This window comes from Phaeodactylibacter luteus (assembly GCF_007993045.1).
GTDB lineage: Bacteria > Bacteroidota > Bacteroidia > Chitinophagales > Saprospiraceae > Phaeodactylibacter > Phaeodactylibacter luteus.
Genome location: NZ_VOOR01000015.1, coordinates 1 through 115,343, shown reverse-complemented (window position 1 = coordinate 115,343; position 115,343 = coordinate 1). Strand labels below are relative to the sequence as shown.

Here is a 115,343-nt window from a genome sequence, read left to right as displayed (position 1 = left end):
TTTAAGAGCCAAACTGACTTCAAATTCACCCCATGAACCATAATTAGCAAAAAAGACAGCCTTCAATTTCAGAAAAAGTGCATCATTGACGCCCCCGGTATATAGCTTCCACAACTGATGAAAAAACTGCAACACTTCAGGGGCTTCATCACCGGCTGCGAAAGAAAGCGCTTCCTCCAATCCAAGAAAGGTGGTGTCATCGGGTAGTGTCATCCTTCTTACGGATCGATCAATACCATAAATCAGCAATTGGTGGGCGAGCATTTCATTCAAGGCTTGCGCTAACTGATGTAAGTCCTCCGTTCGCTGTTCGTTCTTTTGGATGTTATCAAAAAAATACCGTTCGTGCAATAAAGCCAGGCGCGCCTGTAGTTTCAGTAGCCCATCCGGAGCGCTCTCCAGTTTTTTCAGCCCGTCATTCAGGGCTCTTTCGAACGCCCCCGTACGCCTCCTTCTATGCAGGGCCTGTACAAGCAGGAATTGTTGGGACTGCGGTTGTGCCTGCAGCTCTGCATCAATCAGGTACTGTTCGATATACTGCTGCAAGGTGGTCATCAGGTTACGGAGCTTTTGCGGCTCGTACTCTTCTCCCCAGTAAGCCTTTCGGAACAAGTACTTCAGGTCCAGTTGCTCATCATCAAATCCGGGGTGGAAAGGCACAAGCGCATCCCAAAGCTTTACCACAGGAGAATCCCGGCGCCTTGCTTTTTGCAAAACAGCCTTTCGGACAGCCTTCAGCTCATCAGTTGCGAAGGCCCCTATTGTGCGGGCAAGCTTTGTATTGTGCATGGCAGTGGGCAGTGGATTTCAGGGTAGAAGATAGGAAAATTTCGTATTCCACCCTTTTCCCCTCGCCTCTGTTTAGAAGGGGGCTATATCCCCCACCCCAATAAACGCCGCCCAATAAAAGGGATAGGCACCCGTATCGCTATGTCCGTCCAGGTAATCCAGCTTGGCCTGCCGTAAGGCGGCATCCTTGGTCATCCCCGATTTAAGGTGCTGATAAAAGCGGGCCATCAACTCCTGCGTGCTTTCATCATTGACCTGCCAGAGCGTGGTGGCAATACTCTTGGCGCCGGCATAAGCAAAGGCCCGTGCCAGGCTGATGATGCCTTCGCCGCGCTGCAGCTCTCCCGTGCCGGTCTCGCAGGCAGAGAGCACCACCAGGTCGGCGTTCAGCTGAAGATTGTACAGGTCACGGACGTAGAGCAGTTCATTCTCCGTACTGTCCGGTTGTGGGTAGAAGGCCAGATAGGAGTAGTCACCAATCCGAGGGTCAGCTTTTCCGTGGGTCGATAAATGGAGGATGCGATAGTCTCCCGCTCTTTCTACGAACAATGCTTCGGTGGCTTCTGCTCCGTAGAAGGCGTCTGTTTGGAAGACCCTTTGAATGCTGTCCAGCTCTGCCTGCGTGTACGGTAAGCCCCAAAGCGTATCGCTACGTGTGCTCGCCAGCCAATCACTCTGGTCGAGGTGGCTGGACAATACTGTATCCACCGCTGCAAAAGGAGCTACCGCCAATAGTTCGCGCGTGGGTGCTTTCCGGTGTTTTTTCTCTTTCATTTCCTTCAGCAGCGTAGCCGAATAACAATAGCTGACCTGATGCTCCCGGAGCAGGTAGAGCAATCGCTCGGCGGCATATAAATTATTCGCATCGGGCTTTTCCATCAGCAAAGCCTCAAACGGGATGTACCCCAAGATGCCATCCGGTACAATGACAAGCTGTTCGGGCAAGCCTTCGGCTACCGGCGCGATGAGCTTCTCATAGAGTTTCGGCGCCACTTCCAGGTAAGCTTCGTAGGCAAAAGGCATCGGCTGACTGATATTGCCGCGCAATTGTTGTACCCATTCCTCAAGCGGGAAGTCCCGTTTTACTTCTTTTACCTCATACCTATCCTTTTCGATTCTGAAGATGAAGATGGAGCTGTCGCCTACGAAGTATTCGAGTAGGGCTTGGCCTTCCTCCAATATCTCCATTTGTACTTCTTCCACGCTTACGGTGCTGAGGTCGTACTTGAGCTGGTAATATTCTGGATAATCGCTTTCCAATCGTGCATGGAGGCTGTCATAGGCTTGATTGAGGTCAAAGAGCTGGGAGCTGATGGCGAGTACTGTGGTGTCGGTTTCTTCCAGGCCTTCCTGGAGTTTTTCCTGCCGCTTTTTATCGTAGTAGGTGAGATCTACACGCAGGCCGTATTCTTTCTCGAGGAGGGTGTCGGGGATACCGGCGTAGTGGAGGGCGTTGGACTCCTGTAACTGACTGTAGAGAATAGCAGCCTTGCTTTCTTCAGTGTACTGAAACAAAACGGGGTCTGTATTTGCGGCTTCCCTTCCCTTTCTGAGCCGGTTATTTATCCCTAATTCAAACAACCGCTGATAGCGCTGACGCCATGGCAAACGGGAAGCCGAATTGCTCAGCCCTTGCTGTTGGTAGCGGAGCGCATCCACCGCTCGATCGGACCAGATGACGGCCTGTTCGTAATCGGGGCTTGGGCGGCCAGATGCATACATTTTCGAGTACGCCTCCAGAGTATTGAGCAAAAACTCTAATGACATGACGCTGGAGAAGCCTTCCATTGACCATCCATTTGCATCCAGGCTCTTTTGATAGTGCCATTTTGCTTGTTCCATATCCCCTCCCACAGCATAATGATCTCCTAAATGTTTATGGGCGGAAGCCACCCGGTAGTGCCTCGGGCCATATGCTTTCTCCCAAATTTCCAATGCCTGTCCAAAGTGGCTGTAAGCCTCTGAATGCCGCCCTTGCCCCTGAAGCGCGGCGCCGTAATTGACGTGAGATAATGCTAAGTCCTGATGCTGCTCTGTCAGCACCTTTCCCTGAACCTCCAAGGCACGCTCATGCGCAGCAATGGCCGCTTCTATTTCCCCCAGTTCTACCAAAACAGTCCCCTCATTGTTAAGGTAGATCCCCAGTGCTTTTTCTCCCCCCTGCGTTACCTTTTCCTGTAATGCAACAGCCTGCTTGTAAATCGGAGCAGCGCGCTCCGGGTCAAACATTGATTGATGGCAGCTTCCGATGTTGTTGTAAGACAAAGCCAAATCGGCATAACCCTCAGGAAAAGCCTGTTTCTTGATCGCAAGTGCTTTTTCATGAAATTGGAGCGCCCTGGCATAGTCGTTCATTTCAGCATAGCAGGCGCCAAGATTATTATAGCTCAGCGCGAGGCTGTACTCATTGCCCTGGGGATGTGCAAGTAGAATATCTATGGCTTTCAGCTGTAGTTCAACAGCAGCCCTGTAGTCGCCTTTTGTCTGATGGGCCGATGCGAGATTGCTCAGGGGTAAGACCAAGTTCAGGTCTTCCGCTCCAAAAAGATCAGTGGCTAGGTCAAGCGCTGCTGAATAATGCTCAATGGCTTTATCATTATCTCCCATTTGGTAGTACGCATACCCCACCGCATTATGGGCGCGTGCCACCTTTCGAAGGTCCTTCGGCGCTGCGTAAAGCCGTTCCTGAAGTGCCCTCTCCTGATAAGTAACCGCAAGATCATAATCTGCCAGGGCAGTATAAGCGTTCCCGATGATGGCCAAGGCATCCGCCTTATCATGGGTAGGCGCCTTGCTCTGACCTGCATAAACCTTCAACAGGGCTTCGCCAACTTCTATCGCTTTTTTGTAGTCCTGAGCCCGGTTGTAGCAAATGGCCAAGCTCCGGTAGGCCAGCAACGTCTCAGCAGCCTCCGGGCCAAAGTGCTCTTGCCTGATGGACAGCACCTGATTAAAAGCCCGGCCAGCCTGATCCATGTCTCTGGTAAAATAATACACCTCGCCCTCAAAATTGACTAAATCTGCCAGCAGCGGGTTTCGGTCTCCAAAAGCATCAATAAAATCTGGCTTAACTGCTTTGACCAATTCCAGCGCAGCGGCGTATTCCCGTTGTTTGATTAGGGTATCGACTTGGTGGAGCACGATTTCTGCATCAGCAGAGTCTTTTATCGAAGTACCGGGCACCTGAGCCGAAACCATACAAACAAAACCTAAAACGGCGAGCGAAAGCAAAGTAGTCTTCATAAATAACCGGGGTTTTTAAAGCCACTGAGGCGCAAATCAGATTGTCTTTTTTGCCCAACGGGAGGGGCCTGCCCCTGCCCCAGTGGGCAGGTGCCGCTATGCTACGGGGCTCGCTATCCGCTCGGCCCTACCGGGCTTAGAGCTAGTTAGGATTTTACTTTTGGAGCGAACGCAGCCAAATTTTGCCCTGATCGAGGCGTGATATATTCAAGAATGGGACAAAGGGCCCCATTCTTGAATCCAATAGCCTTAGCTACGTGACCGAAGAACAACGAAGAGCAGGACAAAATTCGGCAAGAGCAGCCCGAAGTGTAAAACCCTAACTAGCTCTTACACCCCTTCGCAGCGCTAGGCCAATGCCAGGTATAGCCCGGAGAGCCTCAAGGCCTGCGACATTTTGGTTTACGCTCCAGCTGCTGCTTTAGCAACAAACGTGAGCACGCCTTGAATTTACAACAAGGGCCACCGGTTAAGGCAGCCTCTGTTGATTGAATCTAATGTATGACTATTTTTTTCACAGCCCGGGACGACGCCCAGTTCACTTCCAGCCAAAACAGCCCCGGGGGCAATCCACTAACCCCCAAACTTACGGCCTGGCTTTCGCTCACCAAAAGCCCTGGCCATTGCCTCACTACTTGCCCCTGTGCGTTCAATAAAGAAAAGCTGGCAGATCCATAGATTGCCCCCACCAACTGAACGTGGAGCTTCTCACGTGCCGGGTTAGGAAATACCTGTACCAAAGCAGCAGCACCCTCTTCCAATGAACTAGAAGTCGGGCTCCCCTCATTAATGACTACTGTGTAGTCTTCTACCTCCCGGGCGCTGCCTGTACTACAGGGCCCGGCAAAACCATTGGGGTCCATGCTTACCCGCATGCGGGTTGCCCCTACAGGAGCATCCCCTGGAATATTGATAGCCCCGGAAACTGGAATGGTATTCATTGCAGACTCTTGAAAAACCAATTCATTTGCATCCTGGAAATCACCATCCTGATTAAAGTCTATCCACACCCGCCAGTACACCGTTTGCTGGTTGTCATCTGTATCCGGTGTCAGTGTAAGCGGATACTGAGCGCCCTGCTCTAAGCCCGCAGACAGGCTCATATAATCGCCAAAACCATAAGATTTGCCCGTTTCATGGTCAATCTCCTTGAGCTGCACCCTTGCAATCCAGTCATCCCAAGTGGTACCGTAGGAGTAGCAGTACGCATCTGCACACCCCCGCGTAGAGAGAAGGACTGAACTTGAAAATTCGCCTTCGGCACCATCGCAGCGCGACTGCACCTGAAATTCATAATCGCGGCAGGGCTGCATATTCCCCCAAATGGTGGAGGTCGAAGTAAACCAGCTGCCTGTTATCCAGCCTGTCTGCCCCTCTGTTTTAAACCGGGTCCGGTAAGCATCCGCTCCTCCGCTGACCGGAGACCAGTCCAGGTATGCATGAGAATACCCCACCTCCAGGGCATGCAGATCACCAGGGGGTGGGCAACCGCTGCCGCCGCCATCACCGCTTACGCAAAAAGGGGTAACTTCTTCCTCCTCAAAACTGCCCCCCGATGCCAACACTTCTCCATTTGGCAGTGACAGCGTATAACCGCCTTCCCCAAAGTCACAGCACATCCCATCGCCGAAATCATCGAAAAAGAACAGGTCATAGCAGCCTTCTTGTAGGCAAACTTCTTCCTGTATTACCTCTCCCTCTGCATCCCCTTCATAAGGCCCACCATAGGCAACCAAATTGCCGGCTTGGAATATGCCCCAAGTCGTTTCATCTCCGTAATCGTCCAGGGTAATGGTCAATCCTAGCGCAATCCCATTGCAACCCCCACCGCCGCCGCCATCCAGGCATTCCAAAGCAGCCCGTGCATTGATGCGGCCGCTGCCCAGCGCACCCACAAAACCAGGGTTGACAACATCGATATTATCAGCACTGCTCAGCAAACAGCCGATTATTTCCTCATTTGCCGCATTGGGCTTGTAAGACTTCATGTGCGCCAGCAGCCCTGCCACCATCGGGCAGGACATCGAAGTGCCGTTAAAGGCATCGTAACTGCTCTGATTGAAAGCGATCGGGCTTAAGATATCTGTACCTGGGGCTGCTATATCCACCCAGGATCCATAATTGGAGCTAGGGTTGCGCACATCTCCAGAACGTGTATTGGCAACAGCCAACACTCCGGTGTAAGCTGCAGGGTAAGAAGGGATTGAAGTATTATCATTGCCCGCAGCTGCGACCACTATCGCGCCATTATCAATGGCCAGGCTCACAAGGTTGGAGTTCACCACAGAAAAACTCCCGCCCCACGAACAACTGATGATTTCCGCTCCCGCTGCCACCGCGTATGCAAACGCGCCCCACGCTTCGTCAATTCCGGTCCCCGTTGTACCATCTAGTTTCCCTTTACACGACATGATCCGGGCATTGTTAAAAGAAATAGAGGCCCCTCCAACCCAGTTGTCAGTTACCGCACCGGCAATGCCTGCGCAGTGGGTGCCATGAGAAAAAACAGCTGAAGATGCATAAGCCGGAGGCCGGGGGTCATTGTCCCAATTGGCCGCATCCCAGCCGATGTAGTCATCTATATACCCATTCCCATCATCATCTATCCCTTCTATCCCAACGTACTCTGCCTCATTTATCCAAAGGTTGCCCTCTAAGTCCTCATGGTCCCATTTCACCGCATCATCCGTTATTGCAACAACTACCTCTTCTCCTTCCTGGTGCAGGTCCCAGGCATCGTAAGCATCAATCTGAGCAAGGAACCACTGATCGGAGTTGTTTGCATAGGCATCATTGGGCGTATAAAAGGAGCGCATGACCGGCACCTGCTCTGCAAATTCTACTGCAGGCTCCCGCATCAGCAGTTGTATGAACGCCTGTTCTTTGCCAGTTTCAGAGAAATGCAGTTGATAAGTATGGTCAAAAAAAGAGCTTGAAAGCCTGCCGAATGGCTTGTGAATGCGGTATACACCAAATGCCCTGAACAGCTCTGCAAATGGCCCGTAGGCTGACAGGTCTTGCAGGCTGTCCATATTGGCCCATTGAACGCCCGCTGCCTCCTGAATTTTCACATAAACCCTCCCCTCATAGTATTCACCGGGAATGCCCTGCTGCTGAGACTGAGCGGCGGCTGGCAAAAGCAGCAATAATATAATGGACAGCAATGACGAAACGGAAATGATAGCTTGGTTTTCCATAAGTGCATAAGGAATTTAAAGGTTATTGAACTGCTCTGTTAGTGGGGGCAACGGCCCAAATGTCTCACTGATACGCCCTTTTTTCCAGCAGCATATTTTCCCAAGCTATTGAACACGCTTCCTTTTGTAAAAACCAATATTCCCCATCTATAAGGGTACAACTTAAGCCAACTATGCGCAACAACTCTTGCCAATACAGCAGTGGCAATCACCTATTGTATAAGGTTGAAAAGGTGAAAGCCATCCTTTTTCTTTCTTTTCGCAAGCCCACAGTTCACTGATTTCCTTTATTTTAGATACATTTATTGCTGTACTTGCCCCATTAAACATACCGTATGCCTAGAACTAAACCTCAGTACTCCGATGAGCAGCTCCTGAACATGATCAGGGGCAGCGAACAGGAAAGGGCCAACGCCCTGGAAGCCTTCTTTACTGACCAGCAGCTGAGAGCTTCGGTCGTACGCAAAATCCAGCAAAAGGGAGGAAGTGCAAATGATGCACAGGATGCCTTCCAGGAAGGGTTCAAAGCGTTTTACCGGCATCTTTTGAATGGCAAATTCGAAGGCAGGAGCAGCTTGCATACCTTCTTTGTAGGCATTTGTATCCGCTGCTGGCTCGACGGCTTGAAAAAAAGCTTCTACCAGCGGACTACCCTTACGGACAAAGAGGAAACACTCGATGAAGAATACCAGCACACGCCAGAAACCCGGATGATGAGCCAAGAAAGGAAAAGCCAGCTGCAAAAAGTGCTGGCGCTGCTCGGCGACCGGTGCAAAAAGGTCATCCTACTAGGGTATGAAGGCTATAATAGTGAAGAGATAAAGCAAAAGCTGGAAATTGAGGCGGAAGAAGCCGTCCGTAAAATCAGATACCGCTGCATGACCAAGCTCAAAGAAAAACTGGCCAGCCAACCTACCTTAAACGCACTTCTAAAAAGCTTGAGCTATGGATAAAGCTACCCTACATGAAAAGCTTGATGCCTATCTAAAAGGCAGTTTGGATGCAGCAGAACAGGCTGAAGTCCGGCAGCTCATTGACTCCGATAAGGACGTAGCTGACCAACTGGAATTGGTGCGCCTAGAGCGGGAGCTCGCAGAAGTCATGATCGATGAAAAGCTGGACGAAATGATGAAAGCGTGGAATGAAGAAGCCTCTCCCCCCACTGCAGTAGCTGATGGCTCTCCTCAACCCAACGCCAGCAAATTCCCGGGCAAATGGGCGGCCTGGGGCTTCGTGATCGTCGTTTTTACCGGATTCTTAATTTGGTCATGGCCCTCAGGCGAGGAAAGTGAAGCCTTAAATGCGGTAACCGAAACGCCATCTTCTGTGCCTCAACTCAACGAGACTGAGCCCTCGGGTGATACTCCGAAAAAAACAGAATCTCTTCAGCCTTCCTCACAGGAAACGGCACCTGCTACGGGCACGGGCGAACAAGAGCCGGAAGCAACGCCACCAATCGCTAACGATCAAGAAGCAGCTCCGCCAGCTGCTGAAATGCAACAGTTGGCACTAGCAGTAGCGAATACGACCTCTCCTATCGCTGGGCTAAAAATAGTCAGAAGAGGGGCGCAAGCTAGTGAGCCCCCCCTAGCCAAAGGTTATCGCCTGATGGGAGAAGGGAAACTGGACGAAGCCAAATCCGCCTTGCTTACCGTACCCGAATCACAAGAACGGCAATACCTTAATGCGCAGCAGTACCTTGCCTTCATCCACTTTGAAAAGGGCGAATATGAAAAGTCCATCCCCATCCTGGAAAGCCTGACCCAACAGCCCTACTCTCAGCAAGCTGAAATGGAATGGTACCTTGCACTAGCCTATTTAGCTACTGAAAACCCCAAAGGCTTGGATGCCTTAAAACAGGTGGCCGCTCAGAGCGCTTCCCCCAAAATACTTCAGCAAGCTAAACAGTTATTAGGGCAGATCAATAGGCCCGGGCAGAACTGACCGGGCGCAAACCCGATTACCGTTTTTTTGCCTGCCCCCTCCATAAGGATAGGGGCCTGCCCCTGCCCTTAATGCAGGTGCCGCTATGCTACGGGGCTCGCTATCCGCTCGGCCCTGTCGGGCTTATACCCCTTCGCAGCGCTAGGCCGATGCCAGGTATAGCCCGAAGAGCCCCAAGGCCTGCGACATTTTGGTTTACGTCCCAGCTAGCCCGCCAATTTCCTATCCCAGAAAAAAAGGAAAACCCCCTGCCGGCAAAACGCTAGTAGGGGGCTTCTTTTATTCCTAAGCGCTAGGACTTTAGTCCTCCGCTACTTCTGCCATTTGCTTACGGCGAGCTTCATGCTCTTCGTGAGCCTCTTTTGTGGTAACGAACAGGTCGTTGTACTTGCGCATGCCCGTACCAGCAGGGATACGCTTGCCAACGATGACGTTCTCCTTCAATCCATTGAGGAAGTCCATCTTAGCACCTATAGCAGCTGTGCTCAGCACTTTGGTCGTCTCTTGGAAAGAAGCCGCTGAAATCCAGCTTTCTGTGCCCAGGGATGACCTAGTGATACCTTGCAAGAGCGAGCTTGAAGTGGCCGGCACCGCATCGCGGTACTGCACGAGCTCTTTGTCGTTGCGGCGCAGCAGGGAGTTCTCTTCCCGCAGCTGACGCAAAGTTACGAGCTGCCCGGGGCGGAGGTTCGTAGAATCGCCGCTCTCCGTTACAATCTTCTTGTCGAAGATCCAGTCGTTCTGCTCCAAGAATTCATACTTCTCGACCGCTTCGCCTTCCAGGAAAGTTGTATCGCCCGGATCCTCGATCTGTACCCGGCGCATCATTTGCCGCACGATAACCTCAATGTGCTTATTGTTGATGGTGATACCCTGTGCACGGTATACTTCCTGTACCCCATTGACCAGATAGCTCTGTACAGCAAATGGCCCTTTGATGTTCAGGATATCGCGTGGGGCAGTGGCGCCATCAGACAGCGGAGTGCCTGCCCTTACAAAGTCGCCCTCCTGTACCAGGATGTGCTTAGAAAGGCCGATCAGGTACTTGCGCTTCTGCCCGTCCTTAGCCTCTACCATCACTTCGCGGTTACCACGCTTGATTTTGCCAAAGGATACCACACCGTCAATCTCGGAAACCACAGCGGGGTTAGATGGGTTACGGGCTTCAAAAAGCTCGGTTACCCTTGGAAGGCCACCGGTGATATCCGCAATTTTGCCCAGCTTACGCGGGATCTTGGCAATTTTCTGACCCGCACGGATGGTATCGCCCTCATCAATAGAGAGGTAAGAGCCCACCGGCAGGTTATAGCTGCGCAGCTCCTCTCCATCAGCACTTACGATTTTGACAGTTGGGATTTTACGCTTGTTCTTGCTTTCCACGATCACCTTCTCTGCGTAGCCGGTCTGATCATCCCGCTCTACGCGGAAAGTTGCGCCTTCTTCGATGGATTCAAACTTGGCTACCCCTGAGAATTCAGAGATGATCACCGCGTTGAAAGGGTCCCAATCGGCGATCAGATCGCTCTTCTTAACGGTCTGTCCTTCTTTCACATGCAGGTTAGCACCGTAAGGGACGTAGTGGCTTGCAAACTGCTTGCCAGTTTTTGCATCTACAATGCGGACCTCACCGGTCCGGGACAGTACGATGTCTTTTGCATCACCACCGACCTCGTCCGCCATTTCGGTCGTACGGAGGCTGTCAAATTCAATCTTACCTTCAAACTTAGATACAATTTCAGACTCAGACTTGGAGACCGATGCGATACCACCTACGTGGAAAGTCCGCAGGGTCAGCTGAGTGCCCGGCTCACCGATCGACTGTGCCGCGATAATACCGACAGCATCGCCGCTTTCGGCAATCCGGCCTGTAGCGAGGTTCTTACCGTAGCACTTGGCACAAACACCACGCTTGGTGTCGCACGTCAGTACCGAACGGATAGTCACTTGCTCTACGCCTTCCGCTTCGATGCGCTCGGCCATGCTCTGCGTGATGTATTCGCCAGCCTTCAACATCACTTCATCTGTCTCAGGATGAACAATATCGTGCAAGGTGTACCGGCCTTCGATCCGAGACTTCAGGTCTTCGATAACTTTATCGTTGTCCTTCAGTGCCGTTGTTTCAATTCCGCGCAAAGTATCGCAATCATCCTCTAGGATAACCACGTCCTGTGCCACGTCTACCAGACGACGAGTCAGGTAACCTGCATCGGCTGTCTTCAAAGCGGTATCGGCCAGACCCTTACGGGCACCGTGGGTAGAGATAAAGTACTCGAGTACAGAAAGCCCATCGACGAAGTTGGAGAGGATGGGGTTTTCAATGACCGCTCCTCCTGTATCTCCAGATTTCCTAGGCTTCGCCATCAGGCCACGCAGTCCGCACAGCTGCTTAATCTGCTGTTTAGAACCCCGCGCACCGGAGTCCAGCATCATATAAACCGAGTTGAAACCCTGTTTGTGAGACGCCAGCTCTTTCATGAGGACATCAGTGATGCGGTTATCCGCATAAGTCCACTTATCGATAATCTGATTGTAGCGCTCATTATTGGTAATGAGGCCCATATTGTAGTTGTCCCAAACTTCGTCCACCTCTTCCTGTGCTTCTTCCAAGGTTTTCACCTTAATAGAAGGCTCGATAAGGTCGCCCAAGTTAAAGGACAGCCCGCCCTTGAATGCCCAGCGGAAGCCCATATCCTTGATGGCATCAAGGAAGTGTGCTGTCACGGCAAAGTCGGTACGCTCGAGTACCCCGCCGATAACCCGCTTCAGGTTTTTCTTCGTCAGCAGTACATTGACATAAGGGACGGAATCCGGTACATTCTGATTAAACAGTACCCGGCCCGTGGTGGTATCCATGAGCTTGGTCGTCATTTGCCCATCCTCGCCTTCTGTACGCACGCGCACTTTGATAGAGGCGTGCAGGTCCAATTGCCCTTCATTGTAAGCGATAATGACCTCCTCCGCAGAGTAGAAACGGCGGCCTTCGCCCTTTACTTTCACCTCATCGGTAGACTTGCGCTCCTTGGTGATGTAGTAAAGGCCCAATACCATATCCTGAGAAGGCAGGGTGATTGGTGTACCGTTTTGCGGGTTGAGCATGTTGTGGGCAGAGAGCATCAGCACTTGTGCTTCCAAGATGGCCGCGTGGCTCAAGGGCACGTGCACCGCCATTTGGTCACCGTCGAAGTCGGCGTTGAAAGCGCCACACACAAGTGGGTGGAGCTGTATCGCCTTGCCTTCGATCAATTTAGGCTGGAAAGCCTGAATGGAAAGCCGGTGAAGCGTCGGGGCACGGTTGAGCATAACCGGGTGCCCTTTCAGTATGTTTTCCAAGATTTCCCAGATGACCGGGTCCTTGCGGTCAACCAGTTTCTTGGCTGACTTCACTGTTTTTACGATACCGCGCTCAATAAGCTTGCGGATAACAAAAGGCTTGAACAATTCCGCTGCCATCGCCTTTGGGATACCACACTCGTGCAGCTTCAGCGTAGGCCCTACCACGATGACCGAACGGCCAGAGTAGTCCACACGCTTGCCCAAAAGGTTTTGCCGGAAACGGCCCTGCTTGCCTTTGAGGATATCGCTGAGCGACTTCAGTGCCCGCCCGCCCTCTGCTTTTACAGCATTGGACTTACGGGAGTTGTCGAAGAGAGAGTCTACGGCTTCCTGCAGCATCCGCTTCTCATTGCGAAGGATAACCTCCGGAGCTTTGATCTCCAACAGCCTTTTCAGGCGGTTGTTGCGGATGATCACGCGCCGGTACAAGTCGTTGAGGTCAGAGCTGGCAAAACGGCCACCGTCTAGCGGTACTAGAGGGCGCAGCTCAGGCGGCACAACAGGAAGGTATTGAATGACCGTCCATTCCGGGCGGTTCTCGATACGGGAGAGCCCATCGCGGAACGCTTCTACTACCCGAAGGCGCTTGAGCGCTTCCGACTTACGCTGCTGAGAAGTCTCATTGGCAGCTTGGTGCCGGAGGGCGAAAGAGAGCTGATCCAGATCCAGGCTCATGAGCAGGTCGCGGACCGCGTCTGCCCCCATTTTTGCTACAAACTTGTTGGGGTCCTCATCATCGAGCATTTGGTTGTCCTGTGGGAGGGTATCCAAGACTTCCAAGTACTCTTCTTCCGTCAGCAGGTCCATTTTAGCAACGCCCTCTTCTTCTTTAACGCCGGGGCGGATCACCACATAGCGCTCATAGTAGATGATGGACTCGAGCTTTTTGGAGGACAGCCCCAGAAGATAGCCAATCTTGTTGGGCAATGACTTGAAGAACCAAATATGAACCACAGGCACGACCAGCTTGATGTGCCCCATGCGCTCACGGCGTACCTTCTTTTCCGTCACTTCGACGCCACAGCGGTCACAAACAATCCCTTTATAGCGGATGCGCTTGTATTTGCCACAGTAGCACTCATAGTCTTTGACCGGACCAAAAATCCGCTCACAGAAAAGCCCATCACGCTCCGGCTTGTAGGACCGGTAGTTGATGGTCTCCGGCTTCAACACCTCGCCGTAGGAACGCTCCAGGATTTCATCCGGAGAAGAAAGGCTGATGGTGATGCTGTCGAAGTTCTGCGTCTGAACGCTGTTTTGTTTCTTAAAGGACATAAAGTGGATATTGTTGGTATGGGGCACCTTTCGGAAAAGGCGCCCCAGTTGAAACAATCAGTTTAGAACAGCCGGCTAAGGGCTCCCTTAGTCGAACTTAACGTCAAGGGCAAGCCCCCGGAGCTCGTGCACCAGAACGTTAAAAGATTCTGGGATGCTTGGCTCTGGCAGTGGGTCACCTTTTACGATAGACTCGTAAGCCTTAGCCCGTCCATTGATATCATCAGACTTGATGGTCAACAGCTCCTGCAGGATGTTGGATGCACCGAATGCCTCGAGTGCCCATACCTCCATCTCTCCGAAACGCTGCCCGCCAAACTGTGCTTTACCGCCGAGCGGCTGCTGTGTGATCAGCGAGTATGGGCCGATAGAACGCGCGTGCATCTTGTCGTCAACCATATGAGACAGCTTCAGCATATAAATAACGCCTACGGTTGCCTGCTGATGGAAGCGGTCGCCCGTTTCTCCATCGTAGAGGTAAGTCTGCCCAAGGCTTGGCAAGCCTGCCTGCTGAATGTACTCGTCGATTTCTTCTTTGCTGGCGCCGTCAAAGATCGGCGTGCCAAACTTCATGCCGAGCTTCTCTCCTGCCCAGCCCAAGACCGTCTCGAAAATCTGCCCCAAGTTCATACGGGAAGGTACGCCCAGCGGGTTAAGGACGATGTCCACCGCCGTACCATCTTCCAGGAATGGCATATCTTCTATACGGACAATCCGGGATACAATACCCTTGTTGCCGTGGCGGCCAGCGAGCTTATCGCCCACACGGAGCTTGCGCTTTTTCGCCATATAGACTTTGGCCAGCTTGAGGACACCGGCAGGGAGCTCATCACCAATGCTGATATTGAATTTTTCCCGCTTGTAACGGCCAACCTCTTCGTTCACCTTAATGCTGTAGTTGTGCAGCAGTTTGGCGATCAGCGCGTTGGTGTGGGCGTCGTCGGTCCAATTGGAATAGTCGACACTGGTGTAATCTACTTCGCGCAGCTGGGTTTGTGTAAACTTAGTCCCCTTGCCGATTACAGGCTCGCTGTAGATGCTCCGTACCCCTTGGGAAACTTTGCCTTTGACCAGCGACAGCAGCTTGTCGATCAGGATGGTCTTCAGCTCGTTGAGCGCGATCTTGTGCTGATCTTCCAGCTTGGACAGCAGCTCTTTCTCCTGCTCTTTCTGCACCTTGTCCTTTTTGGCACGTGCAAAGAGCTGTTTGTCTATGATGACACCTTTGGTAGAAGGAGGCGCTTTCATAGAAGCATCCTTCACATCGCCGGCTTTATCGCCGAAGATGGCCCGAAGCAGCTTCTCTTCCGGAGTGGGGTCCGACTCGCCCTTAGGCGTAATCTTGCCAATGAGGATATCGCTTTCGCGCACCCAAGCGCCCACGCGGATGATACCGTTCTCGTCAAGGTCTTTGGTCGCCTCTTCGCTTACGTTAGGGATATCGTTGGTCAGTTCTTCTTCGCCCAGTTTTGTATCCCGGACGTCCATCTCGAAGTGCTCGATATGGATAGAAGTGAAGACATCTTCCCGCACAACACGCTCAGAGAGCACGATCGCATCCTCGAAGTTGTACCCTTTCCAAGGCATGAACGCGACCTTAAGGTTTTGCCCAAGCGCCAGCTCCCCTTGTTCTGTTGCGTAGCCGTCACACAGGATCTGCCCTTTGATTACCCGCTGCCCACGTTTCACGATTGGCTTCAGGTTAATGCTTGTGCCTTGGTTTGTACGGCGGAATTTGATGAGCTTGTACACTTTGCGGTTATCCTCAAAAGATACGAGCTGCTCTTCCTCTGTACGGTCGTAACGGATGATGATTTCGTTGGCATCAACGTACTCCACCACACCGTCTCCTTCTGCATTAATAAGCATGCGGGAGTCACGGGCTACTTTACCTTCCAGGCCAGTGCCCACAACCGGGGAACGAGGGCGCAGAAGCGGCACGGCCTGACGCTGCATGTTCGAGCCCATCAAGGCACGGTTGGCGTCATCGTTCTCCAAGAATGGGATCATCGATGCAGAAACCCCTACAATCTGGTTCGGGGCAACATCCATATATTCTATCTCCTCCGGAGTCAATACCGGGAATTCACCGTGCTCACGGCTCTTAATCCGATCTGATTCGAAGGCACCTTTTTCTGTAATAGGAGCATTGGCTTGAGCAATACGCTTAAAGTCTTCACCCTCAGCTGAGAGATAGACAGGCTGCTCAGTAACCACTACATTTCCTTCATCTACACGACGGTAAGGTGTTTCCAGGAAGCCCATCTTGTTCACTTTAGCGTGAACGCAAAGGGTGGAAATCAAGCCGATGTTCGGCCCTTCCGGTGTCTCGATTGTGCAAAGGCGGCCATAGTGGGAGTAGTGTACGTCCCGGACCTCAAAGCCTGCGCGCTCCCGTGAAAGGCCGCCAGGCCCCAGTGCAGAGATACGCCGCTTGTGCGTGATCTCAGAGAGCGGGTTGGTTTGGTCTAAGAACTGAGACAGCTGGCTCGTGCCAAAGAAAGAGTTGATCACCGAAGACAGCGTACGCGCGTTGATGAGGTCGATGGGCGTAAACACCTCGTTGTCGCGCACGTTCATGCGCTCACGGATGGTACGTGCCATACGGGCAAGGCCAACGCCGAATTGTGCGTAAAGCTGCTCGCCCACTGTGCGGACGCGGCGGTTGCTCAGGTGGTCGATGTCGTCGATCTCTGCCTTTTGGTTGATCAGGCTGACCAAGTAACGCACGATGGAAATAATATCCTCGCGCGTGAGCACCAAGACCTCCTTTTCAATGTCCAGCCCAAGCTTGCGGTTGATTTTGTAGCGGCCCACTTCACCGAGGTTGTAGCGCTTATCGGAAAAGAAGAGCTTATCGATGATACCGCGTGCAGTCTCCTCATCGGGTGGGTCGGTACCGCGCAATTGGCGGTAGATATACTGAACCGCTTCCATTTCAGAGCTGGAAGGGTCTTTTTGCAGTGTATTATATATGATGGAGTAGTCCTGGTCGATTTCGTCCTTTTGCAGGATAACGTTTTCGGTTTCTGCATTAAGGATGAGCTCGATATTGTCTTCATCGAGCACGATATCACGCTCCAGGATGATTTCATTGCGTTCGATGGTGACCACCTCTCCGGTATCCTCATCGACGAAGTCTTCAGTCCAGCTGCGCAAGACCCGGGCGGCGAGCTTACGGCCGATGGACTTTTCGAGCGTTTCCCGGGTAGCAGGGATTTCGTCAGCGAGGTCAAAAATATCGAGGATAGCCTTATCGGTATCATAACCAATGGCACGCATCAGGGTCGTAACCGGGAACTTCTTCTTCCGGTCGATGTAAGCGTACATGACCGTGTTGATGTCCGTGGCAAATTCCATCCAAGCCCCTTTGAAAGGGATCACCCTAGCAGAGTAGATCTTCGTACCATTGGGGTGGAAGCTCTGGCCAAAGAAAACACCGGGCGAGCGGTGAAGCTGAGATACAATAATACGCTCCGCACCATTGATAACGAAAGTACCTTTGGGCGTCATGTAAGGGATATTCCCCAGGAAAACGTCCTGAACAATCGTCTGGAAGTCAACGTGCTCCTCGTCATTGCAAGAGAGGCGCAGTTTAGCTTTTAGAGGGACACTATAAGTGAGCCCCCGCTGCATACACTCGTCGATAGTGTAGCGGGGCGGGTCCACGAAGTAATCCAAGAACTCCAGTACGAATATGTTTCTGGCATCAGTTATCGGAAAGTTCTCCTGAAATACCTTGTAAAGCCCTTCGTTCATCCGGTTTTCCGGCGTGGTTTCCAGCTGGAAGAATTCCTGGAAAGACTTCAACTGTATTTCAAGGAGATCAGGGTATGGTGAGGGAAGCTTGATTTTGCCGAAGCTCACTCGTTTCTCTTCGGCGGTCAGTACCTTACCGTTTGACGTCATTGGCTATAATAATTTGTGTTCCTGGCAGTCAAGAGCTTTCTCTCAAAAGCAGCCGCTGTAATAATACCCAAAAATATGGAAAAAGTTCAACATCCGTGAACTTATGTATATGACGATAGGCTTAGCCAGTTGGGAGCCAACTCGCTAAGCCTTTGCCGTATCGGATTGGAGCGGGAGCAACCTCCCTCTCCTACCCTTGTCTCAGTATCCCTACTTGAGTTCAATCTCTGCACCAGCTTCTTCCAGTGCAGCCTTGATTTTCTCAGCTTCTTCCTTAGATACACCTTCTTTGAGGGTACCAGGAGCGCCGTCAACCAGTTCTTTTGCTTCCTTCAGGCCAACGCCCAGCAAGCTCTTCACTTCTTTAACGACTTTCAGCTTACCTGCGCCAGCAGACTTGAGCACTACGTCGAACTCAGTCTTTTCTTCAGCTGCTCCGCCGCCGTCGCTAGCAGGGCCAGCCGCTACAGCTACAGCTGCTGCTGCAGGCTCAATGCCGTATTCTTCTTTCAGGATATTAGCCAGTTCGTTTACTTCCTTTACGGAGAGGTTAACCAGCTGTTCTGCAAATTCTTTCAGATCTGCCATCGTTGTTGATTTTAAAAGTTGTACGTTCGAAAAAAATATATTTGTGCGTACAGCTTGGAAGCCGTGCTAATGTGCAGCTATGTTTCAAGCTGCGGTTGAAGACAAAGGCTGCAATCTTAAGCAGCGCGGTCTTCGAGCGCTTTGAGCAGGCCTGCGATCTTCTGACCACCGGAGCCTTGGAGGGCGCTGATAACGTTCTTTGCAGGAGACTGCAGGAGCATGATGATCTCTGCCAACAGGTCTTCTTTCGACTTGAGGCTTGCGAGCGACTCCAGCTTGTCGTCACCGATGTAAACATCCGATTCGATATAAGCCGCCTTGAGCAGGGGCCTTTCGTTCTCCTTGCGGAATTCCTTGATCACTTTGGCAGGCGCATTCGCTGTTTCTGTGAACAAGATAGCCGTGTGGCCTTTGAGGGCCTCGTAAATGGCGCTGTAATTCTTCTCCTCGGGTGCGCTCTCCATAGCCTTCTTGATAAGGGTGTTTTTGACCACCTTCATCTCGATGCCTTTTTCGTAGCACAGCCCGCGGAATTTATTGACTTGCTCTACCGTCAGCGTAGAAGAGTCTGCCAGGTAGAAGTGCTCTACATTGGAAAGCTTCTCCTTCAGCGCTTCAATGGTAGCCGTCTTTTCTGCTTTAGTCATTGCTTAAGGTTTTGAAAAGTTAACTTAACCCATGTTCTTAGCATCAACACGGATGCCAGGGCTCATGGTGCTTGCTACGGTCACACTGCGCATATAAGTGCCTTTGGCCGAAGCCGGGCGCATGCGGGAAAGTGTGCCCAGCAGCTCTTTCGCGTTCTCTGTGAGCTTATTGGGCTCGAAAGAAACGCGACCCACTGAAGCATGGATAATCCCATATTTATCTACACGGAAGGAAATTTTACCTCCTTTGACATCGCTCACCGCAGCTCCTACGTTAGGGGTTACAGTGCCCGTCTTGGGGTTAGGCATCAAGCCACGAGGGCCGAGTACCCGGCCCAGACGGCCAACTTGAGCCATCACCTGAGGCATGGCAATAACGACGTCAAAATCTGTCCATCCGCCCTGTACTTTCTGTACGAGGTCGTCGAGGCCGGCAAAATCTGCACCGGCTTCCAAGGCTTCTGCCTCCTTGTCTGGAGTACAGAAAACAACAACACGCTTGGTCTTGCCCGTACCGTGTGGCAGCACAACTGTGCCACGGATGGCCTGATCTGCTTTACGGGGGTCAACACCAAGGCGGATGTGAAGGTCCACTGAAGCATCAAACTTAGCAGTGTTCACTTCTTTGATGAGGGCCATCGCGTCTTCCAGGGGATAGTTTTTCTCCCGGTCTACTTTCGCATTAACGGCGGCTCTCTTCTTACCTACTTTAGCCATTGAATTTCTGTTTTGAGGTATTAACGTCCTTTTCAGGACTCCCTGCGAAGAAATGAATTTGATTATTAGCCTTCAGCTGCTTCTGTTTCCCAAGGCGGTGTACCGCTAACGGTAAGCCCCATGCTGCGAGCGGTGCCTGCTACCATCTTCATACCAGACTCCACGGTGAAACAGTTCAGGTCAGACATCTTGTTTTCTGCGATAGCCTTTACGTCGTCCCAAGTTACAGACCCGACCTTGTTACGGTTAGGCTCTGCAGATCCCCCCTTGAGCTTAGCAGCAGCAAGCAGCTGTACAGCAGCGGGCGGTGTCTTGATGACGAAAGAGAAAGACTTATCCTTGAAAACAGTAATTACTACAGGAAGCGTTTGCCCTGCACGGTCCTGCGTCTCCGCATTGAAGCGCTTGCAGAACTCCATAATGTTTACCCCCTTAGCACCAAGTGCCGGACCTACCGGCGGAGCAGGGTTTGCAGCGCCACCCTTGACCTGTAGCTTAATAAAAGTACTGATTTCCTTAGCCATTGTGTCTCGCTTTAAAAAAACTATGTGGAGCTACGTTGCTTAGGGGAAGCGTTCCCATTCCAAAGAACGGAACAAAAGCTTTGTAGCTTAAATACATTTCGCTTTGCGGGGCTTAAGAGGTCTTTTCTACCTGCATGAAGTTGAGCTCTACCTCTGTGCCTCGCCCGAAGATTTTTACAATTACTTTCAGCTTTTTCTTCTCTTCGTTGACTTCCTGAATATCCCCGACAAACTCGCTGAACGGCCCATCAATAATCTTGACGGTCTCCCCAACAATGAACGGCTCGATCATCGCTTCGCCAGCTTCCTGAGACTCATCCACCTTGCCAAGCATCCGGTTGGCTTCTGATTCCCGCATTGGGATCGGGTTGTTCTTCCCCAAGAAGTGTATGACATTCGGAATGTTCGCTATAGTCTGTATGATTTCCCCGGAAAGTTGTGCAGGAATGGCTTCTATGAGGATATAGCCTGGCAGAATGTTGCGCTCAGAAATCACCTTCTTGCCACTCCGGATTTTATACACTTTCTCGGTTGGCACCAATACCTGTGTTATAAAGCCTCCCCACTTAGAACGATCAATCTCAAGCTCGATACGCTCTTTGATTTTACGCTCTTTACCGCTGATTACGCGCAGAGAGTACCACCGGCACTCAGGCTTGTTGTCTGATGCCTGATCCTCTTCAGGAGTATTATCTTCTAAAGGCTTACCGTTATCCTCAGTCATTTCTGCTGCTTATCCTAAATGAAATTAAAGCTTGTATATCTGATCTAGTACGCCCTTGGAAACAACATCCATTAGGAAGATAACCAGTGCCAGCAAAATTGATGCGACCAGTACAACCACGGTGCTGCTCTGAAGGTTGGACCAAGATGGCCAGGTAACCTTAGTAACCAGTTCGTGGTAGCTCTCTTTTACATACAACTTCAACCTTTCCATCTCTAATCGTGGTTATAACAGGTTTACTTACAAATATACTCGGAGAAAGGCACAAGCGTCCATCTTCCGAGAATAGAAGTTAAAACGCTCATTCTATGCTTTTCTCCGAGCCCGGATTTGTACGAAGGAAGTATTCCTTCTAAATTCTTTACGGAAAAAATCCGCTCTTGCACGGGCAGGAGGACTTGAACCCCCAGCCTACGGTTTTGGAGACCGTCGCTCTACCAGTTGAGCTATGCCCGTGTGTGGAAGAAGACCAGACTGCTAATGAGCCCGGTCTTCTTGCCTTTATTGTACTTATCAGACAGCCTTTAGTCAAAGGCGATCTGTGTTAGTCCAGAATCTCAGTTACCTGACCTGCACCTACGGTACGTCCGCCTTCACGGATCGCGAAACGGAGACCTTTCTCCATAGCGATGGTGTTGAGCAGCTTAACCTCAAGGGTTACGTTGTCGCCAGGCATTACCATTTCTACTCCGTCTGGCAGGTTAACGTCACCGGTAACGTCTGTGGTACGGAAGTAGAACTGTGGGCGGTAACCGTTGAAGAATGGCGTGTGACGGCCACCTTCGTCCTTGCCAAGAACGTATACCTCACACTTGAAGTGTTTGTGAGGCTTTACAGAACCTGGAGCGCAGATTACCATGCCACGCTTGATGTCATTCTTATCGATACCACGGAGCAGAAGGCCCGCGTTGTCACCTGCCTCACCACGAGTCAGGATCTTACGGAACATCTCTACACCTGTGATGGTAGAAGTCATTGGCTTTTCGCCCTCAGCCATCATACCAACAATCTCTACTGGGTTGCCAGTCTCGATAACACCACGCTCGATACGGCCTGTAGCAACAGTACCACGACCTGTGATAGAGAATACGTCCTCGATAGGCATCAGGAACGGCTTGTCGATAGCACGCTCTGGCTCAGGGATGTCGCTGTCAACAGCAGCCATCAGATCAAGGATTTTCTGCTTTGCATCAGCGTCGCCTTCCAGAGCTTTCAGGGCAGAACCCATGATGATAGAAGCGTTGTCGCCGTCGAACTCGTACTGATCCAGAAGCTCACGAACTTCCATCTCAACCAGCTCAAGCATTTCCTCATCATCAACAAGGTCAACCTTGTTCATGAAAACAACGATTTTAGGTACACCTACCTGACGAGCGAGCAGGATGTGCTCACGAGTCTGTGGCATAGGGCCGTCTGTAGCAGCAACTACGAGGATAGCTCCGTCCATCTGAGCCGCACCTGTAACCATGTTCTTTACGTAGTCAGCGTGACCTGGACAGTCAACGTGAGCGTAGTGACGGTTTTCAGTTTGGTACTCTACGTGAGCCGTATTAATAGTGATACCACGCTCTTTCTCCTCAGGAGCTGCGTCGATAGTATCGTAGCTTTTTCTTTCTGCGAAACCTGCGTCTGCAAGGACAGATGTAATGGCTGCGGTAAGAGTCGTCTTACCGTGGTCTACGTGACCGATAGTACCCACGTTCAAGTGGGGTTTCGTCCTTTCAAATGTTTCCTTAGCCATCGGTAATCAAATTTTTGATGCGAAAGTTTAATAATGAATCAGGATACAATACCGTTCACTAAAGTGAGCCAATGAGGGGATTTGAACCCCTGACCCCTTCCTTACCATGGAAGTGCTCTACCCCTGAGCTACATTGGCTTGACTTTAATCTTAGTTTGAAGCTTACACTCCTTTTGATCCGCCAAATTGATGGTGGCTGCAGGCAGGGGCTTCACTGCCGTGACCGGCGTATGTTATTAATTAGGGCTTGCCCTCACCCGCCCGCACCGTTGCGCGGCAGGCGCCTGCCTCGATCGAGGCAGGAAAAAAGAGCGGGAGACGAGACTCGAACCCGCGACCCTCAGCTTGGAAGGCTGATGCTCTACCAACTGAGCTACTCCCGCTTATTAACCCTTTTTGTCAAATGATAAACCCTGACTCATTACCAGGGGAAGAGCACTTGGTGATGCCCTCCTGCTCCCTCAGCATAGTGGGGAAGCCTTGAAACAGCAAACCGCCTCAGCTTGCAACAGCTTGGCGGGATGAAGTGGGGATGATAGGATTCGAACCTATTCAGACAGAGTCACCAGATTTACAGTCTGGCCCGGCTCTCCAACTCCGGCGCATCCCCTTTTGCAAATTGAACTGCTTGATTTAAGCCTTAAACGTTGAGCGCGAACAGAAGCATTAAAGCCTCAGGCTGCCCGTGATACCGTTTTTGAGCCAGCAGAGGGATTCGAACCCCCGACCCGCTGATTACAAATCAGCTGCTCTGGCCAACTGAGCTATGCTGGCGTTAAGTCTTAGCAGATTTTCAACTTGCAATTTGTTCGGCTGCAATCATTCTTGCTGCCTTTCGTTTTTTGCTCCGCAAAGATAATGCTATCTGCGAAACCTGCAAGCAAGAATTTATATTTTTTTTCGCCTTTCAATTGTTGTGCTGAGATCATTTTCTCAAAGCGATTGCAAAGATATAACTTTTGCGACAAAGTGAAAACCTTCTACTTTTTTTTTGTCTTTTTTTCTTCTCGCCCCTGCGGTACTGCCCCTGCCCGCCAACTCTGCCTCAGGGTACACACAGAAGCCCCCTGCTAGCTTGGGCCAACAGGGGGCTTCTGGAAGATATGCAAACGCTCGTGTTAAGCGGACTTCCTGCGCAGGCGGTCTTTATAACGGATGAGCTGACGGCGTATAGTAGATACCGCGCTGTCAATAGATGATTCAAATGTTTTGGCAGATTCTTTCACAAAAAGGGTTTCGCCGGGCACGCTAAGGCTCACCTCGGCTATCTTGTCTTTGACTTGCCCAGAATTTTCGAGGCGCAGCGTCACCCTTGCCTCTATAATGCGGTCAAAGTACTTTTCCATTTTACTGAGCTTGGCTTCGATAAAGCTGACCAGCTTCTGATCGGCTTTGAACGACACGGATTCGGTATGTACCTTCATAATCTTTCCTGTTTTAAATGATGTAGGATGATAATATAATGCTACAGGCTGAGACGACTCACTTGTGGTGCATATCTTCACTTTCAGCCTTTGGGTGTGCCTGTTGGTAAACTTCTTTCAAACGCGCAATGGTATTGTGCGTGTAAATTTGGGTGGAGGCCAGGGATGCATGCCCAAGCAGCTCTTTTATGGCATTGAGCTCCGCCCCGTTCTCTGCCAGGTGGGTAGCAAATGAATGCCTTAGCGCGTGAGGCCCCATCTGCTCACTGCTGCTTACCAGCGATAAGTATCTCTTGACGATATTGTAGGCCAGCTTGGGGTACATCTCCTTCCCTTTCCCTGTCAAGAACAAATGGGCCGTCATCGGAGGAAGGCCTTCTCTTTCGGACAAATAAGCCTGCACCTGATCTGCCAACTGCCGGCTAATGGGCACCAAGCGTTCTTTACGGCCTTTGCCACGGATAAGCAAGTGCCCCGCTGCCAAGTCGACATCAGCGACCTTTAGGCCGATCAGCTCTGCTCTGCGTATGCCTGTGGCATACAGGACCTCAAGCAGCAGTCGGTCTCGGCTGCCCTCAAAGCCGGAGGGGAAATCAACCTCGCCAAACAGCCGTTCCAGCTCTTCCTGCCTAATGGCCCCGGGCAGCCGCTTTGGTGTCTTGGGGCCTGTCACCTTGAGGGTAGGGTCTATTGAAACTTGGCCTCGCCTGGCCAAAAAACGGAAAAACGCCCGCAGGGTGGACAGCTTCCTGTTCACCGTCTTTGGGCTGTTGCCCTTGCCGAGCAGGTCGACCATAAATGCGCGGATATGCCGGTGGGTTACCTGATCGGGCGCTTCTGCCCCGTAATGCTCAGACAAGAACAGCGAAAACTGCTCCATATCTTTAGTATACGCAGCGAGAGTGTTTTCAGAGAAGCGCTTCTCAAACTCCAGATATTGAAGAAAAGCGGTTATATCCATTCAGCAGGTTTATTCGTTCGAGTTACATCAAGTTAACCCAATTGCATTAAATTGTCAAATTATAATTGCAAGGTGTGCTGCACAGCAAAAGCCGACAGCTAGCCTAGGGCACTGAAACACAAGTGATTTATGCGTAGAGAGAAAAAGGATAAACATTTCATCAAAAAACCATACTACGAGGGAGGGCCCAATGCAATGAAGGCTTTCGTCTCGAAAGAGCTGCGCTACCCTCCTGAAGCGGCCCAGGCAAACGTAGAAGGCACGGTAGTCGTCCGCTGCAGTATAGCACATACCGGGGCGGTGTCCCGCGCTGACGCCATATCCGGCCCGGGCTATGGGTGCGAAGAAGAAGCTTGCAGGATTGTAAGCCAGATGAAGTTCAAAGTGCCAAAGCAGCCAGGCAAAGGCAAGATCATCTTCCATAAGACCATCAAGATACACTTCAGGCTCCCCAACCCACAACAGCCTGAGGCACCTTCTGCCGCCACTTTCCAGTATCAGTACCAGCCAACGGCCACGCGTTCTGGCCAACCGAAGCCCGGTACCGGTTACGAGTACACTATTGATCTACCAAGCTGACTTGGGCAGGATGAGCCCTTCCCTGCTCTGCCCGGCCATAAAAACTTCTTCCTTTGCCGGCAGGCGGGTATCCAAATACATCAGTGGGTAGGTAATGTTTTGATTCTCGGGGTAATCCCCAAAAGGGTAATCTCCGTAAGGGAAACCGTTTTCCTGGACTCCACTGACGATCTGGGGCTGGCTATCGACCTGCAGCCAAGTGGAGAAACTGACGACCACATACGGTACGGGTGATAATTGCTCCCCTACCCTACTGCCAAAAACACAGCGCCCTTCCCATTGCAGCCAAAAGCTCTCCGTCAAGCGGTCAAAAGCTAAAAGGTTGTTATTGTAGATGATGCCCGATACCCCAAACTCGACCCCATCTGGCCGCTCATAAACACGGGTTGTCCCGGTAAGCGGCGCATACATTATTGCGACTGGCACCCCGCCGACCTCATCGTTGATGACCTCGTGCCAGTTCAGCACTGGGATAGGGTACAGCTTTACCTCCCCATTTACCTTAACGGCCACTACCCGGTCCGATTCCTGCAGATAAAAGATAGCCTCCGGGGCATTCCCCAGTACTTGGTAGGTCACAAACTCAGGGTTATCCAAAGAAGGGATCTCATCGAGCTCCATACCTTGCGCCAAGCCTTGGGCGGCAACTGCCCATCCGGGCACCGTATCTGTAGCAAGCGCTATGGCTTCCATGCCTTGGCCCCATATCTCCACGCCTGGATATAGGGCGCCAAACACAAACCAAAACCCTCTGCCTGACACTACCGGCTCGAGCGCTGCCCCAGCATCTGGGCCGGACACGGCCTTGCCGAAAACATCCCACTCATTCCCCTTTTCATCGCGCATGACAACCGGGAATGCCCCTTGTACAGCATCGAACACCAGCGTATCCTCTTGTAAGACAGCAGCAAAGGCAACGGCAAAATCTCTCCCGTTGCTCCCTGCAGCAACAATAGGCTGCCCATCTGCCATGAGGTTCAGGACCGTCACCTGCCTGCTCTCGCCACTGCCGCCGGCTGCTACCGTCGGCTCGCGCTCTGTAGTACAGGAAGCCAGGCACAGTACGTAGAGAGTGGAAACAAAAATCAACCGGGCGGCCATAGTCATCTCTTTTTGATTGGGCGCAAACCAGATTATCATTTTTTGGGCCTGCCCCTGCCGCAAGGATGGGGCCTGCCCCTGCCCAACGGGCAGGTGCCGCTATGCTACGGGGCTCGCTATCCGCTCGGCCCCTCGCCCTACAGGCGTCGGGTCTGGCCTTCGGCCACCCCTTCGCAGCGCTAGGCCAATGCTAGCCTAGAACCCGGAAAGTATAAACGCCTGCGGTATTTTGGTTTGCGCCTTTTTGGTTTAGGAAGGGGCTACAACCTACCGGCTGCAGCCCCTTCTTTATTAGACTTGACATCAAGTCTGTTATCCAGCCTGATGTTTGCCACAGGCTGGCATCCATATTAATGTAGGAAAAGTGCTTAATTCACATCCCACCAGAGCTTGGTGTTCAGGTCATTTGGCGTACTGGTAACCGCTTGCAGAGAAGAGTTGTTCCGAGTCTGCTCATCAATTGGATAAGGCAGGCGTACAGGAATAACATCGTTGGTAGCTGCTGCGGGGACCTCGAGCACAGGGAAGTCAAGACGGCGCCACTCTGCCCAGGCCTGAGGCCCGTTCATGTAGAACGCGATCCACTTCTGCCACCCTAGAGACTGCTTCCAGTTGTTGGCATCGTAAGGGTTTGCCGCGATGTAATCTGCAATAGCAGCTGCATCGGTAATGCCCCAGTAATTCATGGAAGCGGTAACGCCTTCTGCGTAAGCAGCCGCAGCATCTCCAGCCAGCAGGCCGCGCTGATAAGCCTCAGCCATAAGGAAAGCGACTTCGGCGTAGTCGATGATAACCGCAGGAGCTGTTGCAGCGCGCACCATACCGCTCGGGCGGGAAGTTGTCGACTTTAAGGCAAAAGCTTCGCCGTCAGTAAGCCCATAAGGCATGCCAACAATTTCACCGGAGTTGGTTGGTGCTGCGAAGACATCAAGACGGGGGTCGCCCATATCCTTGAGGTTGTCCACGAGCACATCCGTCACAGCAAAGTCGTCACGGTTGTTGATGACATTGTCAATGTAAAGGGGGTTGGCGATATTGGGGTCGCTTGAGAAGACAAACAATGCATTATCGGCATTGCTTTCTAGCATCCCACCGTTAGCCGCTTTGTCAATGTAGGTTTTAGCCGTGCCCTCATCTACATCTACAATGCGCATAGCCATACGCATCATAAGAGAGTTGCCCATTTTGCGCCACATCGTCATATCGCCGCCATAGATCAGGTCAGCCCCTCCAAAGGAGCTGCCAGCCTCGTCTATAGAAGCAACTGCAGCATCGAGGGAAGCCAAGAGGTCCATGTAAATGCTCTGCTGCGTGTCGTACGCAGGCAGCGGGTAGGTTACCCCATCCAATGCTTGAGTGTAAGGGATATCGCCATAAGCGTCTACCAGCGAATGGAAGGTTTGTACCCGGAGGATTTCCAAGATAGCAAGCTGATTGGCACGTACGCTCTCCAGCATGTTCTCATCCTCCATGATCATCTCCGAAGCTACCTTGAGCTCATTGAGCACGCCAGCGTAGAAGTTGCTCCACTGCGTATTGAAGTTGTTGCCATCAACGGTATAGCGAGACTCCTCGGCATACTCATTTTGTGCCCAGTGCTGTACACAAAGCATCGTCCACTCTGCATTGTAGCCACGGCTCCAAAGCGTGTTATTCAGGGTGTACTGTGCTTGAGTCATCAGGTTGGAAGCAGGCACTTCCGTAGGGTTGTTGGGGTCGACATTAAGGTCGGCCACATTTTCGCAAGCGGTGCCACCAAGCAGTGCCAGGCCGAATGCGAAAGCGTATTTATGCTTTGAGAAAAACTTCATTTTTTCAGTTTATTTTAGTGAATCAATGTGCGCGCTGCCTGCGCCAAGTCGTTAGGCTGCCAGAGCAGGCAGTGCCGTCTCCGTTGGCTGGTTTACAGCTTCAAAGACAGGTTCACACCGAATGAACGGGTAGATGGCACCTGAGCATTTTCCAGCCCCTGATCGTTACCTGCTCCATTGATGTTCTGTGGGTCGAGGTAAGGAAGATCAGCAGTTAGAATAGCCAGGTTACGGCCAAATACAGATACAGTTACATCACGGAATGGCGCTTTTCCGAACAGCTTGTTCGGGATAGTATAGCCAATGCGCACATCGCGGAGCTTGACAAAGCTAGCCTCGTAAACGTTAGGTGCAGCGCGGTTCCAGTAAGTCTGATAGTAGACCTGAGGGTTGACACGCACGTCGTTCGGCGTACCGTCAGCTTTTACGCCAGGCAGCAGCATGCCATCTGCACGGATATCGTCGCTGTCGTTGAAAGCAACGGTTTCAGGGTGCATACCGGAGTACTTAGACCACTGCAGAGATGTAGAGTGGACAGCGCCCCCTTTCTGGAAGTCGAACAACACATTGGCAAAAAGGCCTTTATAACGGAAACCAGTTGAGATGCCGCCGGTCCAGTCTGCGATGGCAGAGCCGAGGAAAACCCGCTCGTCGGTAAACAAATAATTGCCATCCTCATCGACCAGGCGCTCGCCATTTTCGTTGTAAACGTAGTCCTGACCAAAGATAGCCATATAAGGCAAGCCTTCTGCGATACGCAGGTCAGCGGCCCAAGTGCCGCCGCGGGCGATGCTCTCCACACCATCAGCGATACTTACTACTTCATTGAACTGACGCAGGGCATTCAAGGTGATGTTCCAGCTGAAGTCCTTGGTTTGAACAGGTGTAGCAGAAAGCATGAACTCAAAGCCGTAGTTGCGCATCTCACCTGCGTTCAACACCTTAGAGGTATAGCCGGTTGCAGGAGAAGAAGGCACGGTGAAGATGAGATCTTCAGTAGTACGGTCATAATAAGCTGCATCAATGCCGACACGCCCATTGAGGAAGCGCAGGTCAAGGCCCAGCTCAATCTCGGAGGTCAATTCTGGCTTGAGCACCGGGTTGTTCTGTGCATTAGGCACCGTGTAGCGAGGCTGGCCATCGTAGTTGGGAGTCTGTGGCAGAAACACATCCGTCAGACGGTAAGGGTCTGCATCGTTGCCCACCTGTGCAAAGCTGGCACGTACTTTTGCAAAAGAGATCGGGCCAATCTTGCCGCCGAACATCGGCAGGTCAGAGATAACCGCACTTACTGATGCAGAAGGGTAGAAATAAGAGTTGTTGTCATCAGGCAGTGTAGAAGATACGTCGTTACGTGCGGTAACGTCGAGGTACAGCCAATTGTCGAAGCCAATAGAAGCCAAACCAAAGACACTGTTGATGCCGCGCTGGAACTCACTGGTAGAAACGATTGGCGCGCCAGCAGAGTTGCTGATGTTGTAGTACCCTGCCAAAGACAGGCCACCACTTGTATTGAGCGTGGTTGCACGCTGCAACTGACGCATGCGGTTGCCCCCTACCATAGCATTAAGAGAGATGCGGTCGAAGTCTTTGTTATAGTTCAGTTTCAACTCCATGTTGGTCTCTTGGAAACGGCGCTCGCCTTCCTCGTAGTAAGGAGTAGAGACAGATCCTACAGGCACCCCTTCGCGGAGGCTAAACTGGTAAAGGTCTGTACCTACCCGGCCAGAAAGCACCAGGCCTTCTGCCAAATCTACAGACAGTGCGGTATTGCCATAGAAACGGTTGCGCACGTCCTCTTGCAGGAAGTTGTTGCGCACCCAATAAGGGTTGTCGAAGAAATTCGGGCGGGCAGTGAAAGAAATCAGGTTGCCGTTGGCATCCACCTGAGGGCCCACTGCATTCCAAGTCTGCTGAGTACCATCGGTACGGGTATCGTTCTGAAGGCGCTCCATGTCCAGGTTCGTCTGCCACCACTGCGTAAAGGCCTGCATAGGGTTGGCATTGTTATAACCTGTCACGTTACGGCCAGAGGCATCCGTGCGCACGTAGTTACCTACAAACTCCGCGCGGACGCGGTCGTGGATATCATAGCCAGAGTTGAAAGTAATAGTGTTCCGCTCCAGCTTGGAGTTCGGCATAATGCCTTCCTGGTTCAGGTTGCTGTAGCCCAGGCGGAAGTTGCCCTTATCGTTGGCGCCGCTGAGCGCAACGCTGTTCATCAGGGTCTGCCCTGTTTCGAAGAAGTCTTCGTAAGAGCCGTTTGGCGCAACCCAAGGGCGTACTTCTTTGTACATAGCATTGCCCTCATCCCAGCTGTCCCAATGACGGACCAGTACGTTGGGGTCATACTTAGGGCCCCAGGAGCCGTCCTTAGAATAAGCAGGGTACAGGTATTCCTGCCCGTCTTGGATTACACTGGCGAAACCGTTGTTGACGTTGGGGTCGACAATAGCGCCGCCACCGTACTGCTGCTGATGCGGGATCAGGTTGACTGCGTTGTCAAATGTAACGCTAGAGTTCACCTCAACACCGATGCCCTGCCCTTTGCGGCCAGAACCATCCTTAGTGGTGATGAGGATAACACCGTTGGCACCGCGCTGACCGTAGAGCGCAGATGCCGCTGCACCTTTCAGTACAGTCATCGACTCGATGCTCTCCGGATCAATGTCCTGTGCCGTGTTGCCATAATCGTAGGAGGTGTCGTCTCCAAATCCTCGCATTTGAGCATTGGAAGCGAAGTTGGAGTTGTCGATGGGGATACCATCCACCACAAAGAGCGGCTGGTTCTCGCCAAGGAAAGAGTTCACCCCGCGGATAGTAATCCGGGAAGAGCCACCTAATGTGGATGGGGAACCCTGAATCTGCACACCTGCCACTTTACCCTGAAGGGAATTGACCAGGTTGACCTCACGGGTCTCAGCAAGCTCGGCACCGCCAAGCTCCTGAGCAGAATAGCCCAAAGACTTTTTCTCCCGCTCGATGCCCAGCGCCGCCACCACTACTTCCTGAAGGTTGACTCCTTCTTCCATGGTGATATCCAGCACCGTGCTTGTGCCTACTTCAATTTCTTTTGTGGTAAAACCGGTGTAGCTAACAATAAACACCGCATCGTCGCCAGAAACATTGATCGAGTAAGTCCCGTCAATGTCTGTGATAGTACCTGTGGAAGTACCTTTTACGAGGATACTGGCGCCCAGGAGCGGATCTCCTGCTTGGTCACTTACAGAACCCGTGACCGTCCTCTGTGCGAACATGGAACCAATGCCAAATAGCACCAGCCCCAGTACTAGTGAGAGTTTTTTCATACTAAATATTGATTTAATTAAAACGTTGAGTCAAACGCTAAAGTAGGACAATTTAGATACTTTACCTGAGGAGAAGTTAATTTTTTGTTAACCGTACGTCAAAATCAAACCTTGGCAGCATAGCCTAGCCGCACTCTTCAACTTATTGTCATACAAACACTTACGCCAAGTGTTTGCGTTCCTCCCAGCTCTAAGGCAGAGATAGCATGCTGCCTGGGCTGAAGCCCGAGCGCTGAGCACATTAGGCGAGTTCCCGCTTATACATCTGAATGGTATTCGACAGCCCATAATAAAGCGCATCTGCAATGAGCGCATGCCCGATGGAAACTTCAAGCAAGCCTTCTACCTGCTCTGCATAAAAACGGAGGTTGCTCAGGTTGAGGTCATGCCCGGCATTTAGCCCCAGGCCCACCTCCGCAGCCACTCTAGCTGCTTCAGCATGGGGTGCAACAGCTCTGGCTGGTTGCCCGGATCCGAAAATTTTCGCATAATCGCCCGTGTACAGCTCGACCCGTTGGGCGCCGACAGCTTTGGCCCCCTCTACAAAGGCAGGGACTGGGTCTACAAAAATGGATACCCTGACGCCCCATTCATTCAGCTGGGCCGTAATGTCCTGCAAAAAGCTTTTGTGCTTGACGGTATCCCACCCCTGATCGGAAGTCAGCACATCCGGGCTATCGGGCACCAAAGTCGCCTGATGTGGACGGTTGTCCTCAATCAGCTTCATGAACTCAGGCGTAGGGTTGCCTTCAATATTGAACTCTGTAGTGTTTACAGCTTTCAGCAATGGGATATCCGAATAGCGGATGTGCCTTTGGTCGGGGCGTGGATGGACAGTGACCCCTTCAGCGCCGAAGCGCTCACAATCCCGTGCGACTTCCTGGAGGTTGGGCAAATTTCCTTCCCGGGCATTACGGATTAGAGCAACTTTGTTGATATTTACACTTAACCGAGTAGACATGCGATTCTTTTTTTGGCATAAACAGCCGTACTGCCCCAAAGTTAACAAACCGCAAGTGTCTGCTCTATAAAAACATATAACATGCTCGGCAACCATAAGGAAGCCTATAACTTCTCCCCCATCGGCAGCCTGTTGCTGCTGGCCCTGCTCATGATGCTGTGCAGCGGCATCGGCAGTGCCCTTGGCTGGCTTACTGCCCGGTCATACGGACTTGAGATCGGTGCAGTTATCGACACCTTCAGTGACCAAAGCCCGCTTGAGGAGCGCAACCTCCTGAGGTGGATCAATTTTTTTTCACAGCTGTTCACCTTCACCGTGCCTGCTGTCCTGCTGGCCCGTATGCTAGAGGGGCAGAAATGGCTCAGCAGCTTACAGCTGCACCGGGCTTCGAGGCGGGCCATATATGCTGCAGCCGGGTTATATATTTTCGGGATTTTCATCCTTTCTCAAGCAGCATTTTGGTTCAATCAGCAGCTCCCCCTGCCCTCTTGGGCCGATCAAATGGAGGGCACTGCGCTAAGGCTCACACAGGGGCTGTTGGTCATGGAAAGCCCTGCGGAATTCCTGCTCACCCTATTGGTAGTCGCTGTGCTGCCAGCATTGGGGGAGGAGCTTGTATTCCGGGGGGTGGTGCAACAGCAGCTGGCCAAGGCGGCCCGGAGCCCGGCCTGGGGCATTTGGCTTTCTGCCGCCATCTTCAGTGCATTCCACCTACAGTTTGCTGGTTTCTTGCCGCGCCTGCTCTTAGGGGCTGGGCTGGGCTATCTATTTTTGTGGAGCCGAAGCCTGTGGGTGCCAATTGCAGCCCACTTCCTGATCAATGGTATGCAGATAGCCGGCCAGTACATTCAAAAAAACGCACTGGCGGAAGCAGCAGTAGATGAGGTCAACTGGCCAGCTACGACACTGGCCGGGTTGCTCGTTGCCGGGCTGAGTTATTATCTTTACGGGCAGTACCGAAAACAAGAACCAACTGCGGGGGCTCAACCTCCCGGTCATAATTAAGCCCTGATGATGAAAGGCCTTGTACAGCGAGCCGTTACCGGATTGTTATTTGTAGCAGTAATCACGGTCTGTATTTATGCCAGCCCGATCTCTTTTGTCATCCTGTTCACCTTGGTGGCCGGGCTGTGCCTTTGGGAATTTTTTGGGCTGGTGCTCACCCGCAACCACCGCAGAGACTTGGTGCGCCGAAACCTGGCGCTGGCCCTTGGCATGGTGCCTTTTCTGCTCAGCGTGACCATACAGCTCAACCTCGTGGCAGACCGGGAATCTTTCATCGCGTTCGCTGCCCTGCTGCTCTTCCCCTTCCTCTTTTCTGCTTTCATCTATGAGCTGTACACCAAATCGGAACGCCCCTTTGTCAACGTGGCCTTTGTCATGCTGGGCATGGTATACATTGGCGTCCCCTTTGCCCTGCTGCTCTTTGTCGCTTTTGATGCAGGCGCTTACTACCCCAATCTGATTTTTGGCCTGCTGCTGATGAACTGGATGAACGACAGCGGTGCCTACCTTGTGGGGTCACGGATTGGGAAGACTCCGCTTTTCCCAAGGATCTCGCCTAAAAAAACATGGGAAGGCTCAGCCGGGGGCATGGCCCTGACGCTTATCGCAGGAGTGGCCTGCTTCTACAGCAGCAACGACCTTCAGTTTAAGGATTGGATGGCCCTGGCTGTCATCGTTGTCGTTTTTGGGTCTTTGGGCGACCTGGTGGAGTCTATGCTCAAACGCAGTGTGCGGATTAAGGATTCCGGGACCTTGCTGCCGGGCCATGGCGGGCTGCTCGACCGTTTTGACGCTTTCATTTTCCTCCTCCCTTTTGCCACTGCTTACATTTTGTGGGTGCGCTGACGCCCTCCACTTGCGATAGGGCTGCCGGTACCCCTTCAAGCTGCAGACAAAGGGGCCAAGATGGCTGGGCGTGAACCAAAATATCGCAGTCGTTTAGGCTTTTCGGGCTTTATAGCTTGGCATTGGCCTAGCGCTGCGAAGGGGCGGCAGGCCTGATAAGGCCGAGCGAAGAGCGAGCCCCGTAGCATAGCGGCACCTGCCCTCACGGCAGGGGCAGGCCCCCCAAAAAAACGACAATCTGGTTTGCGCCCAGATGGCTGCTCTTTTTTGGCTGGCCACTGCCTGAGTTTGTGTATTTTTACGCCCGAAAAAAACGGTGGCCCCTTGTATAGGGCACTGTAATGCCGTTGAACCTCAACTAAAAAACATGGCTTTGATCCATAAAGAGGGGTACAAACTCCTCCTCGGCGCCGGCCTGCTGCTGGCCCTGGCTACTTCCCTTGCTTGGCATTTTTGGCCTGGGCTCCCCGCAACTCTTATTTCCGCGGGCTCCGGCTCCATCTTTCTGCTTATCCTGCAGTTTTTCCGCAATCCGCCCCGCCGGATCAGCAACCCCGACGATAGCCTCATCTATGCCCCCGCCGATGGCAAGGTGGTTGTCATAGAGGAAGTAGAAGAGCCGGAGTACTTCCAAGATAAAAGATTGCAGATCTCCATTTTTATGTCACCTCTAAACGTGCATGTCAACCGTAACCCCTTGGGCGGCGAAGTCCGGTATGTGCGCCACCATCCAGGCAAGTACCTCGTAGCCTGGCACCCTAAATCTTCGACAGAAAACGAACGCACAACGGTCGTCATAGCACAACAGGGGCAGGAAGTCCTGCTTCGTCAGATAGCAGGTGCCATGGCCAAGCGGATCCGCAATTACCTCACAGAAGGCCAGCATGTGGCACAAGGGAGTGAAATGGGGTTTATCAAATTCGGCTCCCGGGTAGATGTGTTCCTGCCCCTCGGCACTCAGATTGAGGTGGGCATAGGCCAAAAGGTAAAGGGGAACCAAACGGTGATTGCTAAACTGAAAGAGGGGCAAGCCTAGGCCTTCGGAACAGGCCACATCATCATTCCTCCCAGACGACTTCCCCCTGCTCATTGATGTACTGCCAGCGCCCACGGTAAACCACCTGCGCCAAGCCAGAGCGGAAAGGCAGGGCTGCCTGATAACGGGGCGGTATGCGCCACTGCCCGTCAGTGCCTATATAGCCCCAATGCCCTTTGTTCTTGACTTGCGCTAAGCCTCCGGCAAATACCCCTGCATCTTCGAAGCCGGCTTTGATGGCCAGGTCTCCTGTTGTGTTTACGTAGCCATACCTGCCGTGCAGGGAGACCGGTGCCCGGCCACTGCTGAAATCGCCAGCGAACGCGAAACGGGGCTCGACCACAATCTCGCCAGCAGCAGAAACAAAACCATATTTCCCGTCTTGGGCAAATGCAGCCAGCCCTTCGAAGAACTCGCCCTGCCCCTGGCCGAAAGCCCCTTCAAACTGAGGGCTCAGCAGCATCTCGCCATTTGTATTGATCAGCCCCCATTGATCGCCAGACCATACGGGAGCAACGCCCTCCCGGAAATCACCAGCCTGCTCATACTGTGGAGCAATAGCAAGCGCGCCAGTTTTGTCCAGAAACCCCCAATAATCACCTATTTTCACAGCAGCAAACCCTTCTGAAAACGACCGGGCACCGTCAAAACCAGGGCGGATGGCCCATTGCCCCTGAGGGTCGATAAAACCCCATAAAACCTGCTCCGCAGCTGGGGCTAGCCCGCCGGAAAAATCTCCCGCGCCAGAAAACCGGACGGGGATCTCCACCCCTCCTCGCCGGTTGATGTAGCCCCACTGCCTGACAAGCCGCACCCGGGCCAGGCTTTCTTCAAAAAAACCGACGTAGCCAAACAAATGGCGGAGCAAAAGGCGGCCCATCTCATCCATTGGCACCCACTTGTCATTGAAACGTACCCGGGCAAAACCATTGTAAAAGTCCTCTACTTCTAAGTATTGCGGCTCAATGGCCACATCGCCCAGCCGGTCCATGAAACCGTAGCGGCCTAGTTCGCGGATGATGTAGAGCGGGCTGTCCATGATTGGGGATTCTGAAATTTTGGGCGAATATAGGGATTTGCGCCGATAAGGCTGCTGCCCTCTCCTGCATGGCTCCCCAAAAAACAACTTTACTCCTGCACCTTAGCCACCCTGGCTACCTGCACTTGCTGCCCTTGCTGCACCCGTAAAAAGTACAAGCCTGCAGGCAGCCCGCTCAAGTCTATGGCCCCGGTGGCACGCTCGAGCGCCAGTTGCCGAAGGCACTGCCCAGACACATCGAACAGCGCTGCCTGCGCGCGCATCGCGGGGCCTCGCCCTTCAATATTGATGCTCAACAGGCCCGATACCGGATTGGGAGCGAGGCGCACCTGGAACGAAGGGGCTCCTTCAGACGATACCCCAGCTGTAGCTTCCAAAGACAGCTTGATGATCCGGCCCTCACGAGCATCAAGCTCCCCACCAGGTATTGCCCAACCCTCAAACCCTCCTAAGCTGTTGAGCTCGATGCTTCCCAAATCACTCCCTGCGAGAAGGTCTGTCACGCGGTAGGCCCCGGCCGGCAAGGATGAAACAGGCATCGACAGTATTGGGGCTCTGCCTTCGCTGCTAAGATTGGACAGCGCGATGACCGCTTCCTCCGGAGCAACACGAGCGTAGCTCAGCACTTCGGGCACAGAGGCAGCGATATCGAGCAGATAGCCCCGGCGCAGCGCCTCCTCTTCGTTGCGCAGCTGCACTAAGCTCCGGTAGGTGTGAAAAAGCGAAGCTTCATCCGTTTGCATCACAGCCACATTCTGAGCAGCATAGTTGTTGCCCAGCCCAATCCAAGGCTGAGCGGTGGTAAAACCGGCATTGGGCCCGGGAGACCATTGCATTGGGCGGCGGATGTTCTCGTGCGCGCCGGTGCCCGTCATGCCCACCTCTTCTCCGTAATAAATAAAGGGCGTGCCTGGCAAAGTGAGGTAGATGAATGCTGCCTGTTTCATCTTGGCAGGGTTCTCGCCCAACTGATTGTAAACCCGATCGATATCGTGGTTGGACAGGAAGGTAGCATACTGCAGCTTAGGGTACCCTGCCTGCATGAGGGCCAGCTGCTGACGTACAGGCAGGGCATTACTATTGTTCACAGCGTTGATCATGCTGCTGGCCAGATCGAAGTCAAAGCATAAGTCGAGCCGGCCTTCGCCCACATAAGGAAGGATGGAGGCGGTATTGGACCACACCTCTCCTACCGTTACAGCATCCGCATTTGTATTTTTGTACAAAGTTCTGAAATCCTCCAGCAGCTCAAAGGTCTCAGGCGTATTTTCCAGTATTGCCCCATCCTCATCGAGGTACTTGATGGCATCTAGCCGGAAACCATCCACGCCTTTGTTGAGCCAGAACTCAGCGATGTCAAAAATTTCCTCTTTCACCGGGGGATGGCTGTAGTTGAGGTCCGGCATGCCGCCCCAGAACAGGCCATAGTAATAATCGCCGTTGCGCGGGTGCCAGACGGTCTGCCCCCACGGGCCAATGAAGCCCGGATTGGAGCCCGACCACACGTACCAGTCCCGGTAGCCGCCCAGGCTGTTGGCCGATTGCTGAAACCAGGGGTGCTGATCAGAGGTATGGTTCATCACAAAGTCGATGATCACACGGATGCCACGCTCATGGGCAGCATCCAGCAAAGCCTCAAAGTCCTCCATAGTGCCATAGTCCGGTTCTGTGGCGTAATAGTCCGTGACGTCATAGCCGTGGTAGGAAGGCGATTCCATCATCGGCATCAGCCAAATGCCGGTAATGCCCAAGTCGGTATCGGTTTCCGGGTCGCCATCGTTGAGGTAGTCCAGTTTCTCAATGATGCCCTGAAAATCGCCTATGCCATCGCCGTTGCTATCGTAAAAACTGCGGACGAAGATTTCGTAGAAGACGGCATCGTTCCACCAGTGTGTCTCAAAGTCGAGGGAGAAAGCCGGGTCACAGAGGGTGCAGCTGTTGAAGCAATACACCAAAGGCCCGGTGCCACCAACCTCCGCCTGTACCGTACGAACCCGCTGCCCATCCGGCCCTTCCACCGTGCAATCCAAAGGCGGTGCCTCCACGGTGCTGCCATTGAGGAAAACATACTGATAGTCACCGGGGGGTACGCTCAGGCGGGTTTCGAACACGCCGTCCCCATCCTCATCCTGTAAGGGGATAGCCGTAGGGTCCCAGTCCGCCGGCAGCCCGGCTGCTTCCTGGAAGTCGCCCATCACGAAGACGCCCTCCGGAGCGACCGTTTCCATTTCCATACTGACGGCGAGGCGCAGCGTGGCATTGCAGGAATCAAAGATGACCGCCGGGAGGCTTAGCCCGGCCTCTCCTACGGTCACCTGCCGGTTGAAGTTGCCGCCGCCATCGCCAAGCGCGCAATCTGCGGAAGGCAGCTCCGGCTTTTCATTCCAGCTGCTGCCATTGACAAATTTGTACAGGTAAGTGCCGGGGGGCACCTCTACGGTCAGTTCATACACCTGGTCTCCGTCTGGGTCTGCCAGCGGAGAAGCGCCAGGCATCCAATCCCCACCGTAGCCAGCTACGGCCTGAAAGTTGCCGGCAACGTGCACACCGTTGGGCGACAGGGTTTCCTGGCTCATGTCTACCCGGAAGGTCAGGGGGACGGGCTGGGCGGAGCTGGCAAAGGAAAGGCTAAGCAGCGATACGAGACAGGTCAAAAAGCGGAGTGTATTCATATTAGTAGATGGTTAAAACAATGCGGATAACACTCGTAAAGGTAAGGAACAACCGCTAGCTATCCGGCTTCATCCGTGATTGCTTTGGGCCCCAACCAGATTGTCGCTTTTTTTGGGGGCCTGCCCCTGCCCAATGGGCAGGTGCCGCTATGCTGCGGGGCTCGCTATCCGCTCGGCCCTAGCGGGCTTGCCACCCCTCCGCAGCGCTAGGCCAATGCCAGGCTATAAGCCCGAAAAGCATAAACGACTGCGACATTTTGGTTTGTGCCCTTGCTTTGTTGGCTGCCCGACGCTGCTTTATTTTTTGTTGGCGTTTACAGTGTCATTGCACTATATTGAAGAAAAAACCCCAACGGCTATGAAATGGCCTCTCTTTTGCACTGCGCTTTTGTCCGCTACGATTACGGCCAATGCTCAAGTCGAATGGGCGCTCGACGAGCTATTCCCGGATAGCCTTAAGACCTTTGTAGTGTCTCAGCGGGGGGAGCACTTGCTGAATTTCACTTTCAAATTTAGGCCGGACCCTCAACCTGACGGGTCTAGAGAGCATAAATTGGTAGTCAGCAGTGAAGAAGAGCCTGAGGCCTTTTTTATCGCCTTGCAAGAGATTTACGAAAGCGGCGCCACGCTTGATATTTCAGATATTATCGAACTCCCGGACTCCACAATTGTCATCCCCCAAATCGAAGGGTGGGTAGATGAGTGGGGCTTTGGAATCATTGAGCGTCTTTTTAGACGATATAATACCAGTTGGGAACAAGAAGGGCTTGCCTGCGGTCACCACTTTTCTCATGATTTCAACAGTGGCCCCACAGGGGATGCTTTCCCGACCGGTGAAGTAGCCTTATTTAGCCCGGGGTCTGCTCACTTTAGCTTCGACAACGCTCATGGCGGAAAGTATTCTATGGAGTCCTGTCAGCCATTATGGGAATCCTTCTTTGAATTCCAGGTGCAGGATCAAACGATCACCTCAGATGGGCGCTTGATTTATACCGGGCCTACTGGCTTGTACACGATTTCCGAACAGGGAGCACCGACGGATCACTTTCCGCAGTGGCATTTCAGCCGCATTGAGCCCAATCCATACAACGGCATCATCGGCTACCGGCACGATTCACTCTTTGCCCTTTCACCTGATTTTGAAATCCTGCAGGCCGCTGATTTCACAGCCGACTCTATTTTAGATTTCTCCACCGGCTATGGCAAGGTAGCTGTGCTTACGCAAAGCCAGCAAGCCTATATTTTCAATGACAGCCTTCAATTGCAGGGCAGCTTCCCTCTGAATGAAGATAGTGAATTTTGGCGCGTGGATGTGGGCGCCGAATACCTGGGGCTTGCCGGACTGGAAACATTTGGCTCCGATATGCCAACGGGAGGTACAGAAGCCTTTTTCTCCACTTCCTACACCTTTGAAGGCGAAGACTTTGGGCTCGACCGGGACCTGGGCGTTGTTGGGTACCAATTAGGAGCGGTGCTTTACACGCAGGGCGATCCGGCTTTTCCAGGGTTGAGCCGGACTTACTTTGACTCGGTTGTAGTCCAGGTACAAAATTTCGGTGACGAAGCTGTCAGCCGGTTCAAAATCCGGTCTGGTAATCGTCCCGCACGCTTTGCCTATGATGTCGAAGGGCAGGACCTTCTCCCCGGCAATACTTTACAGGTGACGCTGAGCAATTTCTGGATCCACACCGGGGGCAATGCGGGAGACCTGGAGCCCGTTTGCTTCTGGACCTCACACCCCGACGACAAGACCGATGCCAATTCAGGGAATGATGGCACTTGCGCTGATTTTGTAGTCAGCACGCCAATTGCATCTGAAGCAATGGAACTCAATATTTTTCCTAATCCGGCACAGGACGAGCTCTTTATTGACTGGAGTGGTTCCGGTACAGTTGGCGCTGCCACCTGCCGGATTATTCATCCCACAGGGCAAATTATGGAGCAATTTGCGCTGCCCGCACAAGGCGACAACCCGCTCCACGTAAACATCAGTCCGTATCCGGCGGGTGTGTATATCGTGTCTTTTCAGACTGCCGAAGGGGAAAGTGCAGCAAAACGGTTTATCATCGCCCGGTGAGGCACGCCTTTTTAGAGCTTCAATTCCACCCCAAACGTAAAGGTACAGGCGGGCAGGTAGGTATTGTACCTGTCCAAACCCAAAAAATATTTATTCGAACGCAGCGTTAGACTTGCACGCCGGGTTCTAAAAGTGAATCAAACACCCTAGATATGAGACCTATAACCTTCCTTCCTGTTGTTTGCATCCTGTTTTTAAGCTTTTCCGGAACTGCGCAAAGCCGTTTCTCCTTTGGTGTGGAGCTATTCCCGCATCTGTCGTGGGAACAGGATCCGGTTATTGACGATTTCGGCCCCCGATTTTCCAAACACGCCGGTATGCAGGTCGGGTATCAGCTGGGGCAAAATTTCCGGTTGCAGTCCGGGCTGGCCTATACCGAGATCGGGAACAGGCTCCAATTGGACGGCAACGATTTTCTTTGGGGCAATCAACATGACGGGCAGGGCGGCTTCGACCCCGGCATCCCCGCACCCAATATTGGCAAGGTGACCTACCAAACCATCAACCGGTTCATCGAAGCCCCACTGCGCCTGACTTATCTTTCGCCCGGCGAGCAAACGCGGCTTTACCTCTCAGGTGGCATCGCTGCCCGCGTCCATATACAATCCGTTGGGAAAATACGGCACGAGCTGCCTGATAACGGAGGGGTAGACCGCCGCACCGAGCCCGTTTCCAACGTTGACTTCGACCGGTTGCAGCTGAGTATTCTGGGCAGTGCAGGTGTGGAAATGAACCTGGGCGGAACGACCTTCTTCGCAGGCCCCCGCATTCAATTCCAGCAGCTCACGGGTGAATCAGAGGCCCTCAACGGGCCCAATGCCTTTGAGCTCGGGTATGTGCAACTGGGGCTGGAATTTGGGGTGCGGTTTTATTAATGAGCTACCAAAGAGGCTTCGTATATAAACGTTTAACGTCAGAAAAAGCATGGGCAGTAGGCGTACCCAGCACGAACGCCGTGCTGTTGTAGATGGCAATGTCATCGTAAAACAAGATATTGAGGGGCACTGGCTCCCCTATTTGCCCTGTGTTCAGGTCAATTTGGGCGAGCAGATAGCCGGTCTCGTCGCGCAGCAGCGCATAGCATGCTTCCGTTTTTAAATCCTGAATGACCCGGCCATTCCAATTTTCATGTTGCACATAATGGGCTGGTATCATCTGTTTTGAACGGCCTTCGGCATCGAAATATTCAATTTGCTGTTCATCGTGGTTAAACAGGATTAACTCCCCTCCGGCCAAAAAGAGGAAGTTGTCCTGAGGATTCTTGTAAAATACCCGCTGCAGGAAGTCAGCATCTGTCTGACGGGTACGGATGTAATCGTTTTCCGCTCTAGACACCTCCCCCGTGTTGGAGATCGACTGGCCCTCCAAAATCAGGCCGAGGTCTGCCATATAGTTGTCCAGCTGCTCCGCGTAGAGGACCTGCCGGAAGTTATCGAGCGCTCCGTTGGCCAGGCTGGCCCTCAGGTACCGCTTGAGCAGGCCCTGATAAGCCACATTCTCATAATACATCGCCTCTTCGGTACTGCACCGGCAATCGCGGTAAGCGCTGATATAATCGGTATACTTCATGGTTTCGATGGGTACGATTTGCGCCCGGGTATAGCCCAGGTTGATGTAGCGGTAGTTCGCCAGCAGGTAGAGGCGGTTGCGGCAGTTGGCTTCAATATCAGTGACCCGGCGCAGGTCGAGCTGCTGCTCAAAAAGCAAGATCCCGTCTGGTGAGCGCACTTCAATCCAGGCATTGCCCCCCGTGCTTTTCCGGCTGAGGATGAAGAGGTAATCATCCCAAATGGCAAAGGCAAAGGGGAGGCGGCCTTCCGGGCTAAGCTGCCGGAGTTTTTTCTGTGCAAGGACCTCTACCAGGGGTAAATCAGCGGGTACGGGTTGAAGGGCAATCTGAAGCGCGTCTGCCTGCTCCACCACTACCGTATCGGTGAGGTAGCCAATAGCAGAAACACGGATCTGGGCGGGCCATTCCCGGACGGAAAGCTCAAACTGCCCGTTCGCATCCGCTGCAGTTCCCGTCTTTTCCGTAAGGAGAAGCAGGTTGGCAAAAGGGATGCCTACGCCTGTTTTAGAGTCTTGTACAGTACCTTTGAGCGGAAAAGTCTGCGCGGAAAGGCAAAGCGACATGAGGCAGCACAATGCAACAGTCAGGAGTTTCCATTTCATAGCTCATTCCTTTTATTATCGACAAATGAGCGGCGATGTGGTTCATGTCTGACCTAAACGGCATTGCGATTCCGCAGCATACTCCAGGCGATGAAGCCGCCCAGCAGTATCTTCACGATAGCCCCCAGCCAGAATGGATAGAAGCCGTATTCCAGCGCCTTGCCCCAGCCGTACAAGTACGCCAGCCACAGCAGCCCACTTCCCACAATAACGGCTGTGCCCAGCCCATTGGCCAGGAGGCTGTAGCCCAAATGCTGCCCCCATCCCCGGCGGCGCAGCAATCCCATGCCTAGTGCTGCTATAAAAAAGCCAATAAGAAACCCTCCGCTACCCCCCGAAAAGGACGGCCATCCGCTGCCCCCTTCGGCAAAAACCGGCAGCCCCAGCCCACCGAGCAGGAGGTAGAGCAGTACCGCTCCCCCGCCCCACGGGAAGGGCAGTAACAGCCCGACCAAAAGTACCGCCAGGCTCTGACCGGTGATGGGGATGCCGCCCAGGGCTTGGGGGGAAGGGATGGAGAGCTGGGCGAGCAGAGCAATGAACAGGGCGCCTAAAACAAGCCGAAAGAGAAGGGGAAGCGCACGTTGTTTCATTGTTAGGCAAGTCATGTTTTTTAAACACAATTTGTTAAAAAAATACAAATGCAATATGGTTTTCTCCCCCACTTGCGGTACCTTTACCTAGGGAATACTACTGGCAGACCCTGCCTGCCCTTTTTTCAATCAGAGCCACTTTCAATCATGCCTTTGCGAGAAGATTTCCCCCCTGCTGGGACAGCATACCTGGGCGGCGAAAGCGATGGGTACGAATACCGGACGGTATTTGGAGGCTCCCGCTTGGAGGCCACCTTTGCAATGGTGCGGCAGTTCCTTGCGGAAGAAGGCTATAGCGATATCCCGCTGCCCGCCGATGTGAGTGAGCTCCTGCTTTTCCGGCTGCCGACCCGCAACAAACAGATCCTATTGTTCGAAGACAACGGCTATGTGCACAACCCTGTGAAGATCCTCTTCCCTTCCGACCGCCGAAAGCGCTCTACCCTCATCCTTTGCCTCTACAACGAGGCGGACCCACAACACCTGCTCAAATTTCACCGTGTGCTTGAGCGGCAGTTGCCGGGCCAGCAGGGGTAACCCTTTAGAGCGTATTGGGACTTTAGTAATCGGTCTGTCCCGCTAGACAGCGGGACACTTTTTCGACTAGAAGGCCAAAATCCCAACACGCGCTTAGCCCGGCTTCCGCTTGCCCTATCTCACATTCCCTATAGCATCCAAATCAAGAGCAGAAAGCGCCTCGCGGAGCTCTGAATCTGTGATGCCTTGCCCCTCTAAAGTGACTAAGATGCGATCGTTCATGATGATGCTGACCTGGCCTTCCTGACGGGCGGCATCGTATTTTTCGAATGCCTTATGGCCGCCAATGGTGGTGGTGCGCTCGTAGCCCTCGTCGCTCTCCCGGTCTATCTCTAGAGTAGACCAAGAAGCGAGGCTCGCCATCGCCATGCCTACCCCCGCAAAGTCGATGATGGCTGCTTCTATCTGTTTTTCGCCTTCCCCATAGGTAGCTTGGGCTGTAGACATTTTGAAGCCCATCATCCCAACCTTCTCCCCTCCGTGGTCGGTACGGCTAAGCCCCGCCATTTTAGCAGGCAGCAGGCTTTTAAGTTTCCGGAAATCGACCACCTCGGCTTTTTCCCCATCGCCAGACATTTGCTTTTCTATTTCTTCAGCTGCCTTTTCCATAGCTTTGAAGGGGTTGTCTTCTGACTGCCCCCCGCCCTCTTCGGATGCACTTTCCGATGCAGTATCTGCCCCGGCCGGAGCATCGCTGTTGCTGCCACCGCAGCTGCTCAAACTAAAAACCAGGGCCAGGCTCAGCCCAGCCAACACAATGGTAATCCTTTTCATGGAGTGAATTTTAGTTGTTCAACAGGCCGGAACAGCCTGCTATGTTCTGAGTGAAGTTACGAAAAAGCAGCAAGGCAGGCAATGCCCTCTGAGCAGTTGACGGGCAGTGCGAGCCGTTGGCGGTTTAGCGTGAGCAGAGGGGCAGGCAGGCCAAAACAGGCAGCGCTGTGCCGGCAGCCGGCACAGCGCTGTATCCTTACAAGGGCTATCAAAAACAATCAGGCTTCAGCCCCAGGCTCTGCCCCCGGTTCTCCCTCCTGCTTTTTCTGAGGGCGCATCTGCGGGAAGAACAGCACTTCTTGTATAGAGTGCTTATCAGTCATGAGCATGGTGAGGCGGTCAATGCCGATGCCCAGCCCGGACGTCGGCGGCATACCGTACTCTAGGGAGCGGAGGAAGTCTTCGTCGAGCGCCATAGCCTCTTCATCTCCCCGTTCTGCCAGCTTCAGCTGATCTTCGAAACGCTCGCGCTGATCGATGGGGTCGTTCAGTTCGGTATAAGCGTTGGCAATTTCTTTGCCATTGACAAAGAGCTCGAAGCGCTCTACCAGCCCTTCCACGCTGCGGTGTTTCTTGGCCAACGGAGTCATCTCGATGGGATAGTCCGTGATAAAGGTAGGCTGAATCAGGTGCTCCTCCACTTTTTCGCCGAAGATCTCATCAATGAGCTTTCCTTTGCCCATGCTGCTGTCTACCTCAATGTGGAGGCTCTTGCAGGTCTGCCGCAGGGCGGCTTCGTCCATTTCAGAAATATCAATGCCCGTGTACTCCTTGATGGAATCGTACATAGAAAGGCGGCGGTAAGGGCCCGCATAATTGATCATCTTACCTTCATATTCCACCTGCGTGCCCCCGGTCACCGCTTTGGCGATGTACTCCAGCAGCTCTTCCACCATGGCCATCATCCAATTGTAGTCTTTGTAGGCGATGTAGATCTCCATGGAGGTAAACTCCGGGTTGTGGGTGCGGTCCATGCCCTCATTGCGGAACATCTTGCCGATCTCGTAGACCCCATCAAACCCGCCAACAATCAGGCGCTTGAGGTAGAGCTCGTTGGCAATGCGCATGTAGAGCGGCATATCGAGCGTATTGTGGTGGGTAGCAAAGGGCCTGGCTGCCGCCCCACCATGTATGGGCTGCAGGATGGGCGTCTCCACTTCCAGCCAGCCCTGCCCGTCAAAGTAGCGGCGCATGGCCGAAATGAGCTTACTGCGCTTGAGGAAAACTTCCCGCACTTCTGGGTTGACCGTCAGATCGACATAACGCTGCCGATAGCGCTGTTCGGGGTCGGTAAAGGCATCGTAAACGTTGCCCTCTTCGTCCCGCTTTACTACCGGGAGCGGCTTGAGCGATTTGGACAGCACAGTCAGCTCTTTAACGTGAATGGTGATTTCCCCCATTCGGGTACGGAAAGCGAACCCTTTTACGCCGATGAAGTCACCGATATCCAGTAATTTTTTGAAGACCTTATTGTAAAGGTCCTTATCCTCTCCGGGGCAAATCTCATCACGTGCGATGTAAACCTGAATACGGCCGGTGGTGTCCTGCAGCTCAGCAAAGGAAGCTTTGCCCATCACCCGGCTGCCCATGAGGCGACCGGAGAGGCTGACTTCCTGGAAGTTGGGCGTTTCCCCTTCACCGTCCTTAAACCCTTCCTTCACCTGTTTGGCGTAAGCGGTCACTTCAAAGGCTTCTGGTGGGTAGGGGTCAATGCCCAGCTCTCGGAGCTGCTGCATGTTTTCCCGGCGTAGGATTTCCTGTTCGCTGAGTTGCATGTTGTGCTGAATGTTTTTCCGCAGGCAACACCGTGCCTGCCGTCAAGTTGATAATACGATTGGTGTAAGAAGCGCAAAAATAAGCGAATAGTTCTTGAAACGCTGCATTTACTGTGCGGCAATCCTTCAAAGGGGACTCAGTTTTGAACCTTCGCCCTTCCTTTTCGTTACCATGCTTGTACTTGGCGTGGGCCAAGATGCCGCAAGCGTTTATCTTGCAGAGGCTTTAGCCTGGCATTGGCCTAGCGCTGCGGAGGGGTGGCCGAAGGCCAGACCCGATGCCTGTAGGGCGAGGGGCCGAGCGGACAGCGAGCCCCGTAGCATAGCGGCACCTGCCCTCAGGCAGGGGCAGGCCCCTAAAAATAACGACAATCTGGTTTGCGCCCTTTGTGCCAGCCGATGGCATGCACCGCCTTACATCGTTGAACCAACGCTCCCCTGCACCTTGTTGCGTATGCTGAAAATAGCCTTTTCCCCCATCTACAAATACGAACTGCCTGAGAAACACCGCTTCCCGATGATCAAGTACGAGCTCATCCCGGAGCAGCTGCTCTACGAAGGGACAGTCTCTGAGGATCAGTTTTTCCACCCTGCCCCACTGACGGAGGAGGAAATCCTGTGGACGCACGAAGCAGCGTACTGGGACAAGCTCAAGCATCAGGCCCTTTCCCCAAAAGAGATCCGTGCGATTGGCTTCCCGATGACGGCTAGGCTCATTGAGCGGGGCAGGCATATTGCCAATGGGACCGTACAGTGTGCGCACTACGCACGGCAGTACGGGGTGGCTATGAATGTGGCAGGAGGGACGCACCACTCTTTTTCCCATAAAGGGGAAGGGTTTTGTGTTTTTAATGACATCGCTATCGCCTCCAACCACCTATTGAAACACCGTTTGGCCAAAAAGATTCTGGTCATCGACCTTGACGTGCATCAGGGCAACGGAACGGCTCAGATTTTCCAGCACGAGCCCAGGGTCTTCACCTTCAGCATGCACGGTGAAAAAAATTACCCTCACAGGAAGGTGCCATCTGACCTCGACATCGGGCTGCCGGACAAGACGGAAGATGGGCCTTATCTCAAGCTGCTGAAGGATACCCTGCCCCGCCTCCTAGATAAGGTGCAGCCCGATCATGTTTTCTATCTGTCTGGTGTGGATGTCATCTATTCGGATAAGCTCGGAAGGCTGAGCCTAAGCTTAGAAGGCTGCAAGGAAAGGGATAGGTTGGTGCTGCAGGCCTGTCATCAGCACCGCATCCCTGTTACGGTCAGTATGGGGGGCGGGTACTCTGAGCGGCTATCGCACATTGTGGAAGCCCACGCCAACACCTTCCGCACAGCTCAGGAGATTTTCTTCTAATGTGGGCAAAAAAAAAATCGCGCTCCGGTCCGGAACGCGATTTTCACTTATAATCCCATGAACATATCCAAAATTAACTATATCTCTAATTCATTATTCCGCAGCCGCTTGCAGCAGCGAGATAGTTAATCGGAAAAATAACTGCTAAAACATGTGACAATTCCGTATACATCTTTTGATATATCGGATTAAATCGCCTACTTTTGTTGCATCAGCATCGCATGATTTTGCGAGCTGGACAAATCGTAATCTCATATAGACGACCGTAATCCCATGAACATGAATTAGTCAGGAGGCGAACATTTTTGTTCGCCTTTTATTTTTTGGGAGGGTGCTCTCATAGTGTATGTGCGTCCCGAAACCTAGACTAAGGCTTCGGGACAACACTATCACTAAATTATAATCCCATGAACATATTTCAATTTTGAGTTGTCGGAAGCTGTTGCCAACGCTTTTGCTGCTCTTATCTTCCGATCACATTACAAATATGAGGACTCTGCGCTCCATCTACAAAGACACATCGGGCTCATTGTGAAAAAACAAATAGCCAACAACTCTTTATGAATGGCTTTAAAAGGCTTTTTTGTGAAAAAACCCTTCTGGGATAAAAAAATAGAACAGCGGAAAAAGGCGCAAAAAAGAGCGAAACCATACCGCAGCCCAATAAAAAAGGTGCTTTGCTTGGCTGCAAAGCACCTTTTTTATTGAACATCGAGGCCTGAGGCCGGCTTTAAGCCTGCTCTTTTTCGAGTTTAGCGGTGGCTTCGCTCACTTGCCCGCTCACGACTGCGGCGACAGCCTGAGCGGTAGCGACAACCTCATCGAGCCCCCCAGGGGCTTCGGCCTTAGCCGGCTCAGCAGCAGCAGGCTTGTCGGTTATCTGTTCTGCCGCCTGTTCGAGCTTCCCGCTATCCTCCGCCCGGGTTGCTGCTTCCTCTTTAATTTGCTCTTGGATTTTGGCCTTAGCCTCTGCTTCGGCCTCTTTTATTTTCTCCTGCTCCTTGCGCTTTGCCGCTTTGGCCTCAAGGCTTTGTGTGCGGCGCTCGAGCTCAGCCTTAGTTTTGAGCATATCCTCCAGCTTCAACTTTTTGGAGTTGATGCGCTCCTCTACCATTTTGATTTTTGCGCTTCGGATTTGCGCTTCCAGCTGCCCGTCGGTCCGGGCAATTTTGCGGTTTTGGAAGTTGAGCTCATCCTGATCCCGGCTGATGGAGGTTTCCATTTTCTCGATAGCCCCTAATAGGCCTTTCATGCGGCGCTGAGTGCGCTCGAGGGGAGAGCGGTCGTCCCCGCTTTCTGCGCCAAAGCGCTTTTCCTTCACAATCTTAAAGGACTTGTCCAGGCGTTTCCAGACCTTGTTGCGGTCATCTCGGGTAAATTTCGCTTCCCGGAACTGCCGCTGCATTTTTTTCAGTTCATCGAAAATGCCCTGCAGGCGTTTGTTGTCAGCAATACGCTGTTCTATCCCATCGAGCATATCCATAAACTGCTGCATATTGTCTTTGGACTGCTGAGCGAACTCCTTGTCCATTCTATTGCGCAGGCTCTTCATTTCGGTAAAGAGCTCGTTGGTCATATCCCGGAGCGCATCGGCATGCCCTCTGAACAAATTGCGCTCGCGCACTTGCTCCTGTACTTTGTCCCAAAAGCCTTTGAGCTCTTCCCAGATGGGCTTCTCGTAGGATTCCAGTCGGCTCACCCGTTCGCGCAAGTCCTCCAATTCAGACTGATAAGCCTGGCTCAGTTTGGAAGAGAGCACAATAAACTGCCATTCGGTCTGAGCACGTGTGACCAGATCGCTGCGCTCCACTTTGATCTGTTCTGGCAAAAGGCTTTCCGATAGGTTGAGCGCACGCTCTGTTTCCGTGAACCCTTCCGGGAATGCTACTGGTTTATCCAGCCGCCATTCGGTCATCATCTGCTGGCTGAATGTCTCCGTGGCGATCGCCTCGGGGAAGGTATAAATCTTCACTTTATTATCATCTGCCAACAACTCAACGGCTACCAGGATTTTTTCATCCTGCGAATTGGCCCCCCAAAGTACAAGCTTTGTCTTCATAGTCGTGATTCGTCAAATTAAACTTTGGGGCTGGCCTTTGCCAGCCCCGGAAACGGTAATTCATGTCGTGCCCCATAAGGGGCCAAAATAATACAATATTATGCTCGGGCAGCATGGGGTCAAGCCCCTGCTGCTTTGTGTTGATAAAGGTATTCAGCAATCTGGACGGCATTGGTAGCCGCCCCCTTACGCAGGTTGTCTGCGACAATCCACAGGTTCAGGCCATTGGCTACCGACTCATCCCTTCGGATGCGCCCCACGAACACATCGTCCTGGTCTTTAGCAAAACGAGGCATGGGATAGTGGTTGTTGCCCAGGTCATCCTGAATGGTAATCCCCGGTGTTTCCCTGAGCAAACGGTAAACCTCTTCTATGTCAAAAGGTTGGCGAAATTCTACGTTGACCGATTCGGAGTGGCCGCCATCTACAGGCACGCGCACAGCGGTCGCCGTAACGCCTATGCTGTCATCGTTCAGGATTTTGCGCGTCTCATTAACGAGCTTCATTTCCTCTTTCGTATAGCTGTTATCCAGGAATACATCGCAGTGGGGCAGACAATTCTCAAAGATAGGGTAATGGTAAGCCATTTCCTCTGCCTTAGGCTCGTAGCCCTTCTTCTCCAGCTGATACTGTTTCACCGCCTTCATCCCAGTACCTGTAAACGACTGATAGGTGGATACCACTATCCGCTTGATGCCAAAAGCACGGTGCAGGGGCGCCAAAGCCATCACCATCTGAATGGTAGAACAATTGGGGTTGGCGATGATTTTATCTTCGGGCTGCAGTTCTGCCGCGTTGATCTCTGGTACGACCAGTTTTTTGGAAGGGTCCATACGCCAAGCAGAGGAGTTATCAATTACCGTGGTGCCCACTTCGGCAAATTGGGGCGCATACTCCAGAGATGTGCTGCCGCCCGCTGAGAAGATCGCAATATCCGGGCGTGCTGCGATCGCATCTTCCATGCCAATAATGGTATACTCCTGCCCTTTGAACTTTACCGTTTTCCCAACCGACCGGGCTGAGGCCACAGGTATAAATTCAGAAATGGGCAGCTCGCGCTCCTCCAAGACCCGGCACATGACGGTGCCCACTAGCCCGGTAACGCCTACAACAGCAACTTTCATAATTCTATATGTTTTAAACGATGACCCGGCGGTTGCAACTGCCGGTGGCCAGGGCTTAACGCAAATGCTTTTCAGCAACTTGGTCGGCAAAGATAAACGCATTAAGGGATTAGGGAAAGTTTTATGCCCCCCTGCACAGTAAAATTTAGCCCCTAGGCGGCTGGAATTCAACCTTTTTTTTACACCTGTACCGTCGGGAGCCGCCTTTCAAAGTAAGAAAGGCCGTGCGAAAACCTTATTTTCGCCAAATGGAAAAGCACATACTACTGGCCTTTGCCCTTACCTTTCTGGCCCTACCTTCCTGGGCTCAACTGACCGATGACTTCAGCGACGGGGATTTCACCAACAACCCTCCATGGTCTGGAGATACCGGGCAGTTCGCGGTTATTGGCGAAACCCTGCAGCTCTTCGACCCCAGCGCATCTGGGAACAGCGAAGCGGCCCTTTACCTCTCCGCCCCAACCTCCACTGATGCCGCTACGTCCTGGTCCTTCCTGATCCGTCAGGACTTTGCGCCTTCGGCTGGCAACTATGCACGGGTGTACCTTGCCTCCAACAGCCCTCAGCTTGCCGAAGGGGAAGGTTACTACCTGCGGATAGGCGGTATTTCAGGGGCCGATGATGCACTTGAGCTTTACCGCCAAGACGGCAACAGCAGCACCCTTCTGCTGGCCGGCACAACGGGGGCGGTGGGCACTGACCCCAATCAGGCGAGGGTGCGCATCAGCCGAAGCACCGCAGGGGAGTGGTCTCTCGAAGCCGATTATACAGGCGGCGAAGCTTATCAGCTGGAAGGGGCAGCCATTGATGATACCTACCCTATCAGTACCTATTTCGGCTGGGTGTGCACCTATACCGCTACCCGGTCCGAAAACTTTTTCCTGGACGACCTGTCCATCGGCCCTCTTTTTGAAGACACCGCCCCGCCAAGCCTTTTGTCCGCTGTAGCAGAAAGCCCTTTCTCCATACTCCTGCAGTTCAATGAAGCCCTGAGCCCGGCTACGGCCAACCTTGCATCCAATTATAGCATCAGCGACGGGCAGGGCAGCCCGGCTTCTGCCGAACAGCTCAGCGATCCCGCCCAGGTGCGGCTTTCTCTCGGCAGCGCGCTCCAAAATGGGGTGCCCTACACCATTAGCGCGACAGGCATTGCCGATGCCAACGGCAACCTCTCCGGAGTGCTATCTGCTTCCTTTACTTTTTTCAATTTTGAGCCGGCAGCCTTTCAGGACATCATTGTGTCCGAGTTCTTGCCCGACCCTACCCCATCTGTTGGGCTCCCGGAGGAGGAGTTCATTGAGCTGTACAACCGCAGCAGCAAAGCCATCGACCTCAGCACCCTGCGCCTGTCCAACGGCGGGGCCCCTGTCCCACTGCCTGATGCCCCCCTGCTGCCACAGTCTTACATCACCATCTGCAGCGATGAAGCCCTCAACGAGTTTACCCAATATGGGCCTGCTGCCGGGATGAGCAGCCTCCCCGCCCTCGTCAATGGCGGGGATGACATCCTCCTCACCAACGCTCAGGGCGATGTCATTTTCGCCATCGCCTACACCGATGGCTGGTACCGGGATATCAATCGTGCTGATGGAGGGTACAGCCTTGAAATCATTGAGCTGGAAGGCCCCTACGATTGCCCGGGCAATTGGCGTGCATCTGATGCAACAGCCGGCGGTACGCCCGGACAGCCAAACAGCGTGATGGGAAGTGGGGCTGATGATGCCCCTCCCTTTGCGCTCCAGGCCATACCCGAAAGCACCATGGAAATACGCATCCGCTTCAATGAAGTCATGGATGCCTCCAGCCTGGCCAGCCTGGAAGGATATGCCATTTCCCCCAGCATCCCGCTCCTCAGCGCGCTGCCCCAACCTGGCAATACAGAAGTACTGCTCGTTTTAGGCGAAGACCTGCTGCCCGGGCAGGCCTATACCCTCGCGCTTGGGCAGAGCCTTAAAGACTGTACCGGCAATGCCCTTGCCCCTGCCGAACTGCCGCTAGGCATCCCCTCCCCTCCTGTGCCCGGCGACGTGGTCATCAACGAAATCTTGTTCAACCCCGCCTCCGGAGGCTCCGACTTTGTGGAGCTCTATAACCGGAGCGATAAAATCATAGACCTGACCGGCCTGCTGCTGCAGAATACGCTCAAAGAGAGCGGGGACACCGAAGGGGCTGTAGGCGGCAACCTCCTCATCTTCCCCGGCAACCACCTTGTCCTTACCGAGGCCCCCGAAGACATCCTGAGCAGGTATGCCGTTCCTGCCCCCGCCCTATTGTTCGAAGCGGATCTGCCCGGGCTTGATGACGACGAAGGCAACCTCACCCTTGTACTGGGAGGTATCACCTTAGATGCGCTCGACTACACAGCTGACTGGCATTACCCTCTTTTAGATGATGAGGACGGGGTGTCCCTCGAAAGGATCTCGACAGAGGCCCCATCGCAGAGCGGGGGCAATTGGCACTCTGCAGCATCCACAGCAGGCTTTGCCACCCCTACTGCCCCCAACTCACAACAGTTTGAGCAAGAGGCAGGAGCAGAGCCCGGCATCATCAGCCTTCCGCGCAAGCGCTTTTCACCAGATGAGGACGGATTCGAGGATGTACTGCTGATTGACTATACGGCTGACCAGCCCGGCTATACCTTGAATGCTTGGGTATTCGACGCCTCTGGCCGGGAAGTTGCCCGCCTCGCCAATAATGAAATACTGGGCAGCACCGGTACATTCAAATGGGATGGCGTAGCGGCGGACGGCAGCCGCGCCAGGCTTGGGGTCTATATTTTATTCGCTGAGCTCTTTACCCCAGAAGGCGATACCCGAAGAGAGAAAATAGCCTTTGTCTTGGCTGGGCAACTGGATTAGCGCATGTTTGGATGGGCGCCAACCAGATTGCCATTTTTTTGCCTGCCCCCTCCGCAAGGATAGGGGCCTGCCCCTGCCCGATGGCAGGTGCCGCTATGCTACGGGGCTCGCTGTCCGCTCGGCCCCTCGCCCTACAGGCGTCGGGTCTGGCCTTCGGCCACCCCTACGCAGCGCTAGGCCAGTGCCAGGCTAGTGCCTTAAGCCATAAATCTCTGATACTTAAGTTGAAGTTATTTTCCGGCTAATCCAGGCGAAGGTTCGCGACTTTAGCCCGAGCTAAAGGAGCGGTTCTTTAACGAAGAGTAGGCGGAAAAGAACGAAACTTGGGGTGGCAAGGGTTTATGGCTTGAGGCACTAGAGCCCGAAAAGCATAAACACCTGCGACATTTTGGTTCACGCCCAGCGGGCTTAACTTGATATCTGGTCCGGATGTAAGCCGCCCTTTTGAGATGGCCCTGACAAGGTCTCCCGTTCCTGAATAGCAGCAAGGATCTCCCTTAGCTTGAAACCTGCACTAAATGTTCTTCGGTTCCTTTTCATAATCAGTATTTACGGTTTTTACCAACCAAGCGACTGGCTCGATTTTTGGGGAAGCACACTGTTTTCATAAAAACATGCTTTGCGTCAGCTCTTTGTCAAAACAATCCCCATTAAAAACTACTAGTCAAATTTCATGTTTCAGCTCTCAAGAAAATCCTGATGAATAAGCATTGATCTAGAGCTTGTTCGGGAATTTCGACTACAGTTCTCCAAGGCAGGATTTCGCTCCGCGTCAACTGCGTGGTGTGCAAAGTTGACGCAGGTATTTTTTTCGCTCGCAAGGCGAAAAACGCAGGCATAGCCTACACGAAGCGTGGGGATAAGGGGCTCCACGATGAAGTCGGCGAGGCTTTTCAACGCAGCGAGCGGGAAAAAGAGCAAGTCAAAATGCATTAATCTCGCCTTGGAGAACTATAAGTGAAAAAAGGCCGCCGGCCGTATCTTGTAGGTTAACTTCAACTTATCAAGAGAGATGGCTCACCGAGTGCCAATTGGAAGTTATTAAAGAATATCTTCCCTTGCAATGAAAAAGATGACACGATTTCCGACCCATCTTTGATGCGCCCCTTTCGATTACTCGAACAGGATGTCAGTAGCGCTGGGCTAGACAGCGCATTCTCACCCTGGTGCGCTGTGTGCTATTCATTTTTGACAGATGGAGCCAAGAAGATCGCTTTGAAAGGATCAACGAAGCGCTGAACCGATATGAACGAAAGCGGCTTCAACGAAAGGTCAACCTGAGCCATAACCGTTTGATTAATAAACAATTAATCCACCTCCGATTACTTATGAATATCGGGGCATAAGCGGCAATAAAAAGGTAAAGGGTCGTAAACGCCAGCTACTGACAGATATTTTAGGAAGGATCTGGCGAGTCTATTTCTAACCAGCCTGTGAATATGATAGCCGGGAACACTGTTTGGTGTGCCTCAGCGCCCTGAAGGGATCCGAGGATTTGCTCTGTAAGCAAAACGTTGGGTGGTATAACGGACTATTGCCTAGCTGAATTTCCCCAAAGGGTGGTCATCGATCACGAGCACATCATAAGAAATTTGGCTTCATTCCTGTACTTGGCCAATACTTCAATGGCCTTGGCAGAATTGAGATACACAACAGAATTTAATTTACTAACAAGCTCTCAAACCACAAAACATGAAAAAGTTAACTTTACTGTTACTTGCGCTAACAGCATTTCTAACTGCTAAATCTCAACAAGTTTTTCATAGTCAGCCAAGCAACAATGACGATGAATCTATCTTGCCTTCCTCTTATAGCAATTGGGAAGATTGGGGTGCCTATCAAGCAGATGATTTTACGCTAACCGAAAATCAAACTCAAATTAGTGAAATAACGGTTTTTGGATTACAAGATTATATTTTTTCAGTGTATTTCCAGGGTCTAGATGTTTACATTTTTAATAATGCGAACAATATCCCTGATGGTTTGCCTACACCAGAGAACCCTCAATCTAATGCACTGTATGCATTTACAGACTTAAATAATGGTTCAGATTATGCCATTACTAGTCTAGGCGGTGATTTATATGATTTCACGATTGATTTGACATCCGCAAATAACGGCAATGATGTTATACTTGACGCCGGAACTTACTGGGTTTCTGTTGTGCCAAGATTTTCTTACTCCGGCGCATCAATAACTTCTACTTATCCTGTAATTTTTTGGAGATGGTTTGGCTCTTCAAACCAAAATGATGGATATGATGCCGTGTTTGTAGACCCTACCAATCATTTTGAACAAGGGCTAACCGACTGGGTACCTGTTTACAGTGTGAATTCAGACTTGTCTTCAACTTTGGCAATGGTCATCAGCGGTGATAATGTGTCGTCTGTTTCTTCGGCAGTTAAAGAATTAATAAGTATTTATCCTAGCCCCTCTTCAGATTTTCTGAATATCAATCTGCCCAAAGGTATTTCTGTAAGCAAAGTTGAAGTTTTTGACGCTCAAGGAAAAACTCAACAAGCAAGCATGAATAATAACACATTAGACATTCAGTCTTTGGCAACAGGGGTTCACTTTTTGAGAATCCAAACTAATTCTGGAATTATCACTAAAAAGTTCGTCAAAAAGTAACACCTAAGTTTTGTAAGTAAACACAGCAATTCTCAATTTGGCAGTTTAACCAGTAAAAATGGGGCTTACGAGATCACAAGAAGACAAAAGCTGATGCCTTTTTTAGTTCGATTCCACCCAAAATGAGGCCTAACCCTGGTACCACTCCTCATTTTGGTCAAATCCCGTCACTAGAAAAAGAGTTCTTCTTGGTTTGACCCCAACAAAAACGCGCTTTTCAGCCAAGTTGAGAATTGCTGCCTTTAATTCCCTTTCTTCGTCTAGCTACGAAGGTAAGTTCTCAGCATTACCGATATTCAGCGCAGTCCGCTACATTCGACAAAATGAGAGGCCGAAAAACGGACTCCATCCCTATAGGTCCCACCTTTGGAAATCTTATTCCCCAAACGCCTTTCAATTGTTTTGTGCACACCAAAAATCAGGGGGGCTGTTACAGTTACAACAGGCTGTCCACAGGCACGAAAGCATCTACAAGCACTTTGAGCGATACTCCTGCCAGTTTTAAGGCAGACCATCGTGCGCGATAAAGCACCGTATGAGCCCTTCCTGTCTTTGAAGCCTACAACGCGCAGTATATTGCAGGCCGTACGGCTGCCTGGGCACAAGATGGCACCAAGTTAAAAGCAATTGTGCTTTTTCCCATGTCAGGCTGTGAAATGTAGTGGCAAAAACTGATATTCATCGTTAGAACCCTGGTGGCAATTGTAGCATAGTTGAAATGTCAGATCCTTCAAATATACTCCTCCATCGGGGTTCTTGCTTGTTTTCGTAATGCAGAAAGTCCAGCTTACACCCCTCCGCAGCGCTAGGCCAATGCCAGGCTAAAACCCAAAAAGCATAAACGCCTGCGACATTTTGGTCCACGCCCGTTCCTTGTACATTCAAATGATACCTTAACAACCATACCCATCCCATGAAAGACCGAATTGCAAGTTTTGGGCATGCGCTGACAGGGTTGAAATATACCTTGCTTACGCAGCCCAATGCACAAATCCACCTGGCCATTTTCACCTGCGTGCTAGGAGCAGGTTGGCACTTTTCCCTTGAGCGCTGGGAATGGGCATTGATCCTGCTTGCTGCCGGGCTCGTCATCGGGGCTGAAGCCATGAACACGGCCGTAGAGACGCTGACCGACCTCGTTTCCCCTGAATTCCACCCCCTGGCCGGCCGGGCAAAGGATGTCGCCGCTAGCGCTGTACTGATCTGTTCGCTCAGTGCAGCGGGGGCAGGGCTGTTCATTTTTTGGCCAAGAATTATAAACCTCTTTTAACCATGAGCCTTCCGTTCCATTTTTACGCCCTGCCCTTTCACAAGCTCTCCCTCCAAGAGCTATACAGCCTTATGCAGCTTAGGCAAGAAGTATTTGTTGTGGAGCAGGACTGCCCCTACATAGATGCAGACGGCAAAGACCCCGAAGCTACGCATATCCTGGGGTTTGGGGAAGGAGGGCGGCTGATGGCCTGTTCTAGGCTGCTGCCACCCGGCGTTTCCTACCCCGGCTACGCTTCCATTGGGCGGGTGGCCTCTTCCCCCACGGTACGCGGAATGGGGGCCGGCAAGGCCTTGATGCAGCATAGCATAGAGTGGTGCGGGCAACTATTCCCAGGAGCGCCCATAAAAATATCCGCCCAATGCTACCTGACCCGGTTTTATGAGGGCTTTGGGTTCGAACAGGAAGGGCAGGAATATTTGGAAGATGGTATCCCTCACATTGGCATGGTAAAAAGCTGAAAACGCCCCGCCCAGCAACACTTAGAGCCAGGCGGGGCGGCGGGGCGTACTACTGCTGAGTTAGCCCAGAAGCGTTTGGTGGGCAGCATCGAGCAGCGCCCTGACCTCTGCCGCGTCCGGAGCTTGAGCGTACACCCTCAGCACCGGTTCTGTACCTGAAGGGCGGACCATCACCCAACGCCCGCCTCCAAAAGTAAATTTGAACCCATCGAGGGCTTCCAGTTTTTCCACCTTGTAAGGCCCGAAGGCTTCATAAGGGCGCTCTTCACAAGTTTTGATGATCGCCTGTTTCTGCTCTTCTGCCAAGTGGAGGTCATCGCGGTCGAAAGCAAAAGGCCCCACTAGGCTGTAGACCTCCTGTATAAGCTCATCCAGGCTTTTCCCCGTTTTCGCCATAAACTCCAAGATCATCAGGCCGATCCATATACCATCGCGCTCCGGGATATGACCAGCGACCGCCAGGCCTCCAGACTCCTCGCCCCCGGCAATGACCTCCTCTTTGGCCATGATTTCCGCAATGTACTTAAAGCCGATCTTAGTCACTTCCGACTCTAGCCCGAACAGGTCCGCCATTTCCTGCATTTTCTCGGTTACCGAAAACGTGACCACGACTTTGCCGCTCTGCTTTTTGTACTTGTGCATATACAGCAGCAAGAGCAATAGGATATGGTGGGAGTCTACAAAGTTGCCGGCAGCGTCGTACATGCCGATCCGGTCGGCATCGCCGTCATTGGCAAGGCCCAGCCCAATTTCAGGGTTGTTCTTGATCAACTCAGACAGCTCGCCCAAGTTCCGGTGGATGGGCTCCGGGGCCTGCCCTCTGAAAGAAGGGTTGTCATCGCAATGCAACAGTACTGCATCCGGCAATATTTTCCGCATAGCGTTCTGCCCGGCACCATACATAGCATCATAAGCCATTTTGAACTTCGCACTGCGGATGGTCTCTAAATCGAAGTTGGCTTCGACATGGCTGATGTACATCCCCTCCAGGTCTACATACTCCAAAAGCCCGTTGGCCTCCATTTCCTCTAGCGTGGGAAAGCTGCCGGTATACACATCAGGTATTTCTGCCTCCACCTCTGCGATCTGAGCAGGGATCATTGGCCCGCCCAGTTTTGACTTCAGCTTATAACCGCTGTAGGTGGGGGGGTTGTGGCTAGCCGTGATGACCACGCCAAGGCCAGAGCCTGTTTTCACTACGCCCAATGAGACCATAGGCGTAGACACAAAGCCTTTTGCCATTTTCACCTTGAGCCCGTGCGCTCCGATCACCCGCGCGGCAGTGGAAGCGAACAGCTCTCCACCAAAACGCGTATCGTGCCCGATAACGACCTGGGCCTCCCCGTTTTTCATCATCCATAAGGCGGTACCGGCAGCTACCCGCTTCACATTGTCAACGGTATACTCTTGGGCGATGATGGCACGCCAGCCATCGGTGCCAAATTTGATCTTTGTCATACTTTGTTGGTTATTTTGAGCCCGTCGGGGCGGGCATTGAGATAGCGAATACTCAGGCTTAGTGGTAAAAATAACCCAAATTCATGGCTTATCCTTGCCCAAAGTGTAGAAGCTTGCGCCAAAGGCCTGCCAGCATTGCAACAGCCTACTGCCAAATCGTCATTTTGCCGCCATTATTCCGGGCGGCGACCGGAATTTATCCCTATCTTTGCGGGTCCAACAAACAGGGGCCGATTGGGATTGCGCTGTTGCCCGGGCAGCCAAAACGACAGGCAAAACAGGCCGACAGCCGGAGGCCCCGGCTTCATTTTGATCAACTCAGAAGGTGTACCCTATGTACGATAGCAACCCGACACTAGACGGACTGACGAAAAAGATTGACGAAGATCGTCAGGGCGAAGCTTTTTTCCAAGGCATGGAAGAAGCTGGCCAACGGCATTTTTATATCGAAAGCTACGGCTGCCAGATGAATTTCAGCGATAGCGAAATCGTAGCCTCTATCTTGGCTGAACAGGGGTATTCTGCTACGCGGAACATGGAAGCTGCAGACCTCATCCTCATCAATACCTGCTCGATACGCGAGAAGGCAGAGGACACCGTCCGCAAACGCCTCCGCATTTTCGATCAGGTGAAACAACAGCGCCCCGGCACCCTCGTAGGGGTACTGGGCTGCATGGCCGAGCGCCTCAAGGCCAAGTTCTTAGAAGAGGAGCGCCTGGTCGATCTGGTAGTCGGGCCCGATGCTTACCGGGACCTCCCTGCGCTCATCGCCACGGCAGAAGACGGCGATAAGGGGATCAACGTCTTCTTGTCCCGTGAGGAAACTTATGCCGATATCAGCCCAATGCGGCTGGACTCCAACGGCGTTTCCGCCTTCATCTCCATTATGCGGGGGTGCGACAATATGTGCTCCTTCTGTGTGGTCCCTTTTACCCGGGGGCGGGAAAGGAGCCGCAATGCGTTCAGCATCCTGGCAGAAGCTACAGACCTCTTCGAGCGGGGCTACCGTGAGGTCACGCTGCTAGGGCAGAACGTAGATTCTTACAAATGGGAAAACCCCGAGACCGGCCAAACGGTCTCTTTCGCCCAATTGCTGGATATGGTGGCCCGGGTACATCCTGACCTGCGCATCAGGTTCTCTACTTCTCACCCCAAAGACATCACCGACGAGGTCCTCTTCACCATGAAGGCACATGAAAATGTCTGCAAATACATCCACCTGCCGGTCCAATCTGGCAATAGCCGGGTACTCGAGCTTATGAACCGCACCTACGACCGGGAGTGGTACATCAATAAGGTCAACCGTATTTACGAAATCATGCCCGACTGCGCCATTTCTTCGGACATTATCGCGGGCTTCTGCACGGAAACAGAAGAAGAGCATCAGGATACCCTGAGCATGATCGAATTCGCACGCTACAGCATGTCTTATATGTTTTTCTACTCTGAGCGCCCGGGCACCCTTGCTGCACGCAAATACGAGGATGACATCCCTTTGAAAACCAAAAAACGCCGACTGCAGGAGATCATCAAAGCTCAGACCGCTGTCTCCCTAGCTCACAACCAACAAGATATAGGCAAGACTTTCAAGGTGCTTATCGAAGGGGACTCCAAACGTTCTGACCAAGAATTCAAAGGGCGGAACTCACAGAACAAAATGATGGTATTCCCCAAACAAGAGGGCTTGAAAACGGGAGATTACTGTTATGTGAAAGCCCTCGAAGCTACAAGCGCTACCCTGAAAGGCGAAATTGTCCCGCCCCCTGGCCTCTAGCCTTTCCCAAACCACCAAAAAACCAACTTGAACAACATGGATGCCAACCTTCAGTCCATTAAACAACGCTTTGGGATCATCGGGCGGTCCCCCTTGCTCGACCGGGCGCTCAGCACGTCGGTAAGGGTCGCTAATACCGACCTCTCCGTACTGATCACAGGGGAAAGCGGTGTGGGCAAGGAGGTCTTTTCCAAAATCATCCACTCCCTTAGCGCACGGAAACACAATCAGTTCATCGCCATCAACTGTGGCGCTATACCCGAAGGCACCATCAACTCTGAGCTGTTCGGCCACGAAAAAGGGGCCTTTACCGGGGCAACGGGCGAGCGCAAAGGCTATTTCGAAACTTACGATGGCGGCACCATTTTCCTGGACGAGATCGGGGAGATGCCGCTCGATACACAGGCTTTCCTCCTAAGGGTGCTGGAAACCGGTGAATTTATACGGGTTGGCGCATCTAAAGTGCACAAAACGGATGTGCGCATCATTGCCGCCACCAACGTTTCCCTGCTCAATGCAGTGAAAAACGGGAAGTTCCGGGAAGACCTCTACTACCGGCTCAATACCGTACCGGTAGCGGTGCCCCCTCTGAGGGAACGGGCAGAGGATATCTATATGCTTTTCCGCAAATTTGCCCTTGACTTTGCCGAAAAGTACCGCACCAGCCCCATCCAATTGGATGAACAGGCACGGCAGATGCTGGAAAGCTACAGTTGGCCAGGCAATATCCGGGAACTAAAAAACATAGCCGAACAGGCTTCCGTAATGGCGGACGAAAAAGTCATTACAGCGGAAAAGCTCATCCTGTATGTACCCCAAATTACCCGCCGCAACCTGCCCATGATCGCAGATGGCCACACCAAAGGGGGGGAGGAACAAATGAGCATGCAGGAGCGGGAAATTTTCTACAAGCTGATGCTTGATATGAAAAATGACCTCAACGACCTCAAATCCCTCGTGTTCGAGCTCATCCGCAACAACGATCTTCACGTTCCTGACGCCCAGGATATCCGGGCGTTGCAGCCGCCAGCTTCTTCCAGTGGCTTCTCTGGAGAGCGGAATCAAAAGCCAGCTTCCGGCAGCAGCCGCAATGTGACGGAATTCCTTCATGACTACCACGATGAGGGCTACTACCCTGCAGAAGAGGCGCCTGCCCCAGAAAGCTTCCGGCCCATTATCCTCAACCGGGAAGAAGCCGCGCAGCACTATGCTCCGACGGAGGAAGTAGAAGAAAACCTTTCTCTGGAGGAAAACGAAAAGGGGCTGATACAAAAGGCGCTGCGCAAGCATAATGGCCGGCGCAAGGAAGCAGCAGCTGACTTGGGGATTTCTGAAAGGACCCTCTACCGCAAAATCAAGCAGTACGAGCTGTAAAAGCAAAAGGGCGTAACCCAAAATGTCGCTAGTGTTTAGCCTTGTCGGCTTTGGGATAGAGCCGGCCTAGCGCTGCGCAGGGGTGTTAAGCCCGATAGGGCCGAGCGGACAGCGAGCCCCGGAGCATAGCGGCACCTGCCGCCAGGCAGGGGCAGGCCCCAAAAAATCGACAATCTGGTTTGCGCCCAAGCAAAAACCAGACATACCTCTTCCTATACCCCCTGCCTCCAACTAAAGCGGGGCTGCAGCTTTCCAACTGCAGCCCCGCTAACGGTTTAACACAGATAGCCGGCCTTTAACGCACTACCACAAACTTGCGTGTAATCCGCTCTTGGTTCGCCATTAGGTGCAGGAAGTAAACGCCCGGCACCAATTGGCTGCCGTCGAACTCCTGTACCTGAGTCCCTGCCTTAGCAGCCCACTGCTGCTGCAGGGCCACCCTGCCGTCAACGGCAGTCACCATCAGGTTGACCTGGCCCTCGGCTGGAAGCGTGAAGGCCAGTGTAAAGTCTCCGCTCGTCGGGTTCGGGAACAGGTTAATGTCAGCAATCACCGATGGGGCTTCAAATGAGGGGCCTCGGAATACCGAATTGCCCGGCTCAGGCTTGCCCTCTCCTTCCACCACAAGCGTTCCGGCCTCGCGTGTTCCGTTCTGGCAGCCACTGATGACGATATCGTCCAGGTATACCCAATCGGAATTGCCGGAAGCATCACAGCGGAAGCGCAAACGGGTATTCGACGAAAACGGGCCTGAAATGACAACGTTGCCGGAAGACCGCACGTCATTTTGGAACTCATCGCCTTGGTTCCATTCTTCTAAAATGGTGTAAGAAGCCCCGCCATTGCCTGAAATCTCAAGGAAGAAATCCTCATTGCTATTGTCCATGCTCCGGGCGAGATAGCTGAAGTCTACAGTGATTTCGTCATAAGGTGACAAATTGAGGTTGTCCGTAGTCAATACAGAAGAGGAAGAGTTGTCGCGCAGGGCCAGGCTTACCGACCCCGTATTGGCATAAGAGCTGCTGCGGTAGCAATCGCTCCCGCCATCGTTCCAAATGCCAAACCCAGATTCAAAACTTTCGCTGTCGAGGACAATATAGGTGCAGCCGCCTCCGCCACAGGGCGCACAATTGGAGCCGCCACAGTCTACGCCCGTCTCATCGCCGTTCTGAATGCCGTCGTTGCAGGTCGGCGGGGTGCCTCCCCCTGCGCCCGTACAGAAAGCGGTAGATTCGGAAGAGCCAAATGCGCCGCCGGAAGCCAAGGTGTTACCAAGCTCGTCCGTAAGAGCATAAGCGCCATTGCCATACGCGCAGCAAATACCGTCGCCATAGGAATCAAAAATATTGAAGCTGTAATCTCCTTCTGGCAGGTTGATGGACGCTGTAACGGTAGAACCTGCTCCGGAATAACTTCCGCCGGAAGCAACTGTACTGCCTCCTGTCGTAGTGACCGTCCAAGTCGTTTCACCAGGATAATTGTCCAGTACAATGGTCAGTGTGAGTGCATTGCCATTGTCACAATCCGTACTACAAGGCGCACAGTCCGGCCCGCCACAGTCTACGCCCGTCTCATTGCCATTTTGGATGCCATCGTTGCAGGTCGCACAAGGCGCACAATCCGGCCCGCCACAATCTACGCCCGTCTCATTGCCATTTTGGATACCATCGTTGCAGGTCGCACAAGGCGCACAGTCCGGCCCGCCACAATCTACGCCCGTCTCATTGCCATTTTGGATGCCATCATTGCAGGTCGCGCAAGGCGCACAATCCGGCCCGCCACAATCTACGCCCGTCTCATTGCCATTTTGGATGCCATCGTTGCAGGTCGGCTGCGGCCCTGCGGCCTCTGCACAGAAACTTGTGCTCTCGCTCGAGCTAAAGCTGCCCCCGGCAGCAATCACAGCGCCATTGCCATCGGTAAGGGTGTAAGCACCATTGCCATAAGCGCAACAGATGCCATCGCCATAGGCATCAGAAATGGTGAAGGTAAAATTGCCCGTTGCCAGGGTGATATTTTCTGTGACCGTTGAGCCATCAGGCTGGCTACCGTAAGGGCCACCGGAAGCGACTGTTGTGCCGGAGCCATCGGTCACCGCCCAAGTAGTTTCCTCTGGATAGTTGTCAAAGGTTATAGTGAGGGCCAAGTCTGCGTCATTACAAGGGCAGGGCGCACAGCTTGAACCACCGCAGTCCACCCCCGTCTCATCGCCGTTCTGAATGCCATCGTTGCAGGTTGGGGTTACCGGAGTGCCACAGGCGGTAGCGTTCAACAGGCTGGCACGTGCGCCCCCTGGCTCAAACAAAGCGCGCATCCGGGCTTTCTGCCCCTCTGTAAAGAGGTTCATGCAAGCATCATCGGAGTAGTCCATATAGTTTTGGAACATATCTGGCTGATCGCCAGTGCCTTCGTTACAGCTGTTAGGGCCAGGGAAGTTGCAAGGGCTGCCGGTATAGTTTGGATTCCCTGCACGGGGCGTATCGGACACAAAATCATCTGCATTGCAATTGCCATCGCCCCAGATGTGCCGGAGGTTGAGGTAATGCCCTACTTCGTGGGTACCGGTCCGGCCAAGGTTGAAAGGCGGTGTTGCAGTGCCAATAGTGCCGAAGTACTGATAATCGACGACTACACCATCTGTAGCAGCAGGCCCACCGGGGAACTGCGCGTACCCCAGGATGCCGCCGCTGATATCGCATACCCAGATATTGAGGTAATCCCCTGCTGGCCAAGCGTCTTTCCCGCCGCTTGAGCTCGATTTCACCTGGTCATTAGTGCCAAAGGCAGTGACCGACGTTGGGGTGCGGGTAATCCCGTCCGTGGGGTTGCCGGCAGGGTCTGTTGCCGCTAGGCAGAATTCGATTTCCACATCTGAAGCGACACCCTGGAAGATAGCTGGCGTGCTCGATGCGTCACCATTGAGGCGCCGGAAATCTTCATTGAGCACATCAATCTGTGACTGCACCTGTGCGGCGCTGATGTTCTCAGCGGAGCCATTGTAGACCACGTGCACCACTACCGGTATAGTAATCGTGCCGCTGACTGCTCGTGTGGGGCTTTGAAGCACCCGGGCGGTATGCTGCTCAATAGACTGCAACCGCTGAATGCGCTCGGGGTGCAGTTCCTCTTGTTGGTGCAGGTAGTCCATGCTGCCGCAATTGCGCTGCGCCTGAGCTGTGAAGACGGATAACAGGAATACCGCCAATAGTAAGGTGTTAGACATTACTTTTTTCATACTAATCTTAGAATTTGTTGATTTTGAAATAGGTAGAAACACATAGGGCGAAGCGCCTATGCAAAATGGTAATGCTCTTTGTTTTCTATCTGACTGAAAATATGGCTGGAAAGACGGGTAAATATAAAGAAATCACACTAGAAGAACACTTGGCCAAAACAATATTGTATTAAAAAACCAAAACTTAAAACACTATGGGGCCTGCCCCTGCCCGATGGCAGGTGCCGCTATGCTACGGGGCTCGCTGTCCGCTCGGCCCTGTCGGGCTTGCCACCCCTTCGCAGCGCTAGGCCAATGCCAGGCTAGAAGCCGGAACACTTAAACACCTGCGACATTTGGGTTGACGACCATAGGGCAACCAGCCCCCCCTTCATCAGCCCCGAGAGCACTCCGGCCACAGACATTTTTTTGCGAAAGCCCTATAATCCAACTGCAAAAGCTTGAAAAAAGCGTTAACCCATCAGCTTTTGCTAACTTCGGCCCCGCTGCCTGCGTTCTTTCAGGTGACTGCGGTTAAAGCCAACCTCATTTTGTTCAAACTATCAAAATACCTGTTGCCATGCCCCGATTGATCCTTGGGCTCAGCCTCTTGTCTGCCCTCTTGTCCTCCGGTTGCTATTCTTTCAAAGGCATTAGCATCGACTACTCCCAAGTCAGTACTTATTTTGTAGAACGTTTTGCCAGCAACGCAGTAAATGCAGAGCCGACTATAGCCATCCGGCTAACGGAAGACCTCAAAGAAAAAATACGGACAGAATCTCGACTGACTTTGCAGGAGATCGACCCTGACATCAGCTTTGAGGGGGCCGTCGTCCGGTATGAGGTCACTTCTGAAGCCCCTCAGCCCGGGGAGGTCACCTCCATCAACCGCCTGACCATCGTGACGGCCGTACAGTATATTAATAATGTAAACGAGGAGAAAAGCTGGCCCAACAAAAAGAACTTCTCTTTCTTTTTTGACTTCCCGAGCACACAGACCCTCGCTGATGTCGAAGAAGAAGCCATTTCCGCCATTTCACAACAGATGATGGAAGATATTTTCAATGCCGCCTTTACCGACTGGTAGCCCGCGCCAACCGCTCATTGCTTCTTTTTATCGCGACCATCTCATGAAACGACCGTTTAGACTGCTGTTCACTGCCCTTTTGCTCTTGCTGCTCTCCAGCAGTACCCCTATCACCGCGCAGAGCGGATGTGAGCCGCCAACTACCGGCATCATCTACAGCCCCGATTGCACCACTGCCGCCTATGGCCCCATTTTTGGCATCGCTTTCCCTTCCAACCCCGGCCATACCTTTCACTGGGAAGGGCCAGACGGTTTTTCCACTGATCAACAATCCTTTGTGCCCCAAGATACCGGTTGGTACTTTTTCAGCGCCGGGCTGCCAGGCTGCCTGAGCCCTACAGACAGCATACACATTCACGAGTTTGCCCCTCCTGCTGTGCAAGCGGTTTCCAATGCAAGCACCTACTGCCCGGGGGGAGCCGGCATCTCCCTCTCTGCAACAGCCAACAGTGAGCTCCTTTTTTGGCGCAAACGCTCAGGGGCTGGCGGATGGCAATACCTCAGCGCCGGCCCTGAGCTCTTCGCCCCTAACACAGACTTGTCACTGCCCGTGGAAACCTACCTTGTCACAGCCAATGGCGCATACGGCTGCGAAGCCTGGGACACGGTTTATATCCGCCGGCAAGGCCTCTTCTCTGCCAACCCTCCTATAGTAGACTGCCCCGGGGATACCGCCACCCTCAACGTGACCGGGAGCGGCCAGTTTCATTGGAGTACCGGCGCTACCGGCCCCACCATTCAAATGCCTATTGACAGCGCAGCTTACTACGCGGTGACCGTTACGGACGAAAATGGCTGCTCCACTGTGTCTGGGCAGCAAATTTTGGTATACGAAAACTCCTATGCGAGCTTGCAGCTGCCCGAAGGGCCTATATGCTCCGGGGATACGGTTACCCTCACCGCTAGTGGAGGCACTCAATACCTTTGGCCCGATGGCACTACCGGAGCAACTTATAGCCTCGCCGTTTCACAAAAAGATACCATAGAGGTGACCATACAGACCTCTCCTACTTGCCAAACGGCACTCTCGGCCTTCATCTACCCTATCCCACAACCCGATGTGCAACTCCTCGCGGATACAGCCCTATGCTCAGGCGACACGCTCGACATAGCCCTCACCCTAGCAGACAGCCTGCTCTTTTCTTGGTCGGTGCCCGTTTTTCAGGACACCACACTGCAAGTGTCCGTTTCTCCGGAAGGCTGCCCAAAAACCGTCTCACAATCGATTTCCGTGTACGCCCTGCCTCAGGCCTACTTACCGTCAGACACCATCGCCTGCCAAGGGGACACCCTCCACATCACCCCCGGCCTCAGCCCACATACACTGGCCCAATGGCCAGACAACAGCAACGCCCCTGCCTATTTGCACTTAGCAGAAGCCTCAGGACATATTGTTGTCGCCCTCCAAGATACCTTGCACGCCTGCACCGCTGCAGATAGCCTATTTGTTGACGTCAAGCCCCTGCCGCCTCTGCCAGCCCTCGAGTTTGAAGCAGGGTACCAAAGCCTACAAGCCAGCTGGAGCCCCCTGCCAGATATGGCCTACAGCACATCCCCTGAAGGCGGAGGCAGCCCGGCCGCTGGCTTATGGCAAATTGGCGCACTGCACCCTGAAGACACTGTACATTTTCAGCTGCTCGTATCCGATAGCCTCGGCTGCCAGCTCAGCACCGACACCCTGCTGAGCACTTGGAGCTGTCAGCCTCTGTCTTTAGCCATTCTTGGTGCAGACAGCCTTTGCCTTTACCAAGGTGTGCCAGCTGCTGCATACCAAGCTGCTATCAGCGGCAGCCGCCTGCCCGGGCAGCTCTTATGGCAAGGGCTCTCCGCTGATAGCACTATCGCTTTCTTTGATGTCGCTTCGAGTGGGCCCGGCACAGCCCTCATCAGCGCACAATACCATGAAGGCCCCTGCACAGCTACGGACAGCCTTCAGCTCTACATAGGGCGCCGCATTGCGCCCTCCCTGCTACGGTGTACTCCCGGCACCCACCACCTTGCCCTGTCCTGGCCCAGTTTCCCCGGAGATACCCTATACCAAATCACCGTAGGCGATTCCACCTTTTCCACTGCAGCGCACCTAGCCTACCTGCCCAACCTACACCCGGGGACAGCTTACCCGGTTTCCTTTACCGCACAAGGGAAGGGCCCTTGCGGCAACACCGCTATTGAAAAAACCTGCCGTACGCAGCCTTGCCCGGAGCCAGCGCTCAGCCTGCCCCAAATTGTATGCCCGGGCGATACCTTGGTTTTAGCGCCTGGACAGCATCTTCCCGGATCCATCACCTGGCGATCAGGAGATACCCTGCTCTGCAGTCATTGCCCCACGCTATCCTTCAATGCAGCCCACTCCCAAATCATCACTGCCACCCTGACAGAGGACGGCAGCTGCCCTGAACGCCTCTCCTACCCCATCGGTGTGGGAGAAATACCAAATTTCATTTTGCCAGATACCGTTCAACTCTGCCCCAACGAACTGCCTGCTATCACACTGCCCAGCCCGCTCAGCCAAGTACTATGGACTTATCCGGACGGCACCTTGCAATCTGGGCATCGCCTAAGCCTCCCAACAGCTCAGCTCCAGCCGGGCACCTACCAAGTTGCTGCCCGTACCACATCGGGCTGCCGGGCAGAAAAGGACTTCACCCTGTTACCGGTAGAAGAATGCCCCTCTTTGCCCGGTTCAGCCTACCGTGGCCCCTGAAAAACCGAGGCGCAAAACAAGCCACCGCTATTCGTGGGCCTACCCCTGCCTCACAGCAGGGGTCGCTATGCTTCGGGGCTCGCTATCCGCTCGGCCCTATCGGGCTTAGAGCTTTTTGGGATTTTGCTTTTGGAGCGAACGTAGCCAAATTTTGCCCTGATCGAGGCGTTCTGAGGGAACATAGCCTTAGCTACGTGACCGAAGAACAACGAAGAGCAGGACAAAATTTGGCAAGAGCAGCCCAAAGTGTAAAACCCCAAAAAGCTCTTACACCCCTTCGCAGCGCTAGTCCAGCCCCATCCCATGAGCCGATAAAGGCGGAAAGCTTGCAACATTTCGGATGCCCCCTCAGACTGCCATGCCCGAAAATGCGGCAGTCAAAATTCGTACATACCTTAAAGCTTGTAAAACAGAAGCTTAATCTATCTCCAACTATTCCGCCTGCCTCCTCCCCCTGTGTAATCCCGCCAAGTTTTAGTACCTTGTGAGACACAAACAGCCTGGCCTTACCCCCTGGCTCAATGAGTTGTAATCCTAAAAACAAAACGACATGATCAGAATTTACCTGATGCTGCTTGGGCTGCTTCTGCTGTCCCCTCTTCCGGCCCAGCAGAATGGCACGTCCTGTGCCGATCCGCTTTCCCTCAAAGCCAGCATCCCCACCTTTTGCCCAGAGCCGGGCCGAGCGTACGACACCCTAGCCATCAACTTTCAAGGAGCACCTACAGCCCCGGAATACAGCCTGTGCCAAGAGAGCGGGGCTCTGAGCAACCGGGTAGCCCGCTGGGTAGAAATACAGCCACAGGGAAACCTGCTCCGGGCCATCTTAACGGGCCCTGCACAGCCTTCCCTCACCCTGCTGCGCGGAGAGGACTGCTCGGCAGCCTACCCTATAGCCTGTGCCACCGGAGAAAACAGCGTAGAGCTGCAAGTCAATACGACACCTGAAGCGCGTTACTTCCTGCTAGCCAGCAGCGAAGCCAACTACACTGCCGCTGCACAGCTCACCACAGAATCTACCTATAATTGCGACCCCTGCCACCTCGTCAGAGACGGCTTTTTTACCGCCAGCCCGGCGCCTGTAGACGGGCATTATGAAGGGGGGCAGACCGTAGAAATGTGCTTTACGGTCACCCAATGGGAAACCACCCCGACGAGCGAGCGCCTGCATGCCCTCGAGCTCTCCTTTGGCCCAGGGTGGGACCTGGCTTCCCTTTCCCCTCAAGAAGCCTCCTCCTGTGACCCCGGGGGCATCTGGGCCTGGCAGGATAGCTGGCAAAGCGCCGCTACAGGGCAGCAGTTCGGCCCAGGCTTCGCATTTGACATACTAGACGGCAGCCAGCCAGACGGCAACCCCGGCAACAATCTTGGGATGGACGGGCTCGGCTGCAGCAGCATCAACGCCCTAGCCGGCAATACGCTACAGTTTTGCTGGACCATCACCGCCCAAGACTGCCCGCCCAACACTTATGGCACCTTCAATGGGCTGGAAGTTGGGGCCCGCCTGCTGGGCGATGGGCTTTCTGGCTCCAGGCCACAAACCCAATGCTATGCTCCAGAAACAGAAGTCTTCCTCTCGGGGTATGCTTGCCCAGACCCCTATGCGCCAGAAGTGGCTTTAACAGACGCATCCTGCAGGGAGAGCTGCGATGGGCAGGTGGTGGTCAGCGGCGGCGGGCAGGGGCCATGGCGCTATCAAGCTTTTGACAGTACCGGCACCCTCATTTGGGAAAACCTGGCCTCAACAACAGCAGACACCTTGGCTCAGCTTTGCCCAGGGCAATACACCCTATCCATCAGAGATTACAGCTCCAACCAAGACAGGAACATCCCGGTCATTATCAACACTGGCGTATACCCCGTTGCTACTGCCACCTTTGAACAGTCCTGCTTCGATGGCGAGCCCATCTACCTCTACGGACAGGTTTCGCCGGTAGAGGGCGATGTCCAGTACGAGTGGTCCGGCCCCAATGGCTATGCACGTGAAACAGCAGCCCCGTTGGCGCTTTCCCCCGGCACGTATACCCTGCAAGCTTACGTCAATGACTGCCCTGCAGCCCCCGTTGCGCTCGACATCCTGGCGCCTTCGTCCATCCCTATTGCAGAGATAGAAGCAGACACCCTCACCGCCTGCCCGGGCACGCCCATTACCATTCATGCGATAGGCAACGCACAATCTCATGCTTGGCAAGACCCTTCAACCGGCGAGCTTCTAGGGACAGGGGACAGCATTACCCTATCCCCTGTCAGCGGCAGGCAGATCATGGTTTCTGGCACGAATGCCAATGGCTGTTTTGCCAGCGATGTAGTTTACCTCAGCGTACCGCTGTCCCCCGAGCTTTCGGTCAGCCCTCAGGGCGTCATCTGTGCAGGCACAGCGGTAACCATCCGGGCCAGCGCCGGAACGTCCTTTTCATGGGATACCGGAGCTGCTGCTGACAGCATCGTTATCGCTCCTTTGTCGTCACAGACTTATGCGGTCACCATTACCGGAGAAGGCGGCTGCCAGGTCGTCCGCCAAGCTAGCATAACCGTGGCCTCAGACGCCAGCTTCTTCGTAAGCCCAGACCAGGCCATCTGTGCAGGCGAATCGGCCCCGCTCATCGCCATCGGGGGGGCTTCTGTGGTTTGGAGCACAGGGGAAACCACACCGGCCATTCAAGTCAGCCCGGCCCAAACGACTACCTACACCGCAATACAAACGGATGAATTTGGATGCGAGCATGGAGAATTGGTAACGGTAAATGTCAACCCCGACCCAGCAATCCATTACTTCCCTGCTGATACGCTGATCTGTGCAGGAGACAGCGTGGAGTTGTTCTTATTCCAATCCGACACCCTGCTGTGGTCTGCTGTGGCTGCGCCTGAAAGCCGCCGGTTCTACAGTACGCCCTACGATTTCGGGTGCCTGAACGATCCCCGCTTTTTCGTAGATGTGGAATCGCCACCCTCCCTTTCCATTGGAGAAGACCAGTCCCTTTGCAGCCCGGATACCATACTGCTTTTCGCCGAGGGCAACTACGACAGCCTTTTCTGGAGCAATGGCAGCACGGCAGATACAGCAGTGTTTTTTGTAGATGCCACCGCCCACATTTTTGCGGAAGCATACTCCGAAAGCGGCTGTACCTCAACCGATAGTATCGAGGTCAGCCTAAATGCCCTGCCGGATCTGCCCCAGGCAGATTGCGCCCCCAGGCTAGGAAGCGTCCTATTTACTTGGGCCACAGATGGGGAAGCTGCCCTGCAGGTAAATGCCCTGAGCGGCCAAACCGCAGACAGCACCTCAGCAGATGGGGCCGTCAGCTTTTCAGGGCTTTTTCCTGAAGAAGAGGTTGCTATCGAACGAGCCTTGATCCAGAACGGGTGCTCGCGCACCGATACTTTAGTTTGCGCTGCCCTGCCCTGCTCAGCCCTTAGCCTCACCACTTTTGTGCCAGACACCCTATGCAGCCTTGACGGGCAGGCCAGCCTGATCGCAGATGTACAAGGCGGCACCCCTACAGGCAATGGGCAATGGGCTGGCACAGGGGTAGACAGCACCGGGAGCCTATTCGACCCCAGGCTGGCCGGAGCGGGGGCAGCCACCCTCGTTTACCGCTATACAGACCAAGGCTCTACCTTAACAGATACGGCTTGGGTCATGGTCGAGACCGGCTTGGAAAACGCTTTGATCAGCTGTGAAAGCGGCCCGGATTATATCGACTTCACCTGGCCTGCCCTGCCTCAAGATACTGCTTACCTATTTATGCTGGCTGACAGCACCCAAACAGCTGCTTTTACTGCTACCAATCAGTTACGGGTGGCTGGGCTGATGACCGGCGACACCGCAGCCCTTACCCTGCAAGGCTTAGGCATAGGCTGGTGCGGCAACACTACCGCTACGGCAACCTGCATTTTGGATACCTTCAGCTGTGCACCCTTGCAAATAACTGCGGACACCTTCCTTTGCCCGGGCGAGGTGATGCCCCTACACGCAGATTCCCTGAACTGGGACAGCTGGTCATGGGCCCCTGCCACCGGGCTGAGCTGCACCGATTGCCCTAGCCCTTTGGCCCAGCCCAATGCGACGACTACCTATCAGCTCATTGCTGCTAATGCACAGGGCTGCACTGATACGGCAGCGGTAACCTTGTTTGTGGGCGAAATACCGGATGAGTACGTACCCGCCGAGCCGATTGTCTTCTGCCCTGGCCAGCCGCTTGAACTCTGCCTGCCTGACGGTGTGATACACTATTGGGTCGGACCCAATGCCTTTATCAGGGTAGATCAATGCCTTTCTTTCGATGCTATGGAAGCCGATATGGGCGGGAACTACTATGCATTTATGCGCACGGAGGCGTGCAGGCTGATCAAGCCATTCCGCATGGAGGCTGCTCCGCCTATCGAGCTTGACAGCCTGACTGAACAACAGACCGTATGCCCGAGCGACACCTTCGCCCTTTCGGCCTACTCCCCACAGGCCGTCAGCTATGCTTGGGCTCCAGCAAGCTACCTCGAGTGCGGCACCTGTGCTGCCACCACAGGCAGTGTGCCACAGACCGCAACTTTTAGCCTCACGATGACCGATGCCTATGGCTGCCAAGGCGAGGCAGAAGCGCTGGTTTTTGTGCCAGACTGCGAGCCAGCCGGCAACCGGCCTGCCAGCCCAGGGCATGCGCAGCCGTTGGCAAAGCCCAGGCTATACCCCAATCCGGCCTCCGACGCATTATTTGTAGAACTGCCAGCAGGCCAGGACTGGACGTTGACCGTAATCAGCACCGCCACAGGCCGAGCCCTCTACCAGCAAGATGCTGCAGCAGGGACGGTGCAGATCCCGGTGGGCCGGTTATCGCCCGGCACGTATATGGCCAGGGCGACGGCCGAGCAAGAGACCCATATCATTAAGTTTGTAGTTTCCCGCTAGTCCCCCTTTTGATCTTCACGCTCGAAAAAGCGGGTAGCTCTTCAAACAAGCTATCCGCTTTTTTACTTTTTTAAGCCTCTACAAATCAAACTCTTACAACCCAAAACCTCATTTCAGGACAGCCCTGGCCTTTTTTTCTGCCCTGTGCAGGCAGCATTACCCACACCGAGGGGGTCTTACCCTAAAATACAGCACAGCACTCAAAGCAATACTAATAACAAATCATTCAAAAGCAAGCTGCGCAGCATTGCTAATGACCCAAACATTCTACACCATGACTTGTGCCCCCCCACAGTCTCCCCCCACTGTATGCAATCTATTTAAGAACCAAACCAAGTCTGGAGTATGAAAAATATTCTACTCACTGCAGCCTTTTGCCTGTCGTGTTTGGCAACCGCTTTGGGGCAACCGGAGAACGACCTTTGCACAGCAGCTGCCTTTATCCCCTTTTCAGCCACTGCGCCCTGCCCGGCACAAGAAGCCGTGTCTGTGTCCATTTCCGGCACAACAGAAGGGGCTACAGCAAGCAGCCCGGCCCTTAACATCAGCCTGCCCGGAGCTTTTTCCACTGGAAGCCAATTCCGGGAAGTATGGTACGCATTTACAGCCGTATCCAATCAGATGAGTATAGCGCTCAGCTCCTCCTCACAACCTATGATTGCGGTATTTCAGGGCGATGACTGCGGCAACCGCCTTCCAATTGGGCTGGCGCAAAGCACAGCAGGGGAAGCCGAGCTCCTATTCCCTACAGAGCCGGGCACCAGCTATTTTATCGCGGTAGGCGAAACCCAGCCCAATGACGGCAGCGGTTTTGAGCTCACCCTTAAAGCCCAGAACAATTGCAGGCTGTGCGCGCAGCGCAGTGGGCAGCTGACAGCCAGCCCTGCGCCTGCCAACGGGACTTATCAAGCTGGAGAAACGGTTACCTTTTGCTATAGCATCACCTCATGGGACCCCGGCTTTGCGCTAGAATGGCTGCATGGGGTTGAAATCGACTTTGGGCCAGGCTGGGATCAGAGCACCCTGCAAACCTCAGCCCCTGAAGCCTGCACCGCTCCCGAAGGGCAATGGGACTGGCATGAAAGCTGGGAGAGCTGCAATACCGGGCTATCTTTTGGCCCAGGCTTTGCTTTCGATGGCATCTACGGGCTGCTCTGTGGCAGCGGAGGCCCCAATGACGGCAACCCCGGGAACAACTTCGGTGACGGCCCCTGCGGCTCGCTCGAAGCTCAGCCGCTCCCGCTGGAATTCTGTTGGACCATTACCGTAGCGGAGAGCTTCGAAAGCCAGCAGGCTGCCAACCTCAATTTGAACATCACCTTGCTGGGCGATGGCTATTCTGGATCATGGATGTCCTATGGCTGTGAGGGCTACCCTGCTACCAGCTTTTTGGCAACAGCGGTGCCGGCAGCTGCTGCTGTACCCTCGGTGAGCGTCCAACAGGCGGCCTGCCCGGGCGCCTGCAATGGGGCCTTGGCACTGCTTGGCGGCCAAGGCGCTGCTTTTGCGCTTTCCAACGAAGATGGGCAAGTGGTCTTCAGCACTACTGCACCTTCTCTGAACAACGTAGTCAACGGGCTTTGTGCCGGCCACTACGAACTCGTCATTACAAGCGAAGACGGGGCCACTCAGTCAACAGCTATCACCCTTCCGGAAACCAACCTCCCAACGGTCACGGCCAATTACCTCCCGGCTTGCGCTACCGGCGAGCCTTACCAGGTTGTCACCTCAATTGATGGAGCTACGGGCCCTGCCGCTTATATCTGGACGGGGCCAGACGGCTTTTTCGCCAACACCCCAAACCCGGCAGTTTTCGCCCCTGGCCTTTACACCCTGAGCGTCACGGCCAATGGCTGCCAATTGCCCCCGCAAGAACTGAGCGTGATATCTGCCCTGCCCGAGGTCGACTGCGAAGCAACGGATACCAGCCTTACCTTTATCTGGGACGTTTTTGATGCGGATACTGCTTATCATTTTACCGTCTTGAGCGGACAAGAAGGAGGCATCCTTTCGGGGAATACTTTCCGGCTCGAAGGGCTTGCGCCAGGCACTACCGCCTCAGGCCTGCTTGAAGTGGCAGGGGAAGGCCTTTGCCCTGACAAGTTTGTTGAAGCCAACTGCATAACCCTGGGCTGCCCAAAACCTGATGCTGGCCGGGATACCCTCCTCTGCAATACCGACAGCATTCAGCTGCAGGGCATTTTGCCTGTTGAAGGCAGCACCTTTGCCTGGAGCCCTGCCTATGGGCTAAGCTGTACCGATTGCCTCAGCCCTAATGCCAGCCCGGATACAACAACCGCCTACACCCTGACGGTGACAACGCCGGAAGGCTGCCAAGCTACAGACGAGGTTACCGTTTTCGTAAATGAGCTGCCCGATTTGCAATTGCCCGACAGTGCGCTTACTTATTGCCCGGGCGAACGCTTTGAATACTGCCTGCCCGAAGGCTACCGGTACCTGTGGATCAGCCCCATTGGCTTTGTCAAAACAGGCAATTGTTTGTTGTTCCCTTATACCACAGCCAGCATAGCAGGAGAATACACTATTATCATCAGGCTGGAAAATGGCTGCAAAATAGAACAGGCCATCAGGCTGGAAGTGGACACGGATTGCTTCGGGCTGCATGGGGAAGGTTTGGCTACCGGCGTTGGCTCTGGGGGCGCTTCGCTCAGGCTAGGGCCCAACCCTGCCTCTGACCTGGCTTTGCTCCAAACAGACTGGCAGGGGCAAAAGCTGCTACGTATTTTCCGGGCAGACGGGGCTATGGTGCGCCAAACCAGCTTTGAGGGGCACCAACATGAAATCCCTGTCGCACAATTGCCACAAGGGGCCTACTTCCTGCAGCTCAGTACCGCAGGGCAAACGCTGCACCATAAGCTTACCGTAGTACACTAAGCTCCTTGGCTGCCGGGCAAGCATACGGCCCGCTCAGGCCTTTGGCATGAACTGCCAAAGGCCTGTATTGTTTATAATTGGGCCGCAATCCACTCAACTTCTTTATCTTTGCCTTTAGCTGAAACGAAAAGATATACTCCTGACCTGAACATGAGCGACACAACTGGAAGATTACTACTACACTACGAGACCCACCTCCTCGATAAGGATGCAGATTGGGTCGTATTCATACATGGTGCTGGCGGCAGCATCGTTACTTGGAAATACCAGGTCAATGCATTCAAACCTTTCTTCAACCTCCTGCTGATAGACCTCCGGGACCACGGCAAATCCAAAAATATAGAACCTGCCTACGAGAACTATAACTTCGATATCGTTACGCAGGATGTCCTGAAGGTCATTGACCATCTTGGCATAAGGCGGGCACACTTTCTTTCGGTTTCCTTGGGCAGCGTGGTGCTCCAAAAGCTGGATGAAATCCGTCCGGAACTCGTAGATAAGATGGTAATGGCCGGAGGGGTTTTCCGGGCTACGTTCACCATCAAGCTGTTTGTGCACTCCGCAAAGTTCCTGAACTACTTCCTGCCCTATCGGGCCATTTACAACCTCTTCTCTTGGGTGGTGCTCCCGCGGAAAAACCACGCTCAGTCTAGGCGTATCTTCAGGATGCAGTCTCAAAAGCTTTCGCCTAAGGAGTACTTGAAATGGGTCGGGCTGTACAAAGACTTCTTCCGCCTCCTGCGGCGTTTTTTCAACCGGGAGCTAGAAAACCTGAGCTTGGTGGTCATGGGCGATCAGGACCACGTCTTTTTTCAAGCTGCCAAACGCTTCGCATCTACCCACAAACAGGCACAACTCGTCATTCTCGAGAAATGTGGGCATGTCTGCAACATCGAGCAGTACGAGCGCTTCAATCAGACGGCCCTATCTTTCCTTTTGGGAAAACCGGTAGAAACCTTACCCTCCGCTCGATAAGCTTGGCAGCAAGCTGTCAAATGGCTTGTTGTTTGCCCCCCCCTACGGGCGTAAACCCCAAAAAGGCTGCAGACGCTCAGGCTTTATCGGCTATAGGATAGGCCTGGACTAGCGCTGCGGAGGGGTGAGAAGCCCGGTAGGGCCGAGCGAATAGCGAGCCCCGCAGCATAGCGCCCCCTGCCAAGTGGCAGGGGGAGGCCCCCATTCTGCTTTGGGCTCATACCCGCTCGCTCTGTTTTGCAACTGCTTTCGGCCCGAGCCAATACACTGAGCACGGCCGAAGCGAGGGGGCTACCGCATGAGCACGAAGTCGCCCTCCAATAGCTCTACGCTGCCATCCACAAAGACGATTTCGGCGTAGAAGACAAAAACGCCTGGGTTCATAGGCTCTCCACGCTGAGCGCCATCCCATCCGAAAGCCTCTATGTTCGGCTGCATGGGCCCGCCCTCAAAGACCATATCGCCCCAACGGTCGAAAATACGGAAGGTGCGGATTTCCCTGACCTGCGGTCCGGCAAAGATGGTAAAGAAGTCGTTGCGGCCATCACCATTTGGGCTAAAGGCGTTGGGCGCATAAACCTCCCGCTCCCGGTCTACAATAACCATCACCTCGTCCGTAGCGGTACACCCATTAGCGTCTTGGGCGGTCAGCCGGTAAACGGTCGTCCGGGCGGGGCTGACGAAAGGGGTGTATAACATTATCGTATCTGGCTGCCAAGTGAATGCGGCAACATCAAAGGTGGCCTGTGGCAACAACTGCAGGCTATCGCCCAAACGGATGGTACGGTCGTCTCCCAGCTCTAGCAACAGCTCTTGGGGTGGGCTCACGGCCACTTCTACGCTCGCTTCGCAGCCATTCGCATCCTGTACCCTTACGGAATACCCCCCTGCAGCCAAGCGGCTTAGGGTGAAGGCGGTGGTGTCCAAAGCAGCGTAGCCCTCATCGCCCAAAGCAAAAAGATAGGGATCTGTGCCGCCAAAAATATCCAAGACCTGGATTTGCCCGCTTTGTGGGTCTTTGCAATCTACATCCACGCCTGCCGCTTGCACAACAAGGGGCTCGGGCTCAGTGAGGACGAGGCTGTCTGTACCAACACAACCGCCATCGTCTGTAACAGTCACCGAGTAGGCTCCAGCCATCAGCCCGGAAGCGGAGGGGCCAGCCTGCCCATCTGACCAGCTGAAAACATAAGGCGCTGAGCCACCAGAAACATTAGCCTGCAGCTCGCCGTCGGCCGCCCCTGCACAGCTCACTCCCCAGCCGCCATATTCCACAACAGCTTCCACCTCAATGGCCAAGTCTGCCACTTGGATGGCCAGTGGGGCCCCATTATCTGCCGGGCAGTTGCTGCCGGGCACCGAGAGGCCCGTGATGAAATAGTCTGTCGTTTGGCCGGGGCTTACCACAATGGTGACGGGGCCCGCTACACTATTGAAGGTTTCTACTACCCCCTGCGTACTAGACAGCACAAAATCATAGCTCATGCCACCGCTCAGCTGAACCGTGAGCACAGCAGAATCTCCGGGGCATAAACTGGACGGCCCGCTCAAAGTAGCGCTCACTTGGGGCGTGAAGGCAAGGCTGACCACGACGACACTATCGCAGCCGTTGGCCGCTGCATTGGGCAGCACTACCGTGCCGGAAGGGTTGCCCTCGTCAAAGACTTGGTTTCCGACGGTAAGGCTCTCGCCTTGGCATAAGGTGGGCTGTAGGGTATCCACAGGGATCGGCAGGAAGTCCAACGCTATGCGCACCAGGCTGTCGCAACCATTAACCGTTGCGCCTGGCAGCACCTCAAAACCGCTTGGGTTGGCCTCGTCATAAACTGTGCCATTGACGAGCACCGACTCGCCCGGGCAAAGGGAAGCAGCGAGCGTAGCCGTATCCTGTGGGAAGAACTGCAACCCTACCTGTATGATGGAATCGCAGCCGTTGGCCGCTCCTCCTTCAATGGTCTCTGTACCGGAGGGGTTGCCCAAATGGTAAGCCGTACCATTGACCAGTAAAGTATCGCTAGGGCAAAGTACTGGCGTTAATGGCGTAGACACTGCATTGATGAAGGTAAGGTCTACCAAAATAATGCTATCGCAGCCCGTTTGCGAAGCCCCCGGTATGACTTCCAGGCCTGCAGGCTGCGCTGCGTTATAAACTGCCCCATTGACCAGCAAAGAGTCGCCTTGGCACAGTGTGGCTTCTATCCGGTTGGTATCCAGCTCAAAGTACAAAAGGTTGATGCTGACGATGCTGTCGCAACCGTTGGCGGCTGCCCCCTGCAGCACCTCTGTGCCCGCCGGGTTGCCCTGATCATAAACCGTGCCATTGACCACGATGCTGTCGCCGGGGCAAAGGGCAGGGCTGAGCTGTCCCAATGCTTCCGGCAGCAGCTGTACGCTGACTTCCACTACCGAGTCGCAGCCATTGGCCGTAGCCCCCGGGAAGACCTCCGTGCCCGTCAGGTTGCCTGCGTGGTAGGCCGTGCCATTGTAAATCAGGGTGTCGCCCGGGCAGAGCTCAGGCTCGAACTGCGCCGTGTCCGAGGGGAAGAAGCTCAGTTGCACCTGAACGATAGAATCGCAGCCATTGGCTCCTGCCCCAGGGAATACCTCTGTGCCCAGGGGGTTCTCGATGCTATAAATAGTGCCATTCACCTCCACACTGTCGCTTGCGCAAATCACGTCCGAGATGGTGCCCACGGGCGCTGAAAGCAGCTGCACGCTGACTTCCACTACCGAGTCACAGCCATTGGCCGTAGCCCCCGGGAAGACCTCCGTGCCCGTCAGGTTGCCCGCGTGGTAGGCCGTGCCGTTGTAAATCAGGGTGTCGCCCGGGCAGAGCTCAGGCCCGAACTGCGCCGTGTCCGAGGGGAAGAAGCTCAGTTGCACCTGAACGATGGAATCGCAGCCATTGGCTCCTGCCCCAGGGAATACCTCTGTGCCCAAGGGGTTCTCGATGCTATAAATAGTGCCATTCACCTCCACACTGTCGCTTGCGCAAATCACGTCCGAGATGGTGCCCACGGGCGCTGAAAGCAGCTGCACGCTGACTTCCACCACCGAGTCGCAGCCATTGGCCGTAGCCCCCGGGAAGACCTCCGTGCCCGTCAGGTTGCCTGCGTGGTAGGCCGTGCCGTTGTAAATCAGGGTGTCGCCTGGGCAGAGCTCAGGCTCGAACTGCGCCGTGTCCGAGGGGAAGAAGCTAAGGGCAACCGTAATGACCGAATCGCAGCCCGCCTGCGAGGCATCCGGCAAGGTTTCCACGCCAGTGGGGTTGGTTTGGTTATATACGGTGCCATTGACCACGATACTGTCGCCGGGGCAGAGGGTTTCGGACACCGTGGCCTGAGCACTATTGGCAAATGACAAATCGACCACTACGATGCTGTCGCAGCCGTTGGCCGAGCCGTTGGGGAATATTTCCGTACCAGAAGGGTTGCCCTCATCGTACACCACTCCGTTGACGGTCACGCTGCTGCCGAAGCAGAGCGGCCCATTGAGGTAGGTGGTGTCAATGAGGAAATAGGCAATAGCCACATTGATAATGGAATCGCAACCATTGGCTGCAGCGCCAGAGAGCGTATCCGAGCCCATCAGGTTGGCAGGGTTGTAAACGGTACCGTTCACTACCAGGCTGTCGCCGGGGCAGAGCATTTCGGCAATATCATTTACTGCCGGCTGCCGGAAATCCAGATGAATAATGACTACACTGTCACAACCACTCGCTGCTCCATTTTCGAATACTTCCGTGCCAGAAGGATTGGCCATATCATACGTCGTGCCATTGACCACTAGGGCGGTGTCGCCACAGATGGTTTCTTCAATCCGGAAAGTATCAACGCTAAAGAAAGACAGCTGTATGGTAATGACCGAATCGCAGCCCGCCTGCGAGGCGTCCGGCAAGGTTTCCACGCCAGTGGGGTTGGCTTCGTTATATACGGTGCCATTGACCACGATGCTGTCGCCGGGGCAAAGTGCCTCTACGATTTCATTTGAAGCGAAAGCCACAAAAGAGAGGTCGACCACTACGATGCTATCGCAGCCGTTGCTGCCGGCATTAGCAAGCACTTCCGTGCCTGAGGGGTTTTGCTCATCGTAAAGGGTACCGTTGACGGTGATGCTGCTGCCAAAGCAAAGGGGGCCCTCAATTCGCCCAGTATCCGGCTGCAGATAAGCCAACTGAATGGTGAGTATAGAGTCGCAACCATTGGCCCCTGCGCCCTCTAGTATTTCGGTACCTGACAAGTTGGACTCATTATAGACCGTCCCGTTCACGATGATGCTATCGCCAGGGCAAAGCTCCGGCATCAGGCTGCCCTCAGCCAGGGGCAGGAACTGCAAGGCGATCACTACGATGCTGTCACAGCCGTTTTCGGCAGCCCCTGCCAAAATTTCTGTGCCCGTAGGATTGGCTTCGTTATAAACGGCACCATTGACCACGATGCTGTCGCCGGGGCAGAGCGGGCCCTCCAACAGAGCTGTATCAGTAGGGAAAAAGCTCAGCATGACTTGTATGACGCTATCGCAGCCCGTGACCGAGCCCATCGGGATGGTGTCTGCCCCCATTGGGTTCGACTCATCATAGAGGGTGCCGTTGACCAATAGGCTGCCGCCCGGGCAAAGGGCCTCTTCCAATACAAAAAGGGAGACGTCCGAAAAGGTAAGGCTCACTTGTACCACGCTATCGCACCCATTGGCAGTGCCGCCCGGGATTACCTCCACGCCCGAAGGATTGCCCTCGTCGTATACCGTACCGTTGACGGTAAGGCTGCTGCCAAAGCACAACTCCCGGTTTAGGAAATTGGTATCCCTTGGGAAGAAACTGAGGCTGACGAAAACAATAGAATCACAGCCGGCCACCGCTGCCCCCAAGAGGGTATCTTGGCCTGTAGGGTTGCCCTCATCATAAAGCGTACCATTGACAAGCAGGCTGCCGCCTGGGCACAGGGTTTCTGCTACGGTATCCCTCGCTGGCAAAATGCGGGTTAGTGTGTCCCTGACATTCAAAGTGTCCTGGCAGTTGGCATCAGCAAGCAGGCCAAAAGCGACTTCGAGCGTATCAAAAGCCAGGAGGCTGTCGATGGGGCAAAAGGACATCGTGGTATCTGCCGTGCTGGCAGTAAAGCTCAGGCGCAAAGTATCTGTACCACTGCGCACCTCATAATTCAGCAAGAAAGGGGGGGGCACCGGTGAAGGACAGGCTATAAGTAGCACAACCATCAAGGCAAAGGCTATCTGTTTGTGGGCTTGCTGCCAAAGCAGGGGCAAGGTTTTCCGTCCCAACATCTACCATAGCTTCGCCCATACAATCCGTACCATCCATAACGGTCACGCTGTACGTGCCCGCCGGCACCCCAATCAGGTTGGGTGTGGCTGCATCGTTGCTCCACAAGTAGGTATAGTTGCCATCTCCCCCTGTTACCGTCAGGTTGATTGCCCCATCGGCTACGCCTGGGCAGGACGCAGGCTGTGCAAGCAAGTCTAGGCCGAGCAGGCAGCCCGGTGAAGAAATGGTGAACGAGCAGTTGATGTTGCAACCGTTGGCATCTTCTACCTGTACGATATAGGTGCCCGGCGGAAGGTTGGGGATTTCTATGGTATTGTCGTTGCTCGTAATGCCCCCCCCCAGACTGGGCGAAAAATAGTCGACTTCAAAAGGGGGCTGCCCGCCCACAATCACTAGCTGCCCGATGCCATCGGCAGTTTCATCATCAGAAGCCTGTTGAAGCTCAGAGCAGGTCATTGTTGGGGTAGCGTTGATGGTCACCGAAAACTCATCCTCGGACTCGCACACGCCGTTGCTGTCGTAGACGTAGAATGTCCCCTCAAAATTGATGGTCTGATTGGGGAAGTATTCGGTGCCCTGCCCACCGGGCTCTGAAAAGTAGCCCGCATTTTCCGTTAGGAACTGCCCCTCGATAAAGGGGAAAGAGAAAGACTCACAGACGATGAAGTCGTCTATGGGTTCTACCTGTACAGGGTCAAAGATTTCCAGGTTGAAAGAGACCTGTGCGAAACAGCCTGGGGCAGAGGCATCGTAAATATAAAGCGGCAGGGCACTGCTATTGATTTCGTCTCCCGGGAAACGGGCAAAGCCCATACCGAAGGTGCTGGTGTAATACGCTGGGGTGTTCAGATTGAACCCCTGTATCTCAGGCAAGGTAAAATCACCGCACACCTCTATATCATCTACTGGGTTGAGGACCGGGGGCAGGGCGAAGGTCACCGTGAAGGTTTCCTGATCGGAACAGCCCGGGGCCGACTCGTCGTAGACCGTAAAAGTCAAGGGGCCAGCAAAGCCGGGGTTATAAATCTGGCCAGGGAAAAAGGCAGTGCCCCCTCCCACAGGGCCGTCGTAATAGGCCGCATTGGGCGTCAGGTTCTGCCCCTGAATGGGCGGGAAAGTATAAGTGCCACAGGCCGTGGCATCGGGTATAGGGCTTAGTATTGGGCGGGGCCGTACGGTAACCGTAAAGGGGCCCACCTCGTCTTCACAGCCGGGGGCAGTGCTATCGTAGATGTAGAGCGTAGTCGTTTGCGTAAGCGTAGTGCCGGGCAAGAGCATGGTGCCTGTCCCATTGGGGCCCGTATAGTAGGCCTGCCCACCGCTCAGCCCCGTGCCTCCGATCGGAGGCAGGATAAAGCTCTCGCAAACGCTGCGGCTGTTTTGGGCCGTGAGCACAGGTGGCGTATTGATGGTGACCTGAAAACTGACTTCGTCTTCACAGCCCGGGCCGGAGCTGTCATAAATGTAGACCGTTTGGGAGGTATTCACGGCCTGGCCTGGGCTTAGAGCCGTGCCCGTACCGCCGGGCTGTGTGTAGTACGCTTCAGAGCCGCTCAGCCCCACACCGCCAATTGGCGGGAGGGTGAAGGGGCCACAGCTTACCACATCGTCTACCTCATCGAGCATAGGCTGCTGATTGACGGTAAGGGTAAAGTCTGACTCGTCGGTACAAGTATTGTTGTCTTCGAAAATGTAGATCGTGCCTGTGGTACTGACCGTACTGCCGGCCGGCAAAGGCGTGCCCTGCCCGCCGGGCTGAGTATAATAATTGGCATTTCCGCTCAAGGTGGGCAAGGTAAAACCGCCGCCGCAGATTACCTCATCGGCCAGCTCGGGCACATCTGGGGTTTCAAAAACCGCAATAGCAAAATCCCCTGGCGTAGCACACTCGCTGCCCGCAGGCGTAAAAGATATCGTATACACCCCCTCTCCTGCCTGATCAGGGCTAAAGGTACTGCCGGTAAGCCCGCCGCCGGTAACGCTCCAGGTACCGAGCACGCCCATCGTCATCGCGTTCAAGTTGATGGCAGGGTCAGTGGTACAAACTGGGCTCATATCCGAAAAACTGAGGGCAGTCAGCGATTCTACCGTTACGCTGATCGCCTCCGCTTCGGCACACTGCCCGGGATCGGGGGTGAAGGTAAGGGCCGCCACGCCCGCCCCTGCCGCTGCGGGGTTGAACTGCGTATTGCCGTTGACAAGCCCGCTGCCGGAGCTGCTCCAAGCGCCGGTCACCCCATTGGTAGCCGGCAAACTGATGTTGTTGGCATTGCTTTCGCAAAAAGGGCCAATAGCTGAAAGATTGAGGGGCACGGCAGGGGAAATATCCCCTGAGATCGTTGCCGCTTGTGCGCACTGCCCGGCGTTGGGGGTGAACGTGAGGGTAAATGGCCCGGCCCCTGCAAGGGCAGGGTTGAACTGATTGCCCTGTATGCCAGGGCTGCCAGACCAAACGCCTGCTACGCCTCCTGTCGAAGGCAACATCACAGCACCTTGGTCGCTGCACAAATCCCCTAGATCGCTCAGCATCAAAGGCTGGTCAGCCTGTACCGTCACCATAATAGACTCCATTTGGGCGCAAGCCCCGCCTGCGGGCATAAAGGTGAGCGTATAATTGCCAGGGGCCACACTACCGGGATTGAAGTTATTGCCCGACACGCCTGTGCCCATCCACATACCAGGTATCCCATTGGTAGACAAGCCCACTATGGGGTCCGATCCGCACAAAGTGCCCAAATCAGGCTGCCCAGTGGAAAGGCTATTTTGCACGACAACGGTTGTGGTAGCAGGGTTGGCGCATTCGCCAGCGTTTGGCGTAAAAACCAGGGTGTTATTGCCCACAATCGCTGTGGCTGGATTAAACGTTCCGCTAGGCGTGCCATTGACCGTCCACGATCCGGCTACCCCGCTCTGTGGGCTGCTGAGCACAATAGGGCCGTCACCGCTGCAAAAAGGGCCAAGCGCAGGAAGGGCAGGCGTAACAGCCGGGGCTACCGTCACTTCCAAGGTAGCTGGCGAAGCGCAGGTGCCAGCATTGGGCGTAAACAACAGGGTATTGCTGCCCAGATTGGCATTTGCAGGGTTGAACTGCCCTCCGGAAACCCCAGGGCCCGACCACGCCCCAGAAACGCCACCCTGCACACTGCTCAGAGCAACCGGGCCGTCTGTTGCACAGAAAGGGCCAATGGGAGTGAGGGAATAAGTTGATTCTATACAAGTGATGGTTACATCTGAAAATTCGATAGTCTCATTACTTGCCCATGTCTGGGTATTTACTTGCACAGAGGCTTGCCCTGCCATTGCACTAGCACAATAATCAAATGTTATTGTACCTGACTGGTCAGCATTAGTTGTACCAGGGCCACCGATCAACTCTTCATAAACAACTGAGCCATCTATGTAGAACCTAACCCTTAAAAAGTCCCAACACCCATTTATAAAAGCCCCCGTTGTCACACAATCAGGGCTTTGATTATCAGGATCTCCATTACATGTAGCACACTCATCGCTTGACTCCATATTCCCACTTCCCTCCCATCCGGTTGGAATATTAAAGTCTACAGAAAACCTGACGATACCGCAATCAGGTGTCATAACCGGCCCATAAATATCTGTAGATGTGCCATCTATATTATTGTAGGAGGCACCCGGATCATTGAGCAGTACCGTAACCTGCCCCTCCCCCACCAAGGGCGCCATCATCAGGGCAAAAAGCAGCAGGGGGAAGCCAGCAAAGCGGGCGTGGAATTGTGCGGTCATAGCCGAAATGCGTTGAAGTCGAGTCATGCAGTAGTGTAAGGTTAGGCCCTTTACGGGCAGACCGAAGATATTAAATTTGAACGTACCTGCAGCGCTGTGCGGCTCGCAGGGCAGGTGATTTGGGGCAGACGGGGTGCATCAGTACAGTGGGCAAAGATAATATACGTAGTGAGAAGGGTTTAGCGATGAAGGCACAGGGGCAATTATTGTCTGCCATCAGCTTTCAGCTGCGCAAAAATAGCAGGAAGGCAGGCAACAAGCCTGCAGCCTATGTTAATTTGGCATTAATTAACAAGAGGCTGCCCATCAAGCGCTCGGCATTGGGGCGGCAACTTTGCATAGGTATATGGCCCTTGGGCAAAATACAAGCCAAGCCGGGGAACACTTCCGCCGGCTGCCCCGTTTATCCCTAGGGCGGAAAGCTGAGCCACACCAAATAATTTAAAGTGGGGGCTTTTGATATTGCTCAGAAAAAGCTACCTTTGCATCCGCTTTTTACACCACGTACGTAATGAGCTGCAAACGTGCAGCTTGTTGCCAAAAAGCTAACTGACATGGATCCGCTGATTTCTTACTCCATCCCCATAAAAGGGCTGCGAGATGGCATCCATCAATTTGACTATCAGATTGACCGTTCGTTCTTCGATCATTTCGAGAACTCCCCTATTGGCGAAAGCGATATTCAGCTGCAGCTCACCCTCGAAAAGCGCACGGGGCTTTATATCCTCGACTTCAGCTTTGAGGGGCGCATCGCATCCAACTGCGACCGCTGCCTATCTGACATACAGCTGCCCATAGCAGGCGATTATCGGTTGCTGGTCAAGGTTTCAGAAGCTGCAGAGGAAGGCGAAAAGGAAGATGAAGACCCTGATGTGGTGTTTATCACCCCCGAAGCCCAAAAACTGGAAGTTGCCCCTTGGGCTTACGAGTTCATCTGCCTTTCTGTCCCTATGATCAAGACCTATGACTGTGAGGACGAGGACCCCCGCCCCTGTAACGAGGACATGCTCGACCGGCTCTACGCCGCTGAGCCGCAAGCCGACGCAGAGGAAGACAACTCCCCACCGGACAACCCAATCTGGGACGAATTGAAAAAGCTGAATACAGACAACTAAGTAATAAACAAAAGGCAGCTCTGCTGCCTCTAAAATTGGATAAAGATGGCACATCCTAAGAGTAGAATCTCGAAGCAGCGTAAGCATAAGCGCAGAACGCACAAGAAAGCAGCAATGCCACACGTTGCCACTTGCGCAGCTACAGGCGAAAAGCACCTGCAACACCGTGCTTACTATGACCTTGACGGTAATATGTACTACCGTGGCAAGCTGCTCATCAAAGCTCAGGAAGAAGAGCTGTAGCACGTACAGGATACCCCCCTGTCCGAGCCCATACCATATAAGCGACAAAGCTCCCATCCAATTGCTGTGATGTGGGGCTTTTCGTGTTTACCATCAATGACTCACAAAATCCAAGCTGTGAAAAAAATCATCAATACCCCTAAAGCTCCGGCCCCCGTTGGTCCTTACAATCAAGCTATTATCCACAACGGCACACTCTACGCCTCCGGCCAAATCGCGCTCGACCCCGAAACCGGGGCCTTGATCACAAGCGATATCGAAACCGAGACGCATCAGGTCATGAAAAACGTAAAAGCCATCTTACAGGAAGCCGGGCTCACCTTCGAAGATGTCATCAAATGCAGCATTTTCGTTTCGGACATGAACAACTACAGCCGGATCAATGCCGTCTATGCCTCTTACTTCAACGAAGCCACCGCTCCCGCTCGCGAGCTGGTAGAAGTAGCCAACCTGCCCAAATTCGTCAATATCGAAATTTCGGTCATCGCTGCGTTCGACTAGCCAACAGCCACACTATCTAGCCATTACATCATACCAAGGGCTCAGCGCATAGTTGCCTTTGCCCCTTTAAATTTCGCCCTATGCAACTCCCCCGCACCGCCCTATCTGCCTTTGCCCTATCCCTTGGGCTATACGCTTGCACGCCCAAGCCTGCCTCCTCAGCCGCCAAGCCGCCCATAGCGCAAGCCCCGCAGACGGAAGCAGAACTGGCAGACCGCACCATTGCTAAGGTACAGCGCATCATCCAACAGACCGACGAGCGCCTGAACCGTATTGAGCCCATACGCGATACCCTGCCCCTCGAAGCCGGGCAGCAGGCCCCCCGTACTTTAGCCCTTTGGATGGACGAAGGCAAGGCGGTCAAGCTCCAGGTAGGCGAGCCCGGCCCGGGGGATGGAAGCAGCTCTACCTTTTACTTTGCAGGCCCAGACCTGTTCTACGCTGCCCAGCCTTATGCCCACTTTGTCTTCATCGGCGGCAAGCTTCAATATTGGTGCGATGAAAGCTGGCAGGTCAATCAGGTAGACGCTGCTACGCTCGACCAACGGGAGGGCTTCCTTTACGAAGAGGCCAACCAATACCTAGGCTGGTTCTTTGGCACAGGGGAGTAGCCCCTGCCGCTGCTATATTAGCCAGCCTTTCTAAACGGAAACGCCCCTCCTGCAATTGGTTTGCACGAGGGGCGTTTTTTGATTTTGCCAAGCTTATGCTTAACTATTGAAAGAGGAAAGCAAAGGGGTAAGCAGCAAAAAGACAGCCGCCCCTGCTATAAAGCCAACGAAAGCCAGCCAAGCGATTTTGCGCAGGTACCAGATAAAGTCAATCCGTTCCATGCCCATAGCGGCCACGCCCGCAGCAGAGCCAATGATGAGCATGCTGCCACCTGTACCAGCAGAGTAGGCTATGAAATGCCACAGCTTGGAGTCCATCGGCATTTCGTACATCCCCATAGAGGCCGCTACCAGGGGCACATTATCGATAATGGCGGAGGCAAAGCCCAAGAGGATGATGACAAGGTCTTGGTTGGGGATGACGTTGTCCAGTACTTCGGCCACATAGCGCAGCGTACCTACTTGAATAGCCTCCCCTTCGCGCATCACGGTCGCGTAGACCAAGCTCTCTAGTGCGGCTACTGCCATGAGAATGCCTAAAAAGAAGAGGATACTGGACATTTCAATCCGGGACAAGGCTTTGTGGGCGGAGTACATCTCCCGCCGCGACTCTGAGAAGTCTTCTTCCGGGTGGATGTATTCAGATACCAGCCAAACCACGCCCAATGACAACATCATGCCCAGGTAAGGCGGGAGGTGGGTGACCGTCTTGAAGACCGGCACAAAAACGATGGCGCCCAGCCCAAGGAAGAGCATCGTACGGCTGCTCAAGAGGCTCTGCCCCTGAATGTTATCATCCACTTCCACATTAATCTCCCCTTTGAAAGGCTTCATGAAGTAAGCAGCGATCGCAAATGGGACCACAAAACAAGCGATTGATGGGATGACCAGGTATTCGATCAAGCCGCCGGCAGATACCTTATTGCCGATCCAGAGCATGGTAGTCGTCACATCACCAATAGGCGACCAAGCCCCGCCAGCGTTGGCAGCAATAACGATAAGGGCAACAAACCAGAGGCGCTCCGTCTTGTCCGGCACAATCTTGCGCAGGAGCGTGACCAGAACGATGGTCGCGGTGAGGTTATCGATGATGGCAGAAAGGATGAAGCCCAAAATCCCTACAATCCAAAGGAGCCTGCGCTTACTGCGGGTCTTGACATAGCTTTTCAGCACTTCAAAGCCCCGGTGCAAGTCGATGATCTCCACGATGGTCATTGCACCAATAAGGAAAATGAGGATTTCTGCGGTCTTGCCCAAGTGATGGAGCAAGGTATTCACAAAGCCTTCCTCCGCCAGGTGGTGCCCCTCTGCCCCAGCACTGTGCGCGCCGACCAAGCTGTAGATGTGCTCGTGGGAATCAACGACGGAGAGCATGCCGTTGTTGAAACCGATAGCCAGCAGCGCCCAAGCGACAGCTGCCATGATGAGGGCCGGCACGGTTTTGTCCAATCTTAGTGGATGTTCAAAAACGATAGTGAGGTACCCTAAGAAAAAAACCAGGATGATTGCGGTTGCCATGAAACTCTTTAGGTTGGTTCTTGTGTATAGCCGTAAATTTAAAATAATCTTTCAAGCCTACCCCAGAAATCCAGAAACTTATTATTCTCCCTCAGCGTTTAGGCATCCCCACAGGAATTGTATATTTTTGCGGGCTAAATGGGGCTGATCGCCCGCTTTAAGCCTTGATGCTCAGCCAAAGGCCCGCTTTCCAAATACCGGCCGCTGCAATCAGGCGCATTGACAGACCACAACTTCACTGAAGATGGTAAAAATAGGCAACGTTGATATTGGTGAGTTCCCGCTCTTGCTAGCGCCCATGGAGGACGTAAGCGACCCTCCCTTCCGGGCACTGTGCAAAGCGCAGGGCTGTGATATGATGTACACGGAGTTCATTTCCGTTGAAGGCCTCATCCGGGATGCGGAGAAAAGCGTACAAAAACTGGACATCTACGATTATGAGCGCCCTATCGGCATTCAGATTTTCGGCGCAGAGCTGGACTCTATGATGCGGGCCGCGGAGATCGTGGAAGAAGCACAGCCCGAAGTCTTGGACATCAACTACGGCTGCCCAGTGAAAAAGGTAGTCTGCAAAATGGCCGGCGCAGGTATCTTGCAAGATATTGACCGCATGGTGGAGCTGACCGAGGCGGTGGTCAAATCGACCAGCCTGCCGGTTACGGTAAAAACCCGCCTAGGCTGGGACGACAATACCAAGTACATCGAAGACGTGGCAGAACGCCTACAGGATGTCGGGATCAAAGCCCTGTCTATACATGGCCGTACCCGCAAGCAGATGTACAAAGGGGAAGCAGATTGGACCCTGATCGGGAAAATCAAGGAGAACCCCCGCATTCAGATCCCCATTTTCGGGAACGGTGATATCGATAGCCCACAAAAAGCCAAGCTCTACCGAGAGCGGTATGGCGTAGATGGCATCATGATCGGCCGGGCGGCTATCGGCTACCCCTGGATTTTCCGTGAGATCAAACATTATTTCGAAACCGGTGAGCTCCTACCCCCTCCTACCGTAGCAGAACGCGTAGGTGCAGCCCGCGAGCACCTGCGCAGGTCCCTGGAGTGGAAAGGCGTAAAACTGGGCACGCTGGAAATGCGCCGCCACTATACCAACTATTTCCGGGGCTTCCCCAATATCAAGGAATACCGCAAGCAGCTGGTGACCGAGGAAGACCCGGCCACGCTTTTTGCAGTGCTTGACGAGATTCAGGAGGTTTATGGCGAGCAGTTTGCCAAAGGAGAGGTCGCCTAGCCCCTCCTTTGCATGAGCTGTCATCGCTACGCTTTTCAATGACATCGGCCGGCTTTTCACAGGCATCTGCAGCAACAACTGCTGTGAAACATAGGCTGGATAAATACAACGCCCCTTGGTTTTCAATATAGAGCAGCACGAGCGCAAGATTTTTGAGATCATCAGCGAGGCCGCAGGGAAGCTTGGCTACCCCGCTTTTGTGGTAGGCGGCTATGTGCGCGACCGCCTTTTGGCCCGGCCTTCCAAAGATATGGACATCGTCTGCGTTGGAGACGGTATTGCACTCGCGCATGCGGTGGCTGGGCAGCTCCGCCCTATACCGCGCATCACAGTGTATAAAAGGTTTGGGACAGCCATGCTCAAACACCGCGACCTTGAGATTGAGTTCGTAGGGGCCCGCAAAGAATCTTACCGCTCGGACTCCCGAAAACCTATGGTAGAAGCCGGGACCCTCGAGGAAGACCAAAACCGAAGGGATTTCACCATCAACGCTCTTGCGGTCAGCCTCAATAAATCTGATTACGGCAGCATCATTGACCCCTTCAACGGGCTGCACCACCTCGAAAGCAAAACCATACAGACACCGCTCGAACCGGGCAAAACCTTCTCCGACGACCCCCTGCGCATGATGCGCGCCATACGTTTTGCCACACAGCTCGGCTTCGAAATTGCCCCTGCTACCTATCAGGCCCTGAAAGATTATAACGCCCGCATCAATATCATCTCTAAGGAGCGCATCACCACAGAGCTCAACAAGATCATCCTCTCCCCTACCCCGTCCCTTGGGTTCAAACACCTCTTCGATACCGGCCTGCTGCAAAAGGTATTCCCCGAAATGGCAGCCCTGCAAGGCGTGGAGGTCCGCAACGGCAAAGCCCACAAAGACAACTTCTACCATACCCTCGAGGTACTCGACAACCTCAGCCGCAACACCGATAACCTTTGGCTGCGGTGGTCTGCTATTCTGCACGACATCGCCAAGCCGCCCACCAAGCGTTTCCACCCACAACAAGGATGGACATTCCACGGGCACGAAGCACTCGGGGCAAGCATGGTACCACGGATTTTCAAAAACCTCCGGCTACCGCTCGACCACAAAATGAAGTACGTCCAAAAGCTAGTACGCCTACACCTCCGCCCGATCAGCCTGACCAAAGAGAACATCACCGACTCGGCTATCCGCCGCCTGCTGTTTGAAGCTGGAGACGACATAGACGACCTGATGATGCTCTGCGAAGCCGACATCACCTCCAAAAACCCTAAAAAGGTAAAACGCTACCTCGAGAACTACGAAATGGTAAGGGAGCGCCTGCAGGAAGTGGAGGAAAAAGACCACTTGCGCAATTGGCAGCCGCCTATTTCAGGAGAAACCATCATGAACACCTTTGGCATCAGCCCTTGCCGCGAAGTGGGCATCATCAAAAACGCCATACGCGAAGCCATCCTCGATGGGGATATCGCCAATGAGTACGAAGAAGCGCTCGCCTTCATGCTGGCCAAGGGCAAAGAGATTGGGCTAAGCCCAAAAGCATAAGCCAAGCTCGTCCAACAAGCGCACAATATGATCGATATTTTCGGAAGACTGCCCTTGCCGTAAGGATTGGGGCCTACCCCTGCCCAAAAGCAGGGGTCGCTATGCTGCGGGGCTCGCTGCCCGCTCGGCCCTGACGGGCTTCCACCCCTCCGCAGCGCTAGTCCGCCGTCATCATCAAGGTATTGCCCGCCACATCTTGGCTTTCACCTTGCCAAACCTCCTCCAAGACTGCCCCTCTTGCCCCAAACAACATTTGCCAAACCCTCAGCCTGCCGCTATGAATAGTAGCACAGACAGAAAAGAAAGCTTTCGGTAAGCGGCATACATTCTTTATTTTGTGGTTTGGAAAATTGTAGCAAAACGAAAACCATGAAAAGTAAAAATGTTGTATTCTGGTCGTTCACCGTGGCCCTTGGCGGGTTCTTGTTCGGGTTCGACACCGCCGTCATCTCTGGGGCGGAACAAGCTATTCAGAAAATGTGGGGGCTCAGCGACGCCATGATCGGGCAGATGGTAGCTATGGCGCTCTACGGCACGATTATCGGCGCACTGGGCGGCGGATGGCCCGCACAGCAGTACGGGCGAAAAACCACCCTCTTCTGGATTGGGGTCCTTTACCTTTTGTCTGCTATAGGCTCTGCCCTGGCCCCCGATGTCTACACCCTGATGGCAGCACGCTTCATCGGTGGGCTGGGGGTAGGCGCTTCTTCTGTGGTCGCCCCCATGTACATCACCGAGATTGCCCCGGCCGACCGGCGGGGGCGCCTGGTCGCCACCTTTCAGTTCAACCTCGTGCTCGGCATCCTGCTGGCCTACGTTTCCAACTTTTTCATTGGCGGCGGCAGCTGGCGCCTGATGCTGGGCGTGGAAATCATCCCGGCGGCTGCTTTCGTGCTGATGATCCTCCGGGTGCCCCGCAGCCCCCGCTGGCTGGTGGTGAAGCGGGACAACGAGGCCGAAGCATTGGAAGTACTGAAAGCCATTGATGAAGATGCTGCGCCTAAGCTGCTGGAACAGATCAAACAGGCACACGCACATACAGAACAGGGCACGCTGAGGTCTTTTTGGTCGGGCAAATACCGCACGCCCATATTGCTGGCCTTCCTGTTCGCCTTTTTCAATCAGGCATCGGGCATCAACGCCGTCATCTACTACGCCCCCCGCATTTTCAGCCTTACCGGGCTGGGCGAAAGCACCGCCCTGCTGGCGAGCGCCGGCATCGGCACCGTCAACCTGCTCTTTACGATGATCGGCATGTCCCTGATCGATAAATTTGGGCGGCGCACCCTGATGTACATCGGCTCGGTAGGCTATATCGTTTCGCTGTCCTGCGTGGCCTGGGCCTTTTACACGGAATACTTCAACGGCTACTTTGTCCCTTTCTGGCTGTTTGCCTTTATTGCTTCCCATGCCATCGGGCAGGGTGCTGTCATCTGGGTCTTCATTTCCGAAATTTTCCCCAACGAGGTACGGAGCTTTGGCACTTCTCTGGGCAGTGGCACGCACTGGGTCTTCGCTGCGCTGATTGCAGGCAACTTCCCTTTCCTGGCCGGCGCGATGGGCCCTACCACGATTTTCAGCCTCTTTGCGGTTATGATGGTGTTCCAGCTGCTTTTTGTAGCCTTTATGATGCCTGAAACGAAGGGCGTCGCACTGGAAGAGCTGCAGGAACAGCTGACGAAGAGCTGACCGCTTCCTTAAGCCTGCCTTATGCAAAAAGCCGCACAAACATCGGGATGGTTTTGGACCCTCGAAAAGACATGGATAAGGCCGCCGGTATGGATCGGTAATCCCCTTGTCGCCGTAGCGAATCCCATTAGCGAGTAACAGGACTGAGGCCCGCCCTAGTCATACCAAGTCGTACCCTAATTTAGTTGAAAATGTAGAGTCAAAACTTTTGATGCCTGCGCGGTTTGGGTGGGTCATCTCCCGGAGGAGAACGCACGGCCCTGGCGGGGATGTCTCGCAGTGCCCCTAACCTGCGGTGCGGTGCAGCCTTTCGGCAACCCGATGCTCAAATATAAGGATTATTATCATGGGCGAAAAGCTCTGCAAGGGTTTTCAGATGGGAATCTTTACCTTCTAGGCAGAGCGTGGGCGTAGCCTATCGGCTCCGGTCTTCCCGGCCTGACCTATCCCATATCCGGCTCTGTTTAGGCCTCAGCCGGGCCCGCTCTCTGAAAATCCGGCTGCCCTTGCCCACACCGCCCTTTGCCCCCCAGCGGCTGCTATTCTCCAAATACTCTTCGGCTGAAGGGGAAAGTGGGCCTCCCGGCCGGCCAGCACCTCCGAAGGGGTCGCCCCCAGGGCTTGGGGCTGTAGAACTGGCCTGTGCCTGCTTGGGGCTTAGGATTAGAAAAGTCCCTGCTGCTGTTGCGGCAGCGTATTTGCCAAGCTTGTGCAGTGCTTCCTGACGGCTTATTTTCTTGGCTTTTTCCGAATTCTTTTCTTTATCTGTTGGATACTCCATATTCGTTTTTTTTTGACTTGACCAGTTTAGGCCCTGTGTAGGGATACTAAAGGGCACAGCCCTCAATCGGGAGCGTAAACCAAAATCTCGCTAGCGTTTATACTTTTGGGGCTCTAGCCTGGCATTGGCCTAGCGCTGCGAAGGGGCGGCAGGCCTGATAAGGCCGAGCGGATAGCGAGCCCCGCAGCATAGCGGCTCCTGCCCTGTGGCAGGAGCAGGCCCCCAGAAAAACGGCAATCCGGTTTGCGCCCTCAATCGGTGCCTTATTTTACAAGGAGAATCTGTTCGGCCCTTACGCCCTGGCCGCTTACAATTTGTACCAGATAAACGCCACCCGGCAGCTGCCTTAGCGGCAATCTTTGCTCCCTTACTCCCATAGAGAGGGCAGCTCCAGTCAGGTACCGCCCCTGCATATCGTAAAGGGACAACTGCGCAGCGCTCGTAAGGCTGCCCATGATGACCAGCTCTTCCCGGTTTCTGGGAGCGTAGATTACCAATGACTCCAGGGAAGCCGTTTTTTCATCGTGGGAAGCATTGGCCACTTGTTCCCCGGCGAAGACCAGGTAATACCGGCCGCTGCCGCTTAAGTCAGTATTGGGCGTAAAGGTGTACGGCAAGCCGGATATCAGATGCCGGTCTCCGCTCAGGGAATCTAAGAGATACACCTGTTGCCCCATGGGCAGCTGTGCATCTGTAATGGCCAGCGTAAGTGGGATACCCGATTTGGATGCTATCCCAAGCGGTATGGCCAACTGTGGGTTTTCGAGGTCAGTCAGGTTCAGCGATTGTATGCCAAGGGGTACCCCCTCGCCTGCTGCCACCAAATGGGTGTACAGGGCAAAATCTGGCAAAGCTTCCCCCCAAAGGGCGGCGTCATAGCCAGGGTCAAGCCCTGCCGTAGAAGCTGCATTAAAGTAAATCCGGGTGCCAAAGCTTTGGGTGGCGGTGATGGCCTTCAACTCTAAATAAGGAAGTGGGTCATTTGGGGTTATACCATTGATGAAGTCATCTCCATCACCCGTGCGCATCATACTGGTCGAAAACTGCACATTGCAAGGGTTTTGATCAGTGCACTCTTCCGCCGCAGCTACGAAAAAGCCCTGCCCCGGGGCCATCAGCCGATCGCCTTCCGCAAGCAATACCGCATTGTTGATCTCTTCGTAAAAGTCGGTGCTCTGCCCATTGTACCCATAGATGGCAACTGCATTGCTGTTGAATAGATGTCCATTCTGTGTGAGGAAATCTTGCATGCTGAGGTAAGCCGGATAAGGGTTGCCAAGCAGGTTCCATTGGCTGGCGCTGCCATTTGTGATGGAGCGGAATACATTGCTCCGATTGACATCCCCGGTAAAAGCCAGCCGTCTATCTTGTGCATCAGCTTTGGTGGCCGCCCGATAGCCTCTGCCCGGGTTGATTATGGTACTGGCATCGGTTGTGACGCTGTAATTGATGAAACCAGGCGCGGTATTATCCCAAGGCCCAAAGGCACGCAGGTCATTGAGGGCTGCCAGATTGGTGTTCGCTGCTGCAAATTCGCTGAACGATTGATTCCAGAAAGGAGAGGCTACCAGGTCATTTCCACCGGCTGTACCCGTGCCCACCTGATTGGTATAGCGCTCATAAGTGATACAATCTCCACCACAGTTTTCGGTAAGGGCCCCGTCCACAATCAGGCTGGCGTAGCTCGTGGAAGAGGAGGTCAGCGTCAGTCGGGTATTGCCCACGAGGTAGAGCCCGCCGCCTAAATCCAAGGCAGCACCGGGCTGAATAGTGCCTCCGGTTTCCACGTTCAGATAAAGGATATTTGAAGAGCCGGAAGTTACCGTACCGTTAACGTCCAGGCTGCTGCCTACTATCTCCAGGTGGCTGCCGCCCAATTTACTGCCCACATCGGAAGCATTGACTGAGGCCGGATCGTCCTGAAGGCTATACATGATGCCGTTGGCCATCCCCCAGTTAACCCCCTCTGTGCCGCCACCGGTATTCACGATGCCAAGGCTCCGGCTGCCTGCCACAACCGGCACTCCAATGCTATTGAGGTTGGGGTACCCACTGTTTTCAGATTGCGCAAAATCAATATGCCAGGGGTCGCCCCAGCCTGCCCCCGAGAAAGTGAAGAGGTCCTTCATCTCGGCAGTGCTCTTGCCTTCTCCAGCCGCGCTTGTGGCTTGGCCGGAGGTATCCTCGTCCCAGAAGCAGGCGGTGATGGTGCCGCTGTTCATGCCGACCAAGCCCCCTACGAAAGAACTGCCTGTTACCTGTCCTGTGCTGTAGCAGTCAGTGACGGCGCCGTTGTTTGAAGCGACTAAGCCTCCTACTATAAGGTCACCTGTCACATGTCCTGTGCTATAGCTGAATTTAAGATTGGCAGTTGATACACTTAATCGGCTTACCAATCCACCTACGCGAGTGCCACCGATTACCATGCAACTGCTGTAACAGCTTTCGATCGTTCCTGAATAAAAACCACCAATCAGCCCACCCGTGGTACTTTCATAGCCCGTTCCTACAACAGACCCTGTACTGTAACATACTGATATAGAATCATTAGAAATTCCAGACCCTACTAAACCACCTACATAATCGAATCCTGTCACTTCGACAGCTATTAGGCCAAGGTCATGCAATCTAGCACCATTTATTTCTCCAAACAGTCCGACATTAGGTTCCACGCCCCTACTGATGTACAAATTCGCAATCGTATGCCCACCCCCATCGTAGGTACCCGTAAATCTTGTCGTACCATTCCCAATAGGCGAGAAGCCGGCGGCATCGCCCACGGTGCCATCTCCGTCCCAATCGACGTTGCCTTCGGTGGCATCAAATGTCAGGTCGGCCGTTTGCAGGAAGTGGCTGCCCCAGTCCCCGCTGCTGTTCGATAGCTCGATGAGGTGATCCGTGGTGGCAATCAGGTAGGGGTTGGCGGCTGTGCCCAGGCCACCGCCGTATTTCTGTGTGATCGATGTAAGGTCATAGGTCCGTACATGTCCGGCATCAACACCATTGCCATCATTGAACAGTGCCCCAATGGCCACCCGATCCCCAGCCGCAGAAATGGAAACTAACGATTGGCCAACGCCATTACCGGCTGAAAAATCATTGGCAGCCTCTCCGTAAATATCATTGCCAGCTTGCACCCCGGCAGCCGAGCCATCGATGTCATTCCCTAGTTGTACCTGCCCCCATACCGTGGGCGGGGCCAGCATAATCAAAACGATTATCAAGACTAGATGAAACACCCGAATGTTAAATAGTGTAGGAGTACCCATAGCATCATTTTTTGAAACACTTTGGCGCTGGTCAAATCGCCAAGTATTGATCCCTAAATTAGATGCACAGGGTATGTGCTCGGAAGATAAGTGACGAACCCGGCAGAAGGGGTTGCGAACGGGGCGTATGCTGTGATAAAACAGAAGGCGGTAAACCGCCATTGAACAACAAAAGGGCCATTCAGCCCTTCAGCAAGTCTTGCAGCCCCTTCATATAGCGCTCCCCCAATGGGATACTATGCCCCCCTACTTGAACGACACCTTCCATAAAATTGGCAGCGCGCAGGTGCTCCAGGGCAACAATATACTGACGATGAACCCGGAGAAAGCCCCGGGGCGGCAGCATCATCAGAAAGCTCTTTAGGGAAGAACGGATGAGATAAAACCCAGAGAGGGTGCAGACCCTTACATAGTTGCCCTCGGAGTGCCCATACAGGACTTCCTGCACGCCAACTTTGTAGTAGGTTTGGTCTTGTTTGAGCACTAAGGTATCAGCAGGCAGCGCCAGCGGGCGCTCTTCTTTCCGGCTCACCCCTGCGAGCGCCAGATCTATGGCCGACTGCAGGGTGATGGGATGTACCGGTTTGACGAGGTAGCCAATCGTGCCGGGCAGCTTTTGCGCCCTTTCGTACAGCGCCCCGTGAGCCACGGAAATGAATAAGGTAGGTACCCGGAGGTGGGCCGTTTGCTCGGCAATTTCTACCCCCAGGTAGGGCCCTTTGATGTGCATATCCATAAGGATGAGGTCGGGCGGGCGCTGCTGTATCCACTGCAGGGCCTGCTCACCCTCTTCCAGATGGGCAATGCTGTGATACCCCAATTCTTTGAGCAGCATCTCCAGCTCGAGTGCAAAAGAGTAATTGTCTTCAACAATCAGAATATCAACCGGCTTACCTGACATAGACAAAAGGGTTATTGGTAAATGGGAATTAGGATAAGCCCCCCTGCTTAAGCTGCCAACGGGATACGGATGGTAAAAAGCGCCCCACCGTCCTCGCTTCTGCGCCAGCCCACCGGAGTTTTATTGGCCTGGGCCAGGGAAAAAACCAGCTGCAGCCCCAGCCCAAAGCCTTTTTCCTGTGCAGTACCCGGTGTGGAGGTTTTCAAGCCCTCCCCTGCTTCTATTTGCGCTATGATGGCTGCGGGCAATCCAGGCCCGGTGTCTGCCACACAGAGCAAGGCATGCGCAGGCCCATCCTGCTCCGTCCATACCCTGACCCGCCCGCCTTCGGGCGTAAACTTAATGGCGTTATCCAGCAGGTTGCGGAGGATGACGCCCAACATGTCCCGGTCGCAGTGGCAGTGTATATCCTGCAACTCACTATCATCGAGGGCGACCCCTTTGGCACTTGCCCGGATGATGAAGAAAGCCAGGGTATCCTGTACGGCCCGCCGGAGGTGGATGTCCACCGGGCGATGTTGCTGCCCCTTTTGCTGATTGATGGACCAATGCAGGAGGTTTTCCACGAGGTGCAGGAGCTGACCCGCATCCTCTTCAATTTTGCGCCCAAATTTCTGCAGCCCCTCGTAGTTCTGCTCTCCCAGCAGGTAGTTCACTTTTTTAGCGATGCCCCGGAAGCCCATAGCTGGCCCGCGCAAGTCGTGCCCCAAGATGGAAAACAGCTGATCTTTAGTTTGATTGAGCCCCTCCAAGTCATCCCGCTGTTGCTGAATAATCTGCCGCTGCCGACGTGAATAGAAGGCAAAAACCACGCCCATCAGCCCAAGTAATATAGCAGCTAGCGCGATCGTCAGGTTACGGCTTGACTCTGCCTGCAGCACAGCCTCCCGCTTAGCCCGCTCTGCCTGCAGCTCCTGCTTCTCCAGCTCAAACTCGAACTCTTGGTTTTGCACCTTTAAGTCTGTGATACTCCGGATTTGGTTGACGGTATCGGCTAGCCAACGGTAATCCCCGAGCAGGGCTATCGCCTGTGGGTATTCCCGGTTGCCTTCGTAGGCTTCCAGCAGCACTTCCAATGCCCTCAGCGCGTCCCCATAACGCTTTACCTCCATAAAAGACTGATAAGACTCGCGGGCCAGCGTTGACGCTTCATCATATTGCCCAATACGGAGTGCCCAAAGGGCTTTAGTCTGTTTAAAAAAAAGCAAATGCTCCTTTCCTACGCCCTTGTCCAATTGTGCTTCTGCCTCTCGCAGCGCCTCACCGGCTGGTTCGGGCTGCCCCATTTCCGTAAGGATAAGGGCCTGCTTGACCCATGCCTGTACAGAGAATGCCCGAAAGCCCGTAGCGGCAGCGCTACTCAGCACCTCCTCCAGTACCTTAAGCGCTTGTTTATTATCCCCTAGATAATACCAGGCCGAGGCTTGAGTAGACAAAGCATTGAGCAAGCTTGCCGCTTGCCCAGCAACTTGTGCTGCCTTTACCGCTTCCGCTGCATAGGTTAAAGCCTCTTCATAGTCATACTGATCCATTTTAAGGCTTGCCAAGCCTGTGAGGATATTCGGCAGCTCGATCTTATTGTCATAGGCCTTGCACAAACGGTAGGCCTGCTGATAACTCTGAAAAGCGTTGACCAGCTCGTTATTGTTTTCCTGAACGTCAGCAATGGCCTGCAATGTTTTGATCATTTCCGGTATAGCCCCTTGCCGTTCTCGAATATCGTACACGCGCTTGTAAGTGGCCAGGCTTTCCTCCGGATCGCTCCTTTTCAACAGCACCGCTTTATTGAAAAGTGGGCGCAGCAGGTTGGCTGTATCTGCCAGCTCGCTGTACATTTCCGCACTGATGTCATAGTAGATAATCGCAGAATCCGAAATGCCCTGATAGTGGTAGAGCGTACCTAACTGATTGTTGATATAAGCTTGCTGTGGCTTTAGCTGCTGTGCCCGAGCTTTTGCCAGTTGCGCTCGATAGACCGCGCCGGCGTCAGCCTGTTTGCCCATTAGGCTGAGCATCACGCCGCTTTTAGTGCAAGCCATAATGGACAGCGCATACAAGCCTACGGCTTCATAATACCGGCAAGCGCTCTGAAAAGCTTCGCTGGCCTGTTGATAATCAGCCCTAAGGTAGGATAAGCTCGCCTCTTTTTCCTGCACATAAGCTAGCGTAGCCGTATCTGCTGCGGCCACCGCCAAAAGCTGAAGCTCTTCTATATAATGTTTAGCTAGCGGCTGATTGCTTTGCAGTGTCTGATCGATAACCGCCTTGCAGGCCGCTATCTGCTCCCCCACACCTGCTGCCTGCCGCAGCACGACTTCCATACTATCGATAAACCGCTGATTGTCGGCTTGTGCATATATTGCTGCCCTCGGCCCTAAGGCGAGCAGTAAAAGCAAAAATAAACTGAGCGCGGCTTCGGGTTTCAGCAGTGCTACCCCCTGCCTTTTTCCCAAAGCAACTTCCTCAGCATCTCCGTTTGTCAGGTGAAACATGGCGTTAAGTTTTTTTGCAGGAAGCCATGCGCATTCCAGAGGCTTGGAGGAACCGGGCTCTAAACTTAATGCCAAAACTTTCCCCAATAAACTCTGATATCCCTAGCTCCGGCACCCCTGTGAATACACCGCCCGTCTACACAGGGAGACGAGCATTCAAAAAACTCAGCATTGCCATAGTTACTGTCAGCTGACAATTTACAATTGCTTTTCCTAAATGTTCAAATAAGCCCCTATAAAAAAGCATTGTCTTATGCTTTTCAGGCATTTAGACTATTTCATCTCGCTGCGTTTTAATACCTCCAAAACCCGCCTTCGGTAACCGCCTTCCCGGAAAAATAAGTGCATCCGATCCGGTAGCAACTGCCAAAAACGAACGCTCCCGTAAACCAGCGTGTGCCAGGCAAGATCCACCTTTGGGTGCTGCAGCTTAAACACCATGATGCGCTGACGCCATCCGCTCTTCCCGCCCGGCAAGCTGTCAAAAAAAACGCTCAACAGGGCCGAGTACTGCCGGGCCGCCGGGGTTTCCTCTAAAACATTGTTCAAACCGGGCTCAATGCTCAGCAATAGCAGGGTATCGTAAGCTGACCGGAAATGCACCTCTAGCTTTACCCCTCCAAAGTCATTGATATGCCAGTTGTAAATATTATGCCGGAGCAAATCCTCCGGCGCGGGCAGAGCGATGCCGCCATTCACCCGGTTACCTATAACGCGCTCTGTTTTTAGCCGTTCACGCTGAAAGGTATTATGAAGGTAGTTGTGCAACTCAACGGTGGCGACCTCATCCGGATGGCAGATAGCTGGCAGGTGTTTGGCTTTTATATAATCCGCAAAAGTCTTGTACTGCAGCCCTCCGGCGAGTACTTCTTCATATCCCTGTTTTTTGAGCAACGCATAAGCCCTTTGTTGATCTTTGGGCGCAATGAGGATGTCAATATCCCGCAGCATCCGCTCAGCGGGGTCCGTATAAAAGCCTCCACCAAGCATTGCTGCGCCTTTTAAAAATACATGCACCACCTCATGAGCGGTGAAACAGGCTGAAAGCCGCTGCATCTGATCCAGAATGATCAGGTTACGCTCCCGGTTGGCCCGGGTGATTTCCTCCATATAGGCCAGTAGGTCATCCGGGAAATAAGATAGCAACCCTTTACGCTGAATCTGTAAATAGAGTGCTGGGATAACCAATTGGTTACTGCCGATATATACCAGCCGCTCCCAATGAAAATCATTCCCCTTCAACAATTGGGCCGCTTTTGCACCATCTTCAGCGGGGTTGAGCAGTGCAGCGATGAGCCGGTAATGTATTAGGGTGTCATTCATCGCGCAGAGGTAAGGGCATTGAGCAAGGGCAGTGCATCTTCCAACTGCCCGTAGGCCAGTTGATAATAACGCCGGCTGCTGAGCCATTCCATAAATGCAACTGCATGGCCCCGGTCGGCAGCAATCCAGGAATCCGGGATCAGCTCTTTCAGGATCACGGACGGCGCTACCGGCTGCAGCCTTGCCTTAGCACCGGGCTGATACTGCACCAACACCAAATGCCGGCAAGGGTAGCTTGGCTCAACCAGGGCAGGCAGGGGAAGGTATTTGACTTTCCCTTTGAAAGCATTGAGATAGATTTCGGGCAAATCCCTAAACCCGGGAAAGTAGCGCCCAATGATATCAAAGGCCCCTGCTTTTACGGAAACCGCGCTTGGGTTGTGCCCAAGCTCGAGGTTATCCGCCCTTAGTGGTGTAATATCATCAGCCAGTAGCCGATAGCCGGCGCTGCAAAGCAGGGTAGACAGGGTACTTTTGCCCTGCCCCGACTGCCCGGTAAGCATAATCGCCTGACCACGACGGACTACCGTGGAGGCGTGCAGTGTACCAATCCAGCCCGCCTCCGGTACCTGATGCTGCGCAACAATGATGTGCATGAGGAATTTACCGGTGATGTAATGATAGTCTTGTTCAGGTACGGCCTGCAGGAGCACGCCATTTTTGTACAGATAGAGATGCCCCAATGCTTTTTGCAATTGGAAGACGACATCGGCGGTGCCGGTTGCAGAAATGGAATGATGAGCCAGGGCGGGACAAAGAAGCTCCAGCACACCCTTTTCCTGCCCTTCCACCCGTACATGCCGGCTGCCCAGCTGAAAATCCTGCCGAACCGCAAAGGAGCCCTCCTCGTACGCAACAGACGGAGCAATGGGCAAGCTTCCTGGTGAAGTTGCAACCTCTTGCAGGAGGGCGCTGATGTTTCGTTGTGCCTCTAGGGCCTGCCCCTGCTGCCAGTTGGCTCCTTCCAGCAGCAGTTGGCGAAAGGTTTCAGCATCTCCCTCCACGGCATAGTATAAATCCAGTACTGCCTTTTGTGGTGGGGACAAAATGACATATCGGTTGAGGGCTTCAAACCATAGCAGCCAATCGCTACCAACCGGACAAACCATTGATGGGGCATTAAAAGGGCTGTTGTAAACTTCAGTTGAGTCCATATCTCACTCAAAATAAGGCTCGGGAGAAAAAAAACCAAACAGCACAGACACTCTGGAAAATAAAAAGCAGAGCGCAGCATTATTTTTAACCGCCACACTCTGCCCACTATGAAAAAGGTACCTTTAGCTCCTCAAGGATTCCGGGTACCTGCCGGAAAACTCGAAACCGGAGCTGTTTCTTTTTGCGCTCATCCATTGGGCGCAAACCAGATTGTCGTTTTTTTGGGATGAGGCTTGCCCCCTCCGTAAGGATAGGGGCCTGCCCCTGCCAGCGGGCAGGTGCCGCTATGCTGCGGGGCTCGCTGTCCGCTCGGCCCCTCGCCCTACGGGCGTCGGGTCTGGCCTTCGCCCCCCCTTCGCAGCGCTAGGCCAATGCCAGCCTAGTGCCTTAAGCCATAAATCTCTGATACTTAAGTTGAAGTTGTTTTCCGGCTAATCAAGGCGAAGGTTCGCGACTTTAGCCCAAGGTTCTTCAACGAAGAGTAGGCGGAAAAGAACGAAACTTGGGGTGGCAAGGATTTATGGCTTGAGGCACTAGAGCCCGGAAAGCATAAACGCCTGCGACAATTTGGTTCACGCCCCATCCATTTGAGCTTATCTCACCAGATAAACGCCGTAGTTGTTAAAAATACGCTCCACTGCTCCATAGTCAGACTGATCTTCCATATTATGCACCTCACGAAACATACGCTCAAAACCTGCAGGGCTGATAGTGGTCAGCATTTTTGTGGGTTTCAGAAAACGGTAACTGTGCGGTACATTACGGGGACCGAATACTGTATCACCCGTCTTGGCAGTAAACGTCTCGCCCCCTACGGTAAACTCCGCTTCACCCTCAATGATGTAGAAACACTCGTCTTCGCGTTCGTGGTAGTGAGGCGGTACGCCGGCGCCCACCTCATTGTTGGTTTCCACCACAGTGAACTGTCCGTAGGTGTCTCTGCCATCTACTTTCACCGTAATGTTATCCTGTAGCACTTTCAAGAGTTCCCCTTCGCCCTTTTTGAGCACTTTGGGAGATAGGTTCATTTGCATGTCTTTGTATTTTTTGATAATAAGTTAGGAAGGTGTGGGAGGTCCGCGCAAGCTTACTCCTACACTCAAAGAATACTCCCAACACAATACATTGGAGTAATTTATTTGCTGTATCCCAATACGGAGGCAGGCTATGGTTGGTCTGTAACGGGGAGTTGACCGAGGTTGAGGTGAGGGTTGAGGGTTGAGGTTGAGGTTGAGGGTTGAGGGTTGAGGTTGAGGGTTGAGGTTGAGGTTGAGGGTTGAGGTTGAGGGTTGAGGTTGAGGGACGCAGCTTGGTCTTCCTGCGGAAGGCCCCTGATGATCTCATCAACATCCTGCCCTGGGCGCAGCCTTAGCTACACCAAAACACCAGAAAACCAGAACCCAAAACACCAGCCCCCCCAAGCCAATGCCCAAGCAGGTCCCTCCTACCGGCTGCGCCGTTCCGTATCCGAGCTGCCCCAGATACCGCTGCGCTGACCGCCCCGCGAGCGGTTGCGATAGGTATCGGCTGCATTACCGTCATCGCCCCATATAGCACCACGGCCACGGTCCGTCTCAAATTCATGTGCCGAAGGGCTATAGCCCCCAGGCCGGCCACTACCCCCAAACGGGTCGCCACCGGGGTCGGGGACCGGAGAGTTCGCCTGCGCCTGCTTCGGGCTCAGCACCAGAAACGTCCCTGCTGCAGTAGCCGCTGCGTATTTGCCCAGCTTCCGGATCGCCTCCTGACGGCTGATTAAGGGTGCCTTTGAGGCGTCTTTATGCTTATTGTCAATATTCATGACCTTAAATTTGTATTCGTTGATGGATATGAGTTGGATCCCCCCGGCGCCGTATTGCACCGGGGGAAGAAATATTAAGGGGGAATCCTCTACGGGATAAACAGCTGTTCGGCACGTACGCCCTGCGGGCTCTCTATGCGCACCAGGTAGATGCCGCCCGGCAGATTGCCCGTAGCGACCGTTTGCTGCGTAGTGCCCGCCGACAGTGCCCGGCCCAGCAGCTTACGGCCCTGTACATCGAAAAGCGACAGCTGCGCCGCGCCCGGCAGCTCGCCGGTTATGACCAGCTCCTCCCGGTACTGTGGGGCGTAGATGACCAGCGCGCTTAAATCGCCACCATCCGTCTCTGAGGAGGTGCTGACAACCTGCCCCTCATTGAAAACCAGGTAGTAACGGCCCGCGCCACTCAGCGCTGCATTCGGCGTGAAGGTGTACGGCAGCCCGCTCAGCAGCGTGCGCTCCCCGTTCAGGGAGTCCAGCAGGTACACCTCTATGCCCGCAGGCAGTTCCTCTTCCGTAATCGCAAGCGTCAGCGGGATGCCGGCGGCGGCCTCCAGGCCCAGCGGGATGGCCAGCTCCGGGTCATCCAGGTCGGATAAGCCCAGGGACTGCAAGGCGAAGGGCTCCCCTTCGTCTTCCGATACCAGATGGGTGTACACCGCAAAGTCCGGGATGGCATCGCCCCATAGCACCGCATCGTACCCTACGTCCAGCCCTGTAGCAGACGCTTCGTTGAAGTAGATGCTTGTGCCGTAGCTGCGGCTGTCGGTGAAGGCCTGCAGTTTGAAGTAAACCGGCGTTTGGACCGGCGCGAAACCACTGATAAAGTCGTCGCTGTCTCCCGTGCGCATCATCGTAGGCGTAAACGTTAGATCGTAGGCATCAATATCCGCAGCGTCTGCCGCTACGAAGAAGCCCTGACCGGGCGCCATCAGGCTCGTGCTTGCATTCGCCAGCGTGATGACGGTCCAGCCATCGGTGCTGTTGCCATCGTAGCCGTAGATGCCGGCGGCGCTCTCTACCATCAGGCTTTGGTTGGTCACGCCTCCGCCGTGGTCGTAGTTTAGGAAGTCCGCCATGCTCAGATAAGCCGGGTAGGGGTTGGCCACGGCGTTCCACTGACTGGCAGCATCGGTGATATTCACCGTCACATTGCCGGTCTGTACCGTACCGGTGAAGATCACGGGTGAGCCATCTGTAGTCGCCGCCCGGTAGCCGGTGCCCGGTGTAAGCGTGGTGCCCGCATTGGCCGTCACATCATAGTTGATAAAGCCGGTGCCCGTGTTGTCCCAGGGGCCGAATGCCCGCAGGCTGCCGGAAGCCGCTAAATTCGTATTGGCAGCGGCAAAAGGGCCGAAAGGCTGACCCGTGAATGGCGTGCCCACCAGGTCGTTGCCCCCGGAGCTGCCCATGCCCACCTCATTGGTGTAGCGCTCGTAGCTGATGCTGCCGGTGCCGGTGATCGTACCCAGTACCTTCAGGCTGGAGTAGCTGGTAGAGGTGGAGGTCAGCGTCAGCGGGCTGTTATTGACCAGGCTGCCGCCGAGGTCAATACCTTTGCCTGCAGATACCGTTACCCCGTTGGAAAAACCAAGCGTGAGGGTATGCGTACCACTGCCCGGTGCGATATTTTCGCTTACCGTCAGGCCGTTGCCAAAGAGCTCCAGATCGCCAGTTGACAGTTGGTTGTTCAAATCGCTGGCATTAACACTCACCGCTCCGCCAGATACCCCATAGAGCATCCCTCCGTTTACAGCCCAGTCTGTATCCTGTGTGCCGCCACCAGTAGAGACAATCGTCAGGTCCGTGCCGTAACTTGCCAGCGGAGGCCCTACTCCTGAAAGGTTGGGGTAGCCGTTGTTTTCTGTCGCATCGAGGTACCAGGGGGTGCTCCACCCGGCATCCGTGAAAGTGGTGGCCGTCTTCATCTCCGCAGTCGTCTTGCCGGTGCCGCCGGCGCTTGTTGCCTGGCCGGAGGTCTGCGTGTCCCAGAAGGAGTTGGTGATGGTGCCGCCAAAGCTTAGACCTAACAAGCCTCCTACATTATCTCCTATTCCTGTTACTGTTACAGCACCAGTGCTGTAGCAATTCGATATAGTATAACCAATATATAGTGTTCCGACCAAACCACCGAGCCTGGTGGAGCCGTTCACACTACACCTGGAATAGCAATTCTCTATTATACTGCCAGTACCGAAACTGCTCCCGGCACTGCCAACTACCCCTCCAATACTCGATGCTCCATCAACGCTACCTGTACTATAACAACCACTAACACCAGCGGTCGCATCGGGGGAAAGATCACCAACTATAGCACCGACAAATGCAAATCCCGTTATATCTGCGTTAAGCAATCCTAAATCTGATATCCCTACACCGGAAAGTTCAGTATAGCCAAATAGCGCAATACCATTTACAACCGCCCGATTGATGAATAGATTAGAAATGGTCTTCTCATTTCCATCGTAAGAGCCGGTGAATTTGGTTGTACTACTATTCCCAATAGGCGAGAAACCGGCAGGGCTCGCACCGTCCGGATTACCATCATTATCCCAGTCTACGGCTGTCTCATCCGCACCGAAGTCGATATTAGCAGTCTGAATAAAGTGCTTATCCCAGTCCCCGCTGTTGTTCGACAGCTCAATGAGGTGGGTGGCAGTATGAATCTCATATGGACTGCCCGAAGTACCATTTCCGCCACCGTACTTCTGTGTGCGGAGGTCTGCCCCGGGCTGCCAACTCAGGATGGGGTAGCTGTTGTTGACCGTCCCTTCCTGGTCCATGTCCCATACATCAGCTGTGCCATTGGCCGTCTCCGAGACAAAGTCCCAGCCCGCACTTTGGAAGGTTGCGTACGATTGCATCTCCGCTGTCGTCTTGCCGGTGCCGCCGGCGCTTGTTGCCTGGCCGGAGGTCTGCGTGTCCCAGAAAGAGTTGGTGATGGTGCCGATATCAAAATTATTGTCTCCTACCAAGCCTCCGACAACAGGAGTGCCACCGGAAGCAGTGACAGTACCCGTACTGTAGCAGTTCGATATAGTGGTTTCAATATTGTTTACTCCGACCAAACCACCACACTCGGTGCTTCCTGTCACACTACACGTGGAATAGCAATTACTAATTGCCGTAATAGTAGTATTACTTGTAGCGCCAACTAACCCTCCAACAGAATTTTGGGTTCCCTCAACGCTACCTGTACTGTAACAACCACTGGCGTTACCACCTTTCAACCAACCAGCTAAAGCACCGACTCTGAAATCTCCCGTTATATTTACATTGATTAACCCTAAATCTGATATTCCTCTGCCAGAAGGGCTCACCTGCCCAAATAGCCCTACATTACCCGATGCTGGCCGATTGATGAATAGATTAGAAATGGTCTTACCATCTCCATCGTAAGAGCCGGTGAATTCGGTTGAATTGCCAATAGGCGAGAAACCGGCAGGGCTCGCACCGTCCGGATTACCATCATTGTCCCAGTCTACCGCTGTTTCATCCGCACCGAAGTCGATATCAGCGACCTGTATAAAGTGCAGCCCCCAGTCTGCTGAAGTCTGCGACAGGTAGATCAGGTCCTCTACGCTTGCGATTTGGTGGGGGTCCATCTCCGTGCCAGCGCCGGCACCATCATTGTAAGGAGATGGTAGTGGTATCTGTGTTCCATTGCCTTGCAAGTTGGGGTAGCCATCGTTCGTACCGGGATCCATATACCATACTGAATTGCCCCACCCGGCAACCGAAAAAGTGGAGGTCGTCTTCATCTCCGCCGTGGTCTTGCCGGTGCCGCCGGCGCTTGTTGCCTGGCCGGAGGTCTGCGTGTCCCAGAAAGAGTCGGTGGTGATGCCGCCATTTATATTCGCGCCTACCAAGCCTCCTACATCATCTCCTGTTCCTGTTACAGCACCAGTGCTGTAGCAATTCGATATAGCTGTAGTAGTATTAACAGCCTCTATTACGCCGACCAAGCCTCCGACCCTGCTGCCGCCGTTCACACTACACCTGGAATAGCAATTCTCTATTCTAGAGGTCGGGCTATTCCCAACTGAGCCAACTAATCCTCCAATCTGATTATTGCTTCCCACAACGCTACCTGTACTGTAACAACCACTAACGCTGCCGGTCGAACTGGAGGCAATAAAACCAACTATAGCACCGACAAATGAATTTCCCGTTATATCTGCGTTAAGCAATCCTAAATCTGATATTCCTCCGCCAGAAAGGCTCACCCGCCCAAATAGCCCTAAATAAAAGGAACCCGACCGATTGATGAATAGATTAGAAATGGTCTTACCATCTCCATCGTAAGAGCCGGTGAATTCGGTTGCAAAATTGCCAATAGGCGAAAAACCGGCAGGGCTGGCACCGTCCGGACTACCATCATTATCCCAGTCTACTGCAGTCTCGTCCGCACCGAAGTCAATATTAGCAGTCTGCCTAAAGTGCTTATCCCAATCCTCGCTTATGCCTGACAAAGCAATCAAATCGGCTGCGGTTGCAATCTGATAGGGGTCGCCTTGCGTTCCTGCCCCACCGGAGTAAGTGTAAATTAAGTCATCGTCCGCACCTGCCTGCCAGCGGAGTATCATGTAGCCGTTGTTAACGGTGCCCAATTGGTCGGCGTCCCAAATATTAGCGGTGCCGTTGGTGGTCTCGCTGACGAAGTCCCAGCCGGCGGCAGTGAAGGTGGTGTAGTCCTTCATCTCGGCGGTGGTCTTGCCAGTTATTCCGGTTATAGTTTGGCTCGTGAAAGCGGTATTGACCTGCTCATCGTAGAAGCAGTTAGTTGCAGTGACGGTTGCAGAACCACCTTTAGACACAAGGTCTCCAACCGATGAATCATTGTCAACGGTCCCTGCGTTGTAACAATTCACAACCGTTGTGGCACCTCCATCCGTTTCCTCACCAATTATACCCGCCGACCATCCTCCGTCGATCGCACCGGTATTATAGCAGTCGGTCAGGCTGGAATGCCCGGAAGCAGGAGTTTCCACTCTCCCGATAATACCACCAGAATTGGCACTGGAAGTGATGCTGCCGGTGTTATACGATTCGATAATGTTCGACACGCCGGTTGAGGTTCCGACTATGCCACCGGCCTGATTTGCGTTCGATGTTATAGTACCTGAATTATAGCACTCCGTAATCGTGACCGTACTGTTTGAATTGACTCTTCCGATGATACCGGCTGATTTCCAATTGGCATTGATGCTGCCCGTGTTATAAGAGGTGCTGACATTCGCAGTCCCGTCTGTGGTCCCGATGATACCGCCACCCTCATCGGCGGTCTGCGTTATGCTGCCTGAATTGTTGCAATTCGTTATCGTGGCTGTACCGCCTTCCACCCGGCCAATAATGCCGCCGCAGTGCCAGGTACCCGATATAGAGCCCGAAAAGGAGCAGCCGCTAAAGGAGGGCGTATCTGTGCATTTACCGGCAATCCCGCCCAAACGGTCCGAACTATTGCTTATCGTTGCGGCACTGCTGCAATTGGTAAAGGTGGGGTTGTTAAAAATGTTGCCTACAATTCCACCCAAACTGGACCCCGTCATTTGTGCACTACTCGATAAGTTGGTATAGGTAGCACTACTTACTGATTTGCCCACGATTCCACCACCCGTATTGCCGCAATCTATCATACTTGTTGCATCCACAGTGGAGTTTTGTATCGTGCATCCACCACATTCTCCAATCAGCCCGCCGCTATCAAAATTGCCATCGATGCTGACCCCTGTAGCATCTACGTTATCAATGGTCGTACCTCCGCTCGCTTTTCCTGCCAACCCACCGACCCTTACGCCACCGGAGATATTGAAATTATTCAGGGTCAGATCCTGCACTGTGGCCGATCCAACGAGCTCACTAAACAAGCCTTTGTCGTTCGAAGTACCGGTTATGGTGTAATTGGAAATCGTGAAGTTGTCACCGTCGTAGACACCGCTGAAATCTATGTCATTAAGGGACACACCATTCAGGTTAATATTGGCTGTTTGTCTAAAGTGCAGCGCCCAGTCATTGGGATCTTGCGATAAACTTACTAAATGTGCTGCAGTTGATATCAAATACGGACTGCCCGAAGTACCATTTCCGCCACCGTACTGCGCGAAACCCTGCCGGGCTCCAAGGGTGAGCAACAAGAATAAAAGAAGGAGTTTGCCGGTCGTACGAGCGTACGAAAGAGTTTGGAGTAAGTACATATTTGTCTGTGCTTTTTCTGTTTGACGTATAATATTTGGTCAAAACGACTACAGTCGCAAAACACAGCATATTAGCGTAGCGATACAATACTTTGAAACTCTTAAATACTTTAACAATTTGTTTTACAGCTACTTACAGCTCAACTCTCAAAATATCTTATTAGGTTTTTATGCAATACAAAGCTGCTTTGGAGGGGCTTAGGGAGGGTAGGGAGATTGAGGTTGAGGTTGAGGTTGAGGTTGAGATTGAGGTTGAGGTTGAGATTGAGGTTGAGGTTGAGATTGAGATTGAGGTTGAGGTTGAGGGGCGAAGCTTGGTCTTCCTGGGGGGCGACAGCTTGCTGTACGGAGGGGCACGGATGGGCTCATCCACATCCTGCCACAGGCCAGCCTAAGCCTTAGCAGAGGCAGAGCCAGGAACACCAAAACACCGGAATAAAGGATAAAGCTCCCAAGGTTAAAGTACCAACGCCAGAAAAAC

At 53.6% G+C, this 115,343-nt stretch carries 69 protein-coding genes and 5 tRNA genes (1 of these 74 running past the window's edge); 29 read left to right on the top strand and 45 right to left on the bottom strand.

Annotation, left to right across the window (positions count from 1 at the left end; translation table 11 throughout):
• The 3 genes from FRY97_RS09210 to FRY97_RS09200 form a co-directional block, all read right to left on the bottom strand.
• Window positions 1–789, bottom strand: the 5' portion of a protein-coding gene (locus FRY97_RS09210; protein WP_147167159.1) for a hypothetical protein. Its footprint begins 660 nt before the window's first position; only the first 789 of its 1,449 coding nucleotides appear in the window; it begins with the start codon at window positions 787–789; the stop codon falls past the left edge of the window.
• Window positions 790–861: 72 nt separating this feature from the next.
• Complete coding sequence (locus FRY97_RS09205) at window positions 862–4,032, bottom strand: CHAT domain-containing protein (RefSeq protein WP_147167158.1); 3,171 nt, start codon at window positions 4,030–4,032, stop codon at window positions 862–864.
• A gap of 494 nt (window positions 4,033–4,526) precedes the next feature.
• Complete coding sequence (locus tag FRY97_RS09200; protein ID WP_147167157.1) at window positions 4,527–7,229, bottom strand: S8 family serine peptidase; 2,703 nt, start codon at window positions 7,227–7,229, stop codon at window positions 4,527–4,529.
• Window positions 7,230–7,564: 335 nt separating this feature from the next.
• Here FRY97_RS09200 and FRY97_RS09195 point away from each other — a divergent pair, with 335 nt between their 5' ends.
• Both FRY97_RS09195 and FRY97_RS09190 read left to right on the top strand, forming a co-directional pair.
• The gene (locus FRY97_RS09195; RefSeq protein ID WP_147167156.1) at window positions 7,565–8,182 is read left to right on the top strand and encodes an RNA polymerase sigma factor; all 618 of its coding nucleotides are present in this window, start codon (window positions 7,565–7,567) and stop codon (window positions 8,180–8,182) included.
• Window positions 8,175–9,173: a hypothetical protein gene (locus FRY97_RS09190; RefSeq protein ID WP_147167155.1), complete on the top strand. Its 999-nt coding sequence runs from the start codon at window positions 8,175–8,177 to the stop codon at window positions 9,171–9,173. The genes FRY97_RS09195 and FRY97_RS09190 overlap by 8 nt, the downstream gene beginning before the upstream one ends.
• A 300-nt stretch (window positions 9,174–9,473) precedes the next feature.
• On the opposite strand, the gene rpoC is transcribed toward FRY97_RS09190, so the two are convergent.
• The 16 genes from rpoC to FRY97_RS09110 form a co-directional block, all read right to left on the bottom strand.
• Window positions 9,474–13,781: a DNA-directed RNA polymerase subunit beta' gene (gene rpoC, locus FRY97_RS09185; protein WP_147167154.1), complete on the bottom strand. Its 4,308-nt coding sequence runs from the start codon at window positions 13,779–13,781 to the stop codon at window positions 9,474–9,476.
• Window positions 13,782–13,868: 87 nt separating this feature from the next.
• Window positions 13,869–17,690, bottom strand: a complete 3,822-nt coding sequence (gene rpoB, locus FRY97_RS09180; RefSeq protein WP_147167153.1) for a DNA-directed RNA polymerase subunit beta — start codon at window positions 17,688–17,690, stop codon at window positions 13,869–13,871.
• Window positions 17,691–17,900: 210 nt separating this feature from the next.
• Window positions 17,901–18,278, bottom strand: coding sequence for a 50S ribosomal protein L7/L12 (gene rplL / locus FRY97_RS09175; RefSeq protein WP_147167152.1), 378 nt, complete (start codon window positions 18,276–18,278; stop codon window positions 17,901–17,903).
• A gap of 116 nt (window positions 18,279–18,394) precedes the next feature.
• Window positions 18,395–18,925, bottom strand: a complete 531-nt coding sequence (gene rplJ, locus FRY97_RS09170; protein ID WP_147167151.1) for a 50S ribosomal protein L10 — start codon at window positions 18,923–18,925, stop codon at window positions 18,395–18,397.
• 24 nt (window positions 18,926–18,949) lie between these two features.
• Window positions 18,950–19,642, bottom strand: coding sequence for a 50S ribosomal protein L1 (gene rplA, locus FRY97_RS09165; RefSeq protein WP_147167150.1), 693 nt, complete (start codon window positions 19,640–19,642; stop codon window positions 18,950–18,952).
• A gap of 65 nt (window positions 19,643–19,707) precedes the next feature.
• Window positions 19,708–20,166, bottom strand: coding sequence for a 50S ribosomal protein L11 (gene rplK / locus FRY97_RS09160; RefSeq protein ID WP_147167149.1), 459 nt, complete (start codon window positions 20,164–20,166; stop codon window positions 19,708–19,710).
• A gap of 112 nt (window positions 20,167–20,278) precedes the next feature.
• On the bottom strand, window positions 20,279–20,890 hold the full coding sequence (nusG, locus tag FRY97_RS09155) for a transcription termination/antitermination protein NusG (RefSeq protein ID WP_147167148.1): 612 nt from the start codon (window positions 20,888–20,890) through the stop codon (window positions 20,279–20,281).
• Between the two features lie 24 nt (window positions 20,891–20,914).
• Entirely contained in the window at window positions 20,915–21,103 is a 189-nt protein-coding gene (gene secE, locus FRY97_RS09150; RefSeq protein ID WP_147167147.1) for a preprotein translocase subunit SecE, read from the bottom strand.
• 170 nt (window positions 21,104–21,273) lie between these two features.
• Window positions 21,274–21,346 (bottom strand) — tRNA-Trp (locus FRY97_RS09145).
• A gap of 88 nt (window positions 21,347–21,434) precedes the next feature.
• Window positions 21,435–22,631 carry an elongation factor Tu gene (tuf, locus tag FRY97_RS09140; RefSeq protein ID WP_147167146.1) on the bottom strand — a complete coding sequence of 399 codons (1,197 nt, stop codon included), beginning with the start codon at window positions 22,629–22,631 and terminating at the stop codon, window positions 21,435–21,437.
• A gap of 66 nt (window positions 22,632–22,697) precedes the next feature.
• A tRNA-Thr gene (locus FRY97_RS09135) sits at window positions 22,698–22,769 on the bottom strand.
• Window positions 22,770–22,941: 172 nt separating this feature from the next.
• Window positions 22,942–23,014: transfer RNA gene (locus FRY97_RS09130), tRNA-Gly, on the bottom strand.
• 144 nt (window positions 23,015–23,158) lie between these two features.
• Window positions 23,159–23,241: transfer RNA gene (locus FRY97_RS09125), tRNA-Tyr, on the bottom strand.
• A 90-nt stretch (window positions 23,242–23,331) separates the two neighbouring features.
• Window positions 23,332–23,405, bottom strand: a tRNA-Thr gene (locus FRY97_RS09120).
• 344 nt (window positions 23,406–23,749) lie between these two features.
• The gene (gene hpf, locus FRY97_RS09115; protein WP_147167145.1) at window positions 23,750–24,055 is read right to left on the bottom strand and encodes a ribosome hibernation-promoting factor, HPF/YfiA family; all 306 of its coding nucleotides are present in this window, start codon (window positions 24,053–24,055) and stop codon (window positions 23,750–23,752) included.
• Window positions 24,056–24,113: 58 nt separating this feature from the next.
• Window positions 24,114–25,016 carry a tyrosine-type recombinase/integrase gene (locus FRY97_RS09110; RefSeq protein ID WP_147167144.1) on the bottom strand — a complete coding sequence of 301 codons (903 nt, stop codon included), beginning with the start codon at window positions 25,014–25,016 and terminating at the stop codon, window positions 24,114–24,116.
• Between the two features lie 129 nt (window positions 25,017–25,145).
• Here FRY97_RS09110 and FRY97_RS09105 point away from each other — a divergent pair, with 129 nt between their 5' ends.
• On the top strand, window positions 25,146–25,595 hold the full coding sequence (locus FRY97_RS09105; RefSeq protein WP_147167143.1) for an energy transducer TonB: 450 nt from the start codon (window positions 25,146–25,148) through the stop codon (window positions 25,593–25,595).
• Here the strand turns inward: FRY97_RS09105 and FRY97_RS09100 are convergent.
• From FRY97_RS09100 to FRY97_RS09085, 4 genes are all read right to left on the bottom strand, one after another.
• On the bottom strand, window positions 25,584–26,735 hold the full coding sequence (locus FRY97_RS09100; protein WP_147167142.1) for a DUF3179 domain-containing (seleno)protein: 1,152 nt from the start codon (window positions 26,733–26,735) through the stop codon (window positions 25,584–25,586). The two genes, FRY97_RS09105 and FRY97_RS09100, sit on opposite strands and share 12 nt — an antisense overlap.
• Before the next feature lie 329 nt (window positions 26,736–27,064).
• The gene (locus tag FRY97_RS09095; RefSeq protein ID WP_147167141.1) at window positions 27,065–28,507 is read right to left on the bottom strand and encodes a SusD/RagB family nutrient-binding outer membrane lipoprotein; all 1,443 of its coding nucleotides are present in this window, start codon (window positions 28,505–28,507) and stop codon (window positions 27,065–27,067) included.
• Between the two features lie 92 nt (window positions 28,508–28,599).
• Complete coding sequence (locus FRY97_RS09090) at window positions 28,600–31,815, bottom strand: SusC/RagA family TonB-linked outer membrane protein (RefSeq protein WP_147167140.1); 3,216 nt, start codon at window positions 31,813–31,815, stop codon at window positions 28,600–28,602.
• A 241-nt stretch (window positions 31,816–32,056) separates the two neighbouring features.
• Entirely contained in the window at window positions 32,057–32,776 is a 720-nt protein-coding gene (locus FRY97_RS09085) for a pyridoxine 5'-phosphate synthase (protein ID WP_147167139.1), read from the bottom strand.
• A gap of 81 nt (window positions 32,777–32,857) precedes the next feature.
• Between FRY97_RS09085 and FRY97_RS09080 the strand changes: the two genes are divergently transcribed.
• From FRY97_RS09080 to FRY97_RS09070, 3 genes are all read left to right on the top strand, one after another.
• Window positions 32,858–33,781 (top strand): CPBP family intramembrane glutamic endopeptidase, encoded by a 924-nt coding sequence (locus FRY97_RS09080; RefSeq protein WP_147167138.1) that lies wholly within the window; start codon window positions 32,858–32,860, stop codon window positions 33,779–33,781.
• Window positions 33,782–33,787: 6 nt separating this feature from the next.
• Window positions 33,788–34,627: a phosphatidate cytidylyltransferase gene (locus FRY97_RS09075; RefSeq protein ID WP_246141639.1), complete on the top strand. Its 840-nt coding sequence runs from the start codon at window positions 33,788–33,790 to the stop codon at window positions 34,625–34,627.
• Window positions 34,628–34,994: 367 nt separating this feature from the next.
• Complete coding sequence (locus FRY97_RS09070) at window positions 34,995–35,663, top strand: phosphatidylserine decarboxylase family protein (RefSeq protein WP_147167137.1); 669 nt, start codon at window positions 34,995–34,997, stop codon at window positions 35,661–35,663.
• 22 nt (window positions 35,664–35,685) lie between these two features.
• Here FRY97_RS09070 and FRY97_RS09065 read toward each other — a convergent pair whose 3' ends face one another.
• Window positions 35,686–36,702 carry a WG repeat-containing protein gene (locus FRY97_RS09065; protein WP_147167136.1) on the bottom strand — a complete coding sequence of 339 codons (1,017 nt, stop codon included), beginning with the start codon at window positions 36,700–36,702 and terminating at the stop codon, window positions 35,686–35,688.
• A gap of 89 nt (window positions 36,703–36,791) precedes the next feature.
• Complete coding sequence (locus FRY97_RS09060) at window positions 36,792–39,374, bottom strand: alpha-amylase family glycosyl hydrolase (RefSeq protein ID WP_147167135.1); 2,583 nt, start codon at window positions 39,372–39,374, stop codon at window positions 36,792–36,794.
• A gap of 358 nt (window positions 39,375–39,732) precedes the next feature.
• On the opposite strand from FRY97_RS09060, the gene FRY97_RS09055 reads away from it, so the two are divergent.
• Together FRY97_RS09055 and FRY97_RS09050 are read left to right on the top strand one after the other, a co-directional pair.
• Window positions 39,733–41,451, top strand: a complete 1,719-nt coding sequence (locus tag FRY97_RS09055; RefSeq protein WP_170254561.1) for a T9SS type A sorting domain-containing protein — start codon at window positions 39,733–39,735, stop codon at window positions 41,449–41,451.
• 152 nt (window positions 41,452–41,603) lie between these two features.
• Complete coding sequence (locus FRY97_RS09050) at window positions 41,604–42,326, top strand: outer membrane beta-barrel protein (RefSeq protein WP_147167133.1); 723 nt, start codon at window positions 41,604–41,606, stop codon at window positions 42,324–42,326.
• Between the two features lie 4 nt (window positions 42,327–42,330).
• Here FRY97_RS09050 and FRY97_RS09045 read toward each other — a convergent pair whose 3' ends face one another.
• Together FRY97_RS09045 and FRY97_RS09040 are read right to left on the bottom strand one after the other, a co-directional pair.
• A complete protein-coding gene (locus FRY97_RS09045) occupies window positions 42,331–43,623 on the bottom strand; it encodes a carboxypeptidase-like regulatory domain-containing protein (RefSeq protein ID WP_147167132.1) in 1,293 nt (430 codons plus the stop codon).
• Window positions 43,624–43,676: 53 nt separating this feature from the next.
• Window positions 43,677–44,216 (bottom strand): biotin transporter BioY, encoded by a 540-nt coding sequence (locus tag FRY97_RS09040; RefSeq protein ID WP_170254560.1) that lies wholly within the window; start codon window positions 44,214–44,216, stop codon window positions 43,677–43,679.
• 147 nt (window positions 44,217–44,363) lie between these two features.
• Here FRY97_RS09040 and FRY97_RS09035 point away from each other — a divergent pair, with 147 nt between their 5' ends.
• Entirely contained in the window at window positions 44,364–44,753 is a 390-nt protein-coding gene (locus FRY97_RS09035) for a hypothetical protein (RefSeq protein ID WP_147167130.1), read from the top strand.
• A gap of 114 nt (window positions 44,754–44,867) precedes the next feature.
• Here FRY97_RS09035 and FRY97_RS09030 read toward each other — a convergent pair whose 3' ends face one another.
• Both FRY97_RS09030 and lysS read right to left on the bottom strand, forming a co-directional pair.
• Window positions 44,868–45,527, bottom strand: a complete 660-nt coding sequence (locus FRY97_RS09030) for a hypothetical protein (protein WP_147167129.1) — start codon at window positions 45,525–45,527, stop codon at window positions 44,868–44,870.
• A gap of 218 nt (window positions 45,528–45,745) precedes the next feature.
• Window positions 45,746–47,302 (bottom strand): lysine--tRNA ligase, encoded by a 1,557-nt coding sequence (lysS, locus tag FRY97_RS09025; protein WP_147167128.1) that lies wholly within the window; start codon window positions 47,300–47,302, stop codon window positions 45,746–45,748.
• A gap of 454 nt (window positions 47,303–47,756) precedes the next feature.
• Between lysS and FRY97_RS09020 the strand changes: the two genes are divergently transcribed.
• Window positions 47,757–48,659: a histone deacetylase family protein gene (locus FRY97_RS09020; RefSeq protein ID WP_147167127.1), complete on the top strand. Its 903-nt coding sequence runs from the start codon at window positions 47,757–47,759 to the stop codon at window positions 48,657–48,659.
• A gap of 730 nt (window positions 48,660–49,389) precedes the next feature.
• Here FRY97_RS09020 and FRY97_RS09015 read toward each other — a convergent pair.
• Window positions 49,390–50,718: a coiled-coil domain-containing protein gene (locus FRY97_RS09015; RefSeq protein WP_147167126.1), complete on the bottom strand. Its 1,329-nt coding sequence runs from the start codon at window positions 50,716–50,718 to the stop codon at window positions 49,390–49,392.
• A gap of 119 nt (window positions 50,719–50,837) precedes the next feature.
• Window positions 50,838–51,842: an aspartate-semialdehyde dehydrogenase gene (locus tag FRY97_RS09010; RefSeq protein ID WP_147167125.1), complete on the bottom strand. Its 1,005-nt coding sequence runs from the start codon at window positions 51,840–51,842 to the stop codon at window positions 50,838–50,840.
• 248 nt (window positions 51,843–52,090) lie between these two features.
• On the opposite strand from FRY97_RS09010, the gene FRY97_RS09005 reads away from it, so the two are divergent.
• The 4 genes from FRY97_RS09005 to FRY97_RS08985 all read left to right on the top strand — a co-directional run bounded on the left by FRY97_RS09005 (window position 52,091) and on the right by FRY97_RS08985 (window position 59,062).
• The gene (locus FRY97_RS09005; protein WP_147167124.1) at window positions 52,091–54,700 is read left to right on the top strand and encodes a lamin tail domain-containing protein; all 2,610 of its coding nucleotides are present in this window, start codon (window positions 52,091–52,093) and stop codon (window positions 54,698–54,700) included.
• 1,692 nt (window positions 54,701–56,392) lie between these two features.
• The gene (locus FRY97_RS08995; protein WP_147167122.1) at window positions 56,393–57,331 is read left to right on the top strand and encodes a T9SS type A sorting domain-containing protein; all 939 of its coding nucleotides are present in this window, start codon (window positions 56,393–56,395) and stop codon (window positions 57,329–57,331) included.
• Between the two features lie 913 nt (window positions 57,332–58,244).
• Window positions 58,245–58,601 (top strand): diacylglycerol kinase family protein, encoded by a 357-nt coding sequence (locus FRY97_RS08990; protein WP_147167121.1) that lies wholly within the window; start codon window positions 58,245–58,247, stop codon window positions 58,599–58,601.
• A gap of 2 nt (window positions 58,602–58,603) precedes the next feature.
• The gene (locus FRY97_RS08985) at window positions 58,604–59,062 is read left to right on the top strand and encodes a GNAT family N-acetyltransferase (protein WP_147167120.1); all 459 of its coding nucleotides are present in this window, start codon (window positions 58,604–58,606) and stop codon (window positions 59,060–59,062) included.
• Window positions 59,063–59,122: 60 nt separating this feature from the next.
• On the opposite strand, the gene FRY97_RS08980 is transcribed toward FRY97_RS08985, so the two are convergent.
• A complete protein-coding gene (locus FRY97_RS08980; RefSeq protein ID WP_147167119.1) occupies window positions 59,123–60,520 on the bottom strand; it encodes a phosphohexomutase domain-containing protein in 1,398 nt (465 codons plus the stop codon).
• Between the two features lie 334 nt (window positions 60,521–60,854).
• Here FRY97_RS08980 and miaB point away from each other — a divergent pair, with 334 nt between their 5' ends.
• Complete coding sequence (gene miaB / locus FRY97_RS08975; protein ID WP_147167118.1) at window positions 60,855–62,294, top strand: tRNA (N6-isopentenyl adenosine(37)-C2)-methylthiotransferase MiaB; 1,440 nt, start codon at window positions 60,855–60,857, stop codon at window positions 62,292–62,294.
• Between the two features lie 36 nt (window positions 62,295–62,330).
• On the top strand, window positions 62,331–63,668 hold the full coding sequence (locus FRY97_RS08970; protein WP_147167117.1) for a sigma-54 interaction domain-containing protein: 1,338 nt from the start codon (window positions 62,331–62,333) through the stop codon (window positions 63,666–63,668).
• Window positions 63,669–63,963: 295 nt separating this feature from the next.
• Here the strand turns inward: FRY97_RS08970 and FRY97_RS08965 are convergent, their stop codons facing one another.
• Window positions 63,964–66,903, bottom strand: a complete 2,940-nt coding sequence (locus FRY97_RS08965) for a M43 family zinc metalloprotease (protein WP_147167116.1) — start codon at window positions 66,901–66,903, stop codon at window positions 63,964–63,966.
• Window positions 66,904–67,462: 559 nt separating this feature from the next.
• Here FRY97_RS08965 and lptE point away from each other — a divergent pair.
• The 5 genes from lptE (at window position 67,463) to FRY97_RS08940 (ending at window position 79,446) form a co-directional block, all read left to right on the top strand.
• Window positions 67,463–67,969: an LPS assembly lipoprotein LptE gene (lptE, locus tag FRY97_RS08960; protein WP_147167115.1), complete on the top strand. Its 507-nt coding sequence runs from the start codon at window positions 67,463–67,465 to the stop codon at window positions 67,967–67,969.
• Between the two features lie 43 nt (window positions 67,970–68,012).
• Window positions 68,013–70,673: a hypothetical protein gene (locus FRY97_RS08955; protein ID WP_147167114.1), complete on the top strand. Its 2,661-nt coding sequence runs from the start codon at window positions 68,013–68,015 to the stop codon at window positions 70,671–70,673.
• A 550-nt stretch (window positions 70,674–71,223) separates the two neighbouring features.
• A complete protein-coding gene (locus tag FRY97_RS08950) occupies window positions 71,224–75,576 on the top strand; it encodes a T9SS type A sorting domain-containing protein (RefSeq protein WP_147167113.1) in 4,353 nt (1,450 codons plus the stop codon).
• Between the two features lie 345 nt (window positions 75,577–75,921).
• The gene (locus FRY97_RS08945; protein ID WP_147167112.1) at window positions 75,922–78,471 is read left to right on the top strand and encodes a T9SS type A sorting domain-containing protein; all 2,550 of its coding nucleotides are present in this window, start codon (window positions 75,922–75,924) and stop codon (window positions 78,469–78,471) included.
• A gap of 150 nt (window positions 78,472–78,621) precedes the next feature.
• Complete coding sequence (locus tag FRY97_RS08940) at window positions 78,622–79,446, top strand: alpha/beta fold hydrolase (protein WP_147167111.1); 825 nt, start codon at window positions 78,622–78,624, stop codon at window positions 79,444–79,446.
• A 291-nt stretch (window positions 79,447–79,737) separates the two neighbouring features.
• Here the strand turns inward: FRY97_RS08940 and FRY97_RS08935 are convergent, their stop codons facing one another.
• Together FRY97_RS08935 and FRY97_RS08930 are read right to left on the bottom strand one after the other, a co-directional pair.
• On the bottom strand, window positions 79,738–84,660 hold the full coding sequence (locus FRY97_RS08935; protein WP_246141641.1) for a T9SS type B sorting domain-containing protein: 4,923 nt from the start codon (window positions 84,658–84,660) through the stop codon (window positions 79,738–79,740).
• Window positions 84,599–88,513 carry a SprB repeat-containing protein gene (locus FRY97_RS08930; protein WP_147167109.1) on the bottom strand — a complete coding sequence of 1,305 codons (3,915 nt, stop codon included), beginning with the start codon at window positions 88,511–88,513 and terminating at the stop codon, window positions 84,599–84,601. The genes FRY97_RS08935 and FRY97_RS08930 overlap by 62 nt, the downstream gene beginning before the upstream one ends.
• 527 nt (window positions 88,514–89,040) lie before the next feature.
• On the opposite strand from FRY97_RS08930, the gene FRY97_RS08925 reads away from it, so the two are divergent.
• The 4 genes from FRY97_RS08925 (at window position 89,041) to FRY97_RS08910 (ending at window position 90,956) form a co-directional block, all read left to right on the top strand.
• Window positions 89,041–89,601 (top strand): YceD family protein, encoded by a 561-nt coding sequence (locus FRY97_RS08925; RefSeq protein ID WP_147167108.1) that lies wholly within the window; start codon window positions 89,041–89,043, stop codon window positions 89,599–89,601.
• A gap of 45 nt (window positions 89,602–89,646) precedes the next feature.
• Window positions 89,647–89,844 (top strand): 50S ribosomal protein L32, encoded by a 198-nt coding sequence (gene rpmF / locus FRY97_RS08920; RefSeq protein ID WP_147167107.1) that lies wholly within the window; start codon window positions 89,647–89,649, stop codon window positions 89,842–89,844.
• A gap of 117 nt (window positions 89,845–89,961) precedes the next feature.
• On the top strand, window positions 89,962–90,345 hold the full coding sequence (locus FRY97_RS08915; protein WP_147167106.1) for a Rid family detoxifying hydrolase: 384 nt from the start codon (window positions 89,962–89,964) through the stop codon (window positions 90,343–90,345).
• 80 nt (window positions 90,346–90,425) lie between these two features.
• Entirely contained in the window at window positions 90,426–90,956 is a 531-nt protein-coding gene (locus FRY97_RS08910; RefSeq protein ID WP_147167105.1) for a hypothetical protein, read from the top strand.
• 99 nt (window positions 90,957–91,055) lie between these two features.
• Here FRY97_RS08910 and nhaD read toward each other — a convergent pair whose 3' ends face one another.
• Window positions 91,056–92,474 carry a sodium:proton antiporter NhaD gene (nhaD, locus tag FRY97_RS08905; RefSeq protein WP_147167104.1) on the bottom strand — a complete coding sequence of 473 codons (1,419 nt, stop codon included), beginning with the start codon at window positions 92,472–92,474 and terminating at the stop codon, window positions 91,056–91,058.
• A 244-nt stretch (window positions 92,475–92,718) separates the two neighbouring features.
• Between nhaD and dusB the strand changes: the two genes are divergently transcribed.
• The 3 genes from dusB (at window position 92,719) to FRY97_RS08890 (ending at window position 96,946) form a co-directional block, all read left to right on the top strand.
• Window positions 92,719–93,723, top strand: coding sequence for a tRNA dihydrouridine synthase DusB (gene dusB, locus FRY97_RS08900; RefSeq protein ID WP_147167103.1), 1,005 nt, complete (start codon window positions 92,719–92,721; stop codon window positions 93,721–93,723).
• A 115-nt stretch (window positions 93,724–93,838) separates the two neighbouring features.
• Window positions 93,839–95,257, top strand: coding sequence for a CCA tRNA nucleotidyltransferase (locus tag FRY97_RS08895; protein WP_147167102.1), 1,419 nt, complete (start codon window positions 93,839–93,841; stop codon window positions 95,255–95,257).
• A 369-nt stretch (window positions 95,258–95,626) separates the two neighbouring features.
• Window positions 95,627–96,946, top strand: a complete 1,320-nt coding sequence (locus FRY97_RS08890) for a sugar porter family MFS transporter (RefSeq protein WP_147167101.1) — start codon at window positions 95,627–95,629, stop codon at window positions 96,944–96,946.
• A gap of 415 nt (window positions 96,947–97,361) precedes the next feature.
• On the opposite strand, the gene FRY97_RS08885 is transcribed toward FRY97_RS08890, so the two are convergent.
• From FRY97_RS08885 to FRY97_RS08845, 9 genes are all read right to left on the bottom strand, one after another.
• The gene (locus tag FRY97_RS08885; protein ID WP_147167100.1) at window positions 97,362–97,727 is read right to left on the bottom strand and encodes a hypothetical protein; all 366 of its coding nucleotides are present in this window, start codon (window positions 97,725–97,727) and stop codon (window positions 97,362–97,364) included.
• 263 nt (window positions 97,728–97,990) lie between these two features.
• A complete protein-coding gene (locus FRY97_RS08880) occupies window positions 97,991–100,933 on the bottom strand; it encodes a T9SS type A sorting domain-containing protein (protein ID WP_170254558.1) in 2,943 nt (980 codons plus the stop codon).
• Between the two features lie 244 nt (window positions 100,934–101,177).
• Window positions 101,178–101,897, bottom strand: a complete 720-nt coding sequence (locus FRY97_RS08875) for a LytR/AlgR family response regulator transcription factor (protein WP_147167098.1) — start codon at window positions 101,895–101,897, stop codon at window positions 101,178–101,180.
• A gap of 47 nt (window positions 101,898–101,944) precedes the next feature.
• Window positions 101,945–104,389, bottom strand: a complete 2,445-nt coding sequence (locus FRY97_RS08870; RefSeq protein ID WP_147167097.1) for an ATP-binding protein — start codon at window positions 104,387–104,389, stop codon at window positions 101,945–101,947.
• Window positions 104,390–104,662: 273 nt separating this feature from the next.
• Window positions 104,663–105,712: a nucleotidyltransferase family protein gene (locus FRY97_RS08865; RefSeq protein WP_170254557.1), complete on the bottom strand. Its 1,050-nt coding sequence runs from the start codon at window positions 105,710–105,712 to the stop codon at window positions 104,663–104,665.
• Window positions 105,709–106,866, bottom strand: a complete 1,158-nt coding sequence (locus FRY97_RS08860) for a hypothetical protein (RefSeq protein ID WP_147167095.1) — start codon at window positions 106,864–106,866, stop codon at window positions 105,709–105,711. Before FRY97_RS08860 ends, FRY97_RS08865 begins: the two co-directional genes overlap by 4 nt.
• Before the next feature lie 594 nt (window positions 106,867–107,460).
• Window positions 107,461–107,895, bottom strand: a complete 435-nt coding sequence (locus tag FRY97_RS08855) for a quercetin 2,3-dioxygenase (RefSeq protein WP_170254556.1) — start codon at window positions 107,893–107,895, stop codon at window positions 107,461–107,463.
• A gap of 416 nt (window positions 107,896–108,311) precedes the next feature.
• Complete coding sequence (locus tag FRY97_RS08850) at window positions 108,312–108,668, bottom strand: hypothetical protein (RefSeq protein ID WP_044222649.1); 357 nt, start codon at window positions 108,666–108,668, stop codon at window positions 108,312–108,314.
• An 89-nt stretch (window positions 108,669–108,757) separates the two neighbouring features.
• Entirely contained in the window at window positions 108,758–114,862 is a 6,105-nt protein-coding gene (locus tag FRY97_RS08845) for a T9SS type A sorting domain-containing protein (RefSeq protein WP_147167093.1), read from the bottom strand.
• Between the two features lie 170 nt (window positions 114,863–115,032).
• Here FRY97_RS08845 and FRY97_RS22320 point away from each other — a divergent pair, with 170 nt between their 5' ends.
• Window positions 115,033–115,257, top strand: coding sequence for a hypothetical protein (locus FRY97_RS22320; RefSeq protein ID WP_170254555.1), 225 nt, complete (start codon window positions 115,033–115,035; stop codon window positions 115,255–115,257).
• Window positions 115,258–115,343: the final 86 nt, after the last annotated feature.

Bases quoted from the DNA above. Each gene is read 5' to 3' on its own strand.
- FRY97_RS08985 (WP_147167120.1), top strand. From the start codon at position 58,604: ATGAGCCTTCCGTTCCATTTTTACGCCCTGCCCTTTCACAAGCTCTCC.
- FRY97_RS09030 (WP_147167129.1), bottom strand. From the start codon at position 45,527: ATGAAAAGGATTACCATTGTGTTGGCTGGGCTGAGCCTGGCCCTGGTT.
- FRY97_RS09085 (WP_147167139.1), bottom strand. From the start codon at position 32,776: ATGTCTACTCGGTTAAGTGTAAATATCAACAAAGTTGCTCTAATCCGT.
- FRY97_RS09105 (WP_147167143.1), top strand. From the start codon at position 25,146: ATGCGTAGAGAGAAAAAGGATAAACATTTCATCAAAAAACCATACTAC.
- FRY97_RS09055 (WP_170254561.1), top strand. From the start codon at position 39,733: ATGAAATGGCCTCTCTTTTGCACTGCGCTTTTGTCCGCTACGATTACG.
- FRY97_RS08970 (WP_147167117.1), top strand. From the start codon at position 62,331: ATGGATGCCAACCTTCAGTCCATTAAACAACGCTTTGGGATCATCGGG.
- FRY97_RS08995 (WP_147167122.1), top strand. From the start codon at position 56,393: ATGAAAAAGTTAACTTTACTGTTACTTGCGCTAACAGCATTTCTAACT.
- FRY97_RS09045 (WP_147167132.1), bottom strand. From the start codon at position 43,623: ATGAAATGGAAACTCCTGACTGTTGCATTGTGCTGCCTCATGTCGCTT.
- FRY97_RS08990 (WP_147167121.1), top strand. From the start codon at position 58,245: ATGAAAGACCGAATTGCAAGTTTTGGGCATGCGCTGACAGGGTTGAAA.
- FRY97_RS08945 (WP_147167112.1), top strand. From the start codon at position 75,922: ATGAAAAATATTCTACTCACTGCAGCCTTTTGCCTGTCGTGTTTGGCA.
- FRY97_RS08940 (WP_147167111.1), top strand. From the start codon at position 78,622: ATGAGCGACACAACTGGAAGATTACTACTACACTACGAGACCCACCTC.
- FRY97_RS22320 (WP_170254555.1), top strand. From the start codon at position 115,033: ATGCAATACAAAGCTGCTTTGGAGGGGCTTAGGGAGGGTAGGGAGATT.
- rplL (WP_147167152.1), bottom strand. From the start codon at position 18,278: ATGGCAGATCTGAAAGAATTTGCAGAACAGCTGGTTAACCTCTCCGTA.
- FRY97_RS08980 (WP_147167119.1), bottom strand. From the start codon at position 60,520: ATGACAAAGATCAAATTTGGCACCGATGGCTGGCGTGCCATCATCGCC.
- FRY97_RS09090 (WP_147167140.1), bottom strand. From the start codon at position 31,815: ATGAAAAAACTCTCACTAGTACTGGGGCTGGTGCTATTTGGCATTGGT.
- FRY97_RS09110 (WP_147167144.1), bottom strand. From the start codon at position 25,016: ATGGATATAACCGCTTTTCTTCAATATCTGGAGTTTGAGAAGCGCTTC.
- FRY97_RS08875 (WP_147167098.1), bottom strand. From the start codon at position 101,897: ATGTCAGGTAAGCCGGTTGATATTCTGATTGTTGAAGACAATTACTCT.
- rpmF (WP_147167107.1), top strand. From the start codon at position 89,647: ATGGCACATCCTAAGAGTAGAATCTCGAAGCAGCGTAAGCATAAGCGC.
- FRY97_RS08925 (WP_147167108.1), top strand. From the start codon at position 89,041: ATGGATCCGCTGATTTCTTACTCCATCCCCATAAAAGGGCTGCGAGAT.
- FRY97_RS09205 (WP_147167158.1), bottom strand. From the start codon at position 4,032: ATGAAGACTACTTTGCTTTCGCTCGCCGTTTTAGGTTTTGTTTGTATG.
- FRY97_RS08935 (WP_246141641.1), bottom strand. From the start codon at position 84,660: ATGGTTGTGCTACTTATAGCCTGTCCTTCACCGGTGCCCCCCCCTTTC.
- FRY97_RS09005 (WP_147167124.1), top strand. From the start codon at position 52,091: ATGGAAAAGCACATACTACTGGCCTTTGCCCTTACCTTTCTGGCCCTA.
- FRY97_RS08950 (WP_147167113.1), top strand. From the start codon at position 71,224: ATGATCAGAATTTACCTGATGCTGCTTGGGCTGCTTCTGCTGTCCCCT.
- FRY97_RS09095 (WP_147167141.1), bottom strand. From the start codon at position 28,507: ATGAAGTTTTTCTCAAAGCATAAATACGCTTTCGCATTCGGCCTGGCA.
- rplJ (WP_147167151.1), bottom strand. From the start codon at position 18,925: ATGACTAAAGCAGAAAAGACGGCTACCATTGAAGCGCTGAAGGAGAAG.
- rplA (WP_147167150.1), bottom strand. From the start codon at position 19,642: ATGGCTAAAGTAGGTAAGAAGAGAGCCGCCGTTAATGCGAAAGTAGAC.
- rplK (WP_147167149.1), bottom strand. From the start codon at position 20,166: ATGGCTAAGGAAATCAGTACTTTTATTAAGCTACAGGTCAAGGGTGGC.
- FRY97_RS09050 (WP_147167133.1), top strand. From the start codon at position 41,604: ATGAGACCTATAACCTTCCTTCCTGTTGTTTGCATCCTGTTTTTAAGC.
- secE (WP_147167147.1), bottom strand. From the start codon at position 21,103: ATGGAAAGGTTGAAGTTGTATGTAAAAGAGAGCTACCACGAACTGGTT.
- lptE (WP_147167115.1), top strand. From the start codon at position 67,463: ATGCCCCGATTGATCCTTGGGCTCAGCCTCTTGTCTGCCCTCTTGTCC.
- FRY97_RS09060 (WP_147167135.1), bottom strand. From the start codon at position 39,374: ATGAATACACTCCGCTTTTTGACCTGTCTCGTATCGCTGCTTAGCCTT.
- FRY97_RS08965 (WP_147167116.1), bottom strand. From the start codon at position 66,903: ATGAAAAAAGTAATGTCTAACACCTTACTATTGGCGGTATTCCTGTTA.
- hpf (WP_147167145.1), bottom strand. From the start codon at position 24,055: ATGAAGGTACATACCGAATCCGTGTCGTTCAAAGCCGATCAGAAGCTG.
- FRY97_RS09080 (WP_147167138.1), top strand. From the start codon at position 32,858: ATGCTCGGCAACCATAAGGAAGCCTATAACTTCTCCCCCATCGGCAGC.
- FRY97_RS09040 (WP_170254560.1), bottom strand. From the start codon at position 44,216: ATGAAACAACGTGCGCTTCCCCTTCTCTTTCGGCTTGTTTTAGGCGCC.
- FRY97_RS08890 (WP_147167101.1), top strand. From the start codon at position 95,627: ATGAAAAGTAAAAATGTTGTATTCTGGTCGTTCACCGTGGCCCTTGGC.
- FRY97_RS09200 (WP_147167157.1), bottom strand. From the start codon at position 7,229: ATGGAAAACCAAGCTATCATTTCCGTTTCGTCATTGCTGTCCATTATA.
- FRY97_RS08880 (WP_170254558.1), bottom strand. From the start codon at position 100,933: ATGCTGGCCCCGCCCACGGTATGGGGGCAGGTACAACTAGGGAATGAC.
- FRY97_RS09015 (WP_147167126.1), bottom strand. From the start codon at position 50,718: ATGAAGACAAAGCTTGTACTTTGGGGGGCCAATTCGCAGGATGAAAAA.
- FRY97_RS08955 (WP_147167114.1), top strand. From the start codon at position 68,013: ATGAAACGACCGTTTAGACTGCTGTTCACTGCCCTTTTGCTCTTGCTG.
- FRY97_RS09075 (WP_246141639.1), top strand. From the start codon at position 33,788: ATGATGAAAGGCCTTGTACAGCGAGCCGTTACCGGATTGTTATTTGTA.
- dusB (WP_147167103.1), top strand. From the start codon at position 92,719: ATGGTAAAAATAGGCAACGTTGATATTGGTGAGTTCCCGCTCTTGCTA.
- FRY97_RS09010 (WP_147167125.1), bottom strand. From the start codon at position 51,842: ATGAAAGTTGCTGTTGTAGGCGTTACCGGGCTAGTGGGCACCGTCATG.
- rpoB (WP_147167153.1), bottom strand. From the start codon at position 17,690: ATGACGTCAAACGGTAAGGTACTGACCGCCGAAGAGAAACGAGTGAGC.
- FRY97_RS08850 (WP_044222649.1), bottom strand. From the start codon at position 108,668: ATGAATATTGACAATAAGCATAAAGACGCCTCAAAGGCACCCTTAATC.
- FRY97_RS09190 (WP_147167155.1), top strand. From the start codon at position 8,175: ATGGATAAAGCTACCCTACATGAAAAGCTTGATGCCTATCTAAAAGGC.
- FRY97_RS08870 (WP_147167097.1), bottom strand. From the start codon at position 104,389: ATGTTTCACCTGACAAACGGAGATGCTGAGGAAGTTGCTTTGGGAAAA.
- FRY97_RS08845 (WP_147167093.1), bottom strand. From the start codon at position 114,862: ATGTACTTACTCCAAACTCTTTCGTACGCTCGTACGACCGGCAAACTC.
- FRY97_RS09035 (WP_147167130.1), top strand. From the start codon at position 44,364: ATGCCTTTGCGAGAAGATTTCCCCCCTGCTGGGACAGCATACCTGGGC.
- FRY97_RS08910 (WP_147167105.1), top strand. From the start codon at position 90,426: ATGCAACTCCCCCGCACCGCCCTATCTGCCTTTGCCCTATCCCTTGGG.
- FRY97_RS09100 (WP_147167142.1), bottom strand. From the start codon at position 26,735: ATGATAATCTGGTTTGCGCCCAATCAAAAAGAGATGACTATGGCCGCC.
- nhaD (WP_147167104.1), bottom strand. From the start codon at position 92,474: ATGGCAACCGCAATCATCCTGGTTTTTTTCTTAGGGTACCTCACTATC.
- FRY97_RS09020 (WP_147167127.1), top strand. From the start codon at position 47,757: ATGCTGAAAATAGCCTTTTCCCCCATCTACAAATACGAACTGCCTGAG.
- FRY97_RS09065 (WP_147167136.1), bottom strand. From the start codon at position 36,702: ATGGACAGCCCGCTCTACATCATCCGCGAACTAGGCCGCTACGGTTTC.
- FRY97_RS08865 (WP_170254557.1), bottom strand. From the start codon at position 105,712: ATGAATGACACCCTAATACATTACCGGCTCATCGCTGCACTGCTCAAC.
- miaB (WP_147167118.1), top strand. From the start codon at position 60,855: ATGTACGATAGCAACCCGACACTAGACGGACTGACGAAAAAGATTGAC.
- rpoC (WP_147167154.1), bottom strand. From the start codon at position 13,781: ATGTCCTTTAAGAAACAAAACAGCGTTCAGACGCAGAACTTCGACAGC.
- FRY97_RS08930 (WP_147167109.1), bottom strand. From the start codon at position 88,513: ATGACTCGACTTCAACGCATTTCGGCTATGACCGCACAATTCCACGCC.
- FRY97_RS08885 (WP_147167100.1), bottom strand. From the start codon at position 97,727: ATGGAGTATCCAACAGATAAAGAAAAGAATTCGGAAAAAGCCAAGAAA.
- FRY97_RS08855 (WP_170254556.1), bottom strand. From the start codon at position 107,895: ATGAACCTATCTCCCAAAGTGCTCAAAAAGGGCGAAGGGGAACTCTTG.
- FRY97_RS09070 (WP_147167137.1), top strand. From the start codon at position 34,995: ATGGCTTTGATCCATAAAGAGGGGTACAAACTCCTCCTCGGCGCCGGC.
- lysS (WP_147167128.1), bottom strand. From the start codon at position 47,302: ATGCAACTCAGCGAACAGGAAATCCTACGCCGGGAAAACATGCAGCAG.
- nusG (WP_147167148.1), bottom strand. From the start codon at position 20,890: ATGACTGAGGATAACGGTAAGCCTTTAGAAGATAATACTCCTGAAGAG.
- FRY97_RS08860 (WP_147167095.1), bottom strand. From the start codon at position 106,866: ATGGACTCAACTGAAGTTTACAACAGCCCTTTTAATGCCCCATCAATG.
- FRY97_RS09195 (WP_147167156.1), top strand. From the start codon at position 7,565: ATGCCTAGAACTAAACCTCAGTACTCCGATGAGCAGCTCCTGAACATG.
- tuf (WP_147167146.1), bottom strand. From the start codon at position 22,631: ATGGCTAAGGAAACATTTGAAAGGACGAAACCCCACTTGAACGTGGGT.